Consider the following 115,343-nt stretch of genomic DNA (forward strand, 5'->3'; position numbering starts at 1 on the left):
AGCAGAGTTATTAATTCATCTCGCAACTCTCGATCTGTCATTGATTGACCCTGTTCATCTTTTGCTGAAATCAGCAATGAGAGAATATCAACGCGATTTGGATCTGCTTTTGCACGGCATTCAGCAATCTCTGTATAAAGTATTTCATCAATTTGCTCCCTCCAACGTAGAAACTTTCCCCAAAGGCTCCAAGAGCCTAAATCCTTTTGTAGAAAGGGAAAGAACAATAAACTAGAAGTTAGAGGAGATTGAAAAACATCTGTTAACTGCCCGAGTAAATGCTTGAGTTGTTGGTAACGTTCTCCTTCAGAAACACCAAAAACAGTCTGTAACATGACTTGCAGCGATATGTCCTGCATTGCATCACGAATTGAAAAGGGTGTGTTCTGAGGGATGAGATCGTAAACTTTTTTAGCAAGAGAGCGGATTGTCTGTGCATAGGCTCGCATGCGATCGCCATGAAACGGAGGCATCATGAGCTGCCGTTGCTGTCTGTGATGTTGTCCGTCCAAAATCAGGACTGAGTTTTCTCCAACTAAAGGTACTAAAATCTTGTTTTCCTTGCCTGGGCTTGTATACTTCTTTCTAGCGTTAGTTAAAATTTCCTGAATTGCTTGAGGATGGTTTACAAATACTAAAGTGTCCCCAAAACCAACTACCTCACCTGTAAAAATATCGGGATATTGCTGAACAGCACTTTCCATATATCCTACAGGGTTAACCACCCATTGTATTTTTTGCAATAAAGGTGGAGTTTTGAGTCGATTGGGTAATGGTATCTGATTTTTCATAACAAAACTTTGCCAAATAAATTTTTAATTTGTCCTGTTAAAAGCACAAATCCCTATATAGCAATCTTATAATATTCATGAAAAATTTTCAGAAACACTCTAAAGCATGCAATGCCTACTATAGGTGTATTTCACAAATCAAATAGAATTGCTCTATTACTAACTAGTTTAGCTTTACGAGCGCGACTCTTTTATTTTGGTTTCTGAGTTTTCATATATCGATATATAGCTGCAATATTACGAGCATCATCGATTCCACGATGGTGTGTTCCTTGCAATTCTATACCAAGATGTTGAAGTGCTTTTGCCATGCCAAAGCCTTTGGAAACCCCAAGATATTCTGAAAATTCATTTTTTATATTTCTGTGTTCCGAACCAAAAGGATAGGGAACTTTATGAAACTCACAATCTTGGAGAAATTGTTTTTTATCATAATTTCCCCAAGAGCAAAATATATTTCTGGGAAATAGCTCTATCCATTCTTTAAACTGAGAAATTACTTCAGGAAAACCAGAAGCTTTATCAACATCTTCCTGTCGAATCGTTGTGAGTTCTGTACAAAACTTTGTCAGTTGCGGGTGTCTTACAGGTTTGACAAATTGCTGAAACTCTGAGTCTATTTCCCAAGTGGAACTGTTAAGCATCACTGCACCAATCTCAATAATTTCCATTTCCCCACTGGGAATAAAACCATCATCAGAACACGTGGCTTCTAAATCGACTATTAAAAAATAACTGGCTCGATTAGTTGTCATAGAAAAGGTCATTGGATTGAAAAGTTTTAATCCAGCCTGAGCGGAAGGCAGTATCGATCGCAAATGCAGCTAATCCAAACCACAATATACTCTCAATACCCATAATAACCAAAGGTAAAAGACTGTTAGAACAAGAAAGCCCACTGTCTACTTGAGTTAAACCTCTAACTAAGCCAAACGCTAACACACCTCCAGACTTTAGTTGGAAATTTCGCTCTGAACGTATAATGTAGCGATACGTTACGCCAAATAGCAAGCCACAAAAAGCAGCAATACCAGCGCTCGTGAACCAACGCAAATCTAGTTTACTTGAGGGGAAGGTACTGAGTATCTTGAAGTCCTCTATGGGGAGCCAGTCATTCACTAAAGTTGTTATCAAAAAAGCGATCGCAAGGCACAAACAACCCAGTAACCCAGCTTTTAAGGATTCGATGCGTTCTGCCATCAGTTGAGGATCTAAAACTTTGTTCACCGTTTTCGTTCTAAATGATTGGGTAGGCATTGCACATCAATCATAAAGCTTTGAGCCACAAACTTCAGTTCAGTCCACGGTTCCAGTATCATTAAGATTGAAGTTGTTTCGTAAATTTGTTTAAAAGTACCGCTATGGACATTTTGACACTAGGCTGGGTTTCTCTACTGGTTGTTTTCACTTGGTCAATTGCAATGGTAGTTTGGGGTCGCAACGGACTCTAAGGGAATCGTGGAAAGTCCATTTCTAAGTATTTTGGCTTTAGTTGCTGCGGTACTGCTCGTTACAGTTACCGGAGGGATTGGCTATCTGACACTGGCAAGTTGGCGCGATCGCCGTTTGCAAGAACAAGAAAAACGCGAATTACGACGTTCTGCTCCCAATCCTAAAAAGCGGAAATGAATCTTTGGCTTTGCTGGGGGAGAAGATCTGTTTTCTGAGTTCGATTGTGTCTTACCGGGGACACGATTTGTCGTGTCCCTACACTGTTTTGGCGTGCGATCTTGACTCTTTAAAAAAAATTTTCGCTCAACTGCACTAGATGCAGAGGACATTATATATAGTTGGAGAAATATTAAACGGAGAGCGGAGGGGGAAACCGGATTTCTGAATGAAACTGCTCGACGTTTGCCGTGCGATAAATTGGTAAAGCATATTCGAGATTTTCATGGGGACGAGCGATCGTGTGATAGGAGAGTACCTCGCCGCCATTAACTCGCGGAACTGCCTTTAATCCTGCACCAACAGCAACATTGACCTCACCTATTTCTCCCCGTATCAATACTGTAATGCGTCCTAAATCGGTATTTTCGTAGCCTACTAGAGTTACACGAGCTGCTTTACACATTGCGTCTGCTGCTTCCAACGCTGTAGGAACGCCATAGACTTCAATCATTCCAAGTGCGAGTGTCATAGTTTAATTACGTAGAAATAAAAATAAAAAATGTAAGTTTTTTTCTGAATTTGTTTTTTCTCATGTATTTACAGCAGTATATTATGAGACAATTCGTTTTTGTCTCCCTTTTCTCTGTTAATAAATATTATGAACGAGGTCAAAGCCAATTATGATGAACCGTGGAAAGAAGCATTGGGAGAATACTTCGAGCCTTTTTTGCAGTTATTTTTCCCTAAAGTTCATAGCTTAATAGATTGGAGCAAACAGCCGCAATCACTAGACAAAGAACTCCAACAGATTACCGCATCATCTGATTCTGGTTTACGGATTGTGGATAAATTATTTCAAGTGTGGCGAGCCGACAATCGAGAAACTAGGATATTAGTTCATATCGAGGTACAAAGCCAAGATGAGTCAGAATTCGCCAAACGGATGTACATTTATAATTACCGAGCCTTCGATCTTTACGAGCAGCCCGTGATTAGCCTTGCAGTATTGGGAGATGAGGTTCATAATTGGCGACCCTCATCATATGGTTATAATTTAGGTGGTTGTGAAATCAGCCTGAAGTTTCCCATTGCTAAACTATTAGATTATGAAGCACAGTGGCAAGATTTAGAGAAAAGTACAAACCCTTTTGCAGTCATTGTCATGGCTCATTTAAAAACCAAAGCTACTACAGGTAACTCACAACAAAGAGAACAGTGGAAGTGGAATTTAGTGCGCGGACTATATGAGCGGGGTTTTGAGAGGAAAGATATTATCAAACTCTTTCAAGCAATCGACTCTATGATGAATTTACCACAAGAGTTACAGCAAAGCTTTGAACAAAAGTTAACTCGTTACGAAGAGGAAAGAAAAATGCCCTTACTTAGCAATATGGAATTGAGAGGAATTGAAAAGGGAACTAGACAAACCTTGCAATCAAATATTATTAGTCTCTTACAGAAGCGATTTAAAGTAGTACCGGATGAATTAAGTAAATCCATCAATGACATCGACGATATTTCAGAATTGCAAAGACTGCTTTTAGAGACAGTCAGCATCAACTCAGTAACGGATTTTCAGCAATTACTCCCATAACAATTCCCTGTTTTTATTTCGATAAAAATAAATACAAATAAACGCAGATGAACGAAAAAATATCAGCGTCCATCTGCGTTTAGGTGTGGTTAATAAGTCCTTACAATTGTTTCACTTCACTAACCAACTTCGACACCATATCTTTAGCACTACCGAAAAGCATCGTAGTTTTATCCTTGTAGAATAAATCATTATCCACGCCAGCGAAACCAGCACTCATACCGCGCTTGATTACAATCGCATGCTTTGCCCTATCTACCTCTAAAATCGGCATCCCATAGATAGGACTGTTGACATCACTTTGTGCTGCTGGGTTAACTACATCATTTGCCCCAATCACTAACGCTACATCTGTTTGCTCGAACTGGGGATTGATGTCATCCATATCGTGGAGTTGCTCGTAAGGCACATTCGCCTCTGCCAGCAACACGTTCATGTGACCGGGCATTCTACCAGCAACAGGGTGAATTGCATACTTCACATCAACACCCATACGCTCTAGTTGATCGGCTAACTCGCGAACGCTGTGCTGTGCTTGCGCTACCGCCATCCCGTAACCGGGAACAATAACGACAGAACGAGCATAACCCAACATCATCGCGCCTTCTTCTGGATCTATGCTGCGGACAGTTTTATCAGTTGTCGCCGTACCAGCAGCACTACCAGCACCTGTTGCTCCACCCGTTCCAAACGCATCAAACAGTACGCTGATGAGAGAACGGTTCATTGCCTTACACATAATTTCGGTAAGGATAATACCGGATGCTCCAACCAAAGCACCAGAAATGATGAGCATATTGTTCATCACCACAAATCCAGCAGCAGCAGCAGCTAATCCTGAAAATGAGTTCAATAATGAAATCACCACAGGCATATCGCCACCACCAATGGGAATGACAAACATCACACCCAATACCAGGGAAACGAAAACGATTCCTAAGAATACAGGTAAGTTATTTGGTGCGACTAGCATATAGGCACTACCTGCCAAATACGCAAACAGGAGGAAAGCATTAAAAGCTTTTTGGAAGGGGAATGTAATTGGAGCACCACTCATAATGCCTTGCAGTTTTGCAAAGGCAATGGTGCTACCCGTAAAGGTGACACCACCAATCAACACATCCAGAAGCATCGAGATATTGGCATCAAGGGTGACTCCACCAGAAGTGCTTAACAACCGCCAAAACTCTGCAACGGCGACGAGGGCTGAAGCCGCACCTCCCAAGCCGTTTAGCAAACCCACCATTTGGGGCATATCTGTCATTTGGACTTTGTAAGCTGCGATCGCACCCAACACCGAGCCAATCGCCAAGCCCAACAAAATCATTTCATAGTTCAGTACGTGTTGGTCTAGCAGTGTTGCCACAATTGCTAAAAGCATACCCACTGCTGCAACAACATTACCTTGGCGTGCTGTTGCGGGTGAACCCAACTTTTTCAAGCCCAGAATGAATAAGGATGCAGCGACTAAGTACGCAAGCTGAATCCCTGTAGGAAGAAAATTGTTCATAATTGCTAATTGCTAGTTGCTAATTGCTAATTGCTAATTGCTAATTGCTAATTGCTAATTGCTAATTGCTAATTGCTAATTGTTAATTAAGTAGAGAGGCGCAAAAAAACCGAAGTATGTAACGAAAAGTAAAGTTACCTAAAAACCTCTTCCCTTCTGCCATCTACCCTCTGCCATCTGCCTTGTCATGACGACAATTTTTAACACCGACTTACTTACCATTAGCTGTTAGCTATTAGCCATTAGCCATCAGGTATTAGCCTTCTTCTTAAACATTTGCAGCATCCGATCTGTGACTAGAAACCCACCCACTACGTTTACGGTTGCTAGTACAATAGCAATCAAACCAAGAATGACTGAAAGATTCCACTCTTTTGCACCGGAAGCGACTATCGCTCCAAGGACTGCGATTCCAGAAATCGCGTTTGAACCGGACATCAGGGGAGTGTGGAGAGTTGGGGGTACTTTGTTAATGACTTCAAATCCCGTAAAAGATGCTAATACAAAGACAAACAAAGCTGCAAGTAATGCTTCTGACATTGATAAATTCCTAGTTGCTAATGGCTAATTGCTAACTGCTAATGGCTAATTGCTAAGGGCTAATTTTCTCTATTAGCCATTAGCAATTCCTTTTTTGTCATGCTACGCTGCTTAAGGCTTTTAAGGCGTCGCTGACTCGCTGGTTGCGAATTGCGCCTGCATGGGTAATGCAAGCTGCATCAACAATGTCGTCACCAAAATTCACCTGTACGCCTTTGTCTTTAATCAAAAGTTGCATCAATGATGCTATGTTCTTGGAGTACAACTGGCTGGAGTGGACTGGCATGGATGATGGTAAGTTGATGGGACCAATTACAGTCACTCCGTTCCAGATAATGTCTTTGCCCGGATCGGTACAAGCACAGTTCCCACCTTGTTCGGCTGCAATATCTACAACAACTGAACCTGGTTTCATTTGCGCCACCATTTCTTCAGTGACTAGAATTGGTGCTTTTTTACCAGGAACTTGCGCTGTAGTAATCACAACATCGGCGTTTTTGACGTGTTCGGCTACAACTTCTTGAGTCCGCTTTTTGCTGGCTTCGGAGATTTCTTTAGCGTAGCCTCCAGCCGCAGTTGTTTCTTCTTCTAGCTTGATTTCAACAAATTTTGCCCCCAAGCTTTGTACTTCTTCTTTAACAGCAGGGCGGATATCAAACGCTTCTACGATCGCTCCCAAACGTCTTGCTGTTGCAATGGCTTGCAAGCCTGCTACACCAGCACCCATGACAAAAACTTTTGCAGGAGCTATGGTTCCTGCTGCAGTTGTCAACATGGGAAAATATTTCGGTAATGCTGCTGCACCAATCAAAACAGCTTTATAACCGGCTATTGATGCTTGCGACGATAAAGCATCCATACTTTGGGCTCTTGTCGTCCGGGGAATCATCTCCATACTTAGAGCAGTAATTTTGCGCTCTGCAAGTTGTTGCGCTGTCAATGGATTGCCCAACGGATTCAGAAAGCTGATGAGAATAGAGCCTTCTCTTAGCAAGTCAATTTCAGAACGTCCGTTTTCTCTTTCTTGCGGTGGGCTGACTTTGACCAGAATATCTGCTTCACTCCACAACGTAGAAGTATCAAATATAACTTTAGCTCCTGCTGCTTCATAAGCAGCATCAGAAAAGAAAGCCCGCTCACCTGCACCCGCTTCTACCCATACCTCCAAACCTTGTTTTACCAATTTAGCAACGGTGTCAGGAATTAAGGCAACTCGACGCTCACAAACTTCTATTTCTTTAGCGACAGCTATTCTCATGCAATCTCCTTGCGAATAAATACTTATATCTTCTGCCATCTCTGAAAATTTTCTGATGAGGCAACAAGCGCGTCTGTGGTGCATGAGCGTTGGCTCTCAGCAATTAGCTAGCTAGTATAACTTAACCTTCGCTTCCGCACTCTTGAATTTATTAGCCCTTCAGGTAAGGCAGAAGGCAGAGGGTATGAAGCAGAAGGAGAGAAAAATTTTTAAGTTATGCCCCTGTGCCTTCTGACCAGCGTACTTCTGCCTTATACAATCTAATTTCACCTTACCCTTCACACTTTCTTGGGTCCTCTATTGCTCATCCTAGTTTGATCCCCAAATTTTGCCTCGTTGTCTTCAACTTCTTTTAGGGATTGAAAAATTTTGTTGCCTTTTTTTTACATACCGCAATACTAGTCAAATTCTTCTCTAAAAGTTATTAGCAAAAATTGAAAAAACTTTTGCTTTGAGTAAAGATCATTCTACTCAATCTAGTTCAAGTTAAATCTTAATGTCTTTAATAACTGACTGAATTTTTATAACAGAATTAATATATTTCGATACACTTTTATATATTTATTAATAAAATCTAGTAAAAACAGTATTTTTACTAGGGGTAGCAATGGCTTTCAATAACAAGTTAGAAAAATTACTCTATTACATAAAATAACCATAAATATACTTATATGGCACATTTCCAACTTATGTTACGTCCATTGTTGATAATCAGTAGTAAAGTTTAGTTACAGTGTTGTGTAGCCGTTAGTAGTTAATCATTGCTTATCTACTAACTATTAACCAAGAGTAATTTTCTGCCTCAGGAGCTTGACCATGCGACGTTTACTTTCTGCTTTAGCCATAACTAGCTGTTTGCTGGCAAGTGTTCCAGCGATCGCTTTGGCGGAAGGCTTACCCGGATTCACATTATTTAGTGGTGTTAAAGGTGAAAACCAACTCCCCTTCCGATTGGACTTTGGCGGTCAAACGAATGGCTGGGATCGCTATCGATTAAAAATCCCCAATAAAAAGCTCAAAAAAGCGGTTGCTCAATTTGTAATCAGTTACCCGGAGTATTACAAAGGATCGTTCGATACCAAGAAGATGGAAATACGGGTTAAAGGTAAAGCAGTTCCCCTCTCTGAGGTCAAGTGGGACAAAGACAATCACGTGATTACAATGTATCCCCAAGAGCCAGTACCAGCAGGTAGCAATGTAGAATTGGTTCTCTCTAACGTAAAAAACCCAGCATCAGGCGGAATGTTTTACTTCAATTGCCTCATTCAATCCTCTGGAGATGTACCGCTCTCCCAGTACCTTGGGACGTGGATTCTCAGCATTAGTTAGGGACGTCTGGGGACAAGGGAGAAAGTTATACGTTGTCTCCCTAACCCCCAATCCCTCTCATTCCCATTCTTTATTGATTATGATAAAATTGTAAATTGTGACTTTTTTTTATAAAAATCATCTAGAGAGGGCACAAGTATGAAAAGAACCCTAGAGGGAACCAACCGAAAGAGAAAAAGAACCTCTGGTTTTCGAGCAAGAATGCGGACACCAGACGGTAGAAACGTCATTAAAGCAAGAAGAAGAAAGGGACGTTATCGTTTGAGCGTTTAGAGTTCTGCAAAGCAATACCCTGTCATAAGTTGTGGCATTGCACAAAGCGCATAGACTAAAATCTCGAAAAGATTTCCAGGCAGTTTTTCGCGAAGGTATCCGGCGTCACAGTCGATATTTTACGCTGAGAGCCTTGCGATCGTTGCCTTCTGTAAAGCCTTCTTTGGATGCTCCCCCTGAAGCAAGACAAGGGGGACAGGGGAGACAAGGAGAACAAGGGGAACATTCCCCCCTCACCCCCTCACCCCCTCACCCCCTCACCCTCTCTCCTTCGCTTCCTCCAACCCAAATTGGTATCTCAATTAGCACAAAAGTTAGCAAACGAGCAGTTGTTCGCAACCGCATTAAGCGGCAAATAGCAGCAGCGATGCATCAGTTGTTGCCCAGAATATCACCAGGTTGGCGACTTGTTGTTGTTGTTAAACCAACAGCCGCAGAACAAGAGTGCGTAACCCAACAATTTCTGCAAGAATTAGAGCAGTTGTTAGCACAAGCCGAGGTGTTCAATGGGAATTCGTGAGGAAGTTTATTTTGAGGGTGGTCCTCATATTGGGGATCTAATCATCAACATACTGATTGGGCTAACTGTGGTTGGTATACCATTGACAGTTGGCGCAATTGTTAGGGCATTATGGCTGCGGTTTCGGATCACCGATCGCCGAGTTTCCGTAACAGGAGGTTGGATGGGCCGAGTACGCAGCGACGTGATTTACTCTGAAGTGGCTAAAATTGTCAAGGTACCCCGTGGGATTGGCTTGTGGGGAGATATGGTGATCACCATGAAGGATGGCAGTCGTTTGGAATTGAGAGCTATTCCCAAATTTCGCGAAATCTACGACTACATTGAAGAAAGAGTTATCGCCAAAAACCCCAATTATATTGCGGCGAACAGGAAGTAGTGAGTCAGGGGCTAAAGACAAGGGAGACAAGGGGGACAAGGGAGAGAAGAACAACGCATGTCCCATTCCCAATGCCCCATTCCCAACACCCGATGCCCCATCACCGATAAGATAATTTAGATAAATTAGATTAAGTCAATTTCACAGTACCTCAGGTTGAATTCAGAATAATGGATTTTGGTATCGGGTTTCTCTCGAATAACGTAATGCTGCCAATCATAGACTTGTTCTATGGGATTGTGCCTAGCTATGGATTGGCGATTGTAGCATTAACATTGATTATCCGCTTCGCACTTTATCCCCTAAGTGCTGGTTCAATTCGCAATATGCGACGAATGCGGATTGTACAGCCTCTGATGAACAAGCGGATGCAAGAAATTAAAGAACGTTATAAGGACGATCCGCAAAAGCAACAGGAGGAAATGCTTAACGCCCAAAAGGAATTTGGCAATCCACTTGCAGGTTGTTTGCCATTGCTCTTGCAGATGCCGGTTTTACTAGCGTTGTTTGCGACTTTAAGGGGTTCTCCTTTTGCTGGAGTTAACTACAGCATTAACTTACAAATTTTTCCTGCCGAACAAATTGAAAGAATTCAACCTCAAGCCTTTGCAACCCCTCCCCAAAATATTTATGTCGCTGAAGGGGAACACCTAAAGGTAAGTGCTATCTTGCCTGGAGGTAGCAAGTTAGCGGTGGGAGAACACACTAAAATAGTGTATCAAACACCTGAAGGCAAACCATTTGATGCACTTTTAGCAGAACACCCTAACACCAACCTCATCCCCGAATGGAAAATTATTAAAGGGGAAGACCGGGTAACAATTGATGCTGAGGGTAATATAGAAGCACTGCAGCCAGGAGATGTAACAATTCAAGGAACTATTCCTGGATTAGCCGCCAATCAAGGATTTCTCTTTATTGACGCTTTAGGCAGAGTGGGCGCACAAGACCCAGATGGTACAATCCATTGGGACGTTGTAGCGATGGTCATTCTATTTGGTATTACCCTTTACGTCAGCCAAATTTTATCCGGGTCACAGAATACTGCTAGTGCCAATCCGCAGCAGGATACAGTAAACAAAATTACTCCTGTTATTTTCTCTGGGATGTTCTTGTTCTTCCCACTACCTGCAGGGGTATTAATGTATATGGTGATTGGTAATATCTTCCAGACTCTGCAAACCTATATACTGATGCGCGAACCTCTACCAGAGGAACTGCAAAAAGTTGTAGATGCTCAGGAAAAACAGGCAGAAGGTACACAGCAAAAAGCGCTACCTTTTGAGCCAAAAAGTTCTAAGAAAAAGACTACAGGTTAACTCCCCAAAAGGGATTGGTCACGTCAGTGGCGACACCGAAAAACAAGTATCTGTCAGCGATGCTAACTGGAAACGGTTGGGGCAGATTGCTTCTAGCAAAATACAATTAATTCGTCGTTCAAACGGACTAATTGTTGCTTAGAAGATATTTGTAAAGCCGTCCTTCGCTTCGCTAAAGGACGGGGTTTCAGACCCAATTTTTCGATGACCGATAATCGAATAGAACGGGGTCAGGAGTGGTTAAAAACACTCCTGCAACTAAGTGGATTGTCTGTTGAAGTGACAGGTGAGATAGAAACAACTCCCGCATCTGATGATTTTGAGGATTCCCCGGAATCGGACAGCTACTGGCTGACAATTGATGAGAGTAAGTTAACACCAGAACAAATAGCGACTTTTATCGGTCCTGATGGTTCAGTGCTAGATGCAGTTCAGTATTTGGCAAACACTGTTCTCAACTTGAATCAATCACCGGATTTGCAAGCTTCTTACACCGTGGAATTAAATGGCTATCGTGTCAGGAGATATGCAGAAATTCGTTCAATGGCAGAAATTGCAGCAGAGCAAGCCCGTGCTTCAGGGCTAGAAGTGGAAATAAAATCCCTCAGTTCCGCCGAACGCCGTCAAGTTCACACCTTGTTAAAGGAATTTGGTGATTTGGAAACTTTTAGCCGAGGAAAAGAGCCACATCGTCACCTTGTTGTACGTCTTGCTTCACTGGCATGACGGGCATTGGGCGTTGAGAATTGGGCAAGGGGCGTAGTTAGAAATAATTTATTGCCCCTTGCTTTTCGTATGTTTTTATACAAAAAAACTGTAGGCGGAGCGATCGCAACTCAGGCTTATAATCTATAATCTCAAATCGTTTGAATTTTCTCAAAAAATTTCGGAAATCCGAATTAAAAAGTGATTAAACTCATTTGTAGAAAAGCTAAACTTAGAGACGTGCATAAATTTTGCTATCAAGTGAGGATGTCTCACAAGTGTCATGGACGCGATTTACATTCCGCAACTAACTAAAGCGCCCGAGCGGACGGAAGAAATTCAGGTCAAAGAGTTTTTGCCCGGTCTAGAAACCCTGACACCAGTTCGCGGTTTCATCCGCGTACAGCATCAAGGAAATTACTTAGAAGTTTCAAGTCAGGCAGAAGCGATCGTTACTTGTACTTGCAATCGGTGCTTGCAGAATTACAATCATCGTTTGGCAATTAAGACCAAAGAAATCATTTGGTTAGAAGAAACAGATCCCCAAGCAGATGACCTCCCATTAGAACGAGAAGTTGCCTTTGACGATCTAGTAGAAACTTTGTCACCTCAAGGATATTTTTATCCGAGTGAATGGTTATACGAGCAAATGTCTTTGGAGTTTCCACAAAGGCAATTGTGTGACGCCAACTGTCCCGGTATTGTACCCAATGCTGTTAGTAAGTTAGATACACCTGTCGATCGACGTTGGGCTTCATTGGAGGCTTTGAAAAAGGAACTACCGAATTAACTGACGCTTGCTTGCTATTACAAATAGTTAAAGCCCGTTACAGCCCCAACTTCTTGCAAGGTTGCTGTTTGCAAATGATGGGACGGCTCCCTCAACTCGTTCCCAGGTTCCGCCTGGGAATAGCTGTTTCAGAGGTTTTACCTCTATAACGATGCTGTACCTCGCAGTCTGCATTCATCAGCCCTTGACTTTGACACCGGATCGAGAGACGAGCAGGCGAATGAGGGAAGCCACCACCTATTGACTAGCTGTATCCTTAAAGAAGTAGGGGATCTAGAGCAAATTAAAATTAAAGAACAGTCATATGTGGGAATTTCTTAATAATTTGATATCACCAAATAATTTTATTCCTCACGGACACTGTTATCTGTGGAAACCAGAACTGGTCTGGTTGCATTTGCTTTCAGATTTAGCGATCGGGCTTTCCTATTATTCTATTCCAGCTTGGTTAATTTACTTTGCCCGCAAGCGTCAAGATTTACCCTTTCGTTGGATATTCCGTCTATTCGGAGCCTTTATCATATTCTGTGGCACAACTCACTTACTTGCAATTTGGACTCTTTGGTATCCAGCTTACTGGCTCACTGGTTTGGTGAAAGCCGGAACAGCTATTATTTCTGTATATACTGCTTTGCAATTAGGACCGTTAGTTTCTTTGGCTTTAGCTTTGCCAAGCCCAACGCAAATAGAAGCAGCAAATTTAGCACTACAAAAAGAAAATCAGGAACGCAAGCAAGCAGAAGAAGCACTGAAACAGGCAGAAATTTCTTTAAAACAGACTAACGAACTGTTAGAGCAACGTGTTCGGGAACGCACTACAGAAGTTGAACATTCTCTTTCTTTGCTACAAACAACTTTAGAATCAACCGCAGATGCAATTCTGGCGCTAGATTTGACCGATAAAATTATCACTTTTAACCAAAAATATATCGACTTATGGAAAATTGAGGACTTGGTTCCTTACAAGGACGACCATAGCAAAGTATTACTCTGTGTCTACAAGCAATTAAAAAATCCAGAGAATCTTCGCGTTCAAATTGAACAAGAACTGGCTCAACCAGATTTTCAAGGATATGGCATTTTTGAACTTAAGAACGGCAAAATTTGCGAACGTTACTCCAAGCCTCAGTTTTTGAACGGGCAAATTGTGGGACGGGTTATTACCTGTCGGGATATTACCGCTCGCAAACAAGCAGAAGAATGCCTCAGACGCAGTGAAGAGCTTTATCGTACCCTTGTGCAGAATTTTCCTAATGGTTTCGTGACCCTATTCGATCGCCAACTGCGTTATACATTAGTTGAAGGAACGGAGTTAATAGAAGTTGGACTGAGTCGCGAAACAACAGAGGGAAAAGCTCTCTGGGAAGTTTTGCCAGCAGAAATTAGCGCGATGTTAGAACCTTGCTATCGTTCTGCATTGATGGGAACGACGATCGTTGTTGATATTCCCTATAGCGATCGCATTTACCGTTTTCATGTCGTACCCGTGCGAAACGAGCAAGGAGAAATTTTTGCTGGTATGTCGATGTCTCAAAATATTACCTTGCAAAAACAAGCAGAGCAAACACTCAGACAAGCAAAAAATCAATTAGAAATTCGAGTTCAACAGAGAACGCAAGAACTTTATGAAGCAAATAATACATTACAAGAGCTTAATACTGAATTACAACGTTCCAATCAAGAGTTAGAACAGTTTGCTTATGTAGCATCTCACGATTTACAAGAACCATTACGGGCAGTAGCAGGTTATACTCAACTATTGGCAGATGAGTATCAAAATTGTCTGGACGAAACTGCTACAGAGTATATTGCCTACATCATAGATGGGGCAGCACGAATGCGCCAGTTAATTCAAGACTTGCTTGCCTATTCTCGTGTAGGGACTAAAGGAAAAGCTTTTGCTTCTTGTGATTGCAATACAGTTGTGCGTCAAGCACTCAACAATCTTTTAGTGCTGATTGGAGAGAACAATGCTAGTGTGGATAGCGATCGCCTACCGACGGTTATGGCTGATAGCACGCAAATGGTACAGCTATTTCAGAACTTAGTGAGTAATGCTATTAAGTTTCGCCGTGAAGAACCACCCAAAATTCAAATTAAAGCAGAATTAAAAGATGAGGGATGGCTTTTTGGTGTCAAAGATAATGGAATAGGGATTAAGTCACAGTATCTCGAGCGTATTTTCCAAATATTTCAAAGACTGCACAGCCGTAAAGAAGTACCGGGAACTGGGATTGGTTTGGCAATTTGTAAAAAAATAGTTGAAAGACATCACGGACACATTTGGGCTGAGTCAGAACCGGGAGTGGGAACAACTTTTTACTTTACAATTCCTCAACTTACAGCTACAAATTAGCTTTGGCGGCTGCACGAACCAAACAGTTACTATCTTGAGCGAGTTGTTGGCGAATTGTTGTTGGGGTATTGGGATTTTGCGCGATCGCATACCTTTCATGCCAAAACAATGAGCGAAAGTTCCTCATTAACAAAGAGCTTGGAGCAAGAGGGTGTAAGAAAACCAAAAAGCGTGTGAGAGGCGGCTCATCAGAGGTAATGTAACTTTCCAAAATTGAGCCAACCTTGAGAGAGCGACGTTGTATCAAATTTTTCACTGCTGCTTGGTGGATGTTGCTATGCCATTCATAGTCGCAGGCTAGTTCTTCGAGAACGTTAGTAGGTGTGTTGGGGTTTTGTGCGATAGCCATCCTGACCCGCTCCGTTCGATCTTGAGAGAGCTGCTGTAAAAGATTGGCAGGAGTCTTGGGATTTTGTGCCACCTGAAAGCGGACTCGACTGCAATTATCTAATGCAAGTTGATGGAGAAGCTTTGTAGAAGCTTGGGGGTGAGAGGCAACATTTTCGCGAACGATTAAGCATGGACTCTTTGCTAATTTTACAAGAACCTTTGGTGGTGCTTTTGGATTTTGCACGACTTGCCACTGTTCTAAAATACTGTTTGGGGTATTTTGATTTTCCGAAAAATTTTGCAGATAGGTAGCAAGTGCAGCTTTGCTCACATAACTATCTTCATCTTTTAGCAGTTGTTTCAAAGTATGAAGAGAAAGATTGGGATTTTGAGCAACAACTGTACGAATGTTACAAGATGAATCCCGAGCAAGTTGTTCTAAAATCTCGTTAGAAGTTTTTGGGTAACGGGCTATAGCTGTTTTTAATTTTATATCGTTGATTGCTGTGATTTGTTCTAAATCGGTGCTAGAAATATCGGAATTGGTCGTCAGATGTACCCACAAATTAGCGATCGCTTCTCTTTGAATTGAGCCATCTACATTTCTTGCAAGTTGCAATAAAACATTGATGGGAGTATTGGAATTAGCAGCAATGAATTGACCGCATTTCCCCTTTGCCAGTCTTTCTAAAATGCTTTTTGGCGTGTTGGGGTGAGAAGCAATTATACTGGAAAAATGAGAAAAAATTGATTGATCTTCTGCCAATTTTTGAAAAATACTGACAAACTCTAAATTGTTAAAAAATCGTATTACGTTCTCAAAGACAGCGCGTTTAACTTCTTCTGTTGGATCTTCTGCTAGTTTATTCAAGACGCTTGCAGGGGCGTTTGGGTGTGATGCCACTGCTTTACGGATATGCCAACCTCTATCCTCTGCTAGCTGCGTGAGAGTCGTAACAGGAGTATGGGGATGATATGCTACAACTTCTCGTACATCAGAATTGGTATCTAAACCTAATTTTTCCAAGATATTCACAGACGCGTTTGAGTTAGTGACCGCAGCGCGACGGACATAATCATCTTCGTCGTTTGCCAATTTTTCCAAAAGATCGATGGGGGTATTGGGGTTAATAGCTACGCGGATACGAACTTCATTATCTTGAGATTTTGCATCTTCCACTAACTGCTCTAGAGAAATTTTTTGCAACTGATGCGTACTCAATGGCAAAAGTGGTCTATCATCGTTCATCCAACTATCTGTAAATAGTACGGGTACGCGAATATAAAGTGCCAGATCCTTGGCTTTTGTTCTTAGTGTTATGGGATACTCAGAAAACCATTTTGGAATAGGTGGTTTGATGCGATACTCGGCGTCTTGATGGCTGCGTCTGACTGCAGCAAAACGCACATCATAGTCGGGATCTATTTTGAGAGATGCGATCGCATCGTGGGGAGTCTTGGGATTTCCAACTACAGCCACTCGAATACCTTCACAAGCATCTTGAGCAAGTTTCAGTAAAAGAGAGACTGGTGTGTTGCTGTTTCTTGCCACTCCTTCACGTATTCCCTGAAAATTTGTTGCTAGTTTTTCTAAAATATTTGCACTTGTATTGGGGTGTTCGGCAATAAGACTGCAATGAGTGCAATATCCAACCTCACACAATTTTTCCAAAACTATTCCTGGCGTGTGGGGGTTACAAGCGACAGCTTCACAAACGGGCTCGGTTTCATTTTGCGCCAGTTGTTCTAACACCCAACTGGGGGTATTTATATTAAGAGCCACAGCTGTCTTGACTCGCCAAGATTCATCTTGCGCCAGTCGCTCTAAAATGACTTGTGGTGTGTTGGGGTGAAAAGCAACTCCTTTGCGGATTTCTACCCAAGGACTTGTTGCTAATTCACTCAGCGTTTCTGCTGAAGTCACGGGATTTTTGATATTAGCCAGTTGCTGTTGATACTCTTGCAAAACTGACAGAGGTGTGTTGGGATGGCAAGCAACAGCATCACGAATGCGATCGTTTTCATCTCCTAACAATATTTTTAATGCTGCAGCAGGAGCGTTCGGATTTTCAGCAATATGGGCAGCTACACTATCTCTAAATTCTGTGTTTTCTACTAAACTTTGTAGAATTTGTGGAGACGTATCGGGATTTTTCGCAACGGACAAATATCGGTCTTTAAAACCGGGTAAAGCAGATACTAAAAACTCAGGAACTATACCGATACTGTGTAAGAATGACTCTTCTCCAGAAAGGTACAATAGAGTCGTTTGTATGGCAGCCTTTGCTGCTTCCTCCCATCCTTCATCCATCTCTCCTGCCAAATTAACATGAAGTTTCGCTGCTTGAGCAATAACCAAATTCTGACTGCGAGTTAGTTTGGACAAAGCGTTTTGAGGAACATCGGGTTTTACGAGCAGTGCTAGAAAAACTTCCTCATATTCTTCAGAATCTAGATTTGTTACCCATTCAAGAAACCAACTTGGGACTGCATCGTGTTTTAGCAAAATCAGTAAACTTTCTTGTGAGATATCTGCCAGAAAATTAGGATTTTCTAACACGACTAGCGGTAAAATTGGATTATTTAAAAATTCTTCTGGAAACTCTGTCCCTAATTCCAATAAATCCTCTACCGGAGTATTGGGATTGGAAGTGATAGACCGACGTGTTATTTCATCAGCACTATAACCTAACTCCCGTAATAATTCTGGAGCAGCACTGGGATTTGTAGCGACAATCCTACATAGTTCAGTACTGCTTCTAGCCAATTCCTCCAACCGGAGTTGTGAAGTTTCTTCACTAGCTGCTTCTTGTTCAAGTGAGAGAGATTTTGAAGATTGGGGACTATCAAGCATCTATATATATAGAAAAAGATTTTATTTAAACTGAATTTCACTCCAAGAGTGCTTGGTTACTAATTTGTCATAGCTATTGCCAAAATTACTTTGATATTTTTACTGAACTCTTTTCAAACAGATAGCAACCGTACAGCTTCGCCAAAAGGAAACTCCTCTAAAGCCAATCCTCCGGGCGTTACCACCCACAATACGGGTAATTCGGGTTTTTCCTCCGGAAAATCACCATAACCATCTGTTAAATAAACACACACACCTTGAGTTTGCCGATCCCAACTTGTGGCAACTTTCTCAAAAAATGGCACGAATGATGTACCACCTCCACCTTTAGGTTTTGGTATGGTGCTATCGGAATTCAGTTCATAGGGTCCGTAAGCCTCAGCATCTGCGTAGTACAACTCGCACTGAAGATGGGGATAAGCATTTAAAATTCCTCGAACTTCATTGAAAAACATTTGCAGTTGCTGGTTGTCAATAGAACCGCTAGTATCAATAGCTACATAAACATAAACCGATTCACCTTGTAAGGTTTCTAGGTACAGCTTGCGTCCAATAAAGCGGCGGTCAAAACCCGAAAAATCTGTAGGTGTCTGTACTAAATAGCGCCAAAGGTAAGCACGCCAATCAATCTGAGCAGAAGTTAATGCTCCTAATTCCCGCTCCATACCACCGGGTAAGTTGCCATGTTGAGTTGTACGAGCAATAACAGAGGCTTGCTGTAAAGCATTTCGCCAGTTTGCTTCCATAGCAGCTTTTCTTGCTTCCGAAAGACTATCCCCAGGCGAAAATATTCCAGAGTCACCCGATCCCATCCCCGGTGCTTGCGAGAGTAAATCCAGTTCCGGTAAATGCAGACAAAGATGAGCATCTTTGAGTAACAATTCGTAAACCTCTTCAACGCTAAGATTTTCTAGCTCGGGATCTCGCAAACCACCTGAAGGAAGATCAAATTTATCTTGCTGAGAAATGATTCCATTGACAACAATATCAGCAGCAATATTCCATAAGGTAGCATCGCGCACACCCCGACGCAGGACGTGAAGCAATGCGGCGTGTAAAACCTCGTGGAGTAAGAGCCCATCCTGTTGAGATGGAGGTAAAGAGAGTAAATAATCTGGATTAAAAAAAATGTCTTTACCATCCGTTGCTGCTGTTGATAGTTGTTGGGTGGGAACAAACCGGGCGAACATTGCTAAAGTCGCAAAAAAGGGCGACTTCATCCGCACGCGGAGTATGGAGGCGCTGATAATTTTTTGGGTATCTGTCATGAGGGGACAAGGGGGACACGGGGACAAGGGAGATGAGGGAGATGAGGGAGATGAGGGGGAAAACCTTATCTCCAATTCCCAATCCAAAATCTAAAATTCTCAATTTTGCATTACAGTGCTACGAGTTGCTGGAAATCTTGTAAAAACTTTTGCAAATCGGGATCTTTTTTAACAAAGTTTGCTAACATTCCCATTTGTCCTTTACTCCGCATGACTCGAAATAAATCCACAGCAAATAACTGCACCCACTCTGCTGTTGCAACTTTGTTTAACCAAGTAAAGGCATTGTAAGCTTGGTTGGCATCAGTCGCACGTACTGTTAAGCCAATGGCAGTTGCGTATCTTGCACTTGGTTCTGTGGGAAAGGGAATATTGTTTCCTTTGCCTTCTAAAATGGGGGTTAGGTTTGGTAGGGTTTCGTAAAGAATGATAAATGCTACAAACTCAGCCGCCGCACTCGTACCGACAGCAGGAGAAATATCCAAGCCAGCATGACGCAGTTGGCTTGCCATTACCCAAGAACGGGGAGAGGGCCAAGCAGGTTGTTGCGGGTCGAGTTTGTGTAATAAGGTTGAACGAAAGGAGAGAAAGGCAATAATCTGTTCGTGTACTCCTGTTTCTAAGGCGAAAGCTTTGAAACTGTCGAAATCTGCTTGTACTTCAAGATGTAAAAACCTGTTGGCTAAAGGCGCAGGCATATCAAATACGGCAGCACGGTCTTCTTTGCGGTTACCTGCAGCCCACACAAACCAACCATGGGGAACTATGTAAGAACCGACGCGACGGTCTAATATCAATTGTTGGGCAACTCCTTGCATTGCGGGAGGAGCCATATTCAGTTCATCTAAAAACAGTATGCCCTTACCGCTACGGGGAAGAAATTCTGGCGGATACCATTTAGAAATACCATCTTCAGCCACGGGTAATCCACGCAGATCTGTAGGAGCAAGTTGGCTGAGGCGCACATCTACAAAATCAATATCGTGTTCTTGGGCAAGTTGTCCTACAATACTTGATTTACCAATACCGGGTGCTCCCCAGATCATTGTGCTGATATGCAAGTTTTTACGGATTAGGTTGCCTAAATAAGCTTTGAGTTCACTGGGGGTCATAGAATTTTAGCCGCACAATTCTCCCCTTAGTGTTCCCTTTTTAAGGAATGAAAAATACAGGTAGTTTCCATCACACGCTTTACGCTAGCGCTTGGTTTGTAGAATTGGTAGAAGAATAGTCTATATGCTTTAAGCATTGATTACCCACCCCCACCCAATCATTGCAGCAGAATTTGGCTTACCAATTCGTAATCATGTCCAACAAAGTTGAAAAAATGGTAGTAGCAGCGATCAAAAATTACTAATCAAATTAATCTATTTCCATTGCTTCTAGTGTCAAAATCCCTCTTGGTTTATTCACAACTAGCTGCATGATATCTAACCAGAGCAAACCCATCAAAGTATCAGAAAGTTCCTCTCCTACATGAACGGGAATTATAAATTCTTTGTTATCAAAAATGACTTTTCCTTCGTATAAATCAAAATATTCTGACCCTCTCGCGGTCTGCATTTCTATTTTTGGTGTAATTATTGACCACTCAAGAGCTTCTAGGTCTTGAAAATTTATCCCCAGCCACCCTGTTGTAAATCCTGTATCAAACAGCGCTTCAACTTCAAACTGTTCGTTATTAGCTGCTACCAGTTGTATTTCAAAGAATAATTCTCCGTTGTCACCAAACCTGCCTGCAATCATATCCTACCACAGGCTCCAGTTTCATTCAGGCGAAAAATAGTGAGTTTGGCATCTGGATTAGGATATTGATCGCGAACTTGTTGTAGCAAACCTTCTAGTTTCAAGTCCAAAAGGTAGTTTTCACTATCCGCATCAATGGCGATAAACCAGTTGTAATGCTTTTCAATGAGTTGGGGACGAATGCGTTCAAAAATAGTACGACACTGCGTACCAAGTTCACGACGTTGCGTTGTACGGTAATGTAATTCTTCAGATTTTACCATAGTCTGTGGCAGTATCCGTGTTCGACGTGGCTGGGATAGCTGAGCCATATTGAATCAAAGCGATTGAAGGTATTACTTCAATTATATGTCTCAGGCGACAATGACGATGAACGAAAGAGCGATCGCATATAGTAAATACTTATCCATGGTTGTTAACAAACTGGTCTGGGGAATTTCCAAGGAACTGTTTTGTATCGCTAACTCTTGAGGAATATCCAGAATTACTCTCATGCTGTTATGATTTACGAGTTTTTGGAGGCTAACATAGCAAATTATATTCTTGCCTCTAGAGTCTTGACTTTTGGCTCTCAACTAATGGCTAATGACTACATAACCAATGACTCATGACTGTTACCTATGACTTTTCGTGATGAGTTTAAATTGCTGCTCCGCGCCCGCTACCCTTTGATCTACATTCCCACCTATGAAGAGGAACGCTTGGAAGCCTCTATCCGGGAAGAAGCAGCAAATCAGGGTAATCGTCCAGTTTATACTTGGGATTTTGTGGATGGTTACCAAGGTAATCCAAATGATGCAGGTTTTGGTCGTCGCAATCCCTTGCAGGCTTTGGAATTTGTGGAAAAAGTCCCTGCGTCTGCACCTGCTGTGTTTATTCTTCGCGATTACCATCGATTTTTAGATGATGTGGCGATTTCTCGCAAACTTCGCAACCTCGCCCGACTTCTGAAGTCGCAACCAAAAAATATCGTCTTGCTGTCTCCCAGAATTGCCATTCCTGATGACCTAACGGAAGTTTTAACTGTTTTGGAGTTCCCTTTACCTTCAGGATCGGAAATTAGAGGGGAAATAGAACGCTTGTTGGGAGCAACTGGGAACTCCCTTTCTACTAAGGTGATGGATGACTTAGTGCGCTCTTGCCAAGGGCTATCTATGGAAAGGATTCGCCGAGTTTTGGCAAGGGCGATCGCAACTCATGGCGAACTCTTACCAGAAGATGTAGACTTGGTTCTAGAAGAAAAGCGTCAGACCATTCGTCAAACTCAAATTCTCGACTTTTACCCAGCGACAGAACAAATTTCCGATATTGGCGGACTCGATAACCTCAAAGATTGGCTGCTTCGACGTGGTGGTTCGTTTACAGACAAAGCACGACAATACGGTTTACCGCACCCGAGAGGTTTGCTACTTATAGGGATTCAGGGAACGGGGAAATCTCTGACTGCAAAAGCGATCGCACATCACTGGCATTTACCTTTATTACGTTTAGACGTAGGAAGATTATTTGGTGGTTTGGTGGGTGAATCTGAATCTCGGACCCGACAAATGATACAAGTTGCAGAAGCCCTTGCACCTTGCATTTTATGGATAGACGAGATAGATAAAGCATTCTCCGGGCTTGGTAGTAAAGGAGACGCAGGAACCACAAGCCGTGTATTTGGGACATTTATTACCTGGTTAGCTGAGAAAACTTCACCCGTGTTTGTCGTTGCTACAGCTAACGATATCCAAGCACTACCACCAGAAATGCTGAGAAAAGGGCGCTTTGATGAAATTTTCTTTGTTGGGTTACCGACCCAAGAAGAGAGAAAAGCAATCTTTACCGTGCATTTAACTCGGTTGCGTCCCCATAATATAAAAAATTACGATCTTGAAAGACTTGCTTATGAAACTCCTGATTTTTCTGGAGCGGAAATTGAGCAAACTTTGATTGAAGCCATGCATATTGGATTCAGCCAAAACCGGGATTTCACAACAGATGATATTTTAGAAGCCGCCAGTCAAATCATCCCTCTGGCAAGAACTGCTACCGAGCAAATTCAGAAACTGCAAGAGTGGGCGGCTGCAGGTAGAGCTAGGTTGGCTTCCAAACACAGTTCTCTCAGCAATCGCATTCAACGACAACTGCAGTAACCTATAGAGACGCGCTATGGCGCGTCTGTAAATAATAATTTTAGCGATAATTACTATTGACTATTGACTATTGACTGTTAACTATTGACTAGTGACGATTAACCTTGAGGGTGTCAGTATGATTGGTAACATATTTAAATTTATACTTGGGATTTCCTTAGCGCTTGCCATTCTTGTAGGAGGTGGTGTTGCTACAGCTCTATATTTTATGAATAGAACTTCCACTCCACCTCCAAAACCCATCTTTGCCAACGATTTACCCACAGTGAAAGGGAAAAATCCAAAAGCTGTAGTTTCTAAAAGCACGGCAAAAAAATCAAATTCTCAACCAGAGACAAAAGCTGAAACTTCTGCTGACTCAACTCCAGATCCTACGGAATCACCTAAGGCTAAAGAAGAAGCACCAAAAAAACTACCACCAGGAGCTTACCGAGCACGCGTGACTTGGCCACAAGGTTTAAGTTTACGAGCAGAAGCGCAAACAGAAGCCGAACGTATTGGTGGAGTTGGCTTTAATTCTCGAGTGATCGTTCTGCAAGAAAATGGAGGCTGGCAAAGGATACGGATCGTAGGTAGCGACCAAGAAGGTTGGGTCAAAACTGGTAATACACAAAAAGTGAACGAACAGGAAGATTCCGAACAAGCAGAACAAACACCAGAGCAGTAAACTAAGGTGTCACCAGTCACTGTTGCCCTTCACTGCCTGTTTGCGTCAAAATATAAATTAAAACGCTGTAATTTATCTTAACAATGGCGCAAGCACAGCTTTCTCCAACCCTTTCTCTCCCCCAAACCTCGACACATAAGCGGGGGTACGACTACGATTTGGTTATTGTTGGCGGCGGAATTGTTGGCTTAACCCTAGCCTCTGCGCTGAAAGATTCTGGGTTGAGCGTGCTGCTGATTGAGGCAAAAGTGGAATCAGCAGCTGTCGCCAAAGGACAAGCCTATGCCGTACATATGCTTTCGGCGCTGATATATCAAGGAATTGGTGTTTGGGACAAAATATTGCCCAAGATCGAAATTTATCGCCAAGTTCGCCTTTCCGATGCGGATCATCCTACCGTTGTAGAATGGCAAACATCAGATATCGGTACAAAAGATTTGGGTTACGTGGCAGAACATCAAGCACTGTTACACCCTTTACAAGAATTTGTGAAAGATTGCCACAATGTTACGTATCTGTGCCCTGCAGAAGTTGTGAAGATCCACTACCAACCAGAGATGGTGATGGTAGATATCAAAGTGGCTGGTGAAATGCGGACAGTCCGCAGCAAATTGGTAGTCGCTGCGGATGGTTCCCGTTCTCCCATTCGTCAAGCTGCTGGTATTACAACTAAAGGTTGGAAGTATTGGCAATCTTGTATCGTGGCTTTTGTTAAGCCAGAAAAATCTCACAACAACACAGCTTATGAAAAATTCTGGTACAGCGGTCCCTTTGCAATATTACCACTGCCAGGAAACCGTTGCCGGATTGTATGGACTGCTCCTCACGAAGAAGCAAAAGCTTTGTGTGCTTTGGATGACAAACAGTTTTTAGCAGAATTACAAACACGATTTGGCAATCACATGGGTCGGTTGGAATTACTCGGCGATCGCTTTATTTTCCAAGTTCAACTCATGCAAAGCGATCGCTATGTCCTCCATCGATTAGCTTTAGTGGGGGATGCAGCACACAATTGCCATCCTGTAGGCGGACAGGGATTAAATTTAGGGATTCGAGATGTAGCTGCTTTGGCGCAAGTCCTGCAAGAAGCCCATGAGAAAGGTGAAGATATTGGCAATATCAAAACTCTCAAAAGATACGAACGCTGGCGCAAACCAGAAAACTTAACCATCTTAGGTTTTACCGATTTGTTAGATAGAGTTTTTTCTAATAACATTTTGCCAGTCGCTATCGTTCGTCGCATTGGTTTGCGAGTCATGCGACAAGTTCCTTTCCTGAAAATCTTTGCTCTAAAGTTGATGATTGGCTTGAAGGGGAAAACTCCCAAACTTGCTTTGCGATGAACTTCTTGGCGTTGAAGCACGATTACATAAGTAGGTGGGCACGAAAAAAGTCAGATCCCACCTACTTAGTCCTAACTATAATCTAAATGTTACTCCTGGTTTGTTTCTGGCAAAGTACTACTGTCTTTTTGAAAATCTTTTATAACTAACTTAATCTCCTCTGCTGCAACATCTGCTTGTTCGCTTTTAGAGTAGATGAGTAGGAGAATAACCTTTCTGGATATCGCTGTTTCGGACTCGTACCTTGAAAACAGTATTCCCTGTTCCAGATATTTGGTCGCCAATAAAATCTCCTACTTGTAGTTGTCCAATTATTGGTTGAATGTCAGACCGAATATGAGGATATTTTTTAGACAACGTGCGTAATCGGCTCTGAAATTGCTCTGTAAATTGAACTTGAACGAATGGTGTTTCATTCTGCATCAATATCGTCCCACAGTTCTGAAACAGGTCTAGTTTTTCCAGCTTTTGCTTCTTGTAATGAAATACGAAGACTTTCTAATATAGACTCTTTTGATTCATCATCTTCTACCTGGTCTTCCACAAATAGAACAATTACTTTAACACGGCTATGCTTTTGAACCGTAAGAGGTTCATCCAAACACAGAAAACCTTTATCATCAACGCTTCCCATTACTTCTTGCGCTCTCATTTTTCCTCCACAAGTCTGTAGGTTTATCTTCTTATCATAATTTGTACCAATAATCTTAGCAAAATTATCATTACGAGGTCATTTATCAAGCCAATTTAAAATCGCCAAACATAATTAATATAGTTGGGTTTCGTTCCTCAACCCAACCTACTGAGGTACAAATTTATCTGCTTTCGTCTGCGTTTATCTGCGGTTAATTTCTTTCTTAGAATGCAATAATTGCAACATTTAATTAGGATAAACTAAATATTCGATTTTCCAAGCTAGTATATGTAGATACATCAATTTTCTCTATGGTTTAGAAAAATTTAAAACTTAGCGATCGCAAGATGACAATATGGAGTCATGTAACAAGCTCCGATCGAGACCCGAGGGAAATAGAAAATAGAAACTTTTTTGACTGAAATGGCAACATACCTTTTCTTCCCCCTAGGGAAGGATTTTGACCATTATATAAGGAAGAAAGAGATATACAGGTGAGAGTTTGTAGCAAACAATCTGGCAATCTTTGCTTCTACAGCAGATTGCTAAATCCTTACTGTACAAGCAAAGAGAAAAACAAAAATGCAAAATTTTTAACTTAAATGGCTGGAATTCGCATCCAGAAAAGAGAAACATCTATAACGATCCCCAAATTAGGAATACAAAAGTTAAAAGTAGCGACATTGTCCGCAAGTGATGCTAGAGTTGCAAGAAATTCATGTGAAATTTTCAGCGGGTATCAATGCTGAAGCAACGACAAAAGAAAAAATATATACCTCTCATTGCAGGTGCTGGATTGTGTGCCTTCCTAGCAGGTGCAATGGTGTCCGCGCCTCAGTTTAGTAAATCCTTTGGGCATTGGCTGCGGTTTACTAACAATTCAACTGAGCAGCTTTCAAAAGTGAGCACAGCTAACTCCGCCGTGCTTCCACTGGTGTCACAGTCCCCACATGAACGCAGTACAAAACTAGCGGCTCTGGCAAAGGGGCGGGACTTGCAAGACCGAAATCGCGCCCGTTATCTTTTGGCTAGCGATTTGATTGAAAAGAAGCAAGCCAAACCAGCGCTAGAGTTACTAACAGGGCTAGAGGACGATTATCCACGTCTAGCACCCTATGTTTTGCTCAAACAAGCACAAGCACAGGATATTCTTGGGGAAGAAGGCAAAGCCTCAGATTTGCGGCAAAAGGTGGTGAAAAAATATTCTAAAGAACCTGCTGCTGTTAAAGCCCTATACTTGATAGCAACTCCAGACTATCAAGCGCAAGCCATTGAGCAATTTCCCTCAAATCCTTTAACTTGGGAAATTATCCGCCAGCAGTTGCAAGAAAATCCACTTCAGCCACAATTGCAGCTGATTTTGGCAAAACACGCCTACGACCAATCAGGTATCCTTCCCATATTAGACCAGCTGGCAAATGACCCCACCCTCAAGCCTGAAGAATGGGAAATCGTAGGTACAGCGTACTGGGAAAATAGTGAATTTTCCAAAGCCACAGAAGCTTATACCAAAGCTTCTCGGACACCCCGCAATCTCTACCGTATAGCACGGGGATATCAGGTGAGTGGAAAACGTCCGGAAGCAATTGCGGCTTATCAACAACTTGTGAAAGCATTCCCTGATGCTGAAGAAACGGGAAATGGCTTACTGCGTCTGGCAGAAATGGCACAAGTCCGTAAGGATGCTATACCGTATCTTGACAAAGTTGTCAGCAAATTCCCTGAAAAAGCAGGTGAAGCACTCGCGGAAAAAGCCAAAATTCTACAGGCTCAAGATCCAAAGGGAGCCAATCAAGCATTGCAGTTGCTAATTACCAAATTTGGTAACACTGAAGAAGCAGCAGAATATCGTTGGACAATTGCCCAAGAAAAAGCCAAAGCCAAAGACTTTAATGGTGCTTGGCAGTGGGCAGGTCCAATACCTACTAATAACCCTAACAGCATTCTGGCTCCCAGGGCTGGTTTTTGGGTAGGGAAATGGGCAACAAAAATAGGGAAAACCCAGGAAGCGAAAAAAGCTTATGAGTATGTTATTAACCGCTTCCCTTACTCTTACTATGCATGGCGTGCGGCTGCAGTTCTAGGTCTTAATGTTGGCAACTTTAATAATGTACGGAGTCTCGACCCGAAAGTTGTCCCCTATCAGCGTACTGTACCAACTGCAGGTTCGGAAACTTTTAAGGAATTGTATTTACTCGGTCAAGATCGCGATGCTTGGTTGCAGTGGCAAACAGAATTTGTTAATAAAATGCAGCCAACAGTGGCAGAACAATACACTGAAGGTTTGATGCGGTTGGCAAAAGGCGAATATTTAATCGGTATTGACAAGATTTCCAGGCTGGAAGACAGGGAAAAACCACAAGAAAAAGCTGAATATGAGGATCTCAGCAAGCAAATCACTTACTGGCAAGCTCGTTACCCATTACCATATCTGAAGGAAATTGAAAAGTGGTCGGCAAAGAACGAGATCAATCCCGTGCTGGTCACTGCTTTAATGCGTCAAGAATCTCGATTTGAGGCAAAAGCCCGTTCGGTAGCTGGTGCTACTGGTTTAATGCAGGTGATGCCAGACACAGCTAAATGGATTGCTCCACAAATTAAAGTCGATAGCAAAAAAATTAACTTGGAAAATCCCAATGACAATATTATGTTGGGAACTTGGTATTTAGATCATACCCACGAGCAATATAAAGATAATTCCATGCTCGCGATCGCCAGTTACAATGCTGGTCCGGGTAACGTTTCTAAGTGGCTGCAAGCTCTTCCAAAACAAGATCCAGATGAGTTTGTCGAAGCAATTCCCTTTGATGAAACAAAAAATTATGTACGTCAGGTATTTGGTAACTACTGGAATTATCTGCGGCTTTACAACCCTGAAATGTCCCAGTTAGTTGCAAAATATTCATCAGAGCATGCTCAGCTATCAGCACGGTAAGCAACCCCCCCCTCGTTCCCAGGCTTCGCCTGGGAATGAATCGCGGACAGATCCGCCTCCTCTGTGAGATCCCCCGAGGCGGAGATGCGTTCAATTAGGGCACAGCTTGCGATCGCTATTTATCAGTTGCGACGAAGAATCCTTGAGCAAATCGCACCCCCGAAGTAGTAAATTTTCCAGTGTTATGTCTTCTAAATTGCGTAGAAACACAGAACCACTGGCACTACCAAAAGTCATCAAGTTCTTGTGAGAACTTAAACTAACGCTGGTGAGCTTATCCTTTTCCTTAAGACTGATTTGTAAGACACCATCGCGGTTCCAAAGCTTTACCGTATTGTCATCGCTTACTGACGCCAGTACTTCCCCATCTCGGCTAAAACTGACTCCAGTGACTGCACCTCTGTGTCCCCACAAAGTTTTCAGGAACTTACCATCACCAGTCCAAAGCTTTACCGTGTTGTCATCGCTAGCCGAAGCAATTTTACTGCCATCAGGAGACCAAGCTACACTAAAAACTGCATCTCTGTGCCCCGACAAAGTTTTCAGGAACTTACCATCAGCAGTCCAAAGCTTCACTGTTTTATCATCGCTAGCTGATGCTAATAACTCCCCGTTCGGACTGAAACTCACCCAATTAACAACACCTTTGTGTCCCAACAAAGTTTTTAACAGCTTACCGTTCTGACTCCACAATTTGATAGTTTTATCCTTACTGCCTGAAGCGATAATATTTTGAGAACTCCAAGACACGCTTAAAACCCTACCTTGATGTCCTGACAGTGTTTCGAGCAGCTGACCGTCGCGTTTCCACAACTTGAGCGTAGCATCCGTGCTAGCTGAGACAAGCCTATCCCCTTTTGGGCTAAAACTGACGCCCCAAACTCCATCCTTATGACCCTTCAAAATATGAAGTAGTTTTCCTTCTGAATTCCAGATTCTAACTGTTTTATCAAGACTAGCAGAAGCAATCAAATCACCTTGAGGTGAAAAACTGACACTATTCACGTCCCCAGAATGATCTCCAAACTTGGACTTTAACACATCCTGCAATTTCCAAAGTTTGACCGTTGTGTCCCGACTTCCAGAAGCGAACATCTTTCCATCAGGGCTGAAACTGACACTATTGACCCAATCTCCATGACCCTTTAAGGTTGCTAATAGAATTCCGCGATCGCGACTCCAAAACTTGATTGTCTTGTTGGTACTTGCTGAAGCGACGATCTGACCATCCGGGCTGAAGCTAACACTTGTGACCTTATCATTATGCCCGGTTAAAGTTCTTAGCAATTTACCCTCGCGACTCCAAAGTTTGACACTTTTGTCCAAACTTGCTGAAGCGATCGCCCTTCCGTCTCCAGACCAAGCGACACTCCTCACCGCATCAGTATGGCCAGGTATAGTTTTTAACAATTTTCCGTTTCGATTCCAAAGGTTTATTGTTTTATCCGTACTGGCTGAAGCAAGGGTTTGACCATTAGGCGACCAAGCGACACTTAAGACAGCAGCCTTATGACCTAACAGAGTCTTAAAAAGCTTACCATCTCGATACCAAAGTTTGATAGTGTTATCGCTACTACCGGAGGCAATGATTTCATCATCAGGAGTGAAACTGACACTATTGACAACTCCTTTATGCCCTACTAAGGTTGTTACCTGCTCGGTGTTTGAATTCCAAAGTTTTACAGTTTTGTCCTGACTGGCTGAAGCTACAGTTCTACCATCATGGCTAAAACTCACGTTGTTAACAACATCAGAGTGTATGGGTAAAGTTTTATACTTTTTACCATTGGTATTCCAAAGTATAATATTATTATCAGCACTTGCTGAGGCTAAGACCTTACCATCGGGGCTAAAATTGACGCTATTCACGCCGAAACTATGCCCTTGTAAGCGTTGGCTTGCTCTTTCACCTCCAGAAAAAACCAGTTGATAAAGCGTCCCCAATACCTGCAAGCGCGTATCTGCATCTGGAAATATAGCATTTTGCTGTTTTCTACCTGCTTTTAAACCTTCTTTCAAAGCATCCGTATCTCTTCCCGAGCTGAGGAGTACTTCACTCGTTGCACTAATAGCTCGAATTTCGCTAATGAGCGCTTGTCTCCATTGAAAAGCTGAAATAAAAGAGGCTGCAAACGCCACTATAAGAATGACTGAACCAGCAAGCGCTATTGTTAGCGAACGATTGCTATTTGCCAGTTCTGCTTGTAACTTTTGCTGTTGCAATTCTACATTGAGTTGTTCAATTTCAATCTGACTTTGTGTTTCTCGTTTGCGTAATTCTTTTAATTCTGTCAGTAAATCCCGACCTTGTTGGGGTTGGCTGTTGACCTGTTGAAATTGCTGCTGTTTTTTCTTTAGTTGGCTTTTTAACTGGTAAATTTCTGTTTCCCTTTGCTGTACTTGGTTGCGTAACTTTTGTAGTTGGGTTTGTAAGTTCAATTCTGCTTGTTGCAGGTAACGAATCAAATCTACTAAATAATCATGAATTAATTGATAGCGGCGTTCGGGTTGGTCGGGAAAGAGCACGACTAATCCAGAACGCACTAAAATTTCTAAGACTAATTCTAATTTTTCTTGATGTTCTAATTCTGCTAATTGGGATGCTAATTCACCATAAGTTTTGTAAGGGCGCTTTTTGTTTTCATCTGTTAATAAATATAAAACCAGTAATGCTGCTCTTTCATTTTCGGGACCGCATTCTTTGATGAGTTGTTTGATATATCGCTCAATGAGTTTGCCAGATTTAAATTGCTGGTAGTCTGTCAGCGTTGAAATCCTCTCATCTTGCAGTTGTGCTCCCACAACTTGTAACTCTATTGGACGAACTTCTCCTAATTCTGTCGATAAATCTTGTACGACGGCATCAATTAAAGCAGGCTCTAAATAAAAATGCGATCGCTCTGTTAACTTTAAGATAAAATTTTTAGCATCCTCTTGGGCAAAGTTTTTTAACTGATAGCGGATATTTTTGTCTAAAATATTATCGTTAATCTGCTCCTGTTTAGCCAGATGCCTAAATTCTAATAAACGATGTAAATAATCTTCTCGTATAGAAAATATTATTTTGACAAAAGATATATTGAGGCAATGGCAAATAAATTTATCAAAATGTTGCAAGCTATTGTGTTCGGGACAGCTAAAGAAAAACTCTTCAAACTGGTCAAAAATTAAGACGGTAATGAAATGATTCTTAGCATTTCTTTGTAACTGTTCCAGAATATAATGTTCAGATTCAAGTATGTTCGGCTCGGCTAAAGCAGCACTTGCACTCTGTTGAATTTGAAGTTGCGCCTCTGTTAAAGATTTTCCTAATTCCCGAACCCATTGAGTGTAAATTCGCAATACAACAGGTACAGCAATCTGGTCGCCAATCGCTGTGTTTTGCAGTGCAGGAACCAGTCCCGCAGCCACGGTAGAACTTTTACCCACGCCAGATTGACCGTGAATCACCGTCAGTTTTTGGTCGGGACGGCTAATTCTGCCAATTAAGCTATCAATATCGCGCTTGCGCCCGGAAGCATCAATTTCCAAAGCAATACTGGTGCTTGCTGCACGCAAATCCAAAGTAGGTTTTGTCTTTGGTTGTTGGGGTTGCAGGCGACCTGCGCCAATAAAAGCACGCAAACCATACTGCTGCTCGACAGAACGCCGTTTTTGACGGATGCAAAAGGCTTCTAAATACCGACCCGAGTCAAAGTAGAGCGATCGCATTTTCCGCAGAAGGCGAATATAACGATGAGCATCGTATCGATGGTCGCTGCTTTCTAAAGCAGTTTCTAATTGGCGATTCGCCGTTTTCAAACGTTTGAGAGCCTTTTTTTTCTCACCCAAATGCAAGAGTGCTTGAGCTAATACTAATTGAGATATTTGCTTTAACAGCACGGGAAACAAACTTGGGTAGCGATCGCAATCTTGTCTTGCTTTTGCCAAGCAAGACAAGGATGCTTGTGCAAGCTGAGTTGCTTTTTCCCAATTTGACTGCTCTAGAGCGACCTCAGCCAAAAAACTATAGTCACAAGCGAGTTGAATTTGAGTCCCGTAGATTCTGTGTAACTCTAGAGATTTTGTAGCAACTTTTTGTAACTCCTCCCAATCGTGCAAAATTTGCAACACCTCACTGAGTTGAGCAATACATTGAGCCACGATATCGTCACGCCCAACCACTTCAAAAATATCAAGGCATTGCTGGAAATAAGATTTAGCTTCTTGCCATGGCAAAGGGTTTTCTGAATAGTGACGTTCGGCAAAACGGAAATAACACAGCCCAATATAAAACAGAACGACTCCCTGGCGAAGAAGATAGGGGGACATGGAGGACAAGGTAGAATTTTCTTCCTTGTCTCCCCCCTCTCCCCTGATTTGCTTTTGCCAAAACTGCAAGCTTTGCTGAAAATGTTCCAAAGCCAAATCTATGCGATCGCTCACATAATCATCCAAACCAAAAACAAATTCCAAACTGGCGTTCAATTCAGGGTTTAGCTTAATACCGCGATTTTGCAGATCTTTAACAGCACAGAGGAATTCATAACTGCTATATTTAGAAACCAAACCCAAAGTCTTATTACCACAACTCACTAAAGATTCTGCGTGCTGTGTAGCGTTGGTGTTTAAAATTTCTGCAAACAGAGAATCGGTTTTTTGTTGTAGAAATGCGAGCAACTCTTCAGTTGTCAGTTCAAATCTAATAGGAGTAGCAGCCCAACTTGCAAAATCTGGAGCCAAGCGTACTATTTTTTGCAGTACCTTGTCATTTACCCAAAAAACCATAGGAAAATGGTGGCGTTTGCGGAACTCATCCCGCACGTGATTGATGGTAGTTAGGAGGTCATCAAGTGCAGATACTGACTCCAAACCTAAAACCATCAAGACTAATGAGTGCTCGGGAGTAGGTTGTAAGTGAAGTTTAGTATAAAGGCTGATGGTGTTGGGCGGAACCACTAGCTTCTCAATCTGGTATGCTTCCGAAGAAATTTCTGACAGTCTTTGCAGCATTTGCTCTCGCAAAGCTTCATAGTTACAGCAAGCCAAAACTAGCGAGAATTGACCTTGAGAGAAAACAATAGCTCGCCTTAAATTTGTTAAGGAACGCTCGTTAGTCGCAATGAAATTTATGAGAGGGTACTGTTCAGCCATGATTGAAATTTTGGCGTTTCTGCTAAAACTGGGTTGAGAGCAAACCAGACTCCTTGATGGTCGCGGTATTCAAAGACAAAAAGACTTCGCAACAAAGTGTAATATTCTATATCACCTCTGACTCTTTGCTGTTGTACCACCTGAAAGAGTAACTCCCACTCGTCGGAGTCAATTGGGTTAGCGCGGAAATCTCGGTGTCTTTGAATCACCAGTTCCAAGCATTCCCGTTCAAAGGGAGGGTCTTGTTCTCTCAAACAGTCATATAGCAGTCCCAGTAAATCCCGCACGTGACCACCGCTAATCAAACACAGCCTATCTAAAGTTTCGACAGAATCAAACACTTCTGCGATCAAATTTAACCTATCTGAAGGATGAACGTCAGGAAAAGCTCTAGCTAGCACCATCTGTCTCATGAGCGCCAGTCCTTGAGTATAAATTTCTCCAGAACGCAGCCTTACAGGTATCATAGGTAAGACTTTAGGAGCTACCCCACCCCCCAAACGGTGCTGAAGTTCGGCGCTGTCGTTAGAGAAAGTTAAGGCAAGAGGAATAGTGTATACTAAGTGGCAATCAAGTTTGCGTAACTGTTCGCCTCGGTCAATAAATAAGTACTCTGGTAAAGACCGTCCAGATGGTAGAGGTCTGATAGCTACCCGATCCAAGTTATCAACAATAACAACTAGCCCTTTTTTACCTTGAGCTTTTAGTTCTTTCTTAGCACGAGCAAGCAATTCCTCATTAATGGATTGCAAAATGTTTTCAGTTCTTGGTTCTAAATAGTCCCGCAACCGACGCCGTAACTTGGGGCTTTCTTTTGTCTTAGCTGTAATTTTGGCAATACCGACAGATAGCTCTCCTTGCACCTCTAAATCCATTGGAGTTTGCAGAAAATCCACAATTTCCGCAAATAACTTAGCAAAGTAGCCAGGTTTTACGTGAAGATTCATCGCTTCAAGGCTTTCGCTCACCTGACCGACAATTGCTAGAAAAATATCTGTCACATCCAGATCTACCATTTCCAAAACATGGGTAGACTCAAAATACACAACATGAAATTTTTCTTGCTCTAACTCAGTTTTTAGCCGCAGCAACTCCGTTGACTTCCCACAGCCAATGTGACCTGTAAAAAGCTGACAGGTTCGTGTATCCGGAGATATTTTAGTAATTGTGCGTTGTAGCGCTTCTATAATCTTGCCGCCTCGCACAGAAGTAAAATCAATATAATACTGGCGATCGCTAGCGTTTCCCATCACCAGAGGTCGGCTTGGATTGCAGGCTTGATAAAATCGTTCTAAATCTAGAAGCATAATTTATCCATTTCGTTTAATAAATACGGGTAATTTTATAGCTGTCACCTCCCCGACTACAGAATGGTGAATAAGGGGTGTCACTGCTTGTTGACCACCTGTATCCTTATGGAAGTCGGAGAGCTTCCACCACTAGCTTGTGATAATTTGTACTTAACTGTTGCTGCAATTTAACTTTAAGATACAAAATTTCTCTCAGGTCTTCCGGATATTCCCTTAGATATATTTATCGGTCAGTAGGGGGATGATTTAAACTCTAGTAGTAAAAAAATAATTTATGTAGTAAAAGTAACTGAATTATGGGTGCAGAACCAGTTTGGTGTTTGTTCAAAGTACCGCCAACAGATGTTTTCAATGTCAAACAAGTATTTGAGCAAGCTGTTGAGCGATCGCAAATCTCTTATAAGTTACAAAATTTTCTCCAGAAGAGAACTGAATATGAGAGCAAATTTCATGCCCGAGACAAAGAGATATTCAATTATTATATTCCCAAGGCTTTTGTTGACAAACAGCAAACTCCAGATGCCTTTGATTGGGATGATTTGCATCATGCTTACCATCTTTTCTTCCCACGTGCTTTTGCAGAAATTTTTGATAATCTCTTTATAGGTGAAGCTCCAATTATTTCCGTACCAATGAGTCAAGCTTTATTAGAGCTAGTCAGGACCAATCGTGTGGGTGCGCCTGAAATGTTGTGGGGTGGTTTAGGTTGGGAACGCGCAGGTAGACTTCCAGGATATTTAGGGAATATGTTTGTACCGCCCGAAGATATTGCTGTTGTTTTAGGCACTCTTGAGGAAGTTTTTCAAGAGGTGCCAAGTCATGAATTTATTCAAGGAGTTTCCGCAATTGGAACGCGAGGAAACGGTAACGAACAATATGTAGAAAGCCTGCAATCTTTGATTCTCTCCTGTTTTTATACTGTTTTCAAGGAAGGTAATGGGCTTTTAGCCTTAAGTCATCCACATCTCGGTTCCATGCCATTTCCTGAAAATTATGGTTTTTCAGTATAAAGGTAGCAGCCCTAAATAATTTATAAAAAATTTTCGTTACTGTAGCTTGGTTATTGCCCGCCTTACGTAGATTTTTCAAATGAAATTATGATTTCTATAGCAGTCATAAATGAAATATAAAAATAAGAGTAAAGACTGATAATTCCTAATTACTAACGCTCGAAAAGCCATTAGCCATTAGCCATTAGCTATTAGCCATTAGCCATCCAAATTTTTCCAAAATGAAATTATGATTTCTATACTCTCATGCGTTAGAAATATGCAAAAAAATAGTTCATATAAAAATCGATCGAAATATGCACAACTCCGGTCAATCAATAATAAAAAATGACATCTTAACGCTTGCAGTCACCATAGCGAAGACAATCACCTTTCTGCTCATCTCTAGCAGAAAATAAGAAATTTATATCACTCTTATAAGATTTTATGCTACTCATAATGGAATTCGTCCGGGTAAAACTTTGATATTTGGAGGATTGGTTCTCAGCATGACTGCTAGCAAAACCTTGACCTATATTGCCTAAAAAAACAGAAAATGAAATGAATCCTACACAAATTGTTTTACTCATACAAACCTCGGCGAGAAATGTTTAATTACGTTAAAGCAGATGCAATTTTTTATAAAATTTAAGTAAAAGGAGTTTTTGTTACTCTCTAACGAATTAAGTCAATACTTCTTAAAGCTATTGACTTAATTGTCAACAGTTAGTTCCATTTTTTAAAGGTGCTACAGCCCAGCATACAACTCCCTACATTAACGATTCCAAGAAAATTCCCAAGCAACCGGAAAAAGATAGCAAAGGTAACAAAAAACCCTCGTTAGTGACTTCCCCAGATACAATAGTTAACAGGTAATGCCCTAAATTGTTGATTCATGACGCCTTCTCAAGACGTAGAAACCCAACAGCAGTTTGACGAACCCTGGGACTCGGACCGGGAAACTGCTTCAACTTCCCCTCGTGTTAACCTCCAAGAAGACGATGGCAATTCCGATCTCGATCCTCTTGATGAATTGCCCGGAGAGGTTGAGATGTCTCTGTTCGACCACTTGGAGGAGTTGCGACAGCGCATTTTTTACTCTCTAGCAGTTCTAGCCGTCAGTGCTGTTGGTTGCTTTGTTGCAGTTAAACCCATTGTCCGGTTACTAGAAGTCCCAGCACAGGGAGTAAAATTCCTCCAACTTGCGCCAGGAGAATATTTCTTCGTCTCTGTCAAAGTTGCAGGTTATACAGGGATACTACTTGCTAGCCCCTTTGTGCTCTACCAAATTATCCAGTTTGTGCTTCCAGGGCTGACACGTCGCGAACGACGGTTGTTAGCACCTGTGGTTCTTGGTTCCAGTGTTCTTTTTGGAGGGGGTTTAGTATTTGCTTATTTTTTACTTATACCAGCTGCCTTAAAATTCTTTATCAGTTATGGTGCAGATGTTGTAGAACAGCTCTGGTCTATTGATAAATATTTTGAATTTGTCTTGTTGCTGTTATTTAGCACTGGATTGGCATTTCAAATTCCTGTCATTCAAATACTGCTTGGAAATCTAGGAATTGTTTCTTCTGAGCGAATGCTTTCCGGTTGGCGTTACGTTATTCTGGGAGCAGTAGTTTTAGGAGCTGTTCTTACACCTTCCACAGATCCATTAACTCAAAGTCTTCTAGCAGGAGCCGTTTTGGGGCTTTACTTTGGTGGTATAGGTCTGGTTAAGCTGACTGGAAAATGACCCAAATTACATTCGAGGACTTTGAAAAAGTAGACATTCGCGTTGGCAAAATCATCAGAGTAGAAGATTTTCCCAAAGCACGAAAACCAGCTTATAAGCTTTGGATAGATTTTGGCGATCTGGGCATAAAAAAATCTAGTGCTCAAATCACCAAAATTTATCAAAAAGAAGATTTAATAGATAAATTGGTGTTATCAGTAACTAACTTTCCTCCCCGACAAGTTGCTGATTTTATGTCTGAGGTTCTGGTTTTAGGCGTAGTCATAGAAAATGGTGAAGTCGTACTGATACAGCCCGACCGAAGTGTGCCTTTAGGAAAAAAAATCTCATAACTAGAATGTATAATGTGTTACTTTAGAAGGGATTGAGGATGTATGCGTGCGTGCAGAATTACACGAGCCATTCTGTAGCACGCTCGCCCAAGTCTAAAGGAATGCTGACCGCTTTACCGAGTCGGGGACGCTCTCGCGTTTCTCTAATAAACATTTGTACCTGTATAGCTCCACCTAAGTTATCTAAATAGCTAGCAACGCTCTCTAGATGCTCCTCATACTCGGCTTCACTCAAGGGAAAAGAAGCTTGTTCTAAGTATTTCCACATAATTTGAAGAAATATTTTACCCTGTGTCCGACGTAACTGAACATCATATGAATGTCCCCACTTCTCAAGCAACAGTTGACGTAATTCCTGTCCTGTCATAGTTCTTCTCAAATATTTTTACATTTAGTTATGATGTTAAGTTCCATTACTCCAGTATGATAGGACTATAAAGAAATGTAATGCTACTAAGAAAGATGCTGAAAACATCTTTAGAGAAGCAAGTTTCAGCATCAATTATGGGCATTAAATCTTTACTCGATTGGGTTACCTTTTGAGTAAAAACGTCACATTTGTTAACAAAATACACGAAGAACGCGTAGGTTATGGCTCAATTTTCTGAATCAGTGGACGTTCCCGATATGGGGCGTCGTCAATTCATGAATCTTTTGACTTTTGGAACTGTAACCGGAGTCGCTTTGGGAGTCTTGTATCCCGTTGTCAAGTATTTTATTCCCCCAGCAGCGGGTGGTGCAGGTGGTGGTACAACCGCAAAAGACGAGCTGGGGAACAATGTCAGCGTGAACAAGTTTTTAGACAGCCATAATGTAGGCGATCGCGTTCTGGTTCAGGGACTAAAAGGAGATCCTACCTATATTGTGGTAGACAGCAAAGAGGCGATAGGCGATTACGGTATTAACGCCGTATGTACTCACCTGGGTTGTGTTGTGCCTTGGAATACAGCAGAGAACAAGTTTAAGTGTCCCTGTCACGGTTCCCAGTATGATGCTACTGGTAAGGTAGTGCGCGGTCCCGCCCCACTATCTTTAGCTCTCAGTCATGCAAAAGTGGAAGAGGACAAAATTGTTCTAACTCCTTGGACTGAAACAGACTTCCGCACCGGCGAAAACCCCTGGTGGGCATAAAAATTTTAGATTTTAGATTGATAATTTTGGGTTCAAATTTAAAGCAATCTAAAAATGAAAAATTATTCTTTAGATTGTAGTGGCGACTTTTGGAATCAAATCCAAAATCCCAATCCAAAATCCACTCATCCAAAGTCCAAAATACTCTTTAACCTTTAATCGTCCTCTTTGTTGTCCTTATAGAGATGAGAAATGCTTCTACAACAGCGAGTTTGACTCGCAGTGCTAGAGTAATCGTCAAAACATTGCTCGTAGCGATCGCAACAGTGACATTGTTCTTCACAAGCGATCTAGCCCTTCCTCAAGCAGCTTCAGCATATCCTTTCTGGGCGCAGCAAACCTACCCCGAAACTCCTCGCGAACCAACAGGGCGGATTGTATGTGCTAACTGTCACTTAGCGGCGAAGCCAGCAGAAGTAGAAGTTCCCCAATCTGTTCTCCCTGACACGGTATTTAAAGCCGTGGTAAAAATTCCCTACGATACAAGTGTGCAACAGGTGGGTGCTGACGGTTCCAAAACTGGCTTAAACGTTGGTGCTGTGCTGATGCTTCCAGAAGGCTTTAAGATTGCGCCTGAAGATCGCATTCCTGAAGAGTGGAAAGAAGAAATCGGCGACGTTTACTTCCAACCGTATAAAGAAGATTCGGAAAACGTTGTTATTGTTGGACCCTTACCCGGCGAACAGTATCAAGAAGTTGTTTTCCCCGTTCTTTCCCCTAACCCTGCAACAGATAAGAACATACAGTTTGGAAAGTTTGCCGTTCACCTAGGTGCTAACCGAGGACGCGGACAAGTTTACCCAACTGGAGAAAAGAGCAACAATGCTGTTTACACAGCTTCTGCGACTGGTACGGTGAGCAAAATTGCCAGAGTAGAAGATGAAGACGGAAACACGAAGTTTGAAGTTAGCATCCAAAGTGAATCTGGGGAAACAGTGGTAGATAAAGTTCCCCTCGGACCCGAATTGATTGTTTCTGAAGGACAAGCAGTTCAATCTGGTGATTCTTTGACAAATAACCCCAATGTAGGTGGATTTGGTCAAGATGATGCTGAAATTGTGTTGCAAGATGCTACAAGAGTTCAGTGGTTGATTGCTTTCATCGCACTTGTTATGTTGGCTCAAGCTATGCTTGTTCTCAAGAAGAAGCAAGTGGAAAAAGTCCAAGCTGCTGAAATGAACTTCTAAATTTTTAGAGCTAAATCATCAGTTATGAGACAGGCTTTTGCCTGTCTTTTTTGTTTGCATAATGATTGCTCTGTAAAAAATGAAGTTACTCCCTTCCCGCTCGAAGATTTCTTAATTAAATGAACCGCAGAGGCGCAGAGGACACAGAGGAAAGAGGAGAAGAAGATCGGTAGTCTTATGGCGGAAAGGGAGTAATTGATATAAGATTGCCCAAACGCAAATTGTGGATTATATGTATGTCCATTTAGATCGCGATTTATCATTAGTAGAGGGTTAGTTACATCTAATTTAAAGCAGGCATCAGATATAGCGATCGCTAATCTTTATTACTATTTCAAAGTTAGAGATACATCAGAAGATGTGATGGTTTAAGCGATACCATAAAAACTAATCCGCGCTCCGAGGAGGGACAACCAATGGCAGTTTCTGCTGAGTATTTCCCCATTACTCCAATTGAATATCCAGATGAGGACGGTAAGCCTGTGGCTGAAAGCGACCAAACACGCGAATATTTACTCTATTCAGTAAAATCCCTGGGAATTTATTTCCAAAACCGTCCTGATGTTTATGTTTCTGGAAATCTATTTATTTACTACGAACAAGGAGTCCCGGAATCGGTTGTCTCACCAGATGTCTTTGTCATTTTTGGTGTAGAAAATCGTCAACGTCGCAGCTACAAAACTTGGGAGGAGAACGAGAAAACGCCCGATTTTGTGCTATAAGTTACTTCAAAAACCACTGAAGCAAAGACCAAGGTGCAAAAAAAGGAATTTACGCTTTTTTAGGAGTACGGGAGTACTATCAATATGACCCCACAGGAGATTATCTCAACCCTCCACTTCAGGGTTTACGGTTAGTGGATGGCAATTATCTCCCTGTCACCACCACTACCTTAGCAGACGGTACAGTATCGTTAGCAAGTGAAGTCCTAGGTTTAGAGTTGCGACTTAAAGAAGGGGAAATGCGCTTTTACGATCTAGCAACAAGCCAAACACTTCTAAGTTTTGAAGAACAAGCCTCTGCACAACAAGCGGCTGAACAAGCACAACAAGCAGCTGAAGAGAAAGCACAGCGTTTAGCAGCCAAACTGAAAGAATTAAATATTGACCCCGACAATATCTAATTCTCACCCAAGCACGTTATCCCTCCGTAAAAACGAGGGATTTTTGTATAGTGCGGAAGCCCGTACCTCGTTTATCGGTCAACGCGACTATAGCCTATGTTGTTAATTTTATTTCTAATTTGTTACATTTATTTACAGATAAATATAAATCTTAAATAAAAGACGTGGTGATAACTATGATGACTCTATTGATTGCACTATTTGTTGTAGGTTGGGCAGCAGCTGCCTTAATTGGTACTCAAGCTTACTTCTTAGGCGAACAAAGAAAGCCCATCCACGAACGTAACTGGCGTTCTGGCTCTTTTGAAAGACTAGCTAAGTCCATTACAGGTCAAGATATTGATTATAGCGATCGCACTCCGGCTTATAGCATGGATGCTTATGCGAGCAACAATCTGCCTCGATAGATTGTTGAATTGGGTTTTACAGAGAAAATACGGTTTGTTTTTTGCATATTGCAGCCTCCAGTGTAAAGCTGGAGGCTTTGTTTATTGTTAGTTTTAGGGAAAACCAATAGAGTGAGTAGCGATCGCAAAGAGGTAGACAACTAAATGCATTGATAATCGGTCTGTGCTTCTAGAAGTTCTGGAAAACGGGGAGGTCATAATCGGATGACTCAATCAAATTATGAAGCAATGACAGAAAAGCAGTTACGCGAGTACGTGCGACTAAATCCTCAAGATGAAGACGCATTTCAGCACTATCTAAGCATAATTCGTTCTCGATCTGGGCGAGTGACTGTGAGTACAGATGACGAATTTGAGGCTGAATTGCGAAAGCGCATAAATCAGTCACAGCAGTAAATCCCCCTCAGATACTTGAAAATCCTTTATCAAATAGCCCGCGCAGGCGGGCTTTGTTTGTATAGCCCCAGAATTCCATTCTGAGGGGGCATAATAACAGGCGTTGCTTTTATGACAAGGGACGGTAAACGCGGTAGTTGATACTGGGGAAGATATTATCCATCAATTCAACTTTTTCCAACCAACCGCTGTCGATTTTGCCAATTTTAACGTCTTCATAAAGCTTGTTAAAACGCATGAGGTGCGATCGCGTGCGTCTCACTGCATAGGGTACCATTGTTCCCGTCCGCATAATAAACGCCCAGTCTGAGGATTGTGCCAATAGCAGTTCTCGTGCGGCTTGATTTAACGCTCTCCATTCCAACTCATCTTCAGGTTCGCGAGTTGATATTTCAATCATCCGTTCTGCTGCTTTATGCAAATGGGGGTAAATCCAAGTATTTGTCTCGTTCAACCAATACTCGTGGAATCCTTTGTAACCCCAACTCGACTGAGAGGGACGGCAAACTTGTTGGGTTGGATGTGCTTTTAAATAATCCGCTAAGTGAGTCATGGCGTAAGTCTGTTGGTCAAACCACGACTTACGGAAGAGGTAATCAATAAACCACGGTCCCTCATACCACCAATGCCCGAATAATTCTGCATCATAGGGAGAAACAATCACTGGAGGTCGCTGCATTATACCATAAAGATGCTCTGCTTGCCGCTCTCGATTGTACATGAAGTTAGCAGCGTGTTCTGCAGCTTTTTCCCTTGCCCAGTAAGGATCGTAGAGAGCTTTATCACCCAACCCCAAACCGCGACCGGTAATTTTATGATATTTGATGCCCGTATTCTTACGCTGACCGTTGGGCATAATGTAGGGCTTGATATACTCATATTCTGCTTCCCAACCCAAGTCTTTGTAAAACTCCCGATATTCTGGTGCTCCGGGATAACCTACCTCAGAAGACCAAACTTGTTGAGAAGATTCATGGTCTCGACCAAAAGCAGCAACACCAGTTTCTGTAAAAATTGGGGCATAAGTCCCAAATCGAGGGCGAGGACGAGCATAAAGAATGCCATGTCCATCCGTGAGGAAGTAGCGCAACCCTGAATCAGCTAACATCCGCTCCAAACCTTCAAAATAGGCGCACTCTGGTAACCAAATACCTTTGGGGGGGCGTCCAAAATTTTCTTCGTAGTGTTCGCAAGCTACTTTAATTTGCGCCCACACGGCTTGTGGGTACATCTTCATGAGTGGTAAGTAGCCGTGAGTGGCACCACAGGTAATGATTTCTAAGTTATTTGTATCCTGGAACTGCTTAAAAGCTGTTACCAAGTCCCCCTTATAGCGTTCCCAAAGTTCTCGCGTTGCGTTAAACTCACTCGCATAATGCTCCGCTAAATAACGAACATGACCGTTCTGTGCATTATGTTCGATTTCTAGTTCTATAAGTTCTTCTAGTTTAGCTAAGTGGTCATCGTACCGTTCTTGTAGTAGAGGATCTCGCAGCATGGACACAAGTGGTGGTGTCATGCTCATCGTGATTTTAAAGTCAACGCCATCTCGCTTTAAGCCTTCAAATACTCTCAGCAAGGGTACATAAGTTTCTGTAATGGCTTCATAGAGCCATTCTTCTTCCAACACATAGTCACTTTCAGGGTGACGAACGAAGGGCAGATGTGCATGGAGTACGAGCGCAACGTAGCCGATAGCCATAATAAATAGTTCCGAGGTGGTACGTGTAGATTGAAGGTTGGGGATTTGGAAGATTTAAGAGTATTTTAAGACTTTCTGGGGATCGTATCAGTTTTTCGCCCAACTCTTCAAAATACTGCGACCGCGATCGGTAACTGGTGACCAGTTAGTTCCTAATACTTCAAAAAGTTATACGATCAAGTAAAAAAGCGCTGGACTTGAGTGCTAAAACCGGGCAATAGCGGGGAAGTAATTTCGTCATTTGGGAGCAAAGTTGCGATTTGTCTCAATTGAGCAGCGTCTCTACGATAGATCTCTATCTGCTGCAACCGCCAATCCGCAATCCAATATTCCTGAACTCCTTTTAATGAGTACAGCTTTAATTTAGCTTCTCGATCTCTACGCTCGTTCGTAGCTCCTGGTGAAAGAACTTCTACAATCAATTCTGGTGCGCCTGTCAAATGCCCCTCTTCATCCAATAATTGGGACAAGCGCTCGTTAGAGATCCAAACCACGTCAGGAATAACGTTATCAGCATCTGTAAAAATTATGCCCGGAGTTGGAATAGCTTCACCCAATCCACTGGTTCTAGACCAACTTTGTAATTCTAAATGAATATTACCAGTCGCACGTTGATGTCCCCAGTGAGGTGCTCTAGTCACAAATAATTCTCCATCAATAATTTCATAGCGCTTCCACTCATCACGTGCCAATAATTCTAAATCAGATGTTGTCCAGCGTATTTGTTCGGTGATTCTTTGACTCATTCTTGCTTCACTCTCCCACGTATAGTTTGGGTTAGCTAGGAAAAATCATATTTTTACAGTTCATCTGGATCAATTCCTGCGGCTCGCAATCTTTGTGCTAATCTTTCAACTTTCTGCCGTTCCTGCTCTAGTTGTTGATTTGTTTGCTCTAGTTGTTGATTTGTTTGCTCTAGTTGTTGATTTGTTTGCTCTAGTTGTTGATTTGCGTCCTCTTCTGGTAGCAGTACTAGCTGTCCATCTGGGGTGAAAAAGCGCAATTTTCGCTCCACCACTCCCAAATACAGCCCCAACTGCTGGCTCCACAACCAACCTTCTGGAGTTGGTATCAGTTCTTGATACTGCCCATCTAGTATGTGAAATCCTTGAAATTCCAGACTCACTGGGTCAAACCAAAAGTAATCAGGAGTCCGAAATGTGTTTTGGTATATTTGCTTTTTCAGTCCTCTATCAACAGCCGCAGTGGAATCTGATAACAACTCTATGATGATGTTGGGATATTTACCGTCTTCTTGCCATACCACCCAACTTTTGCGGTCTTTCTTTTCTGTATCTAAAACTACCAAGAAATCTGGTCCCCTGAAATCTTCCGACTTTTTTTGATTGGGGCTAAAATATACAGTTAGGTTCCCCGTGGCATAAAAATCCTGACGTTCTCGCCAGTACCACTTTATCAGGCGGACGAGCAATTCAATTTGTTCGCGGTGTAGATCGCTTTCCAAGGGGGGTTCGTCGCTATAAAGGTCACCAGGTGGAAAAATTATACCTTGAGTATCATCCTTTACGACAGAGGTGGTGGCAAGCGGCTGAGACATAAGAAAAATTTTGGTTTTGTTTAAATCTATGCTATCGTGACTCACTTGCTTGTAGGTTGTCTGACATCGCTATTAAACCCAATGCAAGAGTTACAAGGGTCATCAAGAACGCGTTTTATACCAGTTCATCTGGGTCAATTCCTGCGGCTCGCAATCTTTGTGCTAATCTTTCAACCTTTTGCCGTTCCTGCTCTAACTGTTGGTTTGTTTGCTCCAGTTGTTGATTTGTTTGCTCTAGTTGTTGGTTTGCGTCCTCTTCTGGTAGCAGTACTAGCTGTCCATCTGGGGTAAAAAAGCGCAATTTCCGCTCCACCACTCCCAAATACAGCCCCAACTGCTGGCTCCACAACCAACCTTCTGGAGTTGGTATCAGTTCTTGATACTGCCCATCTAGTATGTGAAATCCTTGAAATTCCAGACTCACTGGGTCAAACCAAAAGTAATCAGGAGTCCGAAATGTGTTTTGGTATATTTGCTTTTTCAGTCCTCTATCAACAGCCGCAGTGGAATCTGATAACAACTCTATGATGATGTTGGGATATTTACCGTCTTCTTGCCATACCACCCAACTTTTGCGGTCTTTCTTTTCTGTATCTAAAACTACCAAGAAATCTGGTCCCCTGAAATCTTCCGACTTTTTTTGATTGGGGCTAAAATATACAGTTAGGTTCCCCGTGGCATAAAAATCCTGACGTTCTCGCCAGTACCACTTTATCAGGCGGACGAGCAATTCAATTTGTTCGCGGTGTAGATCGCTTTCCAAGGGGGGTTCGTCGCTATAAAGGTCACCAGGTGGAAAAATTATACCTTGAGTATCATCCTTGACAACAGAGGTGGTGGCAAGCGGCTGAGACATAAGAAAAATTCTAGTTTTGTTTAAATGTATGCTATCGTGACTCATTTGCTTGTAGGTTGTCTGATACCGCAAATGAAACCAATACAAGCGTTACAAGGGTCATCAAGAACGCGTTTTATACCAGTTCATCTGGGTCAATTCCTGCGGCTCGCAACCTTTGTGCTAATCTTTCAACCTTTTGCCTTTCCTGCTCCAGTTGTTGGTTTGCGTCCTCTTCCGGTAGCAGTACTAGCTGTCCATCTGGGGTGAAAAAGCGCAATTTTCGCTCCACCACTCCCAAATACAGCCCCAACTGCTGGCTCCACAACCAACCTTCTGGAGTTGGTATCAGTTCTTGATACTGCCCATCTAGTATGTGAAATCCTTGAAATTCCAGACTCACTGGGTCAAACCAAAAGTAATCAGGAGTCCGAAATGTGTTTTGGTATATTTGCTTTTTCAGTCCTCTATCAACAGCCGCAGTGGAATCTGATAACAACTCTATGATGATGTTGGGATATTTACCGTCTTCTTGCCATACCACCCAACTTTTGCGGTCTTTCTTTTCTGTATCTAAAACTACCAAGAAATCTGGTCCCCTGAAATCTTCCGACTTTTTTTGATTGGGGCTAAAATATACAGTTAGGTTCCCCGTGGCATAAAAATCCTGACGTTCTCGCCAGTACCACTTTATCAGGCGGACGAGCAATTCAATTTGTTCGCGGTGTAGATCGCTTTCCAAGGGGGGTTCGTCGCTATAAAGGTCACCAGGTGGAAAAATTATACCTTGAGTATCATCCTTTACGACAGAGGTGGTGGCAAGCGGCTGAGACATACAAGACCTTGCTTTTATTTATATGTTATCCTTTTAAATCAAATATGTTATCGGTTTAAAACCGCTTGCTGCTAGCGCTATTCGCATTGGCACTATTGGTGGACACTCCACACTCACCCTACGTTTTTAAGTAATAAAGGGCTGTTCGGGAGTTGATTTGGAAGCCCCTTATTCCTCGTCCCGATATAACTCTTGTAACTCTTGCAACTGAGTCTTGCGAGAGACACGGCGATATTTTTTACTTTCGAGCTTTGGCTCGTACTTAGTCTGTCCCTTTCCTTTGGTTTTTGCCTTGACAGTTGATTCAGGATCTGCTTGTTGATTGAGATGAGTTTGACGCAGGATGGCTTCTTCTAGAAAATCTAAGTAGTGCTGGTATCTTTCCCAATCTCCACGCACTACACACTCCGGTTCCTCTCTATGCAAGCAATCACTAAAACGGCAACTTTCTACAGCTAGTCTCTGCCTTGCTTCTGGAAATAAACTTGCTAATTCTTCAGGCGCAATATCAAGGTCGGGTTGATTAAAACCAGGAGTATCCGCAAGCAAACCACCATCTGGCATTTCAAATAGTTCTACATGACGGGTGGTATGGCGACCTCTTGCTAGTTTGCCGGAAATTTCTCCTACTCGTAGGTTGGCATTGGGAATGAGTGCATTGATTAAGCTAGACTTTCCAACACCTGATGGTCCGGCTATAACGGTAATTTTTTCTTTAAGACTAGTTGCTATTTTGTTAATATTTATACTTTGATTGACACTGACAAACAGTGGTTCGTAACCCCAACTGGCTAAGCGATCGCTAATTTCTCTTTGCTGTTCGGTGGAAATCAAATCGCTCTTATTCAAGCATAAAACCACGTCTAAACCTGTGGACTCAGCTTTTAACAAAAAACGGCTCAATTGGTAAGGTTCTAAAGGCGGATCTGCCACGGCAAAGACTAACAAAATTCTATCCACATTAGCAATTGCCGGACGATCTAATTCACTTCTACGGGGTAAAACTTCTGAAATTGCTCCTCTACCACCCGCCCAGTCAGGTTCTTCAACAACCACGCGATCGCCTACCATAACCTGTTGCCCGATTTTTTTCAAACGAGTTCTGCGGGTACACAGGAGGAGGGGGGGATGGGGAGAGGAAAGAGGGGGGGATGGGGAGAGGGGGGGATGGGGAGAGGGGTTACCTGTATCTTCCTTGTCTCCCTTGTCTTCCAAATCTAACTGAACTCGATAAAAATTAGCCTGTACGGCTAAAACCGTACCCCATAACTGCCCAGTAGTTTCTAGGTCTTCCCCTCTCATGAGACAGGTACGGGACGGCGGACTAGCAAAGAATAATACTCATTACGATTTTCAATTTTTTCCACTTGAAAGCCTGCCACAGTCAGACTATCAGGAACTTGCTCAATTGGTTCTCCTGGATCTAACCAAACTTCGAGCAAATGACCGGGCTGCATTTGCTCGAGACGGAGTTTTGTTCGCACAAAATTTATCGGGCAAGGAGTGCCGCGTAAGTCCAATTGAGCGTTAGGAGTTGAGAGGGAAGGTAGATTCATCGTTGGTGGAAAAAGTTTCCCAAAAATCCTTCTAGACCGCCTTTACCAGTACGATCTCCTTTTATTTTAGCTAGCTTCTCCAACAGTTCTCGTTCTTCAGCCGTAATTTTTGTCGGGATATCAATTGATATTGTAATCATGTGGTCGCCACGACTTACGGGATTGCCCAAGCGAGGTACGCCATGATTTTCCAATTTCATCACCGTGTTTGGCTGAGTTCCGGGTGGAATAAGTAATTCCACTGGCCCATCTACCGTGTTTACTTCTAAACGGCAGCCCAAAATTGCTTGTAGGTAGCTGACTTTGATTTCTGAGAGAATATTAATTCCATCGCGATGAAATTCCTCATCCTCATTCACAAATAAATAAACGTATAAATCCCCAGGAGGACCGCTACGCTGACCGGCATCACCTTCTGAGGAGATCCGCAGTCTGGTGCCATTGTCTACGCCTGCAGGGATGGTAATTTTCAGCTTTTTGGTAACCTGTTTTGCGCCCTTACCCTCACAAGCGTCACATTTGTCTTCTATGACCATTCCCGTACCATTACAGGTGGGACACGTGGACACTTGAGTAAAACTGCCAAAGGGTGTTCTGGTTACGCGTCGAACTTGACCCGATCCACTACAAGTTGAACAAGTACGCGGGCGGGTTCCCGGCTTAGCACCAGAACCGGTACAAACTTCACAAGTTTCAAGATGAGAAATGCGAATTTCTTTCTCACCACCAAAAACCGCTTCTCTAAAGTCTAACTTTAGGTCTAACCGCAGGTCATCGCCACGAACGGGTCCGCCGCGACGCCTTTGCGTCGTACCCCCCATACCACCAGCAAAGCCACTGAAAATACTTTCAAAGATATCGGCAAAACCGCCCATATCACCCATATCTTGGAAGCCTACACCAGCTCCACCATTTACAGCAGCTTCACCAAAGCGGTCATAACGAGCACGGGTTTCCGGCTCGGATAGCACTTCATATGCGCGGTTAATTTCTTTAAATTGTTCCTCTGCACCCGGTTCTTTGTTCACATCTGGGTGATACTTCCGGGCTAAACGGCGGTAAGCGCGTTTGATTTCTTCTTTGTCGGCGTCACGAGAGACACCTAAAATTTCATAATAGTCGCGAGCCATATAGCAAAGGTGAAAGTTAAAAGGTAGAAAGCAGCTAGGCAACAAAGAACTTTGAGCAGCGTTAGCTGAAGTGCGGAGCACTTCGGGCTTTGCCGTCTCTCAAAAGTTCGAGTAGGCAGAAGGCAAGGGTTAAAACTTCTTAATCTTTGATTTTACCTTTTACCTTTTACAAAAATCACCATAACAATTTTTCAATGCCAAGTGCCGTTGAAGCTACTAGGTTATATCGATACGTGGATTTTAGATTTTAGATTTGGGATTGAAAAGTAACGAGAGCGAACTGTTTCAACCCTAGCAAGCAGTACTGACTATCATAATCTAGAATAATTCAGTACTCAAAGATAAAAGTAGATGTCATCCAAAGTAGCAAACAGTAAAAGTGACAGTTTTGTACTGCCCTCCTTACCATTGTGCTACGTACTTGACAAAAACTCTGCCTATTTTACAGATGTACTAGCCGCACCAAAAAGTGTGGAAAACCGTATTTAGCTAATGGCTAATGGCTAATTGCTAATGGCTAATGGTGAGTCCAGCGCTGATAGCGCAGCGTGGCACGAAGGTGCCATAGGCGGGTTTCCCGCGCCCTGGCGACTGGCGTATAGCCCTGCGGGCATAGCTTCGCAACGCGTACAGCCCTTACGGGCATAGCCTGCGGCATCGCGAAGCGTGTGCCTTGCACATAGCGTCTCCGTAAGGAGATACCCGGAGGGCTAATGGTGAGTTCATCGCTACGAACGGTGAGACCAGTAAGTTCCCTTGTGCCTAGCAAGCTCATTGCCATAAGAGGGTTAGCCCGAACTCACAGCAACTAGCTCTCCGTAAGGAGATAGGGCTAGTGGTTTGTAGCAATTAGCCATCAGCAATTAGCCATTAGCCATTAGCCATTAGCCGCCTACTAGTCTATCGCTTCATAATCAGCCTGCATGGTATTCTCGTCTTCAAAATCAAAATTAAATTGCGGGGTTGCTGTTCCACTGACCGAGGCGACAGGTTCTTCTAACTTCAATGTCGCTTCTGATTCTTCAGAGGCGTCATCACTTGGAGTCCCAGCACGGTTGTATACTTCAGCACCAAGATTAAACAAAGTTTGCTGGAAGTCTTCCAAACACTCTTTGAATTCCGCTACCGAGATGTTCTCGTCAGTAGCCAATGCTTTTAGGCGGAGCAATTTTTCATCAGCTAAGGCTTTTATTTGGTCGCTAACAACCGTGCCATTGCTTTTAATGGTCGATTCATAACTGTAGACCAAATTGTCCGCTTGGTTTTTAAGTTCGACCAACTGTATGCGTCTTTTGTCTTCTTCGGCAAACATTTCCGCTTGTTGCCGCATTCTTTCGACTTCGTTGGCACTCAAGCCACCTGTATTGGTAATCCGAATACTTTGTTCTCGCCCCGTGCCTTTGTCTTGTGCCAAAACTTTGAGAATACCATTGACATCAATTTCAAAGGCAACCTCTATTTGGGGTACGCCACGGGGTGCAGGTGGAATTCCTGTCAAAAGGAATTTCCCCAAACTCTTGTTATCCCGCGCCATTGCCCGTTCGCCTTGGAGGACGTGGATTTCTACAGAGGTTTGTCCATCCACTGCGGTAGAAAAGATCTGAGACTTGCTTGTGGGAATTGTGGTGTTACGTTCAATAATTTTTGTAAACACTTCTCCCAAAGTTTCAATTCCAAGTGACAGGGGTGTTACATCCAGCAAAAGTAGATTGTCAACTTCGCCACCCAAAACACCCGCTTGGATAGCAGCCCCTAGCGCGACTGCTTCATCGGGGTTAATAGAGCGATCGGGAGTTTTGCCGTTAAAAAATTTCATGAGGGCGTTTTGAACCGCAGGAATGCGGGTGGAACCGCCCACCAAAATAATTCTGTCAATATCTTGAGGTTTGAGTTCGGCATCTTTAAGCGCCTGAAGCATTGGTTCAATGGTGGCTTCAATAAGACTTGTTGCCATCTCTTCAAATTTGGCGCGGGTGAGTTCCATTTCCAGATGCTTGGGACCCGTTTCGTTAGCAGTGATAAACGGCAAATTAATGGAAGTGGAACCCATGCTTGAAAGTTCAATTTTTGCCTTTTCAGCCGCTTCTCGCAGGCGTTGCAACGCCATTTTATCTTGGGTCAAATCGATTCTTTCCTGCTGCTTGAAGCGTTCTACCATCCAGAGCACTATGCAGTTGTCAAAATCATCGCCTCCCAAATGGTTGTTACCACAAGTGGCTTTGACTTCAAATACCCCATCTCCAAGTTGTAGAATAGATACATCGAAGGTTCCACCTCCCAAGTCAAACACCAGAATCAATTGTTCTTGGTCTTGCTTGTCCAACCCAAAGGCTAAGGCAGCTGCCGTCGGCTCGTTGATAATCCGCAAGACTTCAAGTCCGGCGATAGTACCTGCATCTTTTGTGGCTTGTCTTTGAGCGTCTGTGAAATACGCCGGTACTGTAATTACTGCCTGGGTCACAGATTCACCCAAAAAGCTTTCTGCATCTTGCTTGAGTTTTTGCAAGATCATGGCAGAAATTTCTTGGGGCGTATAATTGCTCCCGCGAATCTGAACATCGACAGTCTCGTCTCTACCTTTGACACAGTTGTATGGGACACGCTCTCGTTCTGCAACAGTATCTTCCCAACGACGCCCAATAAAACGCTTAATACTAAAAATCGTATTCTCAGCATTTGTCACAGCTTGACGCTTTGCCAATTGACCGATCAAGCGATCGCCACCCTTTCCAAATCCCACAATACTGGGAGTTGTTCGCCCACCTTCTGAATTAGAAATAACAATCGGCTGACCACCTTCTAGAACCGCGACACAACTGTTGGTAGTGCCTAAGTCGATCCCAATAACTTTGCTCATAAATATCGGTATCTTTACACAGTATTTATTTCCCTGGGATTGAGCAGCAATTCCCGGTGTTAGCTATAGATATGCTCCCACCGGTCAGGCGCTGACGCACTTCGGGCTTGATTATGTACGCGGATACACTATTTGCGGTCAATTATGTCAATCCTGTCATTAGTCAAGAGGTGTTAACCAATACTAAATGACTAATGACACCGGACAAATAGCTGATAGCTGTTCAACTATTTGCAGAACTTGAGAGATCGTCCTCAGAAGAAGGGGTATCTTCCTTTGGAGCAGCGACTTTGACCATAGCATGACGCAGCACTCGCTCGCCCAAGTAATATCCGCGCACTAACTCTTCTAACACTGTTCCTTCAGGATATTCATCCGTAGGTTCCCGCAATACTGCTTCATGTAGATTTGGATCGAAGGGTTGACCCTCGGGACGCATCGGGGAAACTCCGAGACGTTTGAGACAATCGACCAAGAGCTTATAAACACCTTGATAGCTCTTGTGAATGGTCATCTCACCATCATTCTGAGGTTTAATTTGTGCCCGCGCCCGTTCAAAATTATCGACAACTGGGAGTAATTCCGTAATTGTATTGCGCTTGAGCTGCTGTTCTAAGTCTTCTTTCTCTTTTTGGTTGCGCTTGCGATAATTTTCAAAATCAGCCGCAATTCTCATATACTGAGTGCTGCGCTCTTCTAGCTGCGCTTTGAGAGACTCAATTTGTTGAGTCAGTTCAGTGTCTTTCGCTTTAGATTCATAGCTTGTGGTCTCAGCAGTCGCAGTCACATTGCTGTCTTGATTGGCAGCGGTTGTTTCTAAGACGGTCTCAGTTTGAGTGTCTGACTGCTGATTCACCTCATTTCCGGTGTCATTGGCATTGATTTGAACTGTGGAGTCGGTCATTGTTTGCTGTTCCTCAGTGAGTTCACCTGATTGCTGATTTGTATTGTTCTGCTGTTGATTTTCGTCTACCATTGTGTACTTTTTCCAGACGCAATATTTTACGGTTATCGCTACATCTTGCAGCTAATAATAAATTTTTGAAGCAAAAAGCGGTCACCTGAAGTATGAAGTATAAAGTATCAAGTCACTCCCGCAAATAGAATTTATAGAATGAAAGTGAGGATGTTAAGCTTCATTTATCCTTACGCGTACAATTTTCTGCTACTTCTACGATAACTTTTTATAAAAAGTACCGGGTTGGATAAGCTGTGCCGCCTTTAATTTTCTCATATCGATCGCAAGGGAGAGGAGGAAACGGAGAGTGGGGAAGGTTTTGACTTATTTTTTCCAAGTCACAAGGGTGCAAATTTTATGTACGACAGCTTATCAGCTTTTTCTAAGTTGCAAGAGTTGTATCGTTTGATAGTTACAAAGCATTACCGTAGAAATACTATATAAACTCTTCCATTTTACTAGAAACTACTGAAACCACAACATAGTTCTGAATAATGAGCAATAAGCATATTGCCTAACCCCGACGTCTTACTCCCTAAGCTCGAACCTAAAGATAAAATCTTTACTTTTGTATTAAATTTACTGAGTGTCGATGTCAATTCTGTCTTCAAGGTTGGGAATACTCTAGTTAGAGGTTTTCGCAACTAACGATACACTATGACTTACTCGTCACCACAGAGGCGCAGTACTGCTCTTACAACAAGAGCTGAGTTTTCGCCCTTCGGCAACAAACTTGTGCAATCTGGCTTTGTTGACAGCGAACAGATGAGACAAGCGCTGATAGAAAGCCGCAAGTCAGGCAGACCCCTGACAGAAGTATTGGAAACTATTTCAGGCAGACAGCTAACACCAGAGTTACTCAGACAGTATAAAAAACAGCAACTATTTGAACTCAAAATACTATACGGTGTTGAATCGCTCGATCCGGAAGTTAGCCAAGTTGGACAAACAACTGTTGGTCAACTCATCGACACTCTCATTCCAGTTGATATTTGTCGTCGCCATCGCTTGGTTCCTTTAGCAAAACATGATGACCAAAACCCACCCTCTGTTTTGGTAGCAATGGTAGCACCAGATAACTTAGAGGCTTCCGATGACTTAAACCGGATCTTGCGCCCGCAGGGATTGGCGTTGCAGCGCATGGTAATTACCCAAGAGGACTACCAACAACTCATTAACCAGTATTTGGATGAACTCGCTGTTCGGCAAAAGCACATAGAGCAGGAAAAATTTACAGATATCAATCAGGATTTAGAAAATTTAGAAAATCTCAATATGGAAGAAGCACCCGAAGACGGCGAAGCCGATTTGGGTGCAGCAATGAAAGGGGCTGAAGATGCACCTGTCATTAATTTGGTTAATAGAATTCTTGCTAAAGCCTTACACGAAAAGGTTTCCGATATTCACATCGAACCCCAGGAAGAAAATTTACGCATCCGTTTTCGGAAAGATGGGGTGCTGCGTGAAGCTTTTGACCCTTTGCCGAAAAAAATCATTCCTGCTGTCACAGCCCGTTTCAAAATCATTTCTAATCTAGATATTGCCGAACGACGTTTACCTCAAGACGGACGAATTCGACGCATGTTTGAGGGACGCAAGGTTGACTTTCGTGTCAATACTTTGCCCAGCCGCTATGGGGAAAAGGTAGTACTGCGGATTTTGGATAACTCCTCAACACAACTGGGTTTGAATAAGCTGATTACAGATCCAGATACACTGCATATAGTCAAAGAGATGGTTGCTCGTCCCTTTGGTCTAATTCTAGTCACCGGACCAACAGGTTCTGGTAAAACCACAACCCTGTATTCCGCTCTTTCAGAAAAGAACTCTCCCGGAATTAATATCAGTACGGTAGAAGACCCAATTGAATACAGCTTACCCGGAATTACTCAGGTACAAGTGATTCGGGAAAAAGGGCTAGACTTTGGAACGGCTCTGCGAGCTTTCTTACGGCAAGACCCTGATGTGTTACTAGTGGGTGAGACGCGCGACAAAGAAACAGCAAAAACTGCTATTGAGGCTGCGTTAACAGGTCACTTAGTTCTCACGACCTTACATACAAACGATGCTCCTGGTGCGATCGCTCGTTTGGGAGAAATGGGGATTGAATCCTTCATGGTTTCTAGCTCCCTCATCGGTGTATTGGCACAGCGCTTGGTTCGGCGTGTGTGCTCCAATTGTCGCATTCCTTACACTCCCACTGTAGAGGAACTAGCACGCTACGGGCTATCAGCCAGCCAAGAAGCAGGTATCACTTTTTACAAAGCGAATACTCTCTCAGCAGAGCAACTTCAAGAAGCTAAATCCAAGAATCATGTGTGTCCCGAGTGTAACGGCGTTGGTTATAAAGGACGTTGCGGTGTTTATGAAGTCATGCGAGTGACCGAACGCCTGCAAGCGCTGATTACCGAAGAAGCCCCAACAGAACGTATTAAAGAAGTCGCAGTGGAAGAAGGGATGAAAACCCTACTCGCTTACAGCTTAGATCTTGTACGTCAAGGTTCCACCACTTTAGAAGAAGTAGAACGAGTCACCTTCACCGATACGGGTCTAGAAGCAGAGTTAAAAGCCAAACGCAAAAGCGGTCTTACTTGTAAAACTTGCAATGCTGGATTGCAGCCGGAATGGCTTGATTGTCCATACTGTATGACGCCTAGATTTCAGGATTAGCTAATGGCTAATGGCTAATGGCTAATGGCTGATGGCTAATGGCTGATGGCTAATGGCTGATGGCTAATGGCTAATGGCTAATGGCTAATGGCTAACCCTTCACTTCTGTCCCCTAACAATAAGGAAATAAAACAATGGAATTGATGATTGAAGATTTAATGGAGCAATTGATTGAAATGGGCGGTTCAGATATGCACTTATCTGCAGGATTGCCTCCCTATTTTCGTATTAGTGGCAAACTAACTCCTATTGGTGAGGAACCAATGACAGTAGATCAGTGCCAAAGACTGATTTTTAGTATGTTGAATAACACTCAACGTAAAACCTTAGAACAAACTTGGGAGTTAGATTGTTCTTATGGTGTTAAAGGATTGGCACGTTTCCGGGTTAACGTTTATAAAGAACGTGGAGCCTATGCTGCTTGTTTGCGAGCCCTCAGTTCTAAGATTCCTAACTTTGAAAAATTGGGTTTACCAGATGTTGTTCGGGAAATGGTAGATAAGCCCAGAGGATTGGTTTTGGTTACGGGTCCTACAGGTTCTGGTAAGACCACAACCTTAGCAGCGTGTATTGACTTAATCAATCGCACTAAAGCAGAACACATTTTGACTGTAGAAGACCCTATTGAATTTGTTTATGAACCTGTTAAAAGTCTGATCCACCAACGACAACTTAATGAAGATACTAAGAGTTTTGCCAATGCTTTAAGAGCAGCACTTCGGGAAGATCCAGATATCATCCTTGTTGGTGAAATGCGAGACTTGGAAACAATTTCTTTGGCGATTTCTGCAGCAGAAACAGGACACTTAGTTTTTGGGACGCTACACACCAGTTCCGCAGCACAAACGGTAGATAGAATCATCGACGTTTTCCCTCATGAAAGGCAAACTCAAGTGCGAGTGCAATTGTCTAACTCCTTGGTAGCAGTTTTCAGCCAAACACTAGTTCCTAAGAAAAATCCCAAACCAGGTGAGTACGGTCGGGTGATGGCTCAAGAAATTATGGTGGTAACACCAGCTATTTCTAACTTAATTCGAGAAGGAAAAACTTCTCAAATTTACTCCGCTATTCAAACAGGAGGTAAGTTGGGAATGCAAACTCTAGAAAAAGTTTTAGCTGACTTATACAAAGCAGGAACTATCTCTTTTGAAGCAGCAATGTCTAAGACTTCTAAGCCAGATGAAGTTCAGCGCCTTATTGGTCCTGGTGCGCCACCTCCACCTACACCAGGTGCTAAACCAGCTGTGAAAGCACATTAATTTTGCTAATGGCTAATGGCTAATAGCTAATCGAGCCATTAGCCATTAGCTATTAGCCATTAGCCAATAACAATTAGCAATTAATATCGTTATACTATGCCAACATTTGTTGCTCGTGTTAAAGATTCGCAAGGAAAAGCGAAAACAGAAAAAGTTGTAGCAGATACCTTGGCTGACGCCCGGACTTCTTTAAGACAACAGGGTTATGTCGTTCAAGACCTTAAAAAACAAGCCCAAGGTTTTGATATCAAACAACTTTCAACAAAATTCACTAGCGTTTCTGTTAAGGATAAAGCTGTTTTTTCACGTCAGCTTGCTGCATTGGTCAATGCAGGCGTAGCAATTGTTAGAAGTTTAGGGGTCTTAGCCGAACAATGTAGTAACCCTAAACTTAAACAAGCTCTTGTAGGTATTAGCGCTGAAGTTCAAAATGGTGTTAACCTTTCAGACGCAATGCGTAAATATCCTGATTGCTTCGACGGTTTATATGTCAGCATGATCCAGGCTGGCGAAGTCGGTGGTGTTTTGGATGAAGTCTTGAATCGTTTAGCCAAGTTGTTAGAAGATGTTGCACGATTACAAAACCAAATTAAATCAGCAATGGCTTATCCCGTTGCTGTTAGCTTCATAGCAATTACTATCTTTGTAGGGATGACAGTTTTTTTGATTCCAATTTTTGCTAAGATTTTTGAGGAATTAGGAACAACATTACCGCCTCTAACCCAATTCATGATGTTTTGTAGTGAAACCTTCCGAAGCTGGCGGATGATAATTGTCGTTGGTGTTGTTGTAGGTTTTCAGATTGCCTATAAACAGTATTACAAAACTAGAGTTGGTCGCGAAACTATTGACCGCCTTTCACTGAAAATGCCTTTGCTTGGTGACTTAATTCAAAAATCTTCTGTTGCTCGCTTTAGCCGAACTTTTGGTGCTTTGACTCGTTCGGGTGTACCCATTCTGACATCTTTAGAAATTGTGCGAGATACATCGGGAAACCAGGTTGTTGCTAATGCCATTGATGCTGCAAAAATGGAAATCCAACAAGGCGGTATGATTAGTATCGCTTTGCAAAAAGAAAAAGTTTTTCCTCTTATGGCAATTCAAATGATTAGTATTGGAGAGGAAACAGGTGAATTAGATGGAATGTTGATGAAAATTGCCGATTTTTATGAAGATGAGGTTGAGCAAGCAGTAAAAGCATTAACGAGCATTTTAGAACCAATTATGATTGTGGTTTTAGGCGGTATGGTAGGTACTATTTTGATGTCGATGTATTTACCTCTATTTGCAGTCTTTGAAAAGCTGGGCTAAACGAATGATGAATTATGAATGATAAATTTTACACCATTCAATTCATAATTCATCATTCATAATTCATAATTTATAATTCATCATTCCTATGCCTGTACAAAAATCACATTATGAAGCGTGTTTGGCGGAGTATAGCAATACTGTGGCTGCGATCGCACTGCTAAAGCAACACCGCCCCTATCTAGAAATGATTCCAAGCTTGCGACGTCCGGATGAAAGCGTTATTGCAATTCCATTACCTGTTGTCCATCTTCGTAGGGAAGCCACGATAGCTGAAGCAATTCGCCTACCCTGTGATGTCGCTATCTTGATGTGCGATCCTGAATGGAAAATTAAAACTGGACCTGAAATCTTGATTTTTATTCATCGTCCTCACGAAGATTTTTCCGATATGTTGGGACGCTGGCGACAAACGCAAGTTTATTTGGATAAAGACTATGAATGGCTGATGCCCGCCCGTTACAAACATATTTTGAGTGAAGGTACAAACACTGTATATCCATTGTTTGTTTTATTTCCCGAGACATCAGAACGGATTAAAAGAGGTTTTGCGGGTGCTTATCTTCCTTTTGTTGTAATTTCTACACCGGAACTATTATTTGAGGAAAGCACAATAGGAAACCTATCTTCAGATGGTTTATCTGCAGAAACTTAGGGGTTGGGGGTAGGGACACAAGAGACAAGGGACAGGTATTAAAAAAACTAATGCCCAAGACCCCATGCCCCCTGCTCGATTATTTAACAAACTTGGGCATAATTTCAGCAGCAGTAAATATGCCGTGAATTCCACGCCGATGCAATTCAATACCAGCTTTTAGATACCCAAAGGCAGGACCACAGACGTTAGCAGCCATGCTGGTTTCATCTCCCAAAGTAAAAGTGTGGGTAGAAATTTTCCCTTCAAATGTACGACCCGTAATCTTGACATTTGTACTGATGGGCTTTTTGGGATTTCGGGTGTCTACTATACCACCCACTGTAACGCGATCGCGATCCACAATTCCCGCCAACTCCAACATCACATCATCGGCGTGTTCCATATTTTCTAATGTCAGCACACCATGAGTCTTATCCAAAAGGGCTTCTACTTCTGCGTCCGTCATTGCCCTAGCAGTTTCTACATCAAAACCGCTCATGTGGGCAATATCCTCACGAATAGTAGCGCGGTAAGCTTCCCAGTTCGCAATTCCCACACCAAAGGTAATTTCCACCCTATGAATTTCGGCGTAGCTTTGGGCGGCTATTGCTGCTGCGGCTGTTAACAGCCCTGGTGTTGCTCCACACCCTGTCATGTAAGTTATTCCTGCAGCTTGCAGTTCTTCTTTCATGTCTAAAAGTTGTTCAACGGCACTCGTGCGCTTGATGGCATCTACCAGTACCCCACGCCAACCAGAATTAATAAACTGCTTGGCAACAGAGGGAATAAAGTTATTGGGTAAGTTAGGTAAAGCCAAAAAATATCCGTCTACAATCTCTGCTTTGTCCAGCAAATCCTCAATACTGCGATTTGTCAGAGTTCCATAAGGTTCTAGATAACCTACTGACCCCTGGGTTTGGTATTTTGCAATACAAGCTTGAGCGTCTAACCCTTCAGTGGCACAAGCAAAACCTTTGTTATCTGCTGCTGCCACTAAAATCATTTCACGTTTTGGAGCAAGTACGCGGGCTGCTGCTTGCCCCAGTCCGCCAAAACCCAGTACGCCTACGCGGATTGCACCTGCGAAAGAGGTAGAACCTTTTACCTGTTGTGGATTCATGGTCAATACACTTGTTGCGATAGATATCAAGCTTACCGTACACTCCTTATTTCGGCTCATACAGCCTAAGGAGTCTTTAATAATTCAGCTTTAATGGTAATGATAAAATTTTTCAATAATTTTTCAGCTTTTGAGACCTTTAGATGCTGCTACTGCTTGTTTTTAAGATTTGTGGCACATTCAGTACAAATAGAATTTTGAAGCTTGACTATTTGATAAGGTTAAGGGAAACTAACAAATATCAGAGGTAAAGACTTACAAACATAATAATTTTTGTTAACTTTCTGAGATATATATTTTGAGAGATGGAACATTAGTTAACAAAGTGGCAAATTTGTAGCTAAGGGAAAACGCTGTCCCAAAGAGCTACTTCAGTAGCTGCTTTCTACAGTATTACTGTCCAAGCTTAGTGTTTTGGTTGGCTATAAAGCATGGAAACATTAGAATTCATAATTTATCCAGACGGTCGGGTACAAGAAAAGGTCACTGGCATAGTGGGTTCTTCCTGTGCGGAAGTTACAAAAGCCATAGAGGCTCAGCTGGGACAGGTACTAAGTCAAGAGCCAACATCGGAACACTTTGCTACTAAGGTACAGGAAACTAGTGTAGCGAATACACAGAGCGCTTTCAGCGATTGGTAAGTTTTCATACAAAGTTTAGTTTCATCGAGTTACAACCACCATGTCACATTTTAGCCAAATTAAAACCCAAATCCGTAACGTTGAATCTTTGAAAGATGCTTTATCAGAGTTGGGGCTAGACTGGAAACAGGGTCCACGTGAAGTCCGTGGATATCGCGGTCAAAAGCAGAATGCCGAAATTACCATCGAACAAGATAACGGTTATGACATCGGTTTTAGATGGAATGGTCAAGAATACGAGCTGGTTGCCGATCTACAGTACTGGCAACAAAACTTAACCGTAGAAGGGTTTCTACGTAAAGTGACACAGCGCTATGCGTACCACACAGTTGTGAAAGAAACGGCTCGTGCTGGATTTCAAGTTGCCGAACAGCAAAAGAATGAAGATGGTTCAATCCGCCTACTCGTACAACGCTGGAGTTCTTGATGTCCGATTTCCTTTCACCGGAACAAGGGGAGGAGCATCGTTCTGGTTTAGAGCCAGAATTGGGGGGTTTTTTACGAGATGACCCAGAACGTTCCGGTTTTGAACCAGAGTTAGGGGGTGTGCTCCGGCAAAAAGGAGTATACGTTGATGAAATTACCTGTATTGGCTGCAAGCACTGCGCTCACGTTGCCCGTAATACGTTTTATATAGAAGAAGATTACGGGCGTTCTCGTGTTATGCGTCAAGATGGAGACCCAGAAGACGTAATTCAGGAAGCGATCGATACCTGTCCGGTTGATTGCATTCACTGGGTTGATTACACAAAACTCAGAAAACTAGAGGATGAGCGAAAATATCAAGTGATTCCTCTTATTGGTTATCCGATAGACCAGGCTGTTGTTTCTTCTCAACAGCGACGCAAGAAGCAAAAGCTCAAAAGAAAAAAATCTAGTTATTAATTGTATAACTTCCTGCTTACATATAGAGGACTGGTAATACCAGTCCTCTTATTTATGAAGTGTTTTTATACGTTATTGTTATGGTGTTATACCATGTGGGATTTTGGCTGGTAAATTTTTTACTTAAGAGCCTCGTGTTGCGAAAGCAGCCTTTCGACTTTAGCCCCATCAATTCTTGTATGGACCCTACACCCAAAGATTAAGCACGTTAATTTGACCGCCATTGTATTGACTGTTACATTCAATGCTATTGGTGCTAATACCGATCGAGTTCTCAATCTTTTTCAGGAAAAGTTTGTACCTTGCCATCAGGACTAAAAACTGCTCGAATTCTCACAGCTTGTCCGTTCTTGCTAGGAGATACAAAAGGTTCGCCAATGAGAGGCATTCCGGTACGGTCAACAAAATCCCTCGCGGCTTTTCCTAAAGGCATGATTCTTTCTATGGAACCGTCTACACCTACCACTAAACTGTACTCGATCGCTTGCTTCAAACCACTAGGTGGTTCCCATCGCTGTGTCAAAAACTCTCTTGCTTCTGAAACTTGTAATGTATCAAACAACCTATCGTTTGTACTATTAGCTGCTAACTCAGTAGGTGTATTGTTAGGTTTGCGACCTTGACGCAATCTAGCAATCAGTGCATCAGTATCACTCGGTGTCGTAGCATTGAGTGGTGGAACTCCTCTAGCACTGGATAAGTTAGAAGGTATGTTAGGTAGAGGTGCGGGAACTGCAGGGATATTTGAAGGAGATCCAAGTTCTGGATTGCCCAAGCTCGGTGGATTCTTAAACTCGGATGATAAAGCAGGTATGTTACCTCTGGAGGCTGATGTTAGAGCGCTTTGTTTTGCATTTGGTTGAAGAGTAATTCTTTCGCTGGGGGTTTTATTCAAAGACGCAGTGTTTTGTGGAGAGGACGCAAGAGGGGGAATTGTACTTGGTACGGCAAGTGATGTCTTTGAGGATGGTAAACTCCCTTTGGGCAAAATCGCAACGTTAGGAGCAGCCCCATTAGCAGTTGGGAAGGTAGATGTGGGGGATGCTAGCGATATGGAAGGTTTTTGAGGTTGGGAAGATGGTGGAGGAGTTGGTGGTAAGACTGGGAATGTTTGAGCTGATGGGGCTTCTCCAGACGGAGGTAATGGAAAGTTCGCACCAAAAGTTGGTAGTGGCTGCGTTATTAGATTATTGTTTGAAGGGCTAAGTGTCGGTAGAGGCGATGATAGATTTGATGGCGGAGAATCTTGTAAGGCAATTGTTTGTGATGAGGAAGTCGATTTTCCAGCCGTTTGCTGCTCTTGTCTGAGACGATTTGCATACTGCAAAGTTATGGGTGCCAAACCTACACCTATGACCAAGACTGCAGCAACAGGAGCCCAAACAGGAATGGGAGAGACTCTAGAACGAGAATTGAGGTCTGGGAGTGCCATGACATCAGTCGAGTACTCATCCAATGCCGTTGCCAAGTCGAACAATTGCAGTAAACTTAACTCAACAACTCCACCAGATGTTGGATTTGCCAGAGACCCGAGAAACAAACTGTGTTTTAAATGGCTATTTGGTTGTAAGTATATATCTCCTCTAGGCACGCGTTCGCCTTTGGCGTAAGCCGTACCCGGCTTATCGCTTAAAGGGTCGATTGTGGTAGTTGCCGTTGAAGAAGTCGTCAAATCTGGCACTAGTGTTTCATCTGATGCTTGGCTGATATCTCTTATTGATGAGAAATTTGCCCAGAAGCTTTCAGGAGACATCTGTAAGAATTCTTGAACGTAGTTTGTGACTGCTACACACAAAGCGTCAAGTTGCTCGCTATCGCCTCTAATGGCAACTTTCTTTTCGTCTGGAAGTTGCGGATCGTCAAAGCGAAGCTCAAAGCGAAGCTGCTTCAGAACAGATTTACCCATCCACCTTGATAAAGCCGAGCTTTGCGCTAAGATTTCTAAAGTACAAGTAGGTGGTGTATACCGACGAATTGTAGGATTTGATACAGGCATGGCAGTAACTGCAAGCAAGTTATTTTGAATTTTTGATTTTAGATTTTGGATGCGTGACTTTTCAAATCTGAAATCTCAAATCTAAAATTTTGTGGAACGGTCGATGAGTGCAAGCCAGAGACGGCGATGCCCACCGGGACTACTATAAAAAAGTACATCTATAAGAAGTTTTAAAGCCAGGTGGGTAAGTTCATCTGTGGAGATTGTTTCGTCTTCCTCCATCCGTTCTTGGTAGGTGTTGCAGAAAGCATCGATGTAATCTCCCAGTAAAGCAGCCTGATGTGGTTCGCGATTGTTTTCCGCCATTTGTTCTAATAGCCCAACAGCACGGCGGATCAACTCTTGGTGCTGTTTTGCTAAGTAACAAATAATCAAAACAAGTGCTCTAGCTTCTTCTACGTCTAGTTTTTTTCGCCCTCCTTGACCTTTACGCAGTGGATTTGACTGTCTCAGTCGCCACAACGCCACTCGGTCTGGTACTCTTGACTCTAAATCCAATTGAACTGCCGCTTGTAGCATTGCCTCTGAGCCAATGCCAGTTAATGTTTCTAGCGCCAACAGCACCAAATCCAGCTGGGTTTTGATATTATCCCAGTGAACTGAGTTCGGGGCACCAATTTTGATTAAATCCTCCCACTGCGAATTTGGGGTGGGTGAATTGGCGGCAGTGTGCATAACTTTCAGCATAGGTGATCGGGCTGGTAGGGGCTGTTGCTGTTACCCATTTTGAAACCAGACTTTTTTTAACTCAGAATGGTTTCCTTACAGGATATGCTGCAACGACAGCTACAGCTTCTATCACTAGTGGACAACAGCAAATGTCTTTGTTTTACTCTATGACGAAAAACTGTTTTCACAAAGCTATAAGATAAATTAATTTTTTTTGATAAACAATTAATTTATCTTGATAACTGCGGAGTCCAATCTAGGACGAATAACTAACCACTAACCAATATAAGCTACTGTTACCCCAGTGCCTCCATCAGCTTGCTCTGCAGCCTCATAACGGCTAACTTGTGGGTGCTGTTGCAAAAAGGCATGAACTCCCTGTCGCAACTTACCCGTACCATGTCCGTGAATAATCCAGAGCGGTCCGCTAGCTTCTGAAATGGCTTTGTCTAAAATAATTTCCGCATCAGGAACCCTGCGTCCGCGTATATCGACTGTATTTTTAGATGTACGAATGGCTGGGGCTGGTTGCGGGGCTGGTGCTGGTGCTGGTGCTGGTTTGGGTTTAGAGACTGGTTCGGCTTTTTGACCGTTGAGGGATTCTAGGTCTTCCAATTTCACCGTCATCTTCATGATCCCAAAGCGAACTGTTAACTCCCCGTCAGGATTGGGAGCGGTTAATACTTCTGCTGTTTGCCCTAACTTAGGTATGCGGATGCGATCGCCTACTTTAGGAATAAATCCTACTTTGGGTTTTGGTGGTGGTGGGCTTGTGTATTTCTCAGCAATTTCACTCAATACATTTGTTGCTTGCTGGGCATCTTGCGCTGTAGGCTTTCCTTGTTGCAAGCGGCGAATGACTTGAGCAATTTCACTTCTTGCTTGAGCAATGGCTTCTTTAACTGCTACCTCTTGTGAAACACGCAATGCTTGTTCTCTTTCCTCTAGATTCCTTGCTTTGTCAGAGACTTCTTTGTACAAACGTTCTGCTTGTTGTAACAAATCTTGTGCTTGAGCGGCTTTAGTTTCCTGACGGCGGCGTTGTGCTTCCAAGCCAGCAATAACTTGGTTAACTTCGTCGGTTGCGCCCCCAAGTTGTGTTTTTGCTCGTTCCACAACTTCTTGTTTTAATCCCAAGCGACGGGCGATCGCCAAAGCATTAGAACGTCCCGGTATACCCCAAAGAAGGCGGTAAGTTGGTGAAAGCGTACTTTCGTCGAATTCTACAGAAGCATTTTCAAACCGTTCATCTTGGTATTTCAGCGCTTTGAGTTCCCCAAAGTGAGTGGTGGCGATCGTTAGCAGTGCATTGTCAGCCAAATATTGTAGCAACGCGATCGCTAAAGCACTTCCTTCTGCTGGGTCTGTTCCCGCACCTACTTCATCTAATAAGACTAGGGAATTGGGAGAAGGAGAGTGAGGGAGTGAGGGAGTGAGGGAGGATTCCTCCGCGTCTTCCGTGTCTCCCTTGTCTTCCTTATCCCCCGTGTCCTCATCCAACGCTTCTAAAACCCTACTAATACGGCGGATATGCCCTGAAAAAGTAGATAAGTTTTGTTGCAGCGATTGTTCGTCTCCAATATCTGCCAGTATCTGTTCAAACCAAGGTATTTCTACTGGTTCGCGAGCAGGTACAAACAAACCGACTTTTGCCATCAATGCAGCCAAGCCCAGAGTTTTTAGGGTGACTGTTTTACCACCTGTATTTGGTCCTGTGATAGTAACTACCCGAATTTGCGGCTGAATTAACAAATCAACTGGAATGACAGGATGGCCCTGTTCGTGTTGGTGCTGCCAAACTAGAAGTGGATGGTGTAACCGCCGCAAAGTAATGCTTTCTTTTTCCTGGAAATCGATAAAGCGGGGAGGATTGGCTTTGAGCCAGAAACTATAGCGCGATTTGGCAACAGCGAGGTCTAAGGTGGTGGCGATCGCCAAAAGCTTTTCTAAGTCTGGTTTGACTGCTGCTACCTGTTGAGTTAGATTGCGGCGAATCGCTTCTTCTTCTACTTGTTCTCTTCTCAGTAATTGTCGCAGTTGGTTGCCTAGTGGCACTACAGAATTTGGTTCTACGTACAATGTTGCGCCACTGCTTGAGGTATCGTGAACTATTCCTGGTATGGCATCTTTCTGGGGTGCTTTTACAGGGATCACAAAGCGATCGCCCCTTTGTGTAATCACCTGTTCCTGAACCGCACTTGATTTTGCTTGAATAATATTTTGCAGCTTTTGGATAATCTGACCGCGTAATTGCCTTAAGGAAATACGAATTTCATCAAGTTTTTGGCTAGCTCGGTCAGCAACCTGTCCTCTTTCATCAATACATCGGTGAATTTCTTGTTCTAATTCTGGGTAAGTTCGTAAATCGGCTACAAGTTCGTTAAGTATCAACAAATCTGGATGGTTGTCGATAACACGACGTAAATTTCTGGAGCCTGCTAAAGTTGTGGCAATAGCCAGTAGTTCGTCCCCTGCCAAAATTCCTTGCAGTTCAGCGCGTTCTAGAGAATCGCCAATATCTTGAATTCCATCAAATGAAAGCCCTGCATTCAAACGGCTTTCCAGTTCGTAGACTTCTTTAGTTTGAGCTAATAACTGTTCGCTTTGGGCTTGAGACTCAGGAATTGTTAAATGACGTGCAGCAATAACTCCCAACTTTGTCGCTGCGAAGGTAGACAAATGCTGGCAGAGGCGAGACCATTCGAGTAGTTCTAACGTTTCAGATTGAATCAAGGGTTGGGAATCTGAATGAAAAATAAGTAGTAACAACTCTATTGTGGCTCAAATAGAGGTGTAGTGGAGTACGAGATACCCGATTTTGTAATATTTTTGTAATATTTAGTTTACAAAACTGACTGAGAGAAAAATCTCTGCAACTCCCCTGTAATTTTGATACCCTAGCTTAAATAGATTTGGGAACATAAAGAGCGTGGACATTCAAATTGGGCGGGGAAAGGTAGCTCGCAGAGCCTACGGTATCGATGAAATTGCACTTGTTCCTGGTAGGAGAACACTCGATCCCAGTTTGGCAGACACAAGCTGGAGCATTGGCAATATTAAGCGAGAAATCCCGATTATTGCTAGTGCCATGGATGGCGTAGTGGATGTCCGCATGGCTGTGCGTTTGTCACAGCTAGGAGCATTGGGAGTCCTCAATTTGGAAGGCATCCAAACTCGCTACGCAGATCCAGAGCCAATTTTAGACCGCATTGCTTCGGTTGGTAAAGAGGAATTTGTTCCTTTAATGCAAGAATTGTATGCCGAACCCATTAAACCAGAACTTATAGAACAACGAATCAAGGAAATCAAAGAACAAGGGGGAATTGCCGCTGTAAGTGCTACACCTGCAGGGGCTAGCAAATACGGTTCTGTTGTTGCTCAAGCAGGAGCAGATCTCTTTTTTGTGCAAGCAACAGTTGTTTCAACTGCACACCTGTCTCCCGATTCAATTGTTCCGCTAGACTTGGCTAAATTCTGCCAGGAAATGCCAATACCTGTCATTTTGGGGAATTGTGTCACTTACGATGTTACCCTCAATTTGATGAAAGCAGGAGCCGCTGCTGTGCTGGTGGGAATTGGTCCTGGAGCTGCTTGTACTTCTCGCGGTGTTTTAGGTGTAGGTATTCCTCAAGCAACTGCAGTAGCAGACTGTGCGGCTGCGCGTGACGATTACTATCAAGAAACAGGCAAGTATGTACCTGTGATAGCTGATGGCGGTTTAATCACTGGTGGCGACATCTGTAAATGCATTGCCTGCGGTGCTGATGGAGTGATGATTGGATCTCCCTTCGCCAGAGCGGCTGAAGCTCCAGGGCGTGGATATCATTGGGGAATGGCAACACCCAGCCCAGTCCTCCCTCGCGGTACGCGCATTAAAGTCGGTACTACAGGTAGTTTAGAGCAGATTCTCCGAGGACCCGCACAATTGGATGATGGGACTCACAATCTTTTAGGGGCACTAAAGACTAGCATGGGTACCTTGGGAGCCAAAAATATTAAAGAAATGCAACAAGTCGATGTGGTCATTGCTCCTTCCCTGTTAACTGAAGGTAAGGTGTATCAGAAAGCCCAGCAACTGGGTATGGGTAAGTAGATAGTTGTTAGTTTTTAGTAGTTAGTTGTTGGATCTTAGTACATATGTACTATACAGCCGATCGCTAACTACTAACCAAATTTCAAACTACATCTGGAAAAATCTCATATGTCGCCTAGAATAGAAATAGCGGAGACGCATGTTTCCGTTCACTCCTCACACCACACTCCGCCCGGACTACCGTTCGGGCGGTTCCTTATGCGACTTTAGGATGAAGTTTTACTACTACTAAGCAAAAGTACACAGCACATTCCATTGCAGAGGTTTTTGCTATGGTAGAATTTTCAGCAAACTCAAACATAAGATAGGCAAAGGTCTTTAGGCATGTCAGCAGCCGCACAAGTTACAGACTCTACCTTTAAACAGGAAGTCCTAGATAGCGAGGTTCCTGTTCTAGTTGATTTTTGGGCCCCTTGGTGCGGACCCTGTCGCATGGTTGCTCCTGTTGTAGATGAGATTGCCAACCAATACGAAGGTCAATTGAAGGTAGTCAAAGTCAATACCGATGAAAATCCTAATGTTGCAAGTCAATATGGCATCCGCAGCATTCCCACGCTTATGATTTTTAAGGGTGGGCAAAAAGTTGATATGGTCGTCGGTGCTGTTCCTAAAACTACATTAGCTAACACTTTGGAGAAATATCTTTAAGGCGCTAGCAACAACAGGTCTATTGAGAGAACTTCGCGTTCTCAAACATAAACTAAATTTACGCCAATAAGCTAGAGAGGTTGCAATATACTGCACCTCTCGTTAAAACTTACGAAGCCCGTAATTTTTATTATGTTTTCATATAAGCGCCGACACTATGGTAGCTGGAGGCGCTTTTTCAATTCTGTATATTATACTGCATTTGCGGCAAAATCAACACTTATTATTTCTTGTGTGGTTTCTTCTGTCAGGACTGGCAGTAGCTGTTTCCATCACCTTTAAATTAAAGTAAATAGAAACTATAGCAATCCTAGTTGAACTGTGAGAAAATACTTAATAAATCTGGCTAAGATAGAGGTAAAATTTAATTCATTATCTAGCAATTAAAAATCCCAGCTATACAGGCGAAGCTTAACTCTGTGGATTATTTTAATAAAGTCCACGTAGGTGTACTTTGTTTGCACAGTGACGAATTATATTCGCCGAAGCCATCATAAATTTCTTAGGAATAATTTAGGATTGCTATATTTTTGATTCCACATTAAATTAATCTAGAATTAAAGCCATTTTGGCGAAACTTCTCATGACCTCATCTGAGTCGTTAGACACATTGGATTCTCTCCAGGCAGCTATCGCTGAATTATTTGAACACTTACCGACATCAAAAAATCGGCAGTATGTCACACAGGCACTATCTACCATAGTGCGTTTGGCAAAGAGTGAAATCGATCGCCTAGATTGGAAAATCTTATCAGCTGCCCTAGCTGATATGGAACGTGGTTTTGAGCTTTTTTATGCTTACCGACACGTTCGGAAAGTCACGATCTTTGGTTCGGCACGTTTATCCTCAGAAAGCCCGGAATACCGCATGGCTTATGATTTTGCTCGCTGTGTTTCTCAACTGGGGTTCATGGTGATGACGGGTGGCGGTGGTGGAATCATGCAAGCTGGGAATGAAGGTGCCGGAAGAGAAAATTCTTTTGGTCTAAACATTCAGTTACCCTTTGAGCAAACAGCAAACCCAGTTATTGAGGGAGATCCAAAACTCATTCACTTTAAGTATTTTTTTACCCGCAAGCTATTTCTGCTGAAAGAAAGCGATGCCATTGCCCTATTTCCCGGTGGTTTTGGCACTCAAGACGAAGCTTTTGAATGCATGACTTTGAGTCAGACAGGAAAATTTGGTCCGGTACCGGTGGTTTTAATCGACTTTCCTGGAGGCGATTACTGGCGATCTTGGAGCGAATACATCAACGAACAGCTGGTAAAAAAAGGTTTGGTGAGCCCTGACGATCCCAGTCTTTATACGGTAACAGACGATTTGGATGTGGCGTGTAACGCAATCACTGGCTTTTACCAAGTGTATCACTCCAGCCGTTATGTGAGCGATCGCTTAGTTATCCGTCTTAAATCAGAATTATCTGATGCTGAAGTCGAACAACTCAATGCTAAGTTTGGTGACATTTTAGTTAAGGGACGGATAGAAAAGAGCCAAGCATTACCTCAAGAAGCACAGGATGAAACCTTCAATCTACCTCGCCTTGTTTTGTACTTCAACCAAAGAGATTTAGGGAGAATGTATCAGCTGATTGCAACAATTAACCACATGGGTACTCCATCTCAAGAGGAGAAAGACCATCCAGAAAGGAAATAAACGCTATTTGTCAGGTAACTGAAGTACACAGTAATTGACATCTCCCCCGGTTGGAAACACGGGGGATTCTAAACTGTTGTTGCTACGGGGTCTTATAGACCCACTCCGCAACGTATACGAAATGATTTGGATAATCCCTTAAACAAATCAACTCGTCTTGGGAGTGTCAAGGCTCCCCTACCCACCTCGACCAGGTTCAAGCCTAGCTGTGTGGCTACTTTTTTGGCTATATTAGCTGCACCATTGCAATCCGCATTGATTAGCCATCCTTGAAAAGTTTTGTACAATCCGCGCTTTACCCTTTGACCTGACGGTTTCCATCCTGTGGGTTTTTCACCATGCTTGTAGAGGCTATCGTCATCTAGGTAAGACGCTTTAGAAGTGTATGCTTCCTCAGTAATTGTTAACTGTATTCCGTATTCTGGGCAAAGTTGCTTTAATCGTTCAATCAATCGTCCTGTGGGAATGAGCACAAAGTTCTGATTACCACGCTTCCCCATACTGGAACCACTTTTTTGACCATCGTTCCAACCGACAACAAGGTTCCCAACGCGATCGTTAAGGCACTGGTTAACAATGAATCTTGCTGCCTTGTTAACAGCATCACGCATTTGATTATTGCGCTGGCGTTGCACTCGGTCTAGGTTGCTATTCCAGTAGAAATCTGATTTACCTTGCTTGTACTTGGCAACCAAACGGGAATAACCTTGGTTCATTGCCTTAAGCTTACGACCATCAATAATTAAACTTTTTCCACGGGTCGAAACACCTGTTAGCCAGTTTGTACCACCGTGGTCAAATGACCAAGCTTGGGTGTAATCAAGGTGAGGGTTAACATCAATTGGTTGTTTACCATCATCAATCACCCAATCGATCCACACTTCACCAAGATAAGGACGTACTGTTACTTCCTTAACCCAATCTGAATCAATAAATTCTGGTATCGCTAAAGCAATCTCCGTTAGTAAATGAGGTTTTGTTTCTTTACTGATGGAAGGTTTGAAACAACCATCTTTGTAAGTAAGTGCTTGTCTTGGAAATGTGACAGCAGCAAGACCACCACGTTTTCTATATCTTGGCAACGAAGGTCTATCAACGTCGCCTTGATAATATTTTTTCACTAATCCGTTGTAACTGGTGATTGACTCCCCTACTGTTTTTAGCGTTTGCTGCGCTGACTGTGCAGCCATTGCTTTGTAATGTGGACTGTCTTTGAGAACTTTATCTAATTCAGGGTAAGTCGTGCTGCACTTGTACGTCTTCCACCCGTAGCGTAATTCGTCAGCGCGCCAGTAAGTTGTGAATGCATCACCTTGTTGTTCTAACCGACTGTAATGAGTTTGCTTAGTGTGATAAATTGCTGAATTAATCAGACTGTTAGCGTGTTCGCACTGATTAATCCAAAAGGCTAACTCTTCATCAGTAAATCTTGCTTTAATTGGTATTGTTCTGTACAACTTGTCATCACCTCCTGTTGTTAATTATCATTGCTACTACAACTAGCGTCAACAAACATTCAAGGAATGGCAAAACTTTCTCAAGAAGCGCAAACTTGCGGTGGACGGGTTCCCCGGCATAAGCAAAGTTTGCAAGAAGACTACGAATACAGACGGACTGAAAACTCCATATCGTCTATTAACTATCATTTTGTGTTTGTTCCAAAACGCCGTAAGCCAGTATTAACAGGAGATCTAGCGCACAGATTACAAGAGATTATCTTTGAACTCGTTACTGAGCATGGATGGAAACTGATTGCTCTGGAAATACAATCCGACCATGTACACTTCTTTGTCAACACTCCTACCCATGAGTCACCTGCTGATATTGCTAGATGGGTAAAAGGTCGAGCATCGCACCACTTAAGAAAAGAATTTCCAGAATTAAAAAAACTACCTGCTTTGTGGACTCCGACTTATTTTGTAGCGTCAACAGGTCAGGTCAGCACTGAGGTAGTTAAAAATTATATTGAAAATCAACGAGGAAAGTAGGAGAAACGTCGGACTAAAGTCCTGCGGGTCGCGTTTCATCCCCTCCTTAAAAGGTAGGGGTTCTCACGCTCCCGCTATCTTTTTGATAGGTAGGGGCGCAATGCCTTGCGCCCTTACAGCAATCTATACCTCATTTATTTGCAATCTACTGTAAGTTCAACAAAAATCGTCTATGGTGGATAATACCCCACCATAATACGACGTAGATTTCAACGCAAGTTAGCTGCCAACACGACCTTTTACTGCATGGAAAAAGCAAAAGCTTTGTTATCAGCTTCTATCAATTTACACGCTAACGTGTAATCTTGTCAATACTTTAATAGTATATTTGTTCATTTTTCTGTTTTGTACTTAAATCCAGCTTTCTCAGCTACCAGATTCAAGTGTTTTGATGTAGCACGAGTTGGTTCATATATTCCAGTTTCCCACTCGCTAACGGTTTGTTGGCGGACACCTAATTCCTCAGCCAATTCTGATTGTGTCAACCCCATCTTCAAACGTAATGCTTTAATTGAATCGCTATTCCACTTTGTAGTGTCTGTCACAGATTGAACTTTGTAGCCACTACTAGGCTTGCGAAACGTTACACGTTCTGTTTCTAAGTCAATTTCTCCAACAACGTATCCTGCGTTCATCCAAGCGGAAGCTTGTAATGCGCCTTTGCTGCGATTTCCCCACCAACGCCGTTGGGTTCGTGCTGTTTCTGGTAAACTGTTACTCATTAACGTCTCAATTTCTGCAAAAGTCAGGGTGATTTCTGTGCGATCGCTGTTTTGCAGGTATTCAAAAAGTGGTTGATACTTGCTCCCTCCTTTCATAATTAATGACTCCTTTCCCAAAATCATCCGCTCTACATTAATTGGCAGCAACACTAACAGCTAGCAGAAAGCTTAAACCAAACTGCACGGCGTCTTCTCAAAACCACCTTACAAGAATAGCAGCCACCAATTATGTAATTTTTTAGGAACACCCTTGTGGGACAGACGCCCGCCCCACAAGAGTGAAACTATTACACTTCGCTCAATACCCAATTAACGAGAGTACGAACACCAAAGCCAGTTGCACCCGGTCCGTTGTAGCCGTTTTCTTTGTCAGCCCAAACGGGACCTGCTACATCTAAGTGTGCCCAAGCAGCTGTATCTTTCACAAACTGCTTGAGGAATAAAGCAGCAGTGATGGAACCACCAGCACGCGGACCCGTGTTTTTCATATCAGCAATACCGGATTTCAGCCCTTCAAAGTACTTCTCTTCCATTGGCAATCGCCAAATCTTTTCCCCTGAAACTTCTGAAGCTTTTTCTAACTGGGTAGCCAAAGCATCATCAGGCGTAAATAAACCGGCAATGTCTTCTCCTAAGGCTACAACACAAGCCCCTGTAAGGGTTGCAAGATCGATAATTGCATCCACGCCTAATTTATCAGCAAAGACTAAAGCATCTGCTAAAGTCAAACGTCCTTCGGCATCGGTATTGTTTACCTCTATCGTCTTACCGTTGGAAGCCGTGAGGATGTCACCGGGATGCATTGCATGACCGCTGATCATATTTTCAGTGACAGCAGAAATAAAATGCACTTCTACATCTGGCTTGAGTTGACCGATGGCTTTAGCAGCGCCTAGAGTCGCTGCAGCACCACCCATGTCAATCTTCATGGTCTCAATGCCACTACCAGCACCTTTGATGTTAAGTCCGCCAGAGTCAAAGGTTAAACCTTTTCCTATAATCGCTAGCTTGCGTCTTGGCGTACCTTCTGGTTTGTAAGTGAGGTGAATAAATTTAGGTGGCAAGTCAGAAGCTTTTGCCACTCCCAAAAAAGCACCCATATTCAACTTTTCACAGTCTTCCTGCTCTAAAATTTCTAGCTGCAAACCGTGTTCGGAAGCAATTTGTGTAGCCGTTTCTGCCATAGTAATTGGTGTAACAGAGTTAGCTGGTGCTGCAACTAACTGCCGTGCTAAAAAGACACCAGAAGCGATTTGATTGGCACGGGTAATAGCCGCTTCCTGTCCTCCAAGCCCCAATAAATCCACCTGTTCAATTTGCGGGCTTTTATCCTCTGGCTCAGATTTAAAGCGATTGTCTTGATATAATGCTAGTTGAACTCCTTCGGCGATCGCTTGAGCGGTTTGTGCTTTGTCATTATTAAAAATTGGCAGATGAATTGCCAAAGTTTTGCATTTCTGCTTTTTAGCTGTCCTTGCTGCCGCCGCCGCCGCCCTTCTAAGAGTTTCCAGTTTTAAAGCTTCGGGTTTTCCCAAGCCAACAACAATCACTTTACGAACTGGGCTTTGGCTGCCAACTCGGATAGAAGAGCTGCTACCTTGTTTGCCTTTAAATTCTTCTTCGGCAATCAATTCTTTGATACTACCAGCCAACTTTTCATCTAAAGTGGCTAGTTCCCCTGTCAGTTCTACTGCATCTTCAAATAATCCAATCGCTAAACCGTCGCCAACCCACTCTAAAAGTGGGGTATTACTCCCTCGAATCTCCATTTTGTGTATTCTTTGTAATAGTTCTTGTACCAGTATTACGTAAAATTGTGAATCGCTAATTGCTAATTGCTAATTGCTAATTGTTAATTTTTTATTAGCCATCAGCCCTTCGGGTTCGCCAGCCGCCAGGGCGTGGGAAACCCGCCTGCAGCGCTGGACTCACCATTAGCCATTAACTAATTCTGCAACCACATTGGCAAGTTCATCCGGCATAACTGGTTTTGAGAGGTGTTTTTGGAAACCCGCAGCTAACGCTTCTTGCCGATCCCGGTCCCCGGCATAAGCTGTTAGCGCAATAGCCGGGATTTGTCCTCCCTTTTCGCTTGGCTGATTTCTAATTTGGCGAATTAAGCTATAACCGTCTGTTTCCGGCATACCAATGTCGCTTACTAGCACATCTGGATGGAAAGATGCTAGCATTTCCAATGCTGAATCAGCAGAGGTTGCCCCAGCTGCGATCGCACCACAGTCTTCTAAAGCATAGACTATAAAATCGCGAGAATCCCTCTCATCATCAACGACTAAAACTCTCACTCCTGTTAGGGGAAGGGAGTGGGTTGTCGAGACAAGCCATGGGGTATCTGTAGGGGAGAGGGGAATTTTACTTCTACTCCCTTCAAGAATTGGCAGTTTTACTGTAAATGTTGCCCCCTGTCCTTCTCCCGGACTGCTTGCAGTTACAGTTCCGCCATGAAGTTCTATCAAGTGACGCACAATTGCCAAACCCAACCCCAAACCACCATGTTTGCGAGTGGTAGAACCATCTGCTTGCCGAAAAGAATCAAACACGTAAGGTAGAAACTTAGAAGGAATACCTATACCTGTATCCTTGACTGTAATTCGGGCATATCCTGGGGATTGGGTGTCCCCCTTGTCCCCCACTCTTTCCAGCATGACTTCCACCTGTCCCCCCTGAGTTGTAAACTTGATTGCATTGGAGAGGAGATTCCAAACGATTTGCTGCAAACGATTGGGGTCACCCAAGACAAGGAATTTTGACTTGCCATGCCACTGCGTTGCTTGTGGGATAAGAGTGACTGTAGACGTTTCTTCTGTTAAAGCATTGGGTAGGGATTGGGGTTGTCTGTCTGTAATTTGAGTCTTGTGCGATCTACTTGTTGCAAATTCGCTTTGGTTCTCTAATTCTGAATCTAAAATAGAAAACTTGAGATCGATAGCTTTCGCCTGAGCTGCCAAACGCATGGTATCAATTGCAGCTTCAATTGCGGGAATTAAGTTTGTGGGTTGAGCACGCAGGGTTAATTTACCGCGAATAATGCGAGAGACATCCAATAAATCCTCAATAAGTTGAGTTTGTAGCTTGGCGTTGCGCTCAATCGTTTCTAGGGCGCGGGCAAGAGTTGCTTCATTGATTTCTCGGGTTCGCAGAATTTTTGACCACCCGAGAATGGCATTGAGGGGCGATCGCAATTCATGAGAAAGTACTGCCAAAAACTCATCTTTGATGCGGTTTGCCCTTTCCAATTCTTCTTTTTGCTGTTTTAATTCAGCTTCTGCTTGTTTGCGGGCGCGGCGTTCTTCAGCTTCTCGCATAGCCCGCCTAACTGAAGGTACAACACGTTCCAACCGTTGCTTGAGTACATAGTCAGTTGCACCGCTTTTGAGAGTTTCAATTGCTACCTCTTCTCCCATTGTTGCGGTTACAAAGATGAAAGGTACATCGGGCACCAAACGACGTGCCATCTCCAAAGCTGAAATGCCATCAAATGCAGGTAAGGAGTAATCTGAAAGAATCAGGTCAAAACTATCTTCTTCAAGTGCTTTCTGGAATTCAGCTTCTGTCTTTACCTGAACCAATTCACAAGAAATTCCGCCTTCAGTTAAGACGGCGTAGATAAGTTCAGTATCCAACAAGCTATCTTCCAGCAAGAGAAACCTGAGACCAGACATTGTTATGTTCCTGCAAATCCGTGAGTACTGCGTGCCGGAGGTATGGAACCTGGAGGCGGCTCATTAATGATTGCCCAAAATAATCCTAACCCTCTAATGACTTCAACAAATTCGTGAAAATCAATAGGCTTAACAACGTAAGCATTTGTGCCTAGTTCATAACAGCGAGTTAGATCTTGCTCTTCGCGTGAGGAAGTCAGCACAACTACTGGTACTACTCGCAACTCTGGATCGGCTTTGAGTTGTGTCAAAACTTCTAATCCATCAATTTTTGGTAGCTTAAGATCCAATAGTACCACAACAGGATGACCTTCGCGCCGCAATCGATACAAGCCACGGCGGTATAAGTAATCCAATGCTTCTTCACCGTCTCTGACAACAACAACTTCATTACCCAAATGGTTTTCTGCCAGTGAAGTCAGGATTAACTCAACGTCGTTAATGCTGTCTTCTACTAGGAGAATGCGCTTTAGTTCCATTGTTCGCTCTCTACTCTCCACTCGCTACTCCAAGCCCCCTTGGTAGCGCAAAATAAAAGGTTGTGACCTTGTCTATTTCACTTTCAGCCCAGACACGCCCACCGTGTCGGTAGACGATACGCTGGACGTTTGCCAATCCTACACCCGTACCCTCAAACTGAGGCTCGCTGTGCAAGCGTTGAAAAACTCCAAATAATTTGTGAACATATCGCATATCAAAACCAACACCGTTATCTCGCACGAAGAATACCACTTCTTGTTCCTCAGAGGTACTGCCTACAGTAATTTCTGCCAAGGAACGAGTTTTGCTATATTTAATGGCATTTTCTAACAAGTTACGGAGAACTAGTCTTAACATTGAAGGGTCACCATGTACTTGGGGTAGTGATTCTATTTGCCAAGAAATCTTACGGTTTTTCGTTTCTAGCAATAAATCGCGTTGTACCTCCCGTAAGAGTAAATTCATATCTACGTTGGTATACCGCATTTCAGAACGCCCCACACGGGAAAAAGTTAACAAATCATCAATCAATTTCCCTGCTTGTTTGGTAGCTTCGGTGATAATGTCAAGGTAACGTTGACTCGTTTCATCGAGCGATGTTCTTAGGAGCCGTTTTTGCAACAAGTCAACGAATCCGGTGATGTGCCTCAATGGTGCTCTTAAGTCATGAGAAACTGAATAAGAGAACGATTCAAGCTCCCTATTGGCAGATTCTAGCTGAGCAGTGCGTTGTTTGACTCTTTCTTCCAGAGTTTCGTTGATTTGCCGCATTTGGGCTTCCACTTGTTTGCGGTCTTCTATATCTATACAAGACCCGATGTAACCTAAAAACTCACCTTCTGGCGTAAATCTCGGTACACCAATATCTAAAAGCCAACGGTATTGCCCATCAAATCTTCTGAGGCGGTATTCCATTTGGAAAGTCAGACGCGCATCAAATGCACTCACATAAGTTTCCCAGCAATGCTGAAGATCGTCAGGATGTACGCCTTCTAACCAAGCATTGCCTAATTCCATCTCCATTGTTCGTCCGGTAAAATCCAACCAAGGCTTGTTAAAGTAGTGACAAAGTTTATCTGTACCGGACATCCAAACCATCACCGGAGCAGTATCTGTGACATGGCGAAAGCGTTTTTCGCTTTCTGTTAAGGCTGCTTGTGTTCTCTTGAGTTCGCTAATATTGAGAACAAATGAGATGGCTTCTTCCTGCTGTTCTCCAACTATAGTGCAGCCAACTAACACTGAAACGCGAGTGCCATCCTTTCGGATGTAAGCTTTTTCATAAGGGCTAGAGTTTCCTTTCACCCTTGCTTCGGCTAGCGCTGCTTCATCTAAGGAGAAAAACTCTGATGGTGTAAGGTCTTTCAAATCCAGCCTTTCTGTAAGAAAGTCTTTGCGAGTATAGCCAATTATGCTTAAAAATGCATCGTTGACCTCCTTCAGATGTCCGTGCATATCAGCACTGATAATGCCGATCGAATCTGATTCCACAAAGAACCGCAATCGGGATTCGCTTTTACGCAAGGCAACTTCTGCTTGTATGCGATCGTCAATATCCGTACAAGTTCCAAACCACTTAGTAACATTTCCTCTGCTGTCGCATAGTGGTACAGCTTGTACTACATGCCAGCGGTAAACCCCATCAAAACGTAAGAGACGATACTGCGCTTCTACTCGGTTTCCTGTCCTGAGTCCGGTTGTCCAACTCTCAAGGGCTGATGGTAAATCTTCAGGATGAACCACCTGTTGCCAATTCCATCCTAAAGTTTGATGAAGTTGCAAACCAGTGTAGTCCAGCCAACGCTGATTGAAGTACTCTATAAAGCCATCAGGTTGGCTAGTCCAAACTAATTGAGGAACGTTCTCAACCAGCAAACGATAGCTTTCTTCGCTCTCTCGCAGCGCCTTTTCTGCTTTGTGACGGGTGCTATCTAACTTATTAAGAAACTTGGCATTTTGCCAAATTAATCCTAAAAAAATTGCGTCTAGTAAAACGACAAGTAGCGATATGCCAAAAGCCGCATCATATCTGTTAGCCGTTTGTCCCACATTAATGAACCACCCCACTATCGGGGGCAGAATCAAAATAGTTGGTATCCACAAACGAGCGATCGCACCGCCATTGAATTCACTAGTAATTGTCCGCATAAAACCGGTATTCGGACGAATATACAACACTCCCACACAAAGCACCTCAAAAGTTAGTGCCGTATGTAACGCCATTGAGGTAGTATAAACGCCTAAATGGTAAAAGTTTCTCACTCCATAGATATAGCCCACTATTACTTGGAGAGATATTAAGACAACAACTATGCTTAAACCTTGAGCTAAGCAATCACTGCGATTTGTCCTTTGCCCCAACAACCACAGTGCAGCACCTACTAACACAAAATTGAGGGCAGTGTTTGCCCCCATTCTTCCGGGATGAGAAGTGTCTGTAGCTTCGGGCAAGTCTTTAAACAGCAGTTCGTCAATTCTTAAATTCCACCCAAATATATATTGACACAGAGTCAGCCAACCAATTAGTGAGAGTGCGATCGCTATTAAACGAGCAAAAAAGCTATATTTTCTCCTTTGTTCTTCCAACACAAACAGCCACAGCGAGACTCCAGCCAATAAAAAAGCGATCGCTGTATTTGCTTTCATAGTGACAAATCCAGGGAAAACACTCTTAAGCAGGGTAATATCGAGTGTCCAACCAATCAGCACAATACAGCCGACGACAACAGTAATGGCGCTTGTAACTTTTGAGATTATTCTTGTCGTGGTGAAGTTAGTCACGAGCCTTCACCTCAATTTTCAAATTATGTTTGCCAATATAGTATAGAGAAAACCTCATTTTAAACGTTGTATAAATCAAACAAAAGCAAGCCAACTCTTGCTAAAATCTACCTTAAGGCTGTTGGCAACACTTATTTAACAGACTTGAGATAGATTTTTTAAAAAAAGAATTAAATTTTTACAAGAACAAGATACCCGGCTTCTTCAAGAAGTCGGGTATCTTGTAAATTTCCAACATATTTTCACCCAACATTGACAAGCATTTGTTGGGTTTCATTTCAATCCAACCTACTGACCAACACCACTATCAACTAAAGACTTGATCCTATTAACATCAATATTAAATTTACTAGCAATTGCATTGATGATATTTTGTTCGGTAGATGTTATCTCATTTTGACTGCGAGCAATTCTGTAACATTGAGCCAAAACAGGTATGGCAAAATCTCTATTAAGTTGATTGGTGAGGGTATCTAAAGATTGTGGTGATTTAATATTTTGAGCAATAGTTTCTAATGAGTTAGGGCTCAAATGTAAAGCTTGCAACTCTGGCAAAATTTCTTCCCAATTTTTTTCTGGATAGCTAGCAAGAATCATGTGAACTAAGATTTGATCCATGACAGCTTCTTGGGCGATGGCTTTTTCCAGATAATTCTCACTTTCTTGCTTTAATTCTGCAAGCGTTTCCTCCGAAGAGAGGGATTTGGATATATCTATCTTTGTTTCATAAAATCGGCAAGCCGCATACCCTAATGAATAAATCATCGTTGCATTAGAACTAGCACCAATAACGGCTCCGGCAAAAGGAACATTTCTAAGCAAACCCAAACCTGCAGTCTTTAACAGACGACCGCCACCCAAAGCTAAACCAAAAATTGCCAGCACTTCACCTTTACGAGCGGGGTCTTTTAAATCTAATCCATAGGCAGCTGCAATTTGATAAACCATTTCCGATTGTAATTCTGTAGTGGCTGCTAAATCAATTGCTAAAAGTGCCGCCGCAAATCCTGGCAAAACACTAGTTGCCAATCCAATTCCCCCAGCCATTGCTGCTTTCTCAACCATAATGCGATGAGAAATTTGGCTGGGTGATTCGTTGGGGTGTTCTAGCTGTAATTTTTTAACTGCTGCTGCTGCTTTTTCCAAATTTACATTGTCAGATGCGCCAAGTAGCCAATTGAGATTTAAAACACCTGATAGTTTTCTAATCAGCCAGTTTTCACCAAGATAATTTGCGACTTGTCCGGCTGTATGGGTTGCTTGCTCGATCAAATTATGTGTTTGTTTGACTGCGGCTTCTCCTACTTCAGCAGCTGTTTCTGCAACTGCTTTGCTTGCTTCTACAGCGACACTGCTCGCCGCAGCACCTACTCCTACAGCTGTACCTACAGCACACCCTAGTGTTTCAGCAACGGATTCTAGTAAAGATGGTTTATCTTCTTTATCGTTCGTAGGGGGGTGGCTTTGTTGTTTTTTGTCTGCCATTTTTCACAACTTTCCCGATTCTAGAGACTATTGATGGTTGTAGCAAAGCTATGGTAACTTTGGCTTCTCTCCAGAAGGGGAAAATACTTTCTCAAGCAACCCAGTTTTCTAAGATTAAGCCTGGAATTTTTGACAACTTTCTTACATTGTTAGTCACTCAGGTAAGAGAGAGACTCATTGCTCGAGAGGAAATGAGTCAATCCATTGAACCAATAACAACACCTCTTTTTTCCAATTCTGCTCTATTTTGTTCGTAATATTTATGTTGCTGTTCAACATTTCTGTTCTAGAGAAATTAAAAACTAACTTATAGCTGCACGACTCTGTTTTATGCATAAACTTTTGTCAGTACCATATTCTAATGCGCTTCAACCATTGGAACACTGGGGGATAAAAAATTTTGCTCCCTCATAATTTCATAAAGGTTAATATCTGCTTCTAACAAGCAGGCGTGTCCGCAATTCGGAAGCACTAACATTTTGGCATTGGGTAAAAGGTTTGTTAAACGTGTTGCTTCTTCTAGGGAGGGCAAAAGTTTATCTTGAGAACCAGCGATGACTAAAACGGGTTGAGTGAGACTGCGTAGTTGAGCTTCATCAATAGAAAATTCTCTAAGTAAGGAAATTCTCCACAGGACGGTTTGTGGCGGTACATAGCGTATGGTTTTGACAAGTTCGTGTCTGTCAGTTCGGGAAATACGTGGCAAATTAGCTAAGAACGGTAACAAGACCAATCCACCGAGATCGTAAAGACATGATGGAACTAGGGATGTCAGTTGAGATGCCCAACTTAACAACGGTCGCAGATGAAAGGCACTTGCGGAGTTAATAAGAACAATTCTTTTAAAGAGTTTGGGTGCTTTTAGAGCAACTTTCTGCGCTAGACAACCTCCAAAGGACTCTCCACACAAGTACACTTCTCGACAGGCACTTTTTTCCAATTCTGCATGAATTAAGTCCAAGACGTTGTCACTCAGAGCATCCCAACTTGTTAAATCATCTCTTGGAATTGCCAAACACCGGACATCAAAGCCCGCTTCTAATCCCGCTGTTTGCGAGCGCAAAAGCTGACCTGTTCCATCCATACCTGGTAAATAAACAAACAACGGCAATGCTGGCTGTAGCCGTTTGGGAGTTAGGAAGCAAGGTTTGAGTTCTACTTTGGGACTGGTCATTGGTCGATGGTCAGCGCTCGTTTGACAAAGAACTTTTGATTCTAATAAGAACCTTCACGTAATAATTGAGTAATTTCAGAATGGCAGTGTTCCGTCAATTCTGTCACTACAGTTTTTGCTTTTTTCCCTTGATATTTTTCTTTCTGAGGTGAGTTAATCCAATAAGGTTGACCGATCAGTACGGCAACTCGACGATAGGTAACCAAAGGATGCCAACCCGATTGATTAAATAAAGGTTCTGAAGGATCGAACAAACTGAGTAATCTCAGGGGTACAGCAGATGTATTAACTTCTTCAAGGGAAGCTATGGCAATTGGCAAAACGGCTAAATCCGGTACTTGCGATCGCAATGCCAAATGGGCAAAACCTCTCTGAAATTCCCCTATACTATTGGGTTGGGTAAATTTCACCATCGGTTCTGTACCTTCAGGAAACACTCCTACCAATTGCTTTGACTGTAACAGAATTTGTGCCTGATGAAAAAAGCTTTGCTGACGCTGTTGATTGGCTTCTAGTGGAAAGCACCCTAATTGACCCGTCACAATCTCCCTCATGATCGGGACTTGTCCCATGTAGTGATGACAGGCAAAGCGGATTGGGCTTGATAGGGCTGCCATCAAAAGAGGTGCATCCATAAAGCTGCGGTGATTGCTCACTACTAACACACTGGCGTCTTGAGGAATGCGATCCTCATAGTAGCGAAATATTTTAGTTGATAGTGCCGCCAGTAACCAACGAGAAATCTCAAGGGGGCTCTTCATCTTTTTACTTTTTGCAGCTTATCTTGACTGTAATTTTACATTTCTTAACTGAGAAGGACGACTGCCTTAAGGTAGAAATGTCATATCAATATGCACAAAGGAAAATCCTTATGAAGACGTGAGTTTGCATATCTAGTACTTGAAAATTGCATAAAAATTTTCTATTAATTCTCAGTAAAGATTCTCTTTTTTTTAGAGAAATTTATTGAGTTTATAGCTGATTTGAAAATAAAGATTGAGTATTGGAGACATCAGGACTGGGAAGTCAATTCCCAACTGCCAACAGCCAATCGCTTTTTCAACCATCCTTGGTATCCGTTGTTTGCCTGGAGCTACTGGTGAATCACTTTAGAACTTAAGAGATTTGCTAATATTAAAATGTGGCTTGAAAAAATAGTAGTTATGTAATATAATTACGTGGTTTTGCCTAAAGAAGTAAGATAGAAAACAAAACATATTTTTAACAACTCCTTTTTACTCTGCATGAATCAAGTAAATAAAACAGAAAAGACGTTTGCACTCACAACACCGTTGTACTATGTAAACGATTTACCTCACATTGGCAGTGCTTACACAACGATGGCAGCAGATACGGTGGTAAGATTTCAGAGACTGCTGGGGCATCGTGCTTTGCTGATTACAGGTACAGACGAACACGGACAAAAAATTCAGCGGACAGCAGAAAGCAAAGGGCTTGAGCCCCAACGCTTTTCCGATGAAATGTCTCTTGGGTTTGTTTCTTTGTGGAAATTGCTCGATATTCAGTACGATCGCTTTATTCGGACAACCTCTCCTCGCCACGAAGTCATTGTTAAAGAGTTTTTCCAGAGAGTATGGAATTCGGGTGACATTTACCAAGGACAACAAAAAGGTTGGTACTGCGTATCTTGTGAGGAATTTAAAGAAGAGCGAGAATTGTTAGAGGGTCACCGCTGTCCCATTCATACAAACAAAGAGGTGGAGTGGCGGGATGAGCAAAACTATTTCTTCCGCTTATCCAAATATCAAACTCAATTACAAGCACTTTACGAATCCCAACCGGATTTTATCCAACCGGAAAGTCGGCGAAAAGAAGTTCTGAATTTTGTCGAGGGTGGTTTGCAGGACTTCTCGATTTCACGTATTAATGTGGACTGGGGTTTTCCAGTACCATCTGACCCCAAACATACCCTTTATGTCTGGTTTGATGCTTTATTGGGTTACGTAACTGCACTGCTAGAACCCGAAGATGAACCAACTTTAGAGAATGCTACAGCCAAATGGTGGCCGATAAATTTACATCTGATTGGTAAAGATATTCTGCGATTTCATGCAGTATATTGGCCTGCAATGCTCATGTCAGGGGGTTTGCCTTTACCGGAGAAAGTCTTTGGACACGGTTTTTTGACTAAAGACGGTCAGAAAATGGGTAAATCTTTGGGTAACACTCTCGATCCGGTGGCACTGGTTGAGCGTTATGGTAGTGATGCAGTTCGTTATTACTTTCTTAAGGAAATCGAATTCGGCAAGGATGGCGACTTTAATGAAAGTAGATTCATTAATATTCTAAATGCAGATTTAGCCAATGATTTAGGTAATTTGTTAAACCGCACTTTGAATATGGTGAAGAAATACTGTGCCGGAAATCTTCCGCCAGTAGCGAATGATGATATATCGTCAGATCATCCGTTGAAATCCATCGGTTTGCATCTTGGAGAACAAGTCCGCAAGGCTTATGAATCACTTGCTTTCAATCAAGCTTGCGAGGCTGTACTTCTGCTAGTGCAAGCTAGCAATAAGTTTATTGATGAACAAGCTCCTTGGTCGTTATATAAACAAGGGCAGCAACAAGCAGTAGAACAAGTGCTTTATGCAGTCCTTGAATCAGTGAGACTAGCTGCCTATCTTCTATCTCCTATTATTCCAAGTATTAGTAGCGATATATACCAGCAACTGGGCTTTGGAATAGATTTTAACGAACAAATAAAAACTTCAATAGCGGCTCCTTTTTCAATTCATGGAACATGGGGTGTACTCTCAGCCCAACAAAAGCTGGGTGAACCACAACCGATCTTTAAGCGCATAGAACTACCTAAAAACAATTAATTGTTTCAAGTTTCTTTTTCTAATTTGTCGGGACTAAATTTATTAGTCCTGAACAATTATCATAAACCACTCTATCTTGATATCTGGAAAATTAAGTATCAATTATTACATTGGATAAAAAAGAGGTATGACAACAATGTTGAATAATTTGGAAAACGACTCAATATTCACACCGGAACAAGTTTTGGAAAATCGGGGTCGTGTAGCTATATTTATAGATGGCTCAAATTTATTTTATGCTGCACTACAACTGGGAATTGAAATTGATTACACAAAACTTCTATCGAGACTAACAGGAGGTTCTAGACTCCTGCGGGCTTTTTTCTATACCGGAGTAGACAGAACTAACGAAAAGCAACAAGGTTTTTTATTGTGGATGCGACGGAACGGTTACAGAGTCATTGCTAAAGATTTAGTACAGCTACCGGATGGCTCGAAAAAAGCTAACTTAGATGTAGAAATAGCTGTGGATATGATGGCTCTCGTAGACTCATATGATACAGCAGTGCTGGTCAGTGGGGATGGGGATCTGGCATATGCAGTGAATTCTGTGAGTTACCGTGGTGTAAGAGTAGAAGTAGTGAGCTTGCGATCGATGACGAGTGATAGCTTAATTAATGTGAGCGATCGCTATATTGATTTAGAAGCAGTCAAAGAAGATATTCAAAAAACACCGCGCCAAAGTTATCCTTACCGACCATTATCAGCAGGTATGGGTTTTTTGGAAGAACCTAGAGAGAGTGACACTCACTTGGAAATTCAAGAGCAGTAATGAATCAAAAAGACAATAGACAAAGTGAGACAAGGGGGACAAGGGAGACCAGGGGGAATTTTCTCCCTCACTCCCTCACTCCCTCACTCCCTCACTCCCTCACTTCCCCGCTATCCCCGGTGGGGACCTTGAATCCCCCCATCTTTCTCTTCCTCCTTTGGCTCATAACAATTAGCCTATCCGCCTGTGGGGGAGGAGAGTCTAACGTGGTCAACAAACCCCCCATCCAGAACCCTCCATCAAATGCTAAAGAAAGTAACTTGACTTTTATTGGTGTTTCCCTACTGCAAGCAGATGAGCTGGGACGACCTATTTGGAAAGTGATTGCCAAACAAGCAAAATATACAAAAGATAAGCAAATTGGTGAAGCGGAAAGCCCTTACGGGGAACTGTATCAAGACGGTAAAGTAGTATATCAAGTACAAGCACAGCAAGCAGATATTGAACAAGATGGCAAGAAACTCTTTTTGAAAGGAAAAATTGTTGCCACAGATCCTCTCAACGGTGTAGTGTTGCAAGGTAACGAATTGGAGTGGCGACCTAAAGAAGATTTGCTAATTGTTCGTAACAACATTCACGGAACTCACAAGCAACTTCAAGCAGTAGCACAGGAAGCACGAGTGAAAACCCGCGAACAGCGCGTGGATTTTTCTGGGGGAGTCATAGCACAATCAGTCGATCCGGTTATGCAAATGCGAACCGAGCATTTGATTTGGAAAGTCAAAGAGGAAAAACTGATAGGCGATCGTCCCATGCAAATCAACCGCTATAAAAACAATCAAGTGACCGACCGTGGAAGAGGAGATTCTGCGGAAGTTAATTTAAAAACCAAGATTGCTACTGTTAGAAAAAATGCTCAAATAGAATTACTAGACCCACCCCTACAAGTAGCTAGTAATGAAATGACTTGGAATCTAAACACGGAAATTGTGAACGCAAACGCTCCCGTACAGGTATTCCATAGGGAAGAAAATGTGAGAGTCACAGCTAACAGAGGAGAGATGAAGATAAAAGAAAAAACAGTTTATCTAGCAGGAGATGTTTACGCTGTTGGGGAACGCCGTCAATCGCTAAAATCTAACAATCTTACTTGGTATCTTGATAAGAAATTAGTTGAAGGACAGGGTGATGTTGTTTACCGACAAATCGATCCCCCTTTAGCTTTCAAGGGTCAACAGGCAATTGGTAATATTCAAACAGAAACGATTGAAGTTAAAGGTGGTAACTCAAGCGACAAAGTGGTGACAGAAATTATTCCAAAAGAGTTAAAGAGTAATTAGCTAAGGGCTAATAGCTAATAGCTAATGGTTAATACTAAGATGAACAATTAGCAATTAGCTATTAGCTATTAGCCACCATACACCATTTCATTCCGATTGGCTGCACCATATTGAGGTAACGTACTGGTGGCTGTATGGGGAGTTAAACTCGCGGGGATGGTTGGAGCGACTTGTAATTGCTTGACAAGGGTTTGTAAGAGTTGATCTTGTCCGGCGCGAAAAGCAGGTACGGTATAACCGCGATTGATAATGGCAAACCAAACCAAACCGCGATCGCGTGTCGGTACCACTCCCGCTAAAGCACTGACATCCCTCAAAGTACCGGTTTTTATGACAGTGGCTGCAGGAAGATGTCTCGAATGCAGTGTTCCACGATTGTCAAACCCCGCAGTAGGAAAGAAATCAGCTACAGTGAGTTGGTGGGCAAAAGCTTCCTTTTGAATTGCCATTAACATAGCACAAGCAGCTCTGGGAGAAATGCGGTTCTCTTGTCCGAGCCCAGAACCGTTAATTAATTGAATTTCCGATTGCGGCACTCTTGCTAGTTTTGCGGCTTTTAATTGTACAATATGTGCTCCCCCAACGGCCTCTGCTAACATTTCTGCCATTTCATTATTGCTGAAAACGTTCATTTCCTTGATGATTTGTCTTAAGGGCAGCGAACGATGACGCAATAATAGGGTTTGTTGGGGATTTTGGGACAGAGCAATATTTTGCGTTGCTAATTTTACCTGTCCGGCTACAGCCACTTGCGGTTTGAGAGTCCCTTTAGGCATCAGTGAATGTTGGAAAGATAAAGCACGAGACCAGGTGGCAGAATTGATCGCTTGTCTGAGCATTTGACCTGCAATCTGGGGATTGCGCTGAAAATTCATAGCAAAATTGCCATTAATTATCAAATTTCCCGTGACACGTTTGATACCCATTTGGTTGAGGCTGTTACCTAGAGCGATCGCTTCTTCCCAAACAAATAAAGGATCTCCGCCGCTCGTTAGGATTAAATCACCTTGTAAGACTCCGTTTTTGACCGAGCCTGTGGTACTGACTAATGTTTGAAATTGATGGTTTGGTCCAAAAGTCGTTAGGGCTGCTAAAGAAGTAGCGATTTTAGTTAAGGAAGCAGCGCTTAGAGGTGTTGTACCCTGATGGTTAGCCATCAAGATAGGTCCTGACTGAAGCCAAATCCCTTGATGTTGTGTTTGCTCTGGTGTTGTGACGAGTTTTAATGTTTGCAGTCCCTTCAGATATTGCTGCACAATGGTACTGCCAGATGGATTTGGATCGGGGGCAAGAACTAAGCCAGGGCTACTTTGCCAAGCTAGTACATCCAATACATCTGTAGGTTTAACTTGTACACCTGCCATCTCTAGCCAAATGGAAATTAACCCTGAACTAAATAATTCCAGCATCCGTTTTCCTTCGTTCTATATGCTAGTTAAGATTACGTAAATTTACTATTTGCTTGCTCTTGCTATGTACTGAGCCATAATAACCGCTGATGTTTCATTGCGGAAGTGGTTTGGATAACACAATTTTTGTAGGCAGCAGAACCCTATCATTTGTATTTTCCGATCTTTAGGGTTCCCATCTTACACTTTTTAATGAAAAAGGATGAAGGATGAAAAATTTATACTTCACACTTCATCCCACCCTACTCTACTCTTTAAAAAGCTGCCCGCGTGGATCTACACACTTGAGCTATGGACTCGATTTTATCTATCTGATATTTTCCCACAGCTAACTTCTCGATCAGGCAATTTTTTGATTTTGGTCAATGGGGATTGGAAAATGCGGAACTCCCACAAAGTGGGGATTAGTGGCAATCGCGATTGTGAAAAGCTTTTTCACGTGCAATTGCCCAGTCATAACCCTATCCTTAAGTCCCCAGTTTCCATCTCGCGGTTATCGCCGTAATTTCACGGTCGTAGTAAGGGGTGTAATTCGTGTTATGTTGGGCTTGACAGAAGCTCTAAACAAGTAGGAAAGAAAAGTATCAAGAAAGAAAGGCATTGGGTACTGGGATTGGAAAATAACCAAAGACCTAAGACCGAATACTTAAGTTCTTTTTCCTTTATCCTTCATACTTCAAAAGAGGCATCTGGTAAAATTTGTAAGGTTTTTAGAAGCTCTGAGCAATGGGATCGACTTGCGTGCGGATCGCAATTGACGCAATGGGAGGGGATCATGCACCTGATGAAATCGTCGCAGGCGCTCTGCGAGCCCGAGAAGAATTAGGTGTAGAAGTACTGTTGGTGGGCGATCCCCAACAAATTCAAAGCAAACTGCCGCCAAAGACAAATCTGGCGCACGTTGAAATCGTGAGTGCCTCTGAAGCGATCGCAATGGATGAGGAGCCTTTAAGCGCTATCAGGCGCAAACCTAAGGCTTCCATCAATGTGGCGATGGATTTGGTGAAAAAACAGCAAGCAGATGCTGTCGTTTCTGCCGGACACTCTGGAGCAGCAATGGCAGCAGCTTTACTGCGCTTGGGACGACTACCGGGCATTGACCGTCCCGCAATTGGTGCGGTTTTTCCCACAATGGTAGCAGGCAAGCCAGTACTAGTTCTTGATGTAGGTGCAAACGTGGATTGCCGTCCAAAATTCTTAGAACAGTTTGCAGTCATGGGGTCTATATACAGTCAGTATGTTTTGGGGACTCCAGAACCTAAAGTAGGTTTATTGAATATCGGTGAAGAAGACTGTAAAGGCAATGATGCTGCTGTACGTGCCCATCAACTACTAAAGGAAAAGACGCAAATTACTTTTATTGGTAACGCCGAAGGGCGTGATGTCCTCTCCGGTCATTTTGACGTAATTGTCTGTGACGGATTTGTGGGTAACGTGTTGTTAAAGTTTGCCGAAGCCGTTGGGGAGATTATGCTGCAAATTATGCGGGAAGAATTACCCCAAGGAGTGCGCGGTCAAATTGGTACAGCTATTTTAAAACCAAATCTCAGACGGATTAAGCAGAGGGTCGATCATGCCGAACATGGGGGTGCTTTGCTTTTGGGAGTAGGGGGAATTTGTATTATCAGTCACGGGAGTTCCCAAGCACCTTCGATTTTTAATGCAATTCGTATGGCAAAAGAAGCGGTCAACAACCAAGTGTTACAAAGAATTCAGTCCCAATATCAAAGCGTTCAGCAAGAAAGTGGCTAAATATCATTTGTCATTTGTCCGGAGTCATTTGCAATGACCTTTTGACAAATGACAAATGACTGGTTACTGGTCACTGTTAAAGATAGCTTGGGAGATGCCGGAGTGCAAAATTTAGGAATAGCAATAACAGGAAGTGGTTCGGCAGTTCCAGCTGCTTTCTTGGATAACCAGGCACTAACCGAACTGGTTGAAACATCAGATGATTGGATTACCACAAGAACGGGAATTCGTCAACGTCGGTTGGCGAAGCCCGATGAATCACTAACCGATCTGGCGGTTGCTGCCAGCCATCAGGCGATCGCAATGGCTAAAATCAATCCGCAAGACTTGGATTTGATTCTGCTGGCAACTTCTACCCCCGATGATTTGTTTGGCACCGCTTGTAGAATTCAAGCAGCACTCGGAGCAACCAGGGCAGTTGCTTTCGATCTGACTGCAGCTTGTTCTGGTTTCGTGTTTGGACTTGTCACTGCTGCCCAATATATCAGAACCGGAGTTTATCAAAACGTCCTGTTGATAGGGGCAGATATCCTCTCTCGTTGGGTAGATTGGAAAGACCGTAGCACGTGCGTGTTATTTGGGGATGGTGCTGGAGCAATCGTGATGCAAGCCAATGAAACAGATGGCTTGCTGGGATTTGAACTTAGAAGTGATGGGACTCAGAATAATTGCCTTAACCTTGCATACCAAGGTAGTAATTTAGACTTAACTCAGGGTGTCAGTGTTGGAAAAGGAAGCTTTACGCCGATCTCAATGAACGGCAAAGAAGTCTATCGCTTTGCCGTGCAAAAAGTACCGGAAGTGATTGACAAAGCTTTATTCCGTGCTGACCTGAGCGTTGACGACATAGACTGGCTTTTGTTGCATCAGGCAAACCAGCGAATTCTAGATGCTGTTGCCAATCGCATGAACATTCCACCAGAAAAAGTTCTTAGCAATCTTGCTAACTACGGTAATACTTCTGCTGCTTCTATTCCTCTAGCTTTAAACGAAGCAGTACGACAAGGGAAAATCAAACCCAGTGACATTATAGCCGCCTCCGGTTTTGGAGCCGGTCTCACTTGGGGTGCCGCTATCTTTCGATGGGGGCGGTAAATGTGTATTAGTTAGTGGTTAGTAGTTCGCAGTCAGTTGTTAACCGCAACTAATGAGGAGAGCAATTAACGACTAACCACTAACCACCAACCACCAACCACTAACCACCAATTTGATGATTAAATGACAAAAACCGTATGGGTATTTCCCGGTCAAGGTTCTCAATCCTTGGGCATGGGAATGGATTTACTGGATTTACCATCTGCAAAAGAAAAGTTTGCCCAAGCAGAAAGTATCTTGGGTTGGTCTGTCATTGAAATTTGCCAAACACACGAGGAAAAGCTATCTCGCACCCTCTACACTCAACCTTGTTTGTACGTGGTAGAAAGCATACTTGCTGACATTTTGCAAGAAAAATACAGCCCGGATTTATTGGCAGGTCACAGTTTGGGAGAATATATCGCTCTTTATGTGGCGGGTGTCTTCGAGTGGTCAGCTGGATTGCGCTTGGTAAAACATCGGGCAGAACTCATGGATAGTGCTGCAGGTGGTATGATGGCAGCATTAATAAATTTTGACCGAGAAAAACTGGAACAGGCGATCTCTGAAAATCCTGATGTAGTTCTAGCAAATGACAACAGCCCCACACAGGTTGTTATTTCTGGTACTCCAGAAGCTGTTCAAGCAGTTATGTCCCAAGTCAAGGCAAAACGCGCATTACCCCTAAATGTTTCTGGTGCGTTTCATTCACCTTTGATGGCAGAAGTTGCAGCTGAGTTCCAACACGCGCTTGATTCCGTAAAGTTTCAACCAGCAAAAATACCAGTTTTATCAAATGTCGATCCTGTTCCATCTGCTGATGCAGATGTTTTAAAACAACGTTTAAGGCAACAAATGACAGGTGGAGTGCGGTGGAGAGAAATTGCCCTGGCATTGCCTGATAATGGAGTTGAGCGAGTTGTGGAAATTGGACCTGGTAATGTCCTGACTGGTCTGATTAAACGCACTTGCTCTGGTTTAATTTTAGAAAATATCCGTTCTACAGCTGACTTAGTGAGTGGTTAATGGTTAGTTGTCAACTACTAACCACTAACCACCAACCACTCACCATGACCCTATGTCTCGAAACCGCGAACCATTTGCCAGTCTCTTACTTTACTACGCCTTTAAGTGGTCAGTTGTTAGCCCCATGCTCCGAGTCTACTTTCGAGGGCGAGTCTATGGTGCTGAAAACGTTCCTCAAAGCGGACCACTTGTGGTGGTAAGCAATCACGCCAGTAACTACGATCCGCCACTTGTTTCTAACTATATGCGCCGTCCTGTCGCTTACATGGCAAAGGAAGAACTTTTTAAAATCCCAATTTTAAAACAAGCTATTGAGTTGTATGGGGCTTATCCAGTCAGCCGGGGTAGTGCCGATCGCACTGCCATTCGCGCTGCCTTAAAATATTTGGATGAGGGGTGGGCTGTAGGCGTTTTTTTACAAGGCACTCGTACCCCTGATGGACGTATCACAGATCCAAAGCGAGGTGCTGCACTGATTGCTGCTAAGGCAAAAGCGCCTCTTTTACCTGTATGTTTGTGGGGTACTCAGGCTATTGAGCAAAAAGGAGCGATAACTCCTCGCCCGGTTCCAGTCACGGTAAGAATTGGCGAGTTAATTAATGCTCCTAGTTCAACTGATAAAGAAGAATTGGAAGCTATTACAAAACAGTGTGCAGCAGCAATTAATACCCTTCACGATTTAGGACGTTGAGGGGTATTTGGTATTTTTCTAACTTGTAAGGTTGGCAATGCCTACCATTTATGCCTAACAGTGGGCATTGAGCATCCTACATATTTTCTGTTTGAGCGATCGGAAATCTGCTTAAAGGAAGTGGCAATTGTTGCTTGAGTTATGTCAGTCTAATAGGAGATTTTACAAAGCTTTCCAAACCTATATATGAGCGGTTTTGATGCCAGTGATTTTTGGAACCGCCTGAATAATCTGGCGCTAGTTCGTTTTTTACTTCTAGTAGCATCTGGCTGGGCAATTGTACAACTTCTGGGTTACTTTGAATCAGTCATTGTTATTTTCTCATTTGCTGCGATTCTAGCCTTTTTACTTAGCTATCCCGTACAATGGCTGAGGCATTTTTTACCTCATAGCATAGCAGTTGTTGTCATTTTCTTACTGAGTCTTGTTGTTCTGAGTGCTTTGACGATTACAGTTGGTTTAACTGTTTTATCTCAAGGACAACAATTAATTGATAGCGTCACTGCTTTTTTGAACTCTTTGGTCCCCTTAGTCGATCGCCTAGAGGAGTTTCTTCGCAGTCGGAATTTACAAATTGATTTAAGTGCTATAGAAGAACAGCTGCGAAACCAAGCTATATCCATGCTTGTTACAAGCTTGAATATTTTTCAAAGCTTCATTACTAACTTTGTAACTTTTATCTTAATTGCCGTTGTTGCTTTTTTTATGCTGCTTGACGGAGAAAAACTTTGGCAATTTATTATAAAAGGAGTACCGCCAAGAAGGCGAGATAGATTTACACGTATCATAAAACGTAATTTTTTAGGTTTTTTTCGCGGTCAGTTAATCTTGACATTGTTTCTGACATCTTGCTCTTTCCTTGTATTTCTAGTCCTTAATGTACCTTTTGCATTAATACTATCAGTTGTAGTTGGATTGCTTGATATTATACCTGGTATAGGAGCTACATTAGGAGTCAGTGTGATTACACTTATTGTCTTCTCTCAAAGTGTTTGGCTAGCTCTTAAAGTACTAGTTGCTTGTATTATTCTTCAACAAATACAAGATAACTTAATTTCACCTAGAATTATGCAAGGAGCGCTCAACCTAAACCCTGTTGTGGTATTTTTTGCTTTACTTGTAGGTGCTAAAGTTGCCGGATTGTTAGGAATTTTTATTTCTATTCCTATCGCTGGTGTTATAGTTTCTTTATTTGAAATTGATGAAATGAAGTCAGAGGTTTAGTCAAATGACCAATCAAGATTTGAGAGCAGAGTTAACAGAAAATTTGGATGAAGCCGAGTGGTCATGGCTAATTCCTCACGTACAACGCGATGCAGTAATTGTCGTTGCAGAAGGACTTGACTTGTTAGATGTGGGAGTCGCAATAGCTAGCGATCGCGTTTCCGAAGTGCAAGTCTGGATTGATGAAGCCTTGATTGCTAAACCTTCTGCCACTCAGGTAGGAGAATGGAATATGCAACAAGAAAAACGATTTAATACTCTAATCGTACAACCATTTGTCCTGGTGCAAGAGAAGATAGCAGCATAGGTTTTTATCTGAGGAATTTCAAATAAGAAATATCCCAAAATCTTTTGTGGGATGGGTATCCTTACCCGTCCTTAAGAAGTATCGAGTAAAGATACCCCATACTACAAAATGAAGTTATTTTGTGAATTGATATTTCACTGCTTGTATTTTTGAAGTTCTTCACTCCCTGCATAACCAGTTGCTATCCAAACAATTGCTCTTACCCCATCGCGAATAGATTTTTCAATTGGTTCGGGAGATGTTCTAGAAGGAACTGACACTGGTTTAATATTAATGCCCCGACTACCTAAAATAATTTTGCCTATAACACGGGCGCGACGCATGTGGTAGTCTGAAGTTACGAGATAGACGCTCTTAATCCCTCTTTTTTCTAAATCATCAACAAGCGTTGTAAAGTTTTCTACTGTATTTTGCGCCCTATAGTCTAAATGCAAACGCTTCGGATCGATTCCAGCTTTTCTAAATACTCTTTTGGTGATCGTTGGTGGGCTACCTCCAGTAATCCAAATAGGTAAGTGTGGGTTTTGGCGAGCCAGATCTGCTGTAAATTTCTCTCGCTCTAACTTTGATGTTGAACCACCCAACACTAAAATAGCTTGGGGTCGCGCAAATTGGCTTTGCATTTCTTTGTAACCCCACCAAAGCATCACTGGTAGGGCTAATAGCATAAACCGAGAAGAAATAGCTTTCAATGGTGGCTTGCTCAAGGTTCTATCAAAGAGTGACTGTTTGAACAAAAGTTTTTCTTTGAAAAAAGGTTAGTTGTTAGTAGGGACGCAAGGCATTACGCCCTTACAGTTGCTAGTTGGGCGTAAGGTTTTGCGCCCTTACAGTTGTTAGTAGGGGCGTGAAGCTATGCGTTCTGACAGAAGTAGGGGAAAAGACTTAGTGAATCGGTACTTTACCTACCAACTACTATCTACTAACAACTCACCACTATCTACTAACTTCATTTAACTTTTTAACGGGACTGGCCAGATTCGAACCGGCGGCCTAGCGCTTCAGATTTGTGTGAGTTTCCCCACTCTCCGGACTATACCTTCACCATAGGTTTTGTACCTTTAGGCGGTGGCTTACTAGTCTCTACACCTTCCCTCGATTTTAGATTTTGGATTTTGGATTTTGGATTCCATAAATAAAATTTCAAATCTTAAATCTCAAATCTCAAATTTTTGGGCTTGGCTCGGTATTCCCTTATAGTTTTCCCATGAGGGAGTTCTAACTCTTTAGGGTTCACCGAATTTAACCACATTCACTCATAGAGTTTCCTCTATGGTGCCCGAAACTTCAGGAGGCGCTCGCTCTATCCAACTGAGCTACAGCCCCAGAAAAATAACATCATTACCATGATACCACTTTTAGCGGGACTGCCAGGAGTTTTCCCAGCCTCTACCTCCTATCTCTAATCCACACAGGAAGGTGCTTGCCCTCAGGATAGTTTTTCCTTTTTCCGTATTATTGTCTCGCAGTTCTAAATTTAACTCGCCTTGCATTGTGTCCCGACAGCAGAAGATTAAACCATCAGTTGTTGGCGCACGTAGAGGAGTGCCCGGTAAATTGGTAGTCCCTATTACCTCAACTTCATAACGGGAATTTTTTGCTTGAATTTGCCATTTTCCCCAAGGGCTGATATTCCAACTGACTTGGGAGTTCCAAGGTACAAATTCGTAAAACTTCCCTTGATAGTGCAAGCCTACCATCGCTACAGATTCCATCCACCACAAAACACCACGCCTTCCTCCGCCTGCAGTGAGGGCGAGATCTGGTTCGCCTTCAAAGCTATTACAGTTTACCCAAAACCATTTTTGCGGGAAAGCGCCTCCCCAATTCTTCTCGCCGTAGGCTGGAGCATTGGTAAATTCATAACGTTTACCATTCCAATCAATCCAACCAGATGCTAAACCATGTGCCATTAAAATTTGCCATCCCGGCTCAAAAATTTGTAGAAATGACAGCCAACCCGCAGTGGATTGCTGAATACTAAAGCGATCGCCCCAGCCGTAGATGGGTTGAATTTCATATTGCCAACGGCAATATTGACCGCTTGCAGGGTCTTTGATAAATCCTTGGTTTAGGGTTGCTGTTGCTTGGTAGCCTTCTAAAATATCGCGTTCAAATTCCTCAGGGTGTAGATAAGTCGGTTGGGTCTTGCGGTTTGTTTTCCCCCAATGTCCCAAGCCCAGTCGCTGCGGACTTCCCCAAAATTTACTGGTATCGGGAAAGGTACGCCACAGGTACTCATCATTTGGACCGAGAATTTGTGCTGCACCGCCACTGTGAGGTTGATTGCCTTTTGGGTCTTCTATTGAGTACATGAAAGCAAATGTTTGGCCTTCTTGGGGTAAAGTGACCCTATAATACCAACCTTCAAAGAAGCGGCGACTCATACCATCCCAGTGGTAACCGCTGTGGGGTGTTTGAACGGAATGATAGGGATTTCTAAGAAAAGTTAGCATGGATTTACAATTGATATTATTTTTCCTAGTATGAGCGATCGCCTGGACATAAAGCGTGCTTATGATATTCTTGGCTTGACTCCTGATGCATCACCTGAGGATGTCAAGCTTGCTTACCGCAAACTGGCAAAAACTTGGCATCCCGATCGTTTTTCCGAAGCTGAGCAAAAGCAAGAGGCTGAGGAAAAAATTAAAAGAATCAACCAAGCTTATGAATTACTAAAGTTTATAAAACCAAGTTTGGCAAAAGCATCTGCTTCTAGGGGTGGAACTTCAACCGGAAAAACAACAATTTACTCCAATCGCTCCGATGCCGAAACTTTTTATAAATGGGGTATGGAACAAGCCCAAAGGAAAAATTATATTGAAGCAATAGAAAATTTTACGCAAGCAATCCGCCTCAATCCCAACTACTTTGAAGCTTATAAATATCGAGGGCTTGCCTGTTCAAAAATGGGTTGGGAAAATAGAGCTGCTTCTGATTTTAGAAATGCAGCCAGACTGGAACGAGAAGCAAGAAAATATCAATCCGCACCACCAGCTTCAAAATCTCCTAAGAATCCATCACAACCATCAAGTGAAACATCAGTATTCACTTCTCCTTGGAAATGCGTCCGTACACTCAATCATGCCAATTGGGTTTTGGCGATCGCAATTAGTCCTGATGGTCAAACTTTTGCTAGTGGAAGTAGTGATAACACGATTAAAATTTGGCATTTGAATACCGGAAAAGTGTTACATACTCTCATCGGTCATCATAAATGGGTAAGATGCCTTGCATTTAGTCCTGATAGCAAAACTTTAGTCAGTGGTAGCGATGACTGTAGTGTTATGATTTGGGAAGTAGCGACAGGGAAACTCCTCAAGACTCTCAAAATTCATTCAACCCCCATTTTTTCCCTGGTTTTAAGTCTGGATGGTCAATTTATCTTTAGCGGGGGTCGGGACACGACCATCAAAATAACACATATAGCTATAGAACAACTTCTACACGTTCTTAAGGGACATTCTTACTCTATCAATTCTCTAGCAATTAGCCCAAATGGAGAAGTTTTAGCAAGCGGAAGTGGTGACAATAGTATCAAAATTTGGCAGATAAAAAGTAAAAAACTTTTACACACTTTTAACAAACACTTGGGGAGAGTAACTTGTGTTGCGATCGCCTCTAACGGACAAATTTTAGCCAGTGGAAGTTATGACAAAACTATCAAGTTGTGGGATATAAATACAGGTAAGCAAAACAATTCCCTAACAGGACATAGTGATTCTGTTTTGTCTGTTGCTATCAGCCCTGATAGCCAGCAAATTGCCAGTGGTAGTGCGGATAGAAGTGTGAAGTTTTGGCAAACGGATACGGGAGAGCACCTTTACACCATAGGTCATCATTCGGATTCGGTGAATGCTGTTGCTTTTAGTCCGGATGGAAAAACTCTTATTAGTAGCAGTCGAGATACAACGATTAAGATTTGGCAAAGTTGACTATTTCTGGAAAAACATTAAAAGTTTTTGGGAATAATTAACATAGATTTACAGTGCATCCTATTCTCCGTATGAGCGATCGCATGAGTATAGAAGAGGCTTATTTTGTTTTAGAACTAAAACCCGGTGCATCGCAAGCAGAGATCAAGCATACTTACCGCAGGCTAGTTAAAATTTGGCATCCAGATAATTTTTCACTAGTGCAGCAGAAGGAAGAAGCAGAGGAAAAAATAAAACTTATTAATGAAGCTTATAACAAACTTAAATCTTATCAGCCTACTCAGGCAGAACATCCCCATCCAACAAGCGAATCTTATCAAACACCGATCGCAAGAGTTTACGTCAGCCGCTTCAATGCTGAGGCATTTTACAACGATGGCGTCGAGAACGTAAAATTAGGAAGATACAAAGACGCCTTAACCGACTTTACCCATGCAATTCGGCTCAATCCAAATTATACAGAAGCATACAAGTACCGTGGATATGTTTGTTCGGTACTGGGTTACGAACATCGAGCCAACTCAGATTTAGATAAAGCAGCACAATTAGAAGGGCAGTTAAGGATTAGAGAAAATTATTCGTCATCCTCATCAAGACGTTCCAAACGCTCCAAACAGAAATCTAGGTCAAAATTCCCGATCGGCAGGTTTTTTCGGTGGATAAAGAGTTTACTTGGACTCAATCGGCGATACCGATAAGTCAAAGATCGGGATAAGGAATAAAGTGAATGCTTGTCAGTAACAGGGTTTAAACCGGAGGATGTGCTCGCACAAAGCGAAGCGATCGCTTCGACTTGGCATAAAGCACTTTTACCTTCATCCTTTATACTTTATACTTCATACTTCCTACCTCGATTCTTGGTTAATGAGAAATTCCAAGCACAGTTTGTCCGTGTTTATTGGAAGAAGATGAAGGTAGGCTCTTAAAATCGCGTCGCGTTGCAAGATCCAGCGGTTTTCTCTCCAAGTACCAACCACAGCAGACCACCCATTATGACCAAACTGCATTGGCTAGAAGTTAGCGAATACGCCTCAATTTCTCTCTCTGCCTTAGGATTAGTTGCAACAACGCTCACCCAACAAATGATTTATGTAGCAACTCCCCTCACAATCTCTGTCTGCTTGAACATTGCTAACCGAGAACGATTAAAGTTTTTGAAAGAGCAGAACCAGCAAGAACTGATGGTAAAACAAGATCTACTTCTCAATCCACTCCGCCAGCGTCTTGCTAACTTTGATAATTTCACCCAACAACTCAGCACAACCACAGGAGAACAACTTGAAACACTTCAAAACCAGCAACGGCAAAGTTTAGAGACTTTTACGCAACGTCTCGAACAATATGAGACAACTGTTCGAGATTTGAGAACAACATTTCAACAACAAGTAGAAGAATTACAACGGTATCAGCAAACACAAAATATTGATGCTTTTCAACAGCATTTAACCCAGCTTGATGCCTTTATAAGACAATTCAGTGAAAATACTCAAAATCAAATGAATCCACTTAACCAGCGTTTGTCTCAAGTGGATGTTTTAACGCAACAATTAAATCAAACTATCCAACAAAAACTTCAGGAAATCGGGCGTTGGGAGCAGCGTCTCGCTCAAATCGAGACCGGAATGCAACAACTGAGCGCAAACACTCTAAAACAGATCGAACCCCTCACTCAAAGTTTAGCTCAACTGAATGCTTTTAAACAGCACCTCAATCAAAACAGCCAACAACAAATGCAAGGTTTGCAGTCTTGGGAACAGCGGTTCACTCAACTGGATACTTTTACACAACAACTGAGTCATAGCACTCAAAAGCAGATAGAAGAATGTTTAAATACTTTAACCAAACTCCAAACGGAAGTACAAGCGTTAACCGAATTAGTTACCAAGACAAAACCTCAATTTCAAAATGAGACAGAAAGCGGACAATCTAAAAATTCTGAGACTCAATCACCTCAAGCAAATGTCAAATTACTTGCTCCTATACCAACAAAGTCACAAAACACTCAGTTCTCAGCACCTGTTAGCTTACCACCACCCTTGAATCCACAGATTAATCAGACAGCAATAGCATCTACACCAGATATTTCTGCATCTAAAGCCGCACAGGAAATAATCTTTCAAAGTGTTCTTCAAGGACATACAGATAGAGTTATGTCTGTTGTTTTTAGTTCTGATGGACAAGTCTTAGCTAGTGGAAGTCATGACAAAACTATAAAAATTTGGGATCTTGCTAAAAAGGAAGCCCGTACTCTTCAAGGAAGAGAAGAACCCTCTCGCGTGAACGCAGTTGCATTTAGTCCTGATGGTAAGATTTTAGTGAGTGGAAGCGACGACCAAACTGTTAAGTTGTGGAATGTTGTGACAGGAGAACAAATTTTCACTTTTACCGGACATAAAGACAAAGTTTATGCTGTTGCATTTAGTCCTGATGGAAAAACTATAGCTAGTGGCTCTAAAGATAGAACTATTAAACTTTGGTCTACAGATACTTATAAAGAAATACATAGTATTCAAGGACATTCTGATGAAATTTTATGTGTTGGTTTTAGCCCTGACAGCAAAATTTTAGCCAGTGGCGGCGCAGGTAATGATAAAACTATCAAAGTTTGGTATTTAACTGAGGATAAATTTTTAACTCTTAAAGGAAATCCTGATTCTTTTGGAGGCATGAATTCTGTTGCTTTCAGCCCGAATGGAAAGCAAATTGCCAGTGGTAGTAGCGACAAGACGATTAGAATTTGGCAATTGCCTAACGGTCAACAATTACAGACACTTGCAGGGCATACAGACGATGTTTGTTCTGTCACCTTTAGTCCCGACGGTAAAATTTTGGCAAGTGGTAGTAGAGACAAAACAGTGAAGCTTTGGCAAGTGGATACGGGTCAGGAAATTCGCACTTTTACAGCCAATGATGATGCCGTTTATTGTGTTGCCTTTAGCCCGGATGGGAAAACTTTGGCAGCTAGTGGCAGTGGAGATAAAACAATTAAGTTATTCCCATGTAATTAGCTATTGTCAACTTATCTCATTTCTCTTGCTTTGGTCAATCATCAATATTTAACCCCAGTACTAGAGAGAAGTCTTGATAGTTTCGTTTTACTACAACCGATTGTCAAGTATGAAACAATCCTTCCCAATCAAAAAAGAACTTTTACTCAGTCTCTACTTGCTATTGTCCCATTTGCTACTACTTTGCCCAATCGCAATTGTGAAAAATTCCAACATATTCTTGAACTTTTTTTTTATATAACATTTGCTTAAATCTATTAAAAAAATTTTTTACTCTAACTTCAAAACAGCAAAATAGTGCCGATATTTACGACTTTATAAATTATTTTTTAAGAATTCTTTGAAATTTTATCAAATAATTGTACTGCTACCATTTCTGCAATAAATTGTCCCAAAACTGATTTTAGTTTTTCATTTGTAGTTTCTACAAATTCGAGCGCAGATGTGCGGACAATTTTTTTTAGCTTAATCGGGCAGAAGCCCCACGTCTTACCGCGTTCGCGCAGCGTGAAGGCATAGCACAAGCGTGAGATGAACGACTCGGAAATCAAGGCACGTCCTCCGACCCTACCTAGGGTTGAGCAGTCGCTTCAAGTTGTGCGTTGCCTGTCAACCTAAAAGTTTGGATAACATCACCTAATCGAAAATCACAGTAAGCCATATAACTACAATCATCCTCTCCTTCTCTTTCTCTTCGCTCTATAGGGTTTTTTATCTAGGGCGCGTGAAGTTTGATGTTGGAAAACGAAGGAAGAACCGAAGTTAGAAGAGGGAAGAAGCTTGAAGAAATTCCTTCCTTCTTTCTTCCTTCTTCAATAAACCGCTTGGGGTCAAGTAATAGCTAAGTTATCGAAAATTTAAGAGTCTATTAAAGAAAGTTAAGGGTGATAAAATTAGGTAACAATTTTGACCGTTACCAAAAGGGCGTGTTAACTTAAACATATGGCACCAAACAAGTCTAAGAAGTTCATTTGTAGAGTACTTACTGGAGCCAGTGCCTCCCGCATCTAGTAAGTTCGCAATCGCCAGTCAGGTTTTGTGTTCCGTAAATGTGTTTTCGCCTAAAGATGAATTTATTGAGTTAATTTGGAGGTTTTTGAACGCACAGCAAAAATGCCTGCCTAGCTGGAATATAAAGAACACAAATTTCTGAACGGGTTTAGTTGCGAAATTCTGTCCACCTTAGTTGAGTTACTTTCTGTTTTTTTATCAATCGATCGAATTACCCATAAACCGCCAAAAGCTCCTTGCAGTATCCTATAGTAGCTTTTGGCGGTTGATTGTTGAGAGTGCGTGTCTTTTGCTTGGTTCCAATCCCGTTCTCTAGCTCTTGTCATCACTTACTAAAGTAACGATTGTCACTTCAGGAGGACAGAACAAACGTCCAGGGGGGTATGTTCCCAAACCGCGATTGACGTAAAGCTGATTGTTTCCGACCGTATGGAAACCTTGCGCCCATTCCCAATGTTTGACGACTTTCGCGCAGTCTCCTCGCAAATAAGGTACCCAGCGCCGGATTTTTTTAGAAACTTTGCGAATAAACTTTTTGTAATAAACCACAACGGGTCCCACTACCGGAAGCACAATTTGACCGCCATGAGTGTGACCTGATAATTGCAAATCGACTCGCCATTTTTGCAAAATCTCCGCTGTGTCGGGATTATGCGATAGTACGATGCAAGGTTTGGTAGGATCTAACCGATCCATCACCAATTTAGGGTTAAATTCTCGCGACCAATAATCAGCCAAACCCACTAACGGTAGTTCTTGCCCAAATGGATAACCAATTTCATTCCAAAGTACCGTAACGCCAATGCTGTTAAGTGCATCCGTAACTGTAGCTTGTGAACGTTTGAAATAGATGTCGTGATTACCCAGAACAGCGTAGATTCCAGCACGACTTTGGAGATATTTGAGTCGTAGCACCAGTTGCTGAATGGGTGATGGATCGTCAGTTACGTAATCACCTGTCAGTACAACTAAGTCGGGTTCAGCTTCATTGCTAATTGCGATCGCTTCTTGTAACATTTTCTCTGACAATCGCAAGCCATCATAGTGCAAGTCAGATAGGTGTACCAGCTTCGTACCTTGTAACGATTCTGGTAAGTTTTCTATCTTAACCGTTAACTTCTCTACTCTTAAACGACCAGATAACAACCAGTGCATTGCGCTGACATTGCTCCTCGTACCAGCGCTTACAGCTTAACAAATCATTATCTATATAAATCTGTTATTGCAGATGCCTTAGCTAAAAATTTATGAAAAGATTTATGTTTTTTGTTAAAACTTTTGCAGAAACCTGGTTTTACTGTCTTGAACACGCGTTCTACGGTAGCGATCTCTTCGGCGCAAGCTGTACCCAGCTTATTGCAAAGCAAACATCTTGCAAAGATCTTAGCTTGATAGGAATATTGTGAACAGAAAGATGGAAAAATTTTATGAAACATTTTTTATTAACCTGGGTGGGGACTGCCATAGCATTGCTGGTAACTTCCAACATTGTTCCTGGCTTTGAGATTAAAAATTTTGTGGCTGCCCTCATAGCAGCAATTGTTATCGGACTAGTTAATGCGATCGTTCGACCTATTTTAGGTATACTCACATTTCCCATTACCTTACTCACCTTCGGGTTGTTTACATTTGTTCTGAATGCTTTTACCCTCTGGTTAGCAAGTGTCTTCACACCCGGTTACGGTTTTACCATCAATGGTTTTATACCTGCTTTACTAGGGTCAATTGTACTATCAATAGTTTCTAGTATAATTAGCTACTTTCTTAGACCTAATGGCTAATAGCTAATAGCTAATTGTTAATTGCACCATTAGCCATTAGCCATTAGCTATTAGCAAAGCCAAGATATCCTCTTGGGGTTACCATCCAATTAGCATGAAAACGTGTATTGGAATTGCCAATTAACACTGTAGTCAACATATCGATGGAAACATCGAGTAATTTATCTAAAGTTGTGAGAGTAATTTGCTCGTCTTCACGGTACGCAGAACGTACCACAGCAACGGGTGTATCGGAATTGCGATATTTGAGGAAAATCTCTCGAGCGGTTACAAGCTGTTGAATCCGTGTTTGAGAGCGAGGATTGTATAAAGCAGTCACAAAATCAGCAACCGCTGCTGCTTCTAAACGCTTTTCAATCATTTCCCATGGTGTCAGTAAATCGCTCAAGCTGATAGCACAAAAGTCATGCATCAAAGGTGTTCCTACTCTAGATGCAGCAGCTTGCATGGCAGTAATACCGGGAAATATTTGAATTTTAGGTGTTTTGCCATCCCAATCTTGGGTTTGCAACTCTTCCAATACTAACCCTGCCATGCCGTATATTCCACAGTCACCAGAAGATATAACAGCTACTTGCAATCCCCAATTCGCTAACTCAATTGCTCGTTGGGCGCGTTGACGTTCTTTTGTAATTGGTAACGCTTCAACAATTTGTCCCGGTCTGAGAATAGGGTGAATTAAGTCTACGTATAAACTGTAGCCAATAATTGCATCTGCACTAGTGACGGCGGCTTGTGCTGCTGGTGTCATTTGATTGATTTGTCCCGGTCCGGTACCAATCAGTAACAGTTCTCCAGTACGACCGATGTATTCTTTTTCTGCTTGGGCAATAGCTATTGTGACTGCTCCTTGGAGAGGAGGGGAGGAGTGGGGGAGTAAGGGAGTGAGGGAGGGTTTAAAAATTTGTTTGGCAATGAGTAGAGTTTGACTTTGAGCAGCACATAAAGCAGCAGCTTCTGCAACACTGGGAGTTCCAACTTCTTTTTCAACGACTTGAGACGGATTGGGAACGGATATTTTGCTGAGGATGTCTGAAGAGAAGGTTTTTAAAGGTAAATTGCGTTTTTGGCAAAGTTTTACCAAACCAACTTCATCCGATTTAATGTCTATGGTGGCAATTCCTGCGATCGCACTTTCTGCTAGTTGATGTTGTTGGAAAACTTGTTGAATTGCCGTTTCTAGGAGTTGTTCTGAAGTTCCTCTCTCACAGCCAATTCCAATCCATAAAACTCGCGGATACCAGTGAATTTGAGGTATCGGGGAGGTATGGGGGAGTTTGGAGGTAATCCAAATTTTAGCCGTGGCGGAAGGGTCTTCTTGAAAAATAAAAGCCGATGGCTGGGTACTGAAAGCTGTTTGCCAAAGAGTAGAACCTGTTTCTTGAATGACTTGTACTCGTTCTCCCCGCGCAACAGACGCACTGACACCCGTCCAATCACCTTCACCCCGCTTCCAACCAAAGGGTACACCTAACGTATCTACTGCGGGTAATCCCAAACTGGCGGAAGCACCAGACAAAACTGGTGTTGCATTGAGTTGTAAGGCAATTAACTGTGCTAGCTTATCGCCACCGCCTTGATGTCCGCCACACAAACTAATGACAAACCGTCCTGCTTCATCAAGTGTTATCACTGCGGGATCGGTGGATTTGTGTCGCAACAAAGGTGCAATTAAACGTACCACTGCACCAGTTGCCAAACAAAAGATAAAAGCACGGTGTGTTTGCCACAGATTGGCTATGTGTTGTTTCAGAGAACCAGTGTAAACTTGCGTACCTGGCATATCTGCTAAAGATTCTGGAACCCAAATATTGACAGAATCGATTTGAGATAGGGTTTGTAATTTTTTGACACCTGTAGGGGTGGTAGCGATCGCAGCGATCGGTGGAAGAAATGAAGTAGGGTGTTTTAACGGCACTTCGGCAGAAGACATAGGAATATTTAGGGTGTTTTCTAAATTCTTTATAATATATGTGTTTGTTGGAATTGCTTAAAGCTGGGGTAGCTATCCGCTATGACTCAAACCACTAAGTTACCTAAGACCTTTGAGGAGTACTTACGCTACAACGATAATACGGATAAGAAGTATGAATTTGTGGGTGGAGAGTTAGTTGAAATGCCTCCCGAAAGTCCTCTCAACTCTAGAATTTCATTTTTTTTAGCACTCCAGTTTGCTAAATTCCTACTAGACACGCAAATTTGTCATAAAGACACGGAGATTGCAGTATCAGGATCGCAAGTACAGACACGGCTACCAGATCTCATGATTCTGTCAGAGGAACTAGCAGAAATTTTGGGACAAACAAACAGAGGTACAATCGACCTAGAAATGCCTCCACCAGAGTTAATTATTGAAGTCGTGTCACCTGGTAAAACCAATGAAGATAAGCCGGGTACGGCTTGCGCCAAGGGCGAACGCGATTATCGCTTTAAGCGTTCTGAATATGCAGCAAGAGCAGTTCCTGAGTACTGGGCGATCGACCCAGAGAAACGCAAGATAACGGTTTATAAGTTAGTTGATGGTTTGTATGAGGAGGAGGAGTATACAGGAAATACACTCATCCAATCCCGATTTACAGAACTTCAGCTAACAACCGAACAAATCCTCAATCGCAAGCGTTAGCGGCTAAGTTAGTCCAGATCCCACTTGTGGTGTTCCACACTTTGATGCTGTTGTCATCACTACCACTAGCAAGAATCTTCCCATTCGGGCTGATAGCGACGAAGTAACAACGTTTGAATGTCCGCTCAAAGTTTTCAGCAGACTAGAGTCATCAATGACAGAGTTTGCAGGGGGGCTATTTTCTATTTTTTATTCCTCATCTTCGATTTCTAAAGGAACCGCGTCTAACTCAGCCTCTAACTGTTCAATAGTTGGTAAACTTCCTTGTAATTTTTCAGGTAAAACATCCCGTAATTTATAAGTTGAAACTCCAATCGGTCTATTCATATTTTGTAATGAATATTCAACCACTGTTTTATCTTTTGATTTACATAAGATAATTCCAATAGTAGGTTGGTCATCAGGGTGTCGTAATATATCGTCAACCGCCGAAACATAAAAGCTCATCTTGCCTGAAAATTCTGGTTTGAATTCCTTCATTTTTAGATCAATAACTACATAACAACGCAATTTGACATGATAAAATAGTAAGTCAATATAAAAATCTTCATCACCAACTTTGAGGTGATATTGACTGCCCATAAAAGCAAATCCAACTCCTAATTCTAGTAGGAACTCTCTTATATGCTCTAATAAACCCCTTTCTAAATCTCTTTCTTGAGCATCTTTTGCTAAAGTCAAGAAATCAAAATTATAAGGGTCTTTTAATAATTCCCGTGCTAAATCTGATTGAGGGGAAGGTAGAGTAAAATTAAAATTTGTCGTTTTTTCAGCTTCAAATTGTCGCTCATAAAGCTTTGTATCGATGTGATGCCATAAAACAGAACGACTCCAACCATGCTCAAGGGTTTTGTGAACATACCAAAACCTTGCTTTTAAATCTTTTACCTTTTCCAATAATAAAATATTATGACCCCAAGGAATTTCTGCCACAGCTTGTGGCAGAATTATTCCATCCACACCTGGTATAACATCCACAACACTTTTGACATCAAGAGTATAAGCGAGATAAAAAGCTCTTATCCGCCAAATATTCCGTGCTGAAAAGCCTTTAACTCCAGGGAAAGATTTTTGCAAATCTTTAGCCAACCGTTCAATGACAGCAGTTCCCCATCCTTCGGACTCTTGGCGAGAGATTATTTCCTGTCCGATATCCCAATAAAGTGCAATCAGTTCTTTGTTGACTGCTACTGCGGCTTGAATTTGGGTAGAATGAATACGTGCTTTGATGGATTTGAGCGCCTCCCCGTAATTAGCGGGTAATTGCAGATTACTTTTGTTTCTAGGAGCCATAGCCCAAACAGCACAAGTTATCTTTAATCAATGAATCTTCAAGCAGTCACCCTGCTTGTATGATAATAGCAGCAGCCGACACATCACGCCTCCCCAAAATAAAATCAAGGAGATGTTCGCCAAATCCTAATAGTCCGATCCACGCTGCCACTAGCTAAAGTTTGACCATCCACACCATTAAGAGCTAGTTTTTGGGCGAGTTGATTGTTCTTTTGCTTAGTAGCAGGAATTAGGAATTGACCTATGGAGGGTGAAAGTCCTTGCTTGTAAGCTAAAATAAAAGCTTGAATCTTCTCGCTAGAAATTGCAAGATTCATCCCATTAGTGTCTGTATCTACTTTCCTAGTATTGATACCCAAAAGTTCTCCCCGACTGTTTAACAAAGCACCTCCAGAATTACCAGGGTTAAGGTTGGCATCTGTTTGAATAAAACCTAGTTCTGTGTAAATGTTACTAACAATCCCTTGAGTAATCGAGGAAGGCTTAATTCCACGAGGATAACCAATGGCAAACACTTGTTGTCCCTTGCGAACTGCACTCAAGGAAGCAAAGTTTAATTTTGGTAAGCGATTTTGTCCGCGAATTTGAAGCAAGGCTAAATCAAGACATTTGTTACTTCCTTGAAAAAGTAACTGTTAGAGCTTCAGCACTACGGCAATAGGCACAACAATTGACAAAATGGTTCCGAATGCGTTTTTGTAATTCAACAGGAACGTAAATGCTCACGCCACTTCCGATGTTTTATCAAAATGCTTTAAGGTGTACTTAGCTCTGGTTTTGAGAATGTTTAGTTGATCGACCTGTGCTAACAGATGGTCTAAAGTAGCAGTTTCATCAGCTGATAGTTGATTTTCTGCATTCCGAACTAGTAAATCATCTAATTGAACTTGAGTTTTTAGAGATAATGTACTTTCTGCTAAAGCTTGCAGTTCATCCAAACTTAAGCCATTTAAAATTTCCTCATCTGTCGTTGATAAGTTTATCAAGTCTTGGTATGTTCGCAAATCTAACAGTACACCAACTCGTTCTCCTTGTTCATTAGTAATGTACTGGACTGATTCAGACATGGGTTACTTTTTGGATATCTTTGATTTTATGGTAACTTATCAACAACTAAAATTATTCCTGTGCTCCTACAGCTTTTAAAGTTCGTATAACTCTATGACATCCGTTAAATTCAGCTAACATCAAAGCTGTATAACCACCTTGATTTTTGACATTCACATCTGCTCCTGCTTGCACCAACAATTGCACGGCGCGATCGCAATCTCGTGAAGCCGCCCACATTAAGGCTGTGGCTTTGGCGGAATCTTGCAAGTTAACATCTGCTCCTTTTTCTAGAAGCTGTTCGAGCACACCAATGCGATCGCGTTCCGCTGCTTTTATCAGTGCTGTTTTGCCATCGTCTGCTTTTATATTCGCATTTGCACCGTGAGCGAGCAAAACTTTGACTGTTTCTGTATGTCCTTGAGTAGCTGCTAGTGTTAGTGGAAATTCACCCAAATTTTTCTCATTGCTATCTGCTCCCCGTTGAAGGAGTAACTCAACAATTGAGCTGTACCCCTGCAATGCTGCTGTAAGCAAGGGTGTATCGCCTAAGTTATTTCTTATGCCTACATTTGCACCGCCATCAAGTAAAACTTTAACAACATCCGTATAACCTTCTACTACAGCAAGATGGAGGGCTGTTTCGCCATCTTTGTCTCGAGCATTCACATCAGCTTGATGTGCAAGTATCGCGGATGCGATCGCACTATATCCTGCTGCGGCTGCGGCTGACAAAGCAGTTCCGCCATCCTCGTTTTGTGCCTTCACATCAATACCTGCAGCTATTAATGTTTGAACGACTTGCAAATGACCTAAATCCGCTGCTACCATCAAAGCGGTATCGCCTTCTTCATTTTTACTATTGACATCTGCACCGTTTTGTATTAGTGCTTGTACAACTGTAGCGTGTCCTTGCTTAACTGCTAAATTGAAAGCTGTATCCTCATCTTTATCTTTAATATTTGCCTCTGCTCCAGCAGCAAGTAAGGCGCGGACAATCTCAACATGACCTTTTAGAGCAGCTACCATTAAGGCTGTACTGCCATCTTCATTAGTCGTATTAACATCAGCCCCTCTCGACACTAACAGCTTCACAATGTCAAGCTGATTGGCGCTAGCTGCTAACATCAAAGCTGTCAAACCGTAACGCTTCCTCCGGATGTTAATGTTTGCTTCTCGATCGAGAAGCAAGCGCACGATCTCGGTATATCCCAAACTAGCAGCAAACATTAAAGCTGTTGTGCCATCGCCATTGCCTGTATCGACTTGTGCGCCAGCGTTAAGTAATGCTTGCACCCGTTTGATATCGCCATTCTTCGCAGCCAACAGCAAGGCATCGTTGTTCGTCATTTGTTAGTGGTTAGTGGTTGGTTGTTAGTGGTTGGTTGTTGTAGCACCTACTAACTACTAACGATTAAACACTAACTAATAACTACTTACCACTTCCTCACTCCCCATTGGCTACAGCGTTATGATAACTTTTATTAAGATTTAATTATTGGGAGAACACCATGAATCTGGAGCTTTCGCCGTCAGTTAAGTATTGGTTAAATTTCTTCCACCCGATCGCGATGTGGGCGCTACTGCTCCTATCTCTATATGCAGCATATTTGGGACTACAAGTTCAACGGACCAGAAATGCTCAGGGTGAAGAAAAGAAAGAATTAATAAAAGGTAAATATAATGTCAGACACCACCAAATTGGCTCTTTACTTCTAGCCTTTATGGTGGCGGGTGCTGTTGGTGGTATGGCCGTTACATATATTAATAACGGTAAGCTGTTTGTCGGACCTCACTTGCTAGCAGGGTTAGGGATGACTAGTTTAATTGCCTTTTCGGCTGCTTTATCTCCCTATATGCAAAAAGGAGCAAACTGGGCGCGTGCAACTCATATTTTATTAAATTTTGCTCTTCTAGGTCTTTTTGCTTGGCAAGCTATTACCGGAGTGCAAATCGTTCAAAGGATTCTCACCCAAGCATAGTCATTGAGAGTGGCTAATGCTCGCTGCAAGAGAGCCGACTTCTTTAAGAAGTCGGCTCTCCTGTCACTGATATAAAGTTTTTTGAAAATCTTCTTGAACTTTGCGAGTTAAGCGCCGGGAAACTTGGCGAACAATTTGGTTGAGAAGGCGATCGCCTGTAGATTGAATGATAGATTTAGGTAATCGCTGAATAAACTTTGGAAAGTGAATATAAACAGCTAGATGCAGTTCCCATTCAACTTGCGTGATTGTACCAGCCTTATGGTTAGAGTCTTTGGCATCAGTTTCTAGTAACTGTAGCGATGACTTATAATCCACATCGTAACCGGGAGCTTGGTAATTAGGAATTGGAATGGTCTGAATGCGATAAATTCCTTCCTCAGGAGGCAATAATTCCAAACCAATTTTTGGCTCAACTTCATAGCCAAATGCGCCAAAGCGACCGACAGTGAGAGCATAGCCATTTTTACTCAGAGATTCTACCTTCATCGGTTCAGCACAACGCGAAAACCATAAGGCATGATTATCTAGATATTCAGCAACAATCTTAGAAGGAGCAGGCATTTCCATACAATCACTGTAACAGCCATAAAACCTTCTTGGCGTCCCTATAGTTGCGTCTAGAGTCGTATCCTCAGAGGTTTCTACAGTTGACGGGATGGAAAAGACCGCTTCATTTGTATCCAAGGATCGATATTCCGAATTGTTTGAAATCATATAACTATTCTTTATATGCTGAACAATCTAGCTAAATTAATACTTCCCAAATTCAGTGGAATGTTTCGCACTAAATCACCATTTTTACTCAAATCTCAAAAATCTGTCATAAAGAATCTCTAAAATAGAAAACAGAATTGTAAAAATACAAGTTTCTCAAAATACAATGAAAGCATTTGTAGCAGGGGCAACAGGTGAAACGGGTCGTCGGATAGTACAAGAACTGATAGCGCGGAATATACCCGTTCGTGCTCTGGTCAGAGATATTGAGAAAGCAAGAAGTATTTTACCGATAGAAGCAGAATTGGTACAAGGTGATGTGTTACACCCAGAAAACTTGTCTACTGCATTAGGAGATAGCACGGTACTGCTATGCGCCACAGGGGCGTCGCCAAGCTTTGACCCGACAGGACCCTATAAGGTGGACTATGAAGGCACAAAAAATTTGGTAGAGGTAGCGCAAGCAAAGGGAATTGAGCATTTTGTTTTGGTTTCTTCGTTGTGTACTTCACAGTTTTTTCACCCACTGAATTTATTCTGGCTCATTCTAGTTTGGAAAAAGCAAGCAGAGGAATTCCTCCAAAAAAGCGGTTTGACTTATACGATTGTTCGACCTGGTGGGTTAAAAAATGAGGATAACTCCAATCGGATTGTCATGCAAAGCGCTGATACATTGTTTGACGGTAGCATTCCCCGCCAGAAAGTTGCACAAGTTTGTGTAGAGGCACTTTTTGAAACAGCAGCGAAAAATAAAATTGTGGAGATCGTTGCTAGGGAAGACGCCCCTGCAAAAAGCTTTGGTGAATTATTTACCAACGTGGTTTAACACTGACGGCTAACCACTAACTACCAAAGCGTTAACGAACTTTTACTGAAACATTACGTCAGATATTGTTGTTATATTTTGATTGACAACAGCAGGCAAGTTTAAGGAGTGGGACTCTGAAAAGTGTAGAACAACGGAAAGGCGGCGTTGAACAGCTTATAGGACCGATAGTCGCTCTTCTTGGCTTTATATGTTTGATACAGTGGTACGTGTTTGGTGATTTGCGATCGCAACCCGATCCGGTATTTAGTCAAAGACAACCAACCCTAGTCATGAAAGGGGGCGATCCTTATATTCGCGCCCTCATGCGGACTATTTCAGCGAGTGAAGCGAGTGGTAATCGTCCCTATTCGCTTTTATACGGAGGACAACAAGTGAACAATCTCAGCCGCCATCCTGAGATATGCGTCACTATTGTCTCAGGTCCAAACAAAGGTAACTGTTCGACAGCTGCTGGTAGATATCAAGTGATAAATACGACCTGGTATAGAATTGCATCGCGCTATCACCCAAACCCCAACCGATTTATGTTTTGGTCTTCTTATAGTTTTGAAGCAGAGTATCAAGACGTTGTAGTTTATCGTTGGCTTAATGATTCGCAAGTTTGGGGAGTAGATATATCTCAACAACTGCGTCAAGGAAAGATAAAAGACGTTTTGCGTCGGTTATCTCCTACTTGGACCAGTTTGGGTTATGGTATTGAAACTAACTCTGTTAGTCGGTCTTTGCCAAATATTTATCAGAGGGTGTTGCAAGAAGAATTGAACTCTGTAGTTAACAGC

At 42.5% G+C, this 115,343-nt stretch carries 105 protein-coding genes and 1 pseudogene (2 of these 106 cut by a window edge); 53 read left to right on the forward strand and 53 right to left on the reverse strand.

Annotated elements, in window-relative coordinates; genetic code table 11:
- The 3 genes from AB0756_RS21460 to AB0756_RS21470 all read right to left on the reverse strand — a co-directional run.
- Positions 1-791: the 5' portion of a cytochrome P450 gene (locus AB0756_RS21460; protein WP_038083481.1), read on the reverse strand. Its footprint begins 613 nt before the window's first position; the window shows 791 of its 1,404 coding nt (coding positions 1-791); its start codon is at positions 789-791; its stop codon lies off the left edge, out of view.
- 191 nt (positions 792-982) lie between these two features.
- Positions 983-1,546: a 3'-5' exonuclease gene (locus AB0756_RS21465; protein WP_038083483.1), complete on the reverse strand. Its 564-nt coding sequence runs from the start codon at positions 1,544-1,546 to the stop codon at positions 983-985.
- Positions 1,536-2,018 carry a hypothetical protein gene (locus AB0756_RS21470; RefSeq protein WP_202048659.1) on the reverse strand — a complete coding sequence of 161 codons (483 nt, stop codon included), beginning with the start codon at positions 2,016-2,018 and terminating at the stop codon, positions 1,536-1,538. Before AB0756_RS21470 ends, AB0756_RS21465 begins: the two co-directional genes overlap by 11 nt.
- A 134-nt stretch (positions 2,019-2,152) precedes the next feature.
- Here AB0756_RS21470 and petN point away from each other — a divergent pair, with 134 nt between their 5' ends.
- Both petN and AB0756_RS21480 read left to right on the forward strand, forming a co-directional pair.
- Positions 2,153-2,242, forward strand: a complete 90-nt coding sequence (petN, locus tag AB0756_RS21475; protein WP_072040835.1) for a cytochrome b6-f complex subunit PetN — start codon at positions 2,153-2,155, stop codon at positions 2,240-2,242.
- A 7-nt stretch (positions 2,243-2,249) separates the two neighbouring features.
- Positions 2,250-2,420, forward strand: coding sequence for a hypothetical protein (locus AB0756_RS21480; RefSeq protein ID WP_167844760.1), 171 nt, complete (start codon positions 2,250-2,252; stop codon positions 2,418-2,420).
- Between the two features lie 172 nt (positions 2,421-2,592).
- On the opposite strand, the gene AB0756_RS21485 is transcribed toward AB0756_RS21480, so the two are convergent.
- The gene (locus tag AB0756_RS21485) at positions 2,593-2,931 is read right to left on the reverse strand and encodes a carbon dioxide-concentrating mechanism protein CcmK (protein ID WP_038083486.1); all 339 of its coding nucleotides are present in this window, start codon (positions 2,929-2,931) and stop codon (positions 2,593-2,595) included.
- Between the two features lie 129 nt (positions 2,932-3,060).
- On the opposite strand from AB0756_RS21485, the gene AB0756_RS21490 reads away from it, so the two are divergent.
- A complete protein-coding gene (locus AB0756_RS21490; protein WP_038083488.1) occupies positions 3,061-3,996 on the forward strand; it encodes an RpnC/YadD family protein in 936 nt (311 codons plus the stop codon).
- 100 nt (positions 3,997-4,096) lie between these two features.
- On the opposite strand, the gene AB0756_RS21495 is transcribed toward AB0756_RS21490, so the two are convergent.
- The 3 genes from AB0756_RS21495 to AB0756_RS21505 form a co-directional block, all read right to left on the reverse strand.
- Positions 4,097-5,506 (reverse strand): NAD(P)(+) transhydrogenase (Re/Si-specific) subunit beta, encoded by a 1,410-nt coding sequence (locus tag AB0756_RS21495; protein WP_038083489.1) that lies wholly within the window; start codon positions 5,504-5,506, stop codon positions 4,097-4,099.
- A 249-nt stretch (positions 5,507-5,755) separates the two neighbouring features.
- Positions 5,756-6,046: an NAD(P) transhydrogenase subunit alpha gene (locus AB0756_RS21500; RefSeq protein WP_038083491.1), complete on the reverse strand. Its 291-nt coding sequence runs from the start codon at positions 6,044-6,046 to the stop codon at positions 5,756-5,758.
- Positions 6,047-6,143: 97 nt separating this feature from the next.
- On the reverse strand, positions 6,144-7,304 hold the full coding sequence (locus AB0756_RS21505; protein ID WP_038083514.1) for a Re/Si-specific NAD(P)(+) transhydrogenase subunit alpha: 1,161 nt from the start codon (positions 7,302-7,304) through the stop codon (positions 6,144-6,146).
- Between the two features lie 816 nt (positions 7,305-8,120).
- On the opposite strand from AB0756_RS21505, the gene AB0756_RS21510 reads away from it, so the two are divergent.
- From AB0756_RS21510 to AB0756_RS21545, 8 genes are all read left to right on the forward strand, one after another.
- Complete coding sequence (locus AB0756_RS21510) at positions 8,121-8,633, forward strand: DUF2808 domain-containing protein (RefSeq protein WP_038083494.1); 513 nt, start codon at positions 8,121-8,123, stop codon at positions 8,631-8,633.
- Positions 8,634-8,771: 138 nt separating this feature from the next.
- A complete protein-coding gene (rpmH, locus tag AB0756_RS21515) occupies positions 8,772-8,906 on the forward strand; it encodes a 50S ribosomal protein L34 (RefSeq protein ID WP_072040836.1) in 135 nt (44 codons plus the stop codon).
- A gap of 31 nt (positions 8,907-8,937) precedes the next feature.
- Positions 8,938-9,426, forward strand: a complete 489-nt coding sequence (gene rnpA / locus AB0756_RS21520; RefSeq protein WP_050046815.1) for a ribonuclease P protein component — start codon at positions 8,938-8,940, stop codon at positions 9,424-9,426.
- Positions 9,413-9,805, forward strand: coding sequence for a PH domain-containing protein (locus AB0756_RS21525; protein WP_038082372.1), 393 nt, complete (start codon positions 9,413-9,415; stop codon positions 9,803-9,805). The genes rnpA and AB0756_RS21525 overlap by 14 nt, the downstream gene beginning before the upstream one ends.
- 170 nt (positions 9,806-9,975) lie before the next feature.
- Entirely contained in the window at positions 9,976-11,124 is a 1,149-nt protein-coding gene (yidC, locus tag AB0756_RS21530; RefSeq protein ID WP_038082374.1) for a membrane protein insertase YidC, read from the forward strand.
- Positions 11,125-11,328: 204 nt separating this feature from the next.
- Positions 11,329-11,850, forward strand: coding sequence for a Jag family protein (locus AB0756_RS21535; RefSeq protein WP_038082375.1), 522 nt, complete (start codon positions 11,329-11,331; stop codon positions 11,848-11,850).
- Positions 11,851-12,112: 262 nt separating this feature from the next.
- Entirely contained in the window at positions 12,113-12,619 is a 507-nt protein-coding gene (locus AB0756_RS21540) for a YceD family protein (RefSeq protein ID WP_038082376.1), read from the forward strand.
- Between the two features lie 304 nt (positions 12,620-12,923).
- Positions 12,924-14,975 carry a PAS domain-containing sensor histidine kinase gene (locus AB0756_RS21545; protein ID WP_050046817.1) on the forward strand — a complete coding sequence of 684 codons (2,052 nt, stop codon included), beginning with the start codon at positions 12,924-12,926 and terminating at the stop codon, positions 14,973-14,975.
- On the opposite strand, the gene AB0756_RS21550 is transcribed toward AB0756_RS21545, so the two are convergent.
- From AB0756_RS21550 to AB0756_RS21575, 6 genes are all read right to left on the reverse strand, one after another.
- Complete coding sequence (locus tag AB0756_RS21550; RefSeq protein WP_038082377.1) at positions 14,965-18,159, reverse strand: HEAT repeat domain-containing protein; 3,195 nt, start codon at positions 18,157-18,159, stop codon at positions 14,965-14,967. The genes AB0756_RS21545 and AB0756_RS21550 overlap by 11 nt on opposite strands.
- 113 nt (positions 18,160-18,272) lie before the next feature.
- Positions 18,273-19,427, reverse strand: a complete 1,155-nt coding sequence (locus AB0756_RS21555) for a vWA domain-containing protein (RefSeq protein ID WP_038082378.1) — start codon at positions 19,425-19,427, stop codon at positions 18,273-18,275.
- Between the two features lie 110 nt (positions 19,428-19,537).
- Entirely contained in the window at positions 19,538-20,539 is a 1,002-nt protein-coding gene (locus AB0756_RS21560; RefSeq protein ID WP_038082379.1) for an AAA family ATPase, read from the reverse strand.
- 250 nt (positions 20,540-20,789) lie between these two features.
- Positions 20,790-21,173: a hypothetical protein gene (locus AB0756_RS21565; protein WP_038082381.1), complete on the reverse strand. Its 384-nt coding sequence runs from the start codon at positions 21,171-21,173 to the stop codon at positions 20,790-20,792.
- Positions 21,170-21,484, reverse strand: a complete 315-nt coding sequence (locus AB0756_RS21570; RefSeq protein ID WP_038082382.1) for a hypothetical protein — start codon at positions 21,482-21,484, stop codon at positions 21,170-21,172. The genes AB0756_RS21565 and AB0756_RS21570 overlap by 4 nt, the downstream gene beginning before the upstream one ends.
- A gap of 42 nt (positions 21,485-21,526) precedes the next feature.
- The gene (locus AB0756_RS21575) at positions 21,527-21,667 is read right to left on the reverse strand and encodes a hypothetical protein (RefSeq protein ID WP_153021451.1); all 141 of its coding nucleotides are present in this window, start codon (positions 21,665-21,667) and stop codon (positions 21,527-21,529) included.
- A gap of 126 nt (positions 21,668-21,793) precedes the next feature.
- On the opposite strand from AB0756_RS21575, the gene AB0756_RS21580 reads away from it, so the two are divergent.
- The 3 genes from AB0756_RS21580 (at position 21,794) to AB0756_RS21590 (ending at position 25,318) form a co-directional block, all read left to right on the forward strand.
- Positions 21,794-23,308 (forward strand): AAA family ATPase, encoded by a 1,515-nt coding sequence (locus AB0756_RS21580; RefSeq protein WP_038082383.1) that lies wholly within the window; start codon positions 21,794-21,796, stop codon positions 23,306-23,308.
- Between the two features lie 118 nt (positions 23,309-23,426).
- Positions 23,427-23,975: an SH3 domain-containing protein gene (locus AB0756_RS21585; protein WP_038082384.1), complete on the forward strand. Its 549-nt coding sequence runs from the start codon at positions 23,427-23,429 to the stop codon at positions 23,973-23,975.
- Between the two features lie 83 nt (positions 23,976-24,058).
- Positions 24,059-25,318: an FAD-dependent hydroxylase gene (locus AB0756_RS21590; protein WP_038082385.1), complete on the forward strand. Its 1,260-nt coding sequence runs from the start codon at positions 24,059-24,061 to the stop codon at positions 25,316-25,318.
- Between the two features lie 186 nt (positions 25,319-25,504).
- Here the strand turns inward: AB0756_RS21590 and AB0756_RS21595 are convergent, their stop codons facing one another.
- Together AB0756_RS21595 and AB0756_RS21600 are read right to left on the reverse strand one after the other, a co-directional pair.
- The gene (locus tag AB0756_RS21595) at positions 25,505-25,741 is read right to left on the reverse strand and encodes a hypothetical protein (protein ID WP_336604385.1); all 237 of its coding nucleotides are present in this window, start codon (positions 25,739-25,741) and stop codon (positions 25,505-25,507) included.
- The gene (locus AB0756_RS21600; RefSeq protein WP_038082387.1) at positions 25,731-25,970 is read right to left on the reverse strand and encodes a type II toxin-antitoxin system RelN family antitoxin; all 240 of its coding nucleotides are present in this window, start codon (positions 25,968-25,970) and stop codon (positions 25,731-25,733) included. Before AB0756_RS21600 ends, AB0756_RS21595 begins: the two co-directional genes overlap by 11 nt.
- A 724-nt stretch (positions 25,971-26,694) precedes the next feature.
- Here AB0756_RS21600 and AB0756_RS21605 point away from each other — a divergent pair.
- Entirely contained in the window at positions 26,695-28,887 is a 2,193-nt protein-coding gene (locus tag AB0756_RS21605) for a lytic transglycosylase domain-containing protein (protein ID WP_050046819.1), read from the forward strand.
- A 90-nt stretch (positions 28,888-28,977) separates the two neighbouring features.
- On the opposite strand, the gene AB0756_RS21610 is transcribed toward AB0756_RS21605, so the two are convergent.
- On the reverse strand, positions 28,978-34,020 hold the full coding sequence (locus AB0756_RS21610; RefSeq protein WP_038089755.1) for a WD40 domain-containing protein: 5,043 nt from the start codon (positions 34,018-34,020) through the stop codon (positions 28,978-28,980).
- Positions 33,996-35,327 (reverse strand): P-loop NTPase fold protein, encoded by a 1,332-nt coding sequence (locus AB0756_RS21615; RefSeq protein ID WP_038089752.1) that lies wholly within the window; start codon positions 35,325-35,327, stop codon positions 33,996-33,998. The genes AB0756_RS21610 and AB0756_RS21615 overlap by 25 nt, the downstream gene beginning before the upstream one ends.
- Positions 35,328-35,626: 299 nt before the next feature.
- Between AB0756_RS21615 and AB0756_RS21620 the strand changes: the two genes are divergently transcribed.
- From AB0756_RS21620 to AB0756_RS21630, 3 genes are all read left to right on the forward strand, one after another.
- Complete coding sequence (locus AB0756_RS21620; RefSeq protein WP_038089750.1) at positions 35,627-36,340, forward strand: hypothetical protein; 714 nt, start codon at positions 35,627-35,629, stop codon at positions 36,338-36,340.
- A gap of 874 nt (positions 36,341-37,214) precedes the next feature.
- Positions 37,215-38,057 (forward strand): twin-arginine translocase subunit TatC, encoded by an 843-nt coding sequence (gene tatC / locus AB0756_RS21625; protein ID WP_038089746.1) that lies wholly within the window; start codon positions 37,215-37,217, stop codon positions 38,055-38,057.
- On the forward strand, positions 38,054-38,389 hold the full coding sequence (locus tag AB0756_RS21630) for a tRNA-binding protein (protein ID WP_038089743.1): 336 nt from the start codon (positions 38,054-38,056) through the stop codon (positions 38,387-38,389). Before tatC ends, AB0756_RS21630 begins: the two co-directional genes overlap by 4 nt.
- Positions 38,390-38,447: 58 nt before the next feature.
- On the opposite strand, the gene AB0756_RS21635 is transcribed toward AB0756_RS21630, so the two are convergent.
- A complete protein-coding gene (locus tag AB0756_RS21635; protein ID WP_038089740.1) occupies positions 38,448-38,756 on the reverse strand; it encodes a DUF3067 family protein in 309 nt (102 codons plus the stop codon).
- 224 nt (positions 38,757-38,980) lie between these two features.
- Between AB0756_RS21635 and petC the strand changes: the two genes are divergently transcribed.
- The 6 genes from petC to AB0756_RS21665 all read left to right on the forward strand — a co-directional run bounded on the left by petC (position 38,981) and on the right by AB0756_RS21665 (position 42,633).
- Entirely contained in the window at positions 38,981-39,520 is a 540-nt protein-coding gene (gene petC / locus AB0756_RS21640) for a cytochrome b6-f complex iron-sulfur subunit (RefSeq protein WP_038089737.1), read from the forward strand.
- A 185-nt stretch (positions 39,521-39,705) separates the two neighbouring features.
- Complete coding sequence (petA, locus tag AB0756_RS21645) at positions 39,706-40,707, forward strand: cytochrome f (RefSeq protein WP_038089735.1); 1,002 nt, start codon at positions 39,706-39,708, stop codon at positions 40,705-40,707.
- A gap of 416 nt (positions 40,708-41,123) precedes the next feature.
- Entirely contained in the window at positions 41,124-41,429 is a 306-nt protein-coding gene (locus tag AB0756_RS21650; RefSeq protein WP_237265950.1) for a Uma2 family endonuclease, read from the forward strand.
- A gap of 134 nt (positions 41,430-41,563) precedes the next feature.
- Positions 41,564-41,830: a hypothetical protein gene (locus tag AB0756_RS21655; RefSeq protein WP_237265949.1), complete on the forward strand. Its 267-nt coding sequence runs from the start codon at positions 41,564-41,566 to the stop codon at positions 41,828-41,830.
- 176 nt (positions 41,831-42,006) lie between these two features.
- Positions 42,007-42,237, forward strand: coding sequence for a photosystem II protein, Psb35-related (locus tag AB0756_RS21660; protein ID WP_038089733.1), 231 nt, complete (start codon positions 42,007-42,009; stop codon positions 42,235-42,237).
- A gap of 204 nt (positions 42,238-42,441) precedes the next feature.
- Positions 42,442-42,633 carry a DUF6887 family protein gene (locus tag AB0756_RS21665; protein WP_038089729.1) on the forward strand — a complete coding sequence of 64 codons (192 nt, stop codon included), beginning with the start codon at positions 42,442-42,444 and terminating at the stop codon, positions 42,631-42,633.
- A 109-nt stretch (positions 42,634-42,742) separates the two neighbouring features.
- Here AB0756_RS21665 and AB0756_RS21670 read toward each other — a convergent pair whose 3' ends face one another.
- The 10 genes from AB0756_RS21670 to grpE all read right to left on the reverse strand — a co-directional run bounded on the left by AB0756_RS21670 (position 42,743) and on the right by grpE (position 54,082).
- Positions 42,743-44,335 carry a glycoside hydrolase family 57 protein gene (locus AB0756_RS21670; protein ID WP_038089727.1) on the reverse strand — a complete coding sequence of 531 codons (1,593 nt, stop codon included), beginning with the start codon at positions 44,333-44,335 and terminating at the stop codon, positions 42,743-42,745.
- A 176-nt stretch (positions 44,336-44,511) separates the two neighbouring features.
- Positions 44,512-45,081 carry a Uma2 family endonuclease gene (locus tag AB0756_RS21675; RefSeq protein ID WP_038089724.1) on the reverse strand — a complete coding sequence of 190 codons (570 nt, stop codon included), beginning with the start codon at positions 45,079-45,081 and terminating at the stop codon, positions 44,512-44,514.
- A gap of 53 nt (positions 45,082-45,134) precedes the next feature.
- On the reverse strand, positions 45,135-45,893 hold the full coding sequence (locus AB0756_RS21680) for a Uma2 family endonuclease (RefSeq protein ID WP_408104006.1): 759 nt from the start codon (positions 45,891-45,893) through the stop codon (positions 45,135-45,137).
- A 115-nt stretch (positions 45,894-46,008) separates the two neighbouring features.
- Complete coding sequence (locus AB0756_RS21685) at positions 46,009-46,749, reverse strand: Uma2 family endonuclease (RefSeq protein ID WP_167844759.1); 741 nt, start codon at positions 46,747-46,749, stop codon at positions 46,009-46,011.
- Between the two features lie 115 nt (positions 46,750-46,864).
- Positions 46,865-47,563 (reverse strand): Uma2 family endonuclease, encoded by a 699-nt coding sequence (locus AB0756_RS21690; protein WP_167844758.1) that lies wholly within the window; start codon positions 47,561-47,563, stop codon positions 46,865-46,867.
- 168 nt (positions 47,564-47,731) lie between these two features.
- A complete protein-coding gene (rsgA, locus tag AB0756_RS21695) occupies positions 47,732-48,865 on the reverse strand; it encodes a small ribosomal subunit biogenesis GTPase RsgA (protein ID WP_050046821.1) in 1,134 nt (377 codons plus the stop codon).
- The gene (locus tag AB0756_RS21700) at positions 48,862-49,119 is read right to left on the reverse strand and encodes a sulfurtransferase TusA family protein (protein WP_038111954.1); all 258 of its coding nucleotides are present in this window, start codon (positions 49,117-49,119) and stop codon (positions 48,862-48,864) included. Before AB0756_RS21700 ends, rsgA begins: the two co-directional genes overlap by 4 nt.
- Positions 49,116-50,249, reverse strand: a complete 1,134-nt coding sequence (gene dnaJ, locus AB0756_RS21705) for a molecular chaperone DnaJ (RefSeq protein ID WP_038111957.1) — start codon at positions 50,247-50,249, stop codon at positions 49,116-49,118. The genes AB0756_RS21700 and dnaJ overlap by 4 nt, the downstream gene beginning before the upstream one ends.
- Before the next feature lie 895 nt (positions 50,250-51,144).
- The gene (dnaK, locus tag AB0756_RS21710; RefSeq protein WP_038107480.1) at positions 51,145-53,106 is read right to left on the reverse strand and encodes a molecular chaperone DnaK; all 1,962 of its coding nucleotides are present in this window, start codon (positions 53,104-53,106) and stop codon (positions 51,145-51,147) included.
- 223 nt (positions 53,107-53,329) lie between these two features.
- Positions 53,330-54,082: a nucleotide exchange factor GrpE gene (gene grpE / locus AB0756_RS21715; RefSeq protein ID WP_038107479.1), complete on the reverse strand. Its 753-nt coding sequence runs from the start codon at positions 54,080-54,082 to the stop codon at positions 53,330-53,332.
- Between the two features lie 639 nt (positions 54,083-54,721).
- Here grpE and AB0756_RS21720 point away from each other — a divergent pair.
- The 4 genes from AB0756_RS21720 (at position 54,722) to AB0756_RS21735 (ending at position 59,959) form a co-directional block, all read left to right on the forward strand.
- On the forward strand, positions 54,722-56,734 hold the full coding sequence (locus AB0756_RS21720; protein ID WP_038107478.1) for a GspE/PulE family protein: 2,013 nt from the start codon (positions 54,722-54,724) through the stop codon (positions 56,732-56,734).
- Positions 56,735-56,868: 134 nt separating this feature from the next.
- Complete coding sequence (locus AB0756_RS21725) at positions 56,869-57,993, forward strand: type IV pilus twitching motility protein PilT (RefSeq protein WP_038084528.1); 1,125 nt, start codon at positions 56,869-56,871, stop codon at positions 57,991-57,993.
- Positions 57,994-58,089: 96 nt separating this feature from the next.
- The gene (locus AB0756_RS21730) at positions 58,090-59,304 is read left to right on the forward strand and encodes a type II secretion system F family protein (RefSeq protein WP_038084526.1); all 1,215 of its coding nucleotides are present in this window, start codon (positions 58,090-58,092) and stop codon (positions 59,302-59,304) included.
- 88 nt (positions 59,305-59,392) lie between these two features.
- Positions 59,393-59,959 carry a hypothetical protein gene (locus AB0756_RS21735; RefSeq protein ID WP_038084524.1) on the forward strand — a complete coding sequence of 189 codons (567 nt, stop codon included), beginning with the start codon at positions 59,393-59,395 and terminating at the stop codon, positions 59,957-59,959.
- Between the two features lie 79 nt (positions 59,960-60,038).
- Here the strand turns inward: AB0756_RS21735 and bioU are convergent, their stop codons facing one another.
- The gene (gene bioU, locus AB0756_RS21740; protein WP_038084522.1) at positions 60,039-61,061 is read right to left on the reverse strand and encodes a (S)-8-amino-7-oxononanoate synthase BioU; all 1,023 of its coding nucleotides are present in this window, start codon (positions 61,059-61,061) and stop codon (positions 60,039-60,041) included.
- Between the two features lie 431 nt (positions 61,062-61,492).
- On the opposite strand from bioU, the gene AB0756_RS21745 reads away from it, so the two are divergent.
- The 3 genes from AB0756_RS21745 to AB0756_RS21755 are packed head-to-tail and all read left to right on the forward strand — an operon-like array spanning position 61,493 to position 62,587.
- Positions 61,493-61,702 carry a DUF2997 domain-containing protein gene (locus tag AB0756_RS21745; RefSeq protein ID WP_038084520.1) on the forward strand — a complete coding sequence of 70 codons (210 nt, stop codon included), beginning with the start codon at positions 61,493-61,495 and terminating at the stop codon, positions 61,700-61,702.
- A gap of 40 nt (positions 61,703-61,742) precedes the next feature.
- Positions 61,743-62,129 (forward strand): DUF1257 domain-containing protein, encoded by a 387-nt coding sequence (locus AB0756_RS21750; RefSeq protein WP_038084518.1) that lies wholly within the window; start codon positions 61,743-61,745, stop codon positions 62,127-62,129.
- Complete coding sequence (locus tag AB0756_RS21755) at positions 62,129-62,587, forward strand: ferredoxin (RefSeq protein ID WP_038084516.1); 459 nt, start codon at positions 62,129-62,131, stop codon at positions 62,585-62,587. The genes AB0756_RS21750 and AB0756_RS21755 overlap by 1 nt, the downstream gene beginning before the upstream one ends.
- A gap of 274 nt (positions 62,588-62,861) precedes the next feature.
- On the opposite strand, the gene AB0756_RS21760 is transcribed toward AB0756_RS21755, so the two are convergent.
- The 3 genes from AB0756_RS21760 to AB0756_RS21770 form a co-directional block, all read right to left on the reverse strand.
- Positions 62,862-64,583: a DUF4335 domain-containing protein gene (locus AB0756_RS21760; protein WP_038084514.1), complete on the reverse strand. Its 1,722-nt coding sequence runs from the start codon at positions 64,581-64,583 to the stop codon at positions 62,862-62,864.
- Positions 64,584-64,664: 81 nt separating this feature from the next.
- On the reverse strand, positions 64,665-65,270 hold the full coding sequence (locus tag AB0756_RS21765) for a DUF3038 domain-containing protein (RefSeq protein ID WP_038084512.1): 606 nt from the start codon (positions 65,268-65,270) through the stop codon (positions 64,665-64,667).
- A 258-nt stretch (positions 65,271-65,528) separates the two neighbouring features.
- Positions 65,529-67,985: an endonuclease MutS2 gene (locus AB0756_RS21770; protein ID WP_038084510.1), complete on the reverse strand. Its 2,457-nt coding sequence runs from the start codon at positions 67,983-67,985 to the stop codon at positions 65,529-65,531.
- Positions 67,986-68,181: 196 nt separating this feature from the next.
- Between AB0756_RS21770 and AB0756_RS21775 the strand changes: the two genes are divergently transcribed.
- The 3 genes from AB0756_RS21775 (at position 68,182) to AB0756_RS21785 (ending at position 71,647) form a co-directional block, all read left to right on the forward strand.
- A complete protein-coding gene (locus tag AB0756_RS21775) occupies positions 68,182-69,345 on the forward strand; it encodes a GuaB3 family IMP dehydrogenase-related protein (RefSeq protein ID WP_038084508.1) in 1,164 nt (387 codons plus the stop codon).
- Positions 69,346-69,669: 324 nt separating this feature from the next.
- Positions 69,670-69,993, forward strand: a complete 324-nt coding sequence (gene trxA, locus AB0756_RS21780) for a thioredoxin (RefSeq protein WP_038084506.1) — start codon at positions 69,670-69,672, stop codon at positions 69,991-69,993.
- 583 nt (positions 69,994-70,576) lie between these two features.
- Entirely contained in the window at positions 70,577-71,647 is a 1,071-nt protein-coding gene (locus AB0756_RS21785; RefSeq protein WP_038084504.1) for an LOG family protein, read from the forward strand.
- Positions 71,648-71,739: 92 nt separating this feature from the next.
- Here AB0756_RS21785 and AB0756_RS21790 read toward each other — a convergent pair whose 3' ends face one another.
- Positions 71,740-73,104, reverse strand: coding sequence for an RNA-guided endonuclease InsQ/TnpB family protein (locus tag AB0756_RS21790; RefSeq protein ID WP_038084502.1), 1,365 nt, complete (start codon positions 73,102-73,104; stop codon positions 71,740-71,742).
- A gap of 66 nt (positions 73,105-73,170) precedes the next feature.
- Here AB0756_RS21790 and tnpA point away from each other — a divergent pair, with 66 nt between their 5' ends.
- A complete protein-coding gene (tnpA, locus tag AB0756_RS21795) occupies positions 73,171-73,635 on the forward strand; it encodes an IS200/IS605 family transposase (protein WP_237265948.1) in 465 nt (154 codons plus the stop codon).
- A 332-nt stretch (positions 73,636-73,967) separates the two neighbouring features.
- Here tnpA and AB0756_RS21800 read toward each other — a convergent pair whose 3' ends face one another.
- From AB0756_RS21800 to AB0756_RS21835, 8 genes are all read right to left on the reverse strand, one after another.
- A complete protein-coding gene (locus tag AB0756_RS21800; protein WP_038084531.1) occupies positions 73,968-74,453 on the reverse strand; it encodes a helix-turn-helix domain-containing protein in 486 nt (161 codons plus the stop codon).
- Between the two features lie 191 nt (positions 74,454-74,644).
- The gene (locus AB0756_RS21805; RefSeq protein ID WP_038084500.1) at positions 74,645-76,126 is read right to left on the reverse strand and encodes a leucyl aminopeptidase; all 1,482 of its coding nucleotides are present in this window, start codon (positions 76,124-76,126) and stop codon (positions 74,645-74,647) included.
- Positions 76,127-76,291: 165 nt separating this feature from the next.
- Entirely contained in the window at positions 76,292-78,037 is a 1,746-nt protein-coding gene (locus AB0756_RS21810; protein ID WP_050046823.1) for an ATP-binding response regulator, read from the reverse strand.
- A gap of 2 nt (positions 78,038-78,039) precedes the next feature.
- A complete protein-coding gene (locus AB0756_RS21815) occupies positions 78,040-78,516 on the reverse strand; it encodes a response regulator (protein ID WP_038084497.1) in 477 nt (158 codons plus the stop codon).
- A gap of 10 nt (positions 78,517-78,526) precedes the next feature.
- Positions 78,527-81,298, reverse strand: a complete 2,772-nt coding sequence (locus AB0756_RS21820) for a PAS domain-containing sensor histidine kinase (RefSeq protein ID WP_038084495.1) — start codon at positions 81,296-81,298, stop codon at positions 78,527-78,529.
- Positions 81,299-81,586: 288 nt separating this feature from the next.
- Positions 81,587-82,783 (reverse strand): EcsC family protein, encoded by a 1,197-nt coding sequence (locus AB0756_RS21825; RefSeq protein WP_038084493.1) that lies wholly within the window; start codon positions 82,781-82,783, stop codon positions 81,587-81,589.
- A gap of 358 nt (positions 82,784-83,141) precedes the next feature.
- Positions 83,142-83,957 carry an alpha/beta fold hydrolase gene (locus tag AB0756_RS21830; RefSeq protein WP_038084491.1) on the reverse strand — a complete coding sequence of 272 codons (816 nt, stop codon included), beginning with the start codon at positions 83,955-83,957 and terminating at the stop codon, positions 83,142-83,144.
- A gap of 41 nt (positions 83,958-83,998) precedes the next feature.
- Positions 83,999-84,718 (reverse strand): lysophospholipid acyltransferase family protein, encoded by a 720-nt coding sequence (locus AB0756_RS21835; RefSeq protein WP_038084488.1) that lies wholly within the window; start codon positions 84,716-84,718, stop codon positions 83,999-84,001.
- A gap of 483 nt (positions 84,719-85,201) precedes the next feature.
- Here AB0756_RS21835 and metG point away from each other — a divergent pair, with 483 nt between their 5' ends.
- The 3 genes from metG to lptC all read left to right on the forward strand — a co-directional run bounded on the left by metG (position 85,202) and on the right by lptC (position 88,855).
- Entirely contained in the window at positions 85,202-86,803 is a 1,602-nt protein-coding gene (gene metG / locus AB0756_RS21840; protein WP_038084485.1) for a methionine--tRNA ligase, read from the forward strand.
- Between the two features lie 136 nt (positions 86,804-86,939).
- Entirely contained in the window at positions 86,940-87,575 is a 636-nt protein-coding gene (locus AB0756_RS21845; protein ID WP_038084483.1) for a LabA-like NYN domain-containing protein, read from the forward strand.
- Positions 87,575-88,855 (forward strand): LPS export ABC transporter periplasmic protein LptC, encoded by a 1,281-nt coding sequence (lptC, locus tag AB0756_RS21850; RefSeq protein WP_202048658.1) that lies wholly within the window; start codon positions 87,575-87,577, stop codon positions 88,853-88,855. Before AB0756_RS21845 ends, lptC begins: the two co-directional genes overlap by 1 nt.
- Before the next feature lie 68 nt (positions 88,856-88,923).
- On the opposite strand, the gene AB0756_RS21855 is transcribed toward lptC, so the two are convergent.
- Complete coding sequence (locus AB0756_RS21855; RefSeq protein ID WP_038081207.1) at positions 88,924-90,264, reverse strand: D-alanyl-D-alanine carboxypeptidase; 1,341 nt, start codon at positions 90,262-90,264, stop codon at positions 88,924-88,926.
- A 726-nt stretch (positions 90,265-90,990) separates the two neighbouring features.
- On the opposite strand from AB0756_RS21855, the gene plsX reads away from it, so the two are divergent.
- From plsX to AB0756_RS21885, 6 genes are all read left to right on the forward strand, one after another.
- Entirely contained in the window at positions 90,991-92,016 is a 1,026-nt protein-coding gene (gene plsX / locus AB0756_RS21860) for a phosphate acyltransferase PlsX (protein ID WP_038081208.1), read from the forward strand.
- Between the two features lie 102 nt (positions 92,017-92,118).
- A complete protein-coding gene (locus AB0756_RS21865; RefSeq protein WP_038081241.1) occupies positions 92,119-93,111 on the forward strand; it encodes a beta-ketoacyl-ACP synthase III in 993 nt (330 codons plus the stop codon).
- Between the two features lie 123 nt (positions 93,112-93,234).
- Entirely contained in the window at positions 93,235-94,116 is an 882-nt protein-coding gene (gene fabD, locus AB0756_RS21870; protein ID WP_038081209.1) for an ACP S-malonyltransferase, read from the forward strand.
- Between the two features lie 52 nt (positions 94,117-94,168).
- Positions 94,169-94,807, forward strand: a complete 639-nt coding sequence (locus AB0756_RS21875; protein ID WP_050046825.1) for a lysophospholipid acyltransferase family protein — start codon at positions 94,169-94,171, stop codon at positions 94,805-94,807.
- 186 nt (positions 94,808-94,993) lie between these two features.
- Positions 94,994-96,031, forward strand: coding sequence for an AI-2E family transporter (locus AB0756_RS21880; RefSeq protein ID WP_038081211.1), 1,038 nt, complete (start codon positions 94,994-94,996; stop codon positions 96,029-96,031).
- Between the two features lie 4 nt (positions 96,032-96,035).
- Positions 96,036-96,338: a DUF2288 domain-containing protein gene (locus tag AB0756_RS21885; RefSeq protein ID WP_038081213.1), complete on the forward strand. Its 303-nt coding sequence runs from the start codon at positions 96,036-96,038 to the stop codon at positions 96,336-96,338.
- 134 nt (positions 96,339-96,472) lie between these two features.
- Here the strand turns inward: AB0756_RS21885 and AB0756_RS21890 are convergent, their stop codons facing one another.
- Both AB0756_RS21890 and AB0756_RS21895 read right to left on the reverse strand, forming a co-directional pair.
- Positions 96,473-97,006, reverse strand: coding sequence for a YdcF family protein (locus AB0756_RS21890; RefSeq protein ID WP_038081243.1), 534 nt, complete (start codon positions 97,004-97,006; stop codon positions 96,473-96,475).
- A gap of 690 nt (positions 97,007-97,696) precedes the next feature.
- On the reverse strand, positions 97,697-98,794 hold the full coding sequence (locus AB0756_RS21895; RefSeq protein WP_038081215.1) for a tocopherol cyclase family protein: 1,098 nt from the start codon (positions 98,792-98,794) through the stop codon (positions 97,697-97,699).
- Positions 98,795-98,824: 30 nt separating this feature from the next.
- Between AB0756_RS21895 and AB0756_RS21900 the strand changes: the two genes are divergently transcribed.
- From AB0756_RS21900 to AB0756_RS21915, 4 genes are all read left to right on the forward strand, one after another.
- Entirely contained in the window at positions 98,825-100,273 is a 1,449-nt protein-coding gene (locus AB0756_RS21900) for a WD40 domain-containing protein (protein ID WP_038081217.1), read from the forward strand.
- Between the two features lie 71 nt (positions 100,274-100,344).
- Positions 100,345-100,971, forward strand: coding sequence for a J domain-containing protein (locus tag AB0756_RS21905; RefSeq protein ID WP_038081218.1), 627 nt, complete (start codon positions 100,345-100,347; stop codon positions 100,969-100,971).
- A gap of 63 nt (positions 100,972-101,034) precedes the next feature.
- Positions 101,035-101,199 (forward strand): hypothetical protein, encoded by a 165-nt coding sequence (locus tag AB0756_RS21910; RefSeq protein ID WP_153021452.1) that lies wholly within the window; start codon positions 101,035-101,037, stop codon positions 101,197-101,199.
- A gap of 66 nt (positions 101,200-101,265) precedes the next feature.
- Complete coding sequence (locus AB0756_RS21915; RefSeq protein WP_038081220.1) at positions 101,266-103,281, forward strand: WD40 repeat domain-containing protein; 2,016 nt, start codon at positions 101,266-101,268, stop codon at positions 103,279-103,281.
- 329 nt (positions 103,282-103,610) lie between these two features.
- Here AB0756_RS21915 and AB0756_RS21920 read toward each other — a convergent pair whose 3' ends face one another.
- The gene (locus AB0756_RS21920; RefSeq protein WP_137986597.1) at positions 103,611-103,832 is read right to left on the reverse strand and encodes a hypothetical protein; all 222 of its coding nucleotides are present in this window, start codon (positions 103,830-103,832) and stop codon (positions 103,611-103,613) included.
- Positions 103,833-104,604: 772 nt separating this feature from the next.
- Positions 104,605-105,447 carry a metallophosphoesterase gene (locus tag AB0756_RS21925; RefSeq protein ID WP_038081221.1) on the reverse strand — a complete coding sequence of 281 codons (843 nt, stop codon included), beginning with the start codon at positions 105,445-105,447 and terminating at the stop codon, positions 104,605-104,607.
- A 272-nt stretch (positions 105,448-105,719) separates the two neighbouring features.
- Here AB0756_RS21925 and AB0756_RS21930 point away from each other — a divergent pair, with 272 nt between their 5' ends.
- Positions 105,720-106,073 carry a phage holin family protein gene (locus AB0756_RS21930; protein WP_038081223.1) on the forward strand — a complete coding sequence of 118 codons (354 nt, stop codon included), beginning with the start codon at positions 105,720-105,722 and terminating at the stop codon, positions 106,071-106,073.
- Between the two features lie 43 nt (positions 106,074-106,116).
- On the opposite strand, the gene cobJ is transcribed toward AB0756_RS21930, so the two are convergent.
- Entirely contained in the window at positions 106,117-108,006 is a 1,890-nt protein-coding gene (gene cobJ / locus AB0756_RS21935; protein WP_050046828.1) for a precorrin-3B C(17)-methyltransferase, read from the reverse strand.
- Positions 108,007-108,087: 81 nt separating this feature from the next.
- On the opposite strand from cobJ, the gene AB0756_RS21940 reads away from it, so the two are divergent.
- Positions 108,088-108,696: a Uma2 family endonuclease gene (locus tag AB0756_RS21940; RefSeq protein ID WP_038081225.1), complete on the forward strand. Its 609-nt coding sequence runs from the start codon at positions 108,088-108,090 to the stop codon at positions 108,694-108,696.
- Here the strand turns inward: AB0756_RS21940 and AB0756_RS21945 are convergent.
- The 5 genes and pseudogenes from AB0756_RS21945 to AB0756_RS21965 form a co-directional block, all read right to left on the reverse strand.
- Positions 108,680-108,790, reverse strand: a complete 111-nt coding sequence (locus AB0756_RS21945; RefSeq protein WP_137986666.1) for a hypothetical protein — start codon at positions 108,788-108,790, stop codon at positions 108,680-108,682. The genes AB0756_RS21940 and AB0756_RS21945 overlap by 17 nt on opposite strands.
- Before the next feature lie 95 nt (positions 108,791-108,885).
- Positions 108,886-109,989: a PDDEXK nuclease domain-containing protein gene (locus tag AB0756_RS21950; RefSeq protein ID WP_038081227.1), complete on the reverse strand. Its 1,104-nt coding sequence runs from the start codon at positions 109,987-109,989 to the stop codon at positions 108,886-108,888.
- A gap of 104 nt (positions 109,990-110,093) precedes the next feature.
- A pseudogene (locus AB0756_RS21955) lies at positions 110,094-110,585 on the reverse strand (trypsin-like peptidase domain-containing protein); the annotation flags it as partial.
- Positions 110,586-110,711: 126 nt separating this feature from the next.
- On the reverse strand, positions 110,712-111,056 hold the full coding sequence (locus AB0756_RS21960) for a hypothetical protein (protein ID WP_038081229.1): 345 nt from the start codon (positions 111,054-111,056) through the stop codon (positions 110,712-110,714).
- 52 nt (positions 111,057-111,108) lie between these two features.
- On the reverse strand, positions 111,109-112,386 hold the full coding sequence (locus tag AB0756_RS21965; protein WP_050046830.1) for an ankyrin repeat domain-containing protein: 1,278 nt from the start codon (positions 112,384-112,386) through the stop codon (positions 111,109-111,111).
- Positions 112,387-112,547: 161 nt separating this feature from the next.
- Between AB0756_RS21965 and AB0756_RS21970 the strand changes: the two genes are divergently transcribed.
- Positions 112,548-113,018: a DUF4079 domain-containing protein gene (locus AB0756_RS21970; protein WP_038081231.1), complete on the forward strand. Its 471-nt coding sequence runs from the start codon at positions 112,548-112,550 to the stop codon at positions 113,016-113,018.
- Positions 113,019-113,081: 63 nt separating this feature from the next.
- Here AB0756_RS21970 and AB0756_RS21975 read toward each other — a convergent pair whose 3' ends face one another.
- Complete coding sequence (locus tag AB0756_RS21975; RefSeq protein ID WP_038081233.1) at positions 113,082-113,735, reverse strand: DUF1997 domain-containing protein; 654 nt, start codon at positions 113,733-113,735, stop codon at positions 113,082-113,084.
- Between the two features lie 166 nt (positions 113,736-113,901).
- On the opposite strand from AB0756_RS21975, the gene AB0756_RS21980 reads away from it, so the two are divergent.
- Positions 113,902-114,561, forward strand: a complete 660-nt coding sequence (locus tag AB0756_RS21980; RefSeq protein WP_038081235.1) for an NAD(P)H-binding protein — start codon at positions 113,902-113,904, stop codon at positions 114,559-114,561.
- Positions 114,562-114,677: 116 nt separating this feature from the next.
- Positions 114,678-115,343 carry the 5' portion of a glycoside hydrolase family 24 protein gene (locus AB0756_RS21985; protein WP_050046834.1) on the forward strand. Its footprint extends 9 nt past the window's final position, so 666 of the gene's 675 nt are visible here — the first part of the coding sequence; the start codon lies at positions 114,678-114,680; its stop codon lies off the right edge, out of view.

Source organism: Tolypothrix campylonemoides VB511288_2 (assembly GCF_045999855.1).
Classification (GTDB): Bacteria; Cyanobacteriota; Cyanobacteriia; order Cyanobacteriales; family Nostocaceae; genus Scytonema; species Scytonema bouteillei_A.

Excerpts from the sequence above, each read along its gene's own strand:
- AB0756_RS21465 (WP_038083483.1), bottom strand. The coding sequence starts at position 1,546 with ATGACAACTAATCGAGCCAGTTATTTTTTAATAGTCGATTTAGAAGCC.
- petN (WP_072040835.1), top strand. The coding sequence starts at position 2,153 with ATGGACATTTTGACACTAGGCTGGGTTTCTCTACTGGTTGTTTTCACT.
- AB0756_RS21485 (WP_038083486.1), bottom strand. The coding sequence starts at position 2,931 with ATGACACTCGCACTTGGAATGATTGAAGTCTATGGCGTTCCTACAGCG.
- AB0756_RS21490 (WP_038083488.1), top strand. The coding sequence starts at position 3,061 with ATGAACGAGGTCAAAGCCAATTATGATGAACCGTGGAAAGAAGCATTG.
- AB0756_RS21495 (WP_038083489.1), bottom strand. The coding sequence starts at position 5,506 with ATGAACAATTTTCTTCCTACAGGGATTCAGCTTGCGTACTTAGTCGCT.
- AB0756_RS21500 (WP_038083491.1), bottom strand. The coding sequence starts at position 6,046 with ATGTCAGAAGCATTACTTGCAGCTTTGTTTGTCTTTGTATTAGCATCT.
- AB0756_RS21505 (WP_038083514.1), bottom strand. The coding sequence starts at position 7,304 with ATGAGAATAGCTGTCGCTAAAGAAATAGAAGTTTGTGAGCGTCGAGTT.
- AB0756_RS21510 (WP_038083494.1), top strand. The coding sequence starts at position 8,121 with ATGCGACGTTTACTTTCTGCTTTAGCCATAACTAGCTGTTTGCTGGCA.
- rpmH (WP_072040836.1), top strand. The coding sequence starts at position 8,772 with ATGAAAAGAACCCTAGAGGGAACCAACCGAAAGAGAAAAAGAACCTCT.
- AB0756_RS21525 (WP_038082372.1), top strand. The coding sequence starts at position 9,413 with ATGGGAATTCGTGAGGAAGTTTATTTTGAGGGTGGTCCTCATATTGGG.
- yidC (WP_038082374.1), top strand. The coding sequence starts at position 9,976 with ATGGATTTTGGTATCGGGTTTCTCTCGAATAACGTAATGCTGCCAATC.
- AB0756_RS21535 (WP_038082375.1), top strand. The coding sequence starts at position 11,329 with ATGACCGATAATCGAATAGAACGGGGTCAGGAGTGGTTAAAAACACTC.
- AB0756_RS21540 (WP_038082376.1), top strand. The coding sequence starts at position 12,113 with ATGGACGCGATTTACATTCCGCAACTAACTAAAGCGCCCGAGCGGACG.
- AB0756_RS21545 (WP_050046817.1), top strand. The coding sequence starts at position 12,924 with ATGTGGGAATTTCTTAATAATTTGATATCACCAAATAATTTTATTCCT.
- AB0756_RS21550 (WP_038082377.1), bottom strand. The coding sequence starts at position 18,159 with ATGCTTGATAGTCCCCAATCTTCAAAATCTCTCTCACTTGAACAAGAA.
- AB0756_RS21555 (WP_038082378.1), bottom strand. The coding sequence starts at position 19,427 with ATGACAGATACCCAAAAAATTATCAGCGCCTCCATACTCCGCGTGCGG.
- AB0756_RS21560 (WP_038082379.1), bottom strand. The coding sequence starts at position 20,539 with ATGACCCCCAGTGAACTCAAAGCTTATTTAGGCAACCTAATCCGTAAA.
- AB0756_RS21565 (WP_038082381.1), bottom strand. The coding sequence starts at position 21,173 with ATGATTGCAGGCAGGTTTGGTGACAACGGAGAATTATTCTTTGAAATA.
- AB0756_RS21570 (WP_038082382.1), bottom strand. The coding sequence starts at position 21,484 with ATGGCTCAGCTATCCCAGCCACGTCGAACACGGATACTGCCACAGACT.
- AB0756_RS21575 (WP_153021451.1), bottom strand. The coding sequence starts at position 21,667 with ATGAGAGTAATTCTGGATATTCCTCAAGAGTTAGCGATACAAAACAGT.
- AB0756_RS21580 (WP_038082383.1), top strand. The coding sequence starts at position 21,794 with ATGACTTTTCGTGATGAGTTTAAATTGCTGCTCCGCGCCCGCTACCCT.
- AB0756_RS21585 (WP_038082384.1), top strand. The coding sequence starts at position 23,427 with ATGATTGGTAACATATTTAAATTTATACTTGGGATTTCCTTAGCGCTT.
- AB0756_RS21590 (WP_038082385.1), top strand. The coding sequence starts at position 24,059 with ATGGCGCAAGCACAGCTTTCTCCAACCCTTTCTCTCCCCCAAACCTCG.
- AB0756_RS21595 (WP_336604385.1), bottom strand. The coding sequence starts at position 25,741 with ATGCAGAATGAAACACCATTCGTTCAAGTTCAATTTACAGAGCAATTT.
- AB0756_RS21600 (WP_038082387.1), bottom strand. The coding sequence starts at position 25,970 with ATGAGAGCGCAAGAAGTAATGGGAAGCGTTGATGATAAAGGTTTTCTG.
- AB0756_RS21605 (WP_050046819.1), top strand. The coding sequence starts at position 26,695 with ATGCTGAAGCAACGACAAAAGAAAAAATATATACCTCTCATTGCAGGT.
- AB0756_RS21610 (WP_038089755.1), bottom strand. The coding sequence starts at position 34,020 with ATGGCTGAACAGTACCCTCTCATAAATTTCATTGCGACTAACGAGCGT.
- AB0756_RS21615 (WP_038089752.1), bottom strand. The coding sequence starts at position 35,327 with ATGCTTCTAGATTTAGAACGATTTTATCAAGCCTGCAATCCAAGCCGA.
- AB0756_RS21620 (WP_038089750.1), top strand. The coding sequence starts at position 35,627 with ATGGGTGCAGAACCAGTTTGGTGTTTGTTCAAAGTACCGCCAACAGAT.
- tatC (WP_038089746.1), top strand. The coding sequence starts at position 37,215 with ATGACGCCTTCTCAAGACGTAGAAACCCAACAGCAGTTTGACGAACCC.
- AB0756_RS21630 (WP_038089743.1), top strand. The coding sequence starts at position 38,054 with ATGACCCAAATTACATTCGAGGACTTTGAAAAAGTAGACATTCGCGTT.
- AB0756_RS21635 (WP_038089740.1), bottom strand. The coding sequence starts at position 38,756 with ATGACAGGACAGGAATTACGTCAACTGTTGCTTGAGAAGTGGGGACAT.
- petC (WP_038089737.1), top strand. The coding sequence starts at position 38,981 with ATGGCTCAATTTTCTGAATCAGTGGACGTTCCCGATATGGGGCGTCGT.
- petA (WP_038089735.1), top strand. The coding sequence starts at position 39,706 with ATGAGAAATGCTTCTACAACAGCGAGTTTGACTCGCAGTGCTAGAGTA.
- AB0756_RS21650 (WP_237265950.1), top strand. The coding sequence starts at position 41,124 with ATGGCAGTTTCTGCTGAGTATTTCCCCATTACTCCAATTGAATATCCA.
- AB0756_RS21660 (WP_038089733.1), top strand. The coding sequence starts at position 42,007 with ATGATGACTCTATTGATTGCACTATTTGTTGTAGGTTGGGCAGCAGCT.
- AB0756_RS21665 (WP_038089729.1), top strand. The coding sequence starts at position 42,442 with ATGACTCAATCAAATTATGAAGCAATGACAGAAAAGCAGTTACGCGAG.
- AB0756_RS21670 (WP_038089727.1), bottom strand. The coding sequence starts at position 44,335 with ATGGCTATCGGCTACGTTGCGCTCGTACTCCATGCACATCTGCCCTTC.
- AB0756_RS21675 (WP_038089724.1), bottom strand. The coding sequence starts at position 45,081 with ATGAGTCAAAGAATCACCGAACAAATACGCTGGACAACATCTGATTTA.
- AB0756_RS21680 (WP_408104006.1), bottom strand. The coding sequence starts at position 45,893 with ATGTCTCAGCCGCTTGCCACCACCTCTGTCGTAAAGGATGATACTCAA.
- AB0756_RS21685 (WP_167844759.1), bottom strand. The coding sequence starts at position 46,749 with ATGTCTCAGCCGCTTGCCACCACCTCTGTTGTCAAGGATGATACTCAA.
- AB0756_RS21690 (WP_167844758.1), bottom strand. The coding sequence starts at position 47,563 with ATGTCTCAGCCGCTTGCCACCACCTCTGTCGTAAAGGATGATACTCAA.
- rsgA (WP_050046821.1), bottom strand. The coding sequence starts at position 48,865 with ATGAGAGGGGAAGACCTAGAAACTACTGGGCAGTTATGGGGTACGGTT.
- AB0756_RS21700 (WP_038111954.1), bottom strand. The coding sequence starts at position 49,119 with ATGAATCTACCTTCCCTCTCAACTCCTAACGCTCAATTGGACTTACGC.
- dnaJ (WP_038111957.1), bottom strand. The coding sequence starts at position 50,249 with ATGGCTCGCGACTATTATGAAATTTTAGGTGTCTCTCGTGACGCCGAC.
- dnaK (WP_038107480.1), bottom strand. The coding sequence starts at position 53,106 with ATGAGCAAAGTTATTGGGATCGACTTAGGCACTACCAACAGTTGTGTC.
- grpE (WP_038107479.1), bottom strand. The coding sequence starts at position 54,082 with ATGGTAGACGAAAATCAACAGCAGAACAATACAAATCAGCAATCAGGT.
- AB0756_RS21720 (WP_038107478.1), top strand. The coding sequence starts at position 54,722 with ATGACTTACTCGTCACCACAGAGGCGCAGTACTGCTCTTACAACAAGA.
- AB0756_RS21725 (WP_038084528.1), top strand. The coding sequence starts at position 56,869 with ATGGAATTGATGATTGAAGATTTAATGGAGCAATTGATTGAAATGGGC.
- AB0756_RS21730 (WP_038084526.1), top strand. The coding sequence starts at position 58,090 with ATGCCAACATTTGTTGCTCGTGTTAAAGATTCGCAAGGAAAAGCGAAA.
- AB0756_RS21735 (WP_038084524.1), top strand. The coding sequence starts at position 59,393 with ATGCCTGTACAAAAATCACATTATGAAGCGTGTTTGGCGGAGTATAGC.
- bioU (WP_038084522.1), bottom strand. The coding sequence starts at position 61,061 with ATGAATCCACAACAGGTAAAAGGTTCTACCTCTTTCGCAGGTGCAATC.
- AB0756_RS21745 (WP_038084520.1), top strand. The coding sequence starts at position 61,493 with ATGGAAACATTAGAATTCATAATTTATCCAGACGGTCGGGTACAAGAA.
- AB0756_RS21750 (WP_038084518.1), top strand. The coding sequence starts at position 61,743 with ATGTCACATTTTAGCCAAATTAAAACCCAAATCCGTAACGTTGAATCT.
- AB0756_RS21755 (WP_038084516.1), top strand. The coding sequence starts at position 62,129 with ATGTCCGATTTCCTTTCACCGGAACAAGGGGAGGAGCATCGTTCTGGT.
- AB0756_RS21760 (WP_038084514.1), bottom strand. The coding sequence starts at position 64,583 with ATGCCTGTATCAAATCCTACAATTCGTCGGTATACACCACCTACTTGT.
- AB0756_RS21765 (WP_038084512.1), bottom strand. The coding sequence starts at position 65,270 with ATGCTGAAAGTTATGCACACTGCCGCCAATTCACCCACCCCAAATTCG.
- trxA (WP_038084506.1), top strand. The coding sequence starts at position 69,670 with ATGTCAGCAGCCGCACAAGTTACAGACTCTACCTTTAAACAGGAAGTC.
- AB0756_RS21785 (WP_038084504.1), top strand. The coding sequence starts at position 70,577 with ATGACCTCATCTGAGTCGTTAGACACATTGGATTCTCTCCAGGCAGCT.
- tnpA (WP_237265948.1), top strand. The coding sequence starts at position 73,171 with ATGGCAAAACTTTCTCAAGAAGCGCAAACTTGCGGTGGACGGGTTCCC.
- AB0756_RS21800 (WP_038084531.1), bottom strand. The coding sequence starts at position 74,453 with ATGAAAGGAGGGAGCAAGTATCAACCACTTTTTGAATACCTGCAAAAC.
- AB0756_RS21805 (WP_038084500.1), bottom strand. The coding sequence starts at position 76,126 with ATGGAGATTCGAGGGAGTAATACCCCACTTTTAGAGTGGGTTGGCGAC.
- AB0756_RS21810 (WP_050046823.1), bottom strand. The coding sequence starts at position 78,037 with ATGTCTGGTCTCAGGTTTCTCTTGCTGGAAGATAGCTTGTTGGATACT.
- AB0756_RS21815 (WP_038084497.1), bottom strand. The coding sequence starts at position 78,516 with ATGGAACTAAAGCGCATTCTCCTAGTAGAAGACAGCATTAACGACGTT.
- AB0756_RS21825 (WP_038084493.1), bottom strand. The coding sequence starts at position 82,783 with ATGGCAGACAAAAAACAACAAAGCCACCCCCCTACGAACGATAAAGAA.
- AB0756_RS21830 (WP_038084491.1), bottom strand. The coding sequence starts at position 83,957 with ATGACCAGTCCCAAAGTAGAACTCAAACCTTGCTTCCTAACTCCCAAA.
- AB0756_RS21835 (WP_038084488.1), bottom strand. The coding sequence starts at position 84,718 with ATGAAGAGCCCCCTTGAGATTTCTCGTTGGTTACTGGCGGCACTATCA.
- metG (WP_038084485.1), top strand. The coding sequence starts at position 85,202 with ATGAATCAAGTAAATAAAACAGAAAAGACGTTTGCACTCACAACACCG.
- AB0756_RS21845 (WP_038084483.1), top strand. The coding sequence starts at position 86,940 with ATGTTGAATAATTTGGAAAACGACTCAATATTCACACCGGAACAAGTT.
- lptC (WP_202048658.1), top strand. The coding sequence starts at position 87,575 with ATGAATCAAAAAGACAATAGACAAAGTGAGACAAGGGGGACAAGGGAG.
- AB0756_RS21855 (WP_038081207.1), bottom strand. The coding sequence starts at position 90,264 with ATGCTGGAATTATTTAGTTCAGGGTTAATTTCCATTTGGCTAGAGATG.
- plsX (WP_038081208.1), top strand. The coding sequence starts at position 90,991 with ATGGGATCGACTTGCGTGCGGATCGCAATTGACGCAATGGGAGGGGAT.
- fabD (WP_038081209.1), top strand. The coding sequence starts at position 93,235 with ATGACAAAAACCGTATGGGTATTTCCCGGTCAAGGTTCTCAATCCTTG.
- AB0756_RS21875 (WP_050046825.1), top strand. The coding sequence starts at position 94,169 with ATGTCTCGAAACCGCGAACCATTTGCCAGTCTCTTACTTTACTACGCC.
- AB0756_RS21880 (WP_038081211.1), top strand. The coding sequence starts at position 94,994 with ATGAGCGGTTTTGATGCCAGTGATTTTTGGAACCGCCTGAATAATCTG.
- AB0756_RS21885 (WP_038081213.1), top strand. The coding sequence starts at position 96,036 with ATGACCAATCAAGATTTGAGAGCAGAGTTAACAGAAAATTTGGATGAA.
- AB0756_RS21890 (WP_038081243.1), bottom strand. The coding sequence starts at position 97,006 with ATGCTATTAGCCCTACCAGTGATGCTTTGGTGGGGTTACAAAGAAATG.
- AB0756_RS21895 (WP_038081215.1), bottom strand. The coding sequence starts at position 98,794 with ATGCTAACTTTTCTTAGAAATCCCTATCATTCCGTTCAAACACCCCAC.
- AB0756_RS21900 (WP_038081217.1), top strand. The coding sequence starts at position 98,825 with ATGAGCGATCGCCTGGACATAAAGCGTGCTTATGATATTCTTGGCTTG.
- AB0756_RS21905 (WP_038081218.1), top strand. The coding sequence starts at position 100,345 with ATGAGCGATCGCATGAGTATAGAAGAGGCTTATTTTGTTTTAGAACTA.
- AB0756_RS21915 (WP_038081220.1), top strand. The coding sequence starts at position 101,266 with ATGACCAAACTGCATTGGCTAGAAGTTAGCGAATACGCCTCAATTTCT.
- AB0756_RS21925 (WP_038081221.1), bottom strand. The coding sequence starts at position 105,447 with ATGCACTGGTTGTTATCTGGTCGTTTAAGAGTAGAGAAGTTAACGGTT.
- AB0756_RS21930 (WP_038081223.1), top strand. The coding sequence starts at position 105,720 with ATGAAACATTTTTTATTAACCTGGGTGGGGACTGCCATAGCATTGCTG.
- cobJ (WP_050046828.1), bottom strand. The coding sequence starts at position 108,006 with ATGTCTTCTGCCGAAGTGCCGTTAAAACACCCTACTTCATTTCTTCCA.
- AB0756_RS21940 (WP_038081225.1), top strand. The coding sequence starts at position 108,088 with ATGACTCAAACCACTAAGTTACCTAAGACCTTTGAGGAGTACTTACGC.
- AB0756_RS21950 (WP_038081227.1), bottom strand. The coding sequence starts at position 109,989 with ATGGCTCCTAGAAACAAAAGTAATCTGCAATTACCCGCTAATTACGGG.
- AB0756_RS21960 (WP_038081229.1), bottom strand. The coding sequence starts at position 111,056 with ATGTCTGAATCAGTCCAGTACATTACTAATGAACAAGGAGAACGAGTT.
- AB0756_RS21965 (WP_050046830.1), bottom strand. The coding sequence starts at position 112,386 with ATGACGAACAACGATGCCTTGCTGTTGGCTGCGAAGAATGGCGATATC.
- AB0756_RS21970 (WP_038081231.1), top strand. The coding sequence starts at position 112,548 with ATGAATCTGGAGCTTTCGCCGTCAGTTAAGTATTGGTTAAATTTCTTC.
- AB0756_RS21975 (WP_038081233.1), bottom strand. The coding sequence starts at position 113,735 with ATGATTTCAAACAATTCGGAATATCGATCCTTGGATACAAATGAAGCG.
- AB0756_RS21980 (WP_038081235.1), top strand. The coding sequence starts at position 113,902 with ATGAAAGCATTTGTAGCAGGGGCAACAGGTGAAACGGGTCGTCGGATA.